This window comes from Salmonella sp. 741265050_HSA, assembly GCF_046569445.1.
GTDB lineage: Bacteria > Pseudomonadota > Gammaproteobacteria > Enterobacterales > Enterobacteriaceae > Salmonella > Salmonella enterica.
The window spans coordinates 345,296-460,638 of record NZ_JBKFSV010000002.1 but is presented as its reverse complement, the minus strand read 5'-3'; the positions used below and the strand labels follow the sequence as shown (position 1 = coordinate 460,638).

Genomic DNA, 115,343 nt, shown 5'->3' with positions numbered 1-115,343 from the left:
GGCATTTTAATGACAAGCCAGGGAAAAAGCGGTTGGTATGACGATACTAACGCGTTAACCGTCAATAATGCGAACGTCGCCTCCCAAACCGCCGCGCTGCACGTTGACAGCAAAACGAATATTAACGACCCTATCGAGCTCACCAACAGCACATTGACCGGTCCGACCGCCATCAAACTGGAAAGCGCGGTGACCGTACAGGCTAACAGTACAACGCTTGATGGCAACGTTGACGCGGGAATCACCGCATCGTCCTTGTCACTGACCAATTCTTCACTGCAAGGAAGCGTCAACGGCGTTTATAGCTCATTAACACTTGACGCCGACAGCCAGTGGACCATGAGCGGCAGTTCGGCGCTTGGAAGCCTGACCAGCAATGGCGAAATTACCCTCGGAGACGGTAGCGCTTCGGCAAAAACATTACAAATCACTAACGCGCTCACGCTACAAAACGATAGCCAACTGAACATCACGCTATCTGCCACTGACTCCCCGGCGATCACCACCGCTAGCGCCACACTTGATGGTTCACTGACCTTAAATCTCGATTCAACAGCGGCTTTTGGAGACCCGACATCGGATCAACAGTTCAAGTCAATTACCCTGATTGATTCTGATAACGCAATAAGCACCAATGTTGACAGTCTGACAACGAATATCGACACCGACTCACTGCCAGATTACCTGACCTTCGGCGTCGACGTTGACGCTAACGATAACACCAACTTCGTTCTGGAGCAGCAGCTCAGTTGGAATGCTAACGCGACTTCCATTAGCGAAGCGAGCGGCACCTTTACCCTCGGTGATAATGAAACGTTTGAAGTTACCAGCGAGCTGAGTAAGGTTTCCCCCGTACCTGGCGGCTGGGACGGCGAAACGTTGACCAAAGAAGGCGATGGCACGCTCATTCTCAGCAACACGGCGAATGACTATGGCAATACCAACATTAACGGCGGTACGCTGTCTGCGAATGATGCCGCCGCGCTCGGCAGTGGCGACGTGGCCATTGCAGAAAGCGCAACGCTTGCGCTGAGCCAGGGCACGCTGGATAACAACGTGACCGGCGAGGGCCAAATTGTCAAAAGCGGTAGCGATGAGCTGATCGTGACCGGCGATAACAATTACTCCGGCGGCACCACTATTTCTGGCGGTACGCTGACGGTTGACCATGCGGATTCGTTGGGGACCGGGACTATTGCCAACAGCGGTGTGCTTCAGGTCGGCGAGGGCGAACTGGAAAATACGCTCTCCGGCAGCGGCTCGCTGGTGAAAACCGGTACGGGCGAGCTGACGTTAAGCGGCGATAACACTTACTCCGGCGGCACCACCATTGCCGGTGGTACGCTGACGGCTGACCATGCGGATTCGCTGGGGACCGGGACTATTGCCAACAGCGGCGTGCTTAAGGTGGGCGAGGGCGAGCTGGAAAATACGCTTTCCGGCACCGGTTCGCTGGTGAAAATCGGCACGGGCGAGCTGACGTTAAGCGGCGACAACACTTACTCCAGCGGCACCACCATTGACGACGGTGTGCTGATTGCCGCCAACGTTAACGCGCTGAGCGGCGGTGATGTCGACAACAGCGGTACGCTGATGCTGGATGCCAACGGCGCATTCGAGCTTGCGAACATCACCACCCATACCGGCGCCACTACCGCGCTGGCGGCGGGCAGCACCCTTGGCGCGAGCCAGCTCACCCAGGAAGACGGCAGTACGCTAAGTATTGACCTCGGCGCGGCCACCGACGACGCAGTAATTACCGCCGACAGCGTCACGCTGGGCGGCACTCTGAATGTTACCGGCATCGGCAGCGTTACAGACAGCTGGACGCCCGAGGCATACACCTACACGCTGATTGACAGCGACAGCGCCATTACGAGCGATTTCGACGATCTGACCATTGCAGGGATGAACCGCGAAGATGTTGACTTCCTGACTATCGACGGAAAAGTCGATGAAACGGACAACACCCACTATGATCTGACAGCCTCCCTCTCCTGGTATGCGGACAGAGACAACGCCACTACCGACGCCCACGGCACCTTTACCCTGAGCGACCCTGACGGCAGCTTTAACGTTGCGGCTACACTGACAGACGTTGATGACACGCTGGATCCGGGTAGCAGATGGGACGGTAAATCGCTGACCAAAGAAGGCGCAGGCACGCTGTTCCTCTCCGGCGACAACGACTACAGCGGCGGCACCACCATCAATGAAGGTACGCTGGTCGCCGCCAGTACGACGGCGCTGGGCACCGGTCTGATAGACAATAACGCCACGCTGGTGCTGGACGCAGACGGTGAAGTCAGCGCGGTGGGCGGCATCACCACTCATAGCGGCGCGACGACCCAACTGGCGCTCGGCACCTCGTTGGATCTCGGCGACAGCGCGTTAATTCAGCAAGATGGCAGTACGCTGAACGTTGAGCTGAATAGTGACTCAGTGCAACCGCTGATTACCGGCAGCAGCGCCACGCTTGGCGGCGATTTGGTCGTCAGCGACGCCAGCCTGCAAGCGCGCGCCTCTGACGCGGAGTTCCAGTCCTTTAAACTGATGGATATGACCAGCGATATCAGCGGCGACTTTACCAGCCTGACGATGAACCTCACTGACAAGCCGGACTATCTGACCGTAACCGGGACAATCAATCCTGAAGATGCGTCAGAATATCTGCTTACCGAAGGGCTGAGCTGGAATGCGACCGCCACGTCAGCGACGCCAGCACACGGCACCTTCACTCTGGGCGCAGGCGATAGCTTTGAAGTCACCAGCGTACTGGGCGATAAAACCGGCAACGGCGACTGGGATGGTAAAACGTTGACCAAACTGGGCGCGGGTAAACTGACGCTGAGCGGCGCGAACACTTACACCGGCGATACTAACGTACAGGAAGGCACGCTGTGGCTGTCCGGAGACGGTACGATTGGCGAAATGGGCAGCCAGCAGGCGGTGAACGTCGCTTCCGGGGCGACCTTCGGCGGCAGCAACGGTACGACCGTTAACGGTAAGGTGACCAACGAAGGGACGCTGGTCTTTGGCGACAGCGAGGAAACAGGCGCCATCTTCACCCTCAATGGCGATCTGATCAACATGGGGACAATAACCAGCGGTAGCAGTGCCAGCACGCCTGGCAATACGCTTTATGTCGATGGCAATTACACCGGCAACGGCGGCTCGCTTTACCTGAATACCGTCCTGGGCGACGATGATTCGGCGACCGATAAGTTGGTGATTACCGGCGATGCCTCCGGCACCACCGATCTGTACATCAACGGCATCGGCGATGGAGCACAGACCACTAACGGTATCGAAGTGGTGGATGTTGGCGGCGTATCGACCAGCGATGCGTTTGAGCTAAAAAATGAGGTTAACGCCAGTCTGTATACCTACCGTCTGTACTGGAATGAAAGTGACAACGACTGGTATCTGGCGTCAAAAGCACAGTCTGATGATGACGACAGCGGCGGTGATGACACGCCTTCGGATGGCGGTGACGATGGCGGTAATGTCACGCCTCCGGACGACGGCGGCGACGGCGGCGATGTCACGCCTCCGGACGATGGCGGCGATGTCGCACCGCAGTACCGTGCGGATATCGGCGCGTACATGGGCAACCAGTGGATGGCGCGCAACCTGCAAATGCAGACCCTCTATGACCGCGAGGGCAGCCAGTATCGTAATGCCGATGGCAGCGTATGGGCGCGCTTCAAAGCGGGTAAAGCGGAATCCGAGGCTGTCAGCGGCAATATCGATATGGACAGCAACTACTCCCAGTTCCAGCTAGGCGGCGACATTCTGGCCTGGGGTAACGGCCAGCAGAGCTTTACCGTTGGCGTCATGGCGAGCTACATCAACGCCGATACCGACAGCACCGGTAACCGTGGCGCAGACGGTAGCCAGTTCACCAGTAGCGCCAACGTAGACGGCTACAACCTCGGTGTCTATGCCACCTGGTTTGCCGATGCCCAAACGCATAGCGGCGCGTATGTCGATAGCTGGTATCAATACGGTTTCTACAACAACAGCGTAGAGAGCGGTGATGCGGGATCTGAATCTTATGATTCAACCGCTAACGCTGTCTCGCTGGAAACCGGTTATCGCTACGATATTGCGCTTAGCAACGGCAATACTGTCAGTCTGACGCCGCAGGCGCAGGTTGTCTGGCAGAATTACTCAGCGGATAGCGTGAAGGATAACTACGGCACCCGGATCGATGGTCAGGATGGCGACAGTTGGACAACGCGCCTGGGTCTGCGTGTTGACGGCAAGCTGTACAAAGGCAGCCGTACGGTTATCCAGCCGTTTGCTGAAGCTAACTGGCTGCACACCAGCGATGATGTGTCGGTATCGTTTGATGATGCCACGGTGAAACAGGATCTTCCGGCTAACCGTGCGGAGCTGAAAGTGGGTCTGCAGGCAGATATCGATAAGCAGTGGAGCGTTCGCGCTCAGGTTGCCGGGCAGACTGGCAGCAATGACTTTGGCGATCTGAACGGTAGCCTCAATCTGCGCTATAACTGGTAAGTTAGACAAAACCGGGCGGGTGTTCCCTGCCCGGTTTTGAGGCGAATGACAAACCGGTTGATCGTCAGATTATGGCTACACCTTATCCGACGTGGCGCGTAGGTTGGCTGAGGCGAAGTCGAAACCCAACATCGCGCTGCAAAGGGTGGGGGAATATTGGATTACGTGCCCGGCGTGACGGATTTGACTTCACTTTCAAGCCAGCCGTCCTCCAGTCGCGTGGTCATAATATCGCCTGCTTTGACCTGTTTGATCTTTTTCAGCACCTTGCCGTTCGTTGTCGTCGAAACCGTATAGCCGCGCGCCAGCGTGGCTAACGGGCTGACCGCTTCCAGATGCGTGACCGCGTTGCCAAAGCGTTCGCGCTGTTCGCTTAACCGTGAGCGGATATTCTCCGTCAGACGATATTCCAGCTGTTGGATGCGCGACTGCGCGCGGTGAATGCGCGGCTGCGGATTTTGCTGGCTCAGGCGTTGACTTACGCGCTGTTGGCGCTGAGTGGCCTGCTTAATCCTGGCCTCAAGCGCAAATCCCATCCGTTGGCGTAAACGTTCCAGCGCGGTTTGCTGATGGGCCAGACGCAGTTGCGGATGTTGCTGTTGCAGACGGTGAAAAATCTGCGTGAAACGGCGGCTGCGGTTGGCGAGGTAGTAGTCCATCGCCATGCCCAGACGCTGTTGGGCGGATTGAATCTGGCGCAACAACTCCTGCTGGTTGCGGCTGACAATTTCTGCAGCTGCTGATGGCGTCGGCGCGCGCAGGTCGGCGACAAAATCAGCTATCGTGACGTCCGTTTCGTGACCGACGGCGCTGACCACCGGAATACGGCTGGCAAAAATCGCCCGCGCCACGCGTTCGTCGTTAAAACTCCACAAATCTTCCAGCGAACCGCCGCCGCGCCCGACGATCAGTACATCACATTCGCCGCGCGCGTTCGCCAGTTCGATAGCACGAACGATCTGCCCCGGCGCGTCGTCGCCCTGGACCGCCGTCGGGTAGATAATTACGGGCAGGGATGGGTCACGACGCTTTAGCACGTGGAGAATATCGTGCAGCGCCGCGCCGGTTTTCGAGGTGATCACCCCCACGCAGTGGGCCGGGGAGGGCAACGGTTGTTTATGCTGCTGATCGAACAACCCTTCGGCCTGCAGTTTGGCTTTTAGCAGCTCATATTTCTGCTGCAACAAGCCTTCGCCCGCGGGCTGCATACTTTCGGCGATGATTTGATAATCGCCGCGCGGCTCGTACAGCGTGATATTGGCGCGGACTAACACCTGCTGCCCGTGCTGCGGGCGGAACGTCACCCGGCGATTGCTGTTACGGAACATCGCACAGCGCACCTGAGCGGTATCGTCTTTGAGCGTAAAGTACCAGTGGCCCGACGCAGGCTGCGTGAAATTAGAAATCTCGCCGCTGATCCATACCTGTCCCATCTCCTGTTCTAACAGCAGACGAACCGTCTGGTTAAGGCGGCTTACGGTAAAAATTGAGGAAGTTTGAGAGGATAACATGTGAGCGGGATCAAATTCTAAATCAGCAGGTTATTTAATCGATAGTAACCTGCTCACGGGGGATCGCAAGCACTATTTGCAAAAAAATGTAGATGCAACCGATTACGTTCTGTATAATGCCGCGGCAATATTTATTAACCTCCCAGGTGAGATATTGCCCATGCTACGTATCGCTAAAGAAGCCCTGACGTTTGACGACGTCCTCCTTGTTCCCGCTCACTCCACCGTTTTGCCGAATACTGCCGATCTCAGCACGCAGTTGACGAAAACTATTCGTCTGAATATTCCTATGCTTTCTGCGGCGATGGACACCGTGACGGAAGCGCGCCTGGCAATTGCCCTGGCCCAGGAAGGCGGCATTGGTTTTATCCACAAAAACATGTCCATTGAGCGCCAGGCGGAAGAAGTTCGCCGCGTGAAGAAACACGAGTCCGGCGTAGTGACCGACCCGCAGACCGTCCTGCCAACCACCACGTTGCATGAAGTGAAAGCCCTGACCGAGCGTAACGGTTTTGCGGGCTATCCGGTGGTGACTGAAGATAACGAGCTGGTGGGTATCATCACCGGTCGTGACGTGCGTTTTGTGACTGACCTGAACCAGCCGGTTAGCGTTTACATGACGCCGAAAGAGCGTCTGGTGACCGTTCGTGAAGGCGAAGCCCGTGAAGTCGTGCTGGCAAAAATGCACGAAAAACGCGTAGAAAAAGCGCTGGTCGTTGATGATAACTTCCATCTGCTTGGCATGATTACCGTAAAAGATTTCCAGAAAGCGGAACGTAAACCAAACTCCTGTAAAGATGAGCAGGGCCGTTTACGTGTCGGCGCGGCGGTCGGCGCAGGCGCGGGCAACGAAGAGCGCGTTGACGCGCTGGTGGCGGCAGGCGTTGACGTCCTGCTGATCGACTCTTCTCACGGTCATTCGGAAGGTGTTCTGCAACGTATCCGTGAAACCCGTGCTAAATATCCTGACCTGCAAATCATCGGCGGCAACGTCGCCACTGGCGCAGGCGCTCGCGCACTGGCGGAAGCCGGTTGCAGCGCGGTGAAAGTGGGTATCGGCCCTGGCTCTATCTGTACGACTCGTATCGTGACTGGCGTGGGCGTTCCGCAGATCACCGCTGTTTCTGACGCGGTAGAAGCGCTGGAAGGCACCGGGATTCCGGTTATCGCTGACGGCGGTATCCGTTTCTCAGGCGATATCGCCAAAGCCATCGCCGCAGGCGCGAGCGCGGTAATGGTGGGCTCTATGCTGGCCGGTACCGAAGAATCCCCGGGCGAAATCGAACTCTACCAGGGCCGTTCGTACAAATCTTACCGCGGCATGGGCTCGCTGGGCGCGATGTCCAAAGGTTCCTCCGACCGTTACTTCCAGAGCGACAACGCCGCCGACAAACTGGTGCCGGAAGGTATCGAAGGCCGCGTAGCCTATAAAGGTCGCCTGAAAGAGATCATTCACCAGCAGATGGGCGGCCTGCGCTCCTGTATGGGGCTGACCGGTTGTGCTACCATCGACGAACTGCGTACTAAAGCGGAGTTTGTGCGTATCAGCGGTGCGGGTATCCAGGAAAGCCACGTTCACGACGTGACCATCACCAAAGAGTCCCCGAACTACCGTCTGGGCTCCTGATTTTCTTCGCCCGACCTTCGCGTCGGGCGATTTATTTAATCTGTTTCACTTGCCTCGGAATAAGCGTCAATGACGGAAAACATTCATAAGCATCGCATCCTCATTCTGGACTTCGGTTCTCAGTACACTCAACTGGTTGCACGCCGCGTGCGTGAGCTGGGTGTTTACTGCGAACTGTGGGCGTGGGATGTGACAGAAGCACAAATTCGTGACTTCAACCCAAGCGGCATTATTCTTTCCGGCGGCCCGGAAAGCACCACCGAAGAAAACAGCCCGCGCGCGCCGCAGTATGTCTTTGAAGCAGGCGTGCCGGTATTTGGCGTCTGCTACGGGATGCAGACCATGGCGATGCAGCTTGGCGGTCATGTAGAAGGTTCTAATGAGCGTGAATTTGGTTACGCGCAGGTCGAAGTGTTGACCGACAGCGCGCTGGTTCGCGGTATTGAAGATTCCCTGACCGCCGACGGCAAACCGCTGCTTGATGTCTGGATGAGCCATGGTGATAAAGTGACGGCGATTCCGTCCGACTTCGTGACCGTCGCCAGCACCGAGAGCTGCCCGTTCGCCATTATGGCCAACGAAGAAAAACGCTTCTACGGCGTACAGTTCCACCCGGAAGTGACTCACACCCGCCAGGGGATGCGGATGCTGGAGCGTTTTGTACGTGATATCTGCCAGTGTGAAGCCCTGTGGACACCGGCGAAGATCATCGACGACGCCGTGGCGCGCATTCGCGAGCAGGTTGGCGACGATAAAGTGATCCTCGGTCTCTCCGGCGGCGTGGATTCTTCCGTCACCGCGATGCTGCTGCACCGCGCGATCGGTAAAAATCTGACCTGTGTTTTCGTCGACAACGGCCTGTTGCGCCTCAACGAAGCCGAGCAGGTGATGGACATGTTTGGCGACCATTTTGGTCTGAACATTGTTCACGTACCGGCAGAAGATCGCTTCCTGTCCGCGCTGGCTGGTGAGAACGATCCGGAAGCCAAGCGTAAGATCATCGGTCGCGTTTTTGTGGAAGTGTTCGACGAAGAAGCGCTGAAACTGGAAGATGTGAAATGGCTGGCGCAGGGCACCATCTACCCTGACGTTATCGAATCTGCGGCGTCTGCAACTGGTAAAGCGCACGTCATCAAATCTCACCACAATGTCGGCGGCCTGCCGAAAGAGATGAAGATGGGGCTGGTTGAACCGCTGAAAGAGCTGTTCAAAGACGAAGTACGTAAGATTGGTCTGGAGCTGGGCCTGCCGTACGACATGCTGTATCGCCATCCGTTCCCGGGGCCGGGCCTCGGCGTACGCGTACTGGGCGAAGTGAAGAAAGAGTACTGCGACCTGCTGCGCCGTGCTGACGCTATCTTCATTGAAGAGCTGCGCAAAGCGGATCTGTACGACAAAGTCAGTCAGGCGTTTACCGTCTTCCTGCCGGTCCGTTCCGTTGGCGTCATGGGCGATGGTCGTAAGTATGACTGGGTTGTCTCTCTGCGTGCCGTCGAAACCATCGACTTTATGACCGCACACTGGGCGCACCTGCCGTATGACTTCCTCGGTCGTGTTTCCAACCGCATCATCAATGAAGTCAACGGGATTTCCCGTGTGGTGTATGACATCAGCGGTAAACCACCGGCTACCATTGAGTGGGAATAAGCCGATAATCCTTCCTGTGTTTTCATGAACAGGTAAAAGTGAATTTAACCCTCTGTTTTTGCAGAGGGTTTTTGTTTATGTGCATAGATGAGTTTTCTGTGTAGCGCACAGCTCCTGACGGCAAATTTGACGTAATCATCGGAAAAGTAAACAGTACGAGAGCGATGGAGTAAGCAGCAGGAGTTCGAGCGAATGCGGCAACGTTTTGTGCTGTCTCAGCTCACTCATAGTTTTCCTCGAATTGCATGCATGAAAGCCAGACTACAATGTCCGCCGTGAGCGAGGAGCGGTCGTCCCATCCAGCGTAAGAACGTAAAAAAACCGCCGTGAGGCGGTTTAGTTGTTCAGTTAGGAAGTGGCGCTTGCGAGTCGTGCTGCAAATCCAATGAAGAACATACCTACCAGCGTGTTTCCAATGGTTGATAATCTACGGTTGCCTTTCAGACGGCTTAGCAGATAAGAGCCGCAGAAAACGAGGAAACCGAAATAAGCGAGAGTAATCGCGAACATTACCGCAGCAAGAATGATAAACGCCATCCAGGAGTGTTCAACCTGAACATTGATGAACTGGGCGAAAAAAGAGATATAGAACAGTAGCGTCTTTGGATTCAGTAGAGTAACCAGCATTCCGCGCCCGATGATCCCCTTAGCATTAGCTGAAGATTTCTTTTCCTCACTCGTTTCGATAGCGGGCTTAAAGATAGTGCGTATCGTCTGGACACCGAGATAGAAAAGATAGGCAGCACCTGCGTATTTGATGGCGTTAAACAAGGCAGGGGTTGAGCTTATGACCGCAGCCAGCCCACACCATGCCAGCAGAACCAGAAGTACGTCACTCATGAGAATGGAAAATATGGCAGCAAAGCCTCGTTTGATGCCGCTCGTAATGCTTGTTTTAATCACGAACATGGTCTCAGGGCCAGGAGCAAGGACTATCAGTGTCGCACCAAGCAGATACGTCCAGAAATTCACGATACCAAAATCAGCAAACATTTTTACTCCAGCTCTATTGTTTTCAACGAGGTTATTCTAACGTAACAGGCCATAATGAAAACACATCATGGCTACTTTCAATTCAGCCAATGTTCGCTTCTGGCACCAGGCCGACTACGCCTAAAAAGTTTCAGAGCTTACTGGGCTCTTTACAAAACAAATCCTGACGTATGGGACTGGTCACCTTATTCTCCTCCCACGATGGTTATCTTCCTGATTTCGCATTGACGATGGCGGATAGGGCGGAACCGCAGGTGACCTTTGAGTATACATTTATGGTAAAGCACTGCATCGACACAATAGCGGGTTCCTGAAGCGCGTTGAGGTTGAGCCACGTCCGGCTATCGCAGATGGGCTTTACCTTCGCTTTGCAGCAGATCGCGACGCCTTGAGCTTGTCCAGGTTATCCGTGGCGATTCAGATCGCCTAAATCACGTACTCGCCAATCGCAGGTTTCCATCTGCAAGCCATTCTATGTATTTAGAGCCTATCCCACCAGGCGTTATTGGCGCAGCCAGTTTGGACACGGACAGCGCGCTAAAACCGGAGCGTACACGTAGTACGTGAGGATTTTGAGCACTGCCAGGACCAAAATGGCAAGTAAAATAGCCCTAATGGGATAGGCTCTTACTAATAATCATGAAAATATATACCCTTCATACTTCAAGTTGCTTATGTGTTGGCTACGCTCGTTCACCCCAGTCACATAGTTATCTATGCTCCTGGGGACTCACTCCCTTGCCGCCTTTAAGCAACTCGAATTATTTTGGGTATACACCTAATCATATTACCGTTATGATAATAAAAAATGTCCAAATAATGGGTATTTAAAATATAATAACTTTATTTTTTAACTATATAACCAACGTCCAGCTTTAGCACTTTCAACGAGCATACCAACTGTTAGTGTCTTACGCGGATCAGGCTCTTTATTTCCAAAGTACTCTGGATTCAGATAGTTGAGTATGTCAAATCCTTCTGAATCTACATTCCAACGCTTGAAGTACTCTTGTAGAAGTTCTTCACTATCTTCAAAAACGAGTTTAAGATCATCCCTAATACTGGTATCAAGCGTGATGGTTCGCTTTGGCCCACAGAGAAAGTACTTTTTAGTGTTATATTCCTGATCGATAAAATCGATAATTTCTTTCTCAATATCTCTCATTAGAAGTACATCCACTGAATGCGATCTTTAGGAACCGCCACACAATTAAATGTATCTTTAATATCACGCTGGATATCATAAATCGTAGTGAATGTCATAACCCAACCGAGCCAGGGTACATTACGACCAACGAAACGACCTAAATTATTCGTTGAGCTTAGCTGTAATGAGTTGATGGTTTTGCCTGTCAACGTTGGTAATCTGATCCCAGGAGGCAGTTTATAGTTCAACCAATTACTGATGTACTTAGAAGCAATTGATGTTCCTGGCGTTGTCCCACGAGGTTTACCCCTCGTAGGTAGAACTGGTTGCCCTGAGATAACCAGTGCAGCATCGACCGCTGAGATCCCCAGATGATCGCTCACAACGGCGATGGTGATAGCCCACCATAGTTGTTGTGGTGTCAGGTTGGATAACCCGCCGTAGAAGTACGTACCATTCAATGTTTCAGTAGTGTCCATTTACTCACCCCTTCTAACCATGACCAAAAATTATACAACACCTAATCTCTTTGTTCTAACTAATAATTACGGGGTAGTAAGCGATTCACCTCTTTGAAAAAAAAGATCATCGGGGTTGTTTTGCAGTACATGATAGGGGCACGCTGAAGGCTATCGGGTTTTGTATTCGGTCGAGGGAATCTTAGTAACCGCGCATGTGATCTTATCACCCAGGCAGGATATCCCGCGGTTGCTCTTTAAGCGTCTGATCATGGCCTGAACCCATTGAGTGGGTTGTCTTTTTGCGTTAACGCTAAAGCTTCTTTTTCTTGCGCGGGCTTTTTAACGGATAACAGCTTAACGTTGTCCCGGCGTGGTGACAGAAAGCGATGACTGTTGCGCTTCTTTTTTATCCTGATGGTGCTGCCAGGCGCCGATAGAAGAGTAGACGAAACGTCCAAAGAAGAAGAGAAAACTGATAAGCAGTACGATACGGGTCATGCGAGTGTTAAATCGATGTCGTTTTCGCATACTGTTGGCCTGACTCACAAAGGGTTCCTTAACGTTGGCCCAGCGGTATGGGCGGGATCAGGCTGGGTTCTTCAAGGGTATTATCAAGGCGAAGAACGTAACAAGCCTGCGTTCACTCTACATTAAGGCATACTGCGAACCGATGGTCAATTCCTCTTAATGTAAAATTGCGTCAGTTGATTTATCTTATATTGTTATGGAAGATAATTTTAGTATTTACATTAATAATAAATTAATGATAACAAAGAATAAAAAGGCGAATAAAGGCTGCAGGAGAAAGGTAATAATTGACTTAAATCAAATGTTACTTTTGTTTAATAATTACAATCGATGACTATCGTGTGATGTATATCGCATCATCAATTTAAAGTCAGGTGGGATGCCTGTCTGTTAACGCCCCTTTGGGATTGGGGGGTTCTGCTGAGCATCTATGAAACTAAATAAAACTTATATAAATATCAGAGATAAATGGTGGGGACTACCGCTCATTCTTCCTTCGATTTTACTACCTGTTTTAAGTAGCGCAAATACTTATGCGCATACCAGCACTGGAAATGTGGTTCTTTTTTACCTGCCGTTAGCATTTATGCTTAGCCTGATGCTCTTTTTCGGCTGGGCAGCACTGCCGGGTATTGTGCTTGCTATCTTCTGGCGCAGATACCCGCAGACAGGTCTGTATGAAACCCTTTCTGTGACGATGCACTTTATCATTACTATCGTGCTAAGCTGGGGTGGTTATCGTGTCTTTTCCCCCCGGCGAAACAATGTTTCCCACGGCGACGCCCACCTGTTGTTTCAACGAATGTTCTGGCAGGTATTTTGTTCAGCAACATTATTTCTGGTCATCTACCAGTTTGCCGCTTTTGTTGGCATGTACGAAAGTAAAGCCAGCCTGATGGGGGTAATGCCCTTTAATATCAACACGCTGATTAATTACCAGGCGTTACTGGTCGGTAATCTTATCGGCGTGCCATTGTGCTATTTTATTATTCGTACTCTCCGCAATCCGCTGCACCTGCGGGGATATTATCAGCAATTAAAGCTACAGATTGATAGCAAGGCCACTAAAAAAGAGATCGTTATTTGGCTGGCCGTATTGACTACACTAATGTTTATACTGTGTATGCCATTGACTGATAATAGTTCAATATTTAGTACCAACTATACGCTTTCGTTATTATTGCCGGTCATGCTGTGGGGCGCGATGCGCTATGGCTATAAGTTTATTTCAATTATCTGGGCCGTCGTGCTAATTACGTCGATTCATTATTATCAGCGTTATATGCCCTGGTATTCAGGTTATGATACGCAATTAGCGATTACCTCTTCGAGCTATCTGGTTTTTTCTTTTATTGTTAATTATATGTCTGTACTGGCCACGCGTCAGCGCGTAGTGAGTGGTCGCGCACGGCGGCTGGCCTATCTTGACCCGGTTGTACATCTTCCCAATTTACGTGCATTAAACCGCGCGCTCAAAAATGCGCCCTGGTCTACGATCTGTTTTTTACACGTGCCGGGTCTGGAGCTATTGGGTAAAAATTATGGCGTCATGCTACGCATCCAGTATAAGCAAAAGCTCTCTCACTGGATTACGCCGATGCTGGCCTCAAATGAGTGTGTCTACCAGATGTCAGGGCACGACCTGGTGCTGCGTCTTAATACAGAGGCGCATCAGCAGCGTATTGAAGCGCTGGATAAACATATTAAGCAGTTTCGGTTTATCTGGGATGGACTGCCGCTACAGCCGCCTGTCGGCGTGAGTTACTGCTGCGTGCGTTCTCCGGTTAGCCACCTTTATCTGCTGTTGGGCGAATTAAGCACCAGTTCCGATCTTTCGTTGACGACTAACGCGCCGGAGGATTTACAGCGGCGCGGCGCAATGCACCTGCAGCGCGATTTGAAGGGCAGAATTGCGATGATGAATCGCCTGCAACAGGCGTTGGAGCACGATCATTTTTTCCTGATGGCGCAGCCTATTTTCGGTATTCGTGGGGACGTTTACCATGAAATTTTACTGCGACTCAGGGATGACAACGGCGATGTTATCAACCCGGACAATTTTTTACCCGTGGCGCATGAGTTTGGTTTGTCTTCCGCTATCGATCTTTGGGTGATTGAAAACACGCTGCGGTTTATGGCGGCCAGCCGGGAATATATGCCCGCGCATCGTTTTGCCATTAATCTGTCGCCAACATCGGTATGTCGCGCCCGTTTCCCTTCAGAAGTTAAGCAGTTGCTTAAACAATATCAGGTTGAACCCTGGCAACTGGTTTTTGAGGTAACGGAAAGCAACTCTCTCACCAATGCTGAGCAGGCGCAATTGACGCTGGGACAGCTACAGCAGTTTGGCTGTCAGATAGCGATTGATGATTTCGGTACTGGCTACGCCAGCTATGCGCGGCTGAAAAACGTTAACGCTGATATTCTTAAAATTGACGGCAGTTTTATTCGCAATATAGTGTCAAACAGTCTCGATTATCAGATTGTGGCTTCTATTTGTCATTTAGCGCGAATGAAAAATATGCAGGTCGTCGCGGAGTATGTCGAGAGCGAAGAAATACGCAGCGCAGTGCTCTCGTTGGGGATCGACTATCTTCAGGGATATTTAATTGGCGAGCCGCAGCTATTATCTGAGATTCAGTAAAGGCAGACGCCGCGGCGCGGCGTCTGGCTCACAATTTACGCGGCGATCTCCGGCGAGCTTTCTTCCTCAATATTGAGACGCCAGCCAGTTACCGCTTCCCAGTACTGCTGTTCTTTTTCCAGATCAAGCAGTACCAGCGCATTCTGGCTGAACCAGTCATGCGGAAAACATAACGTCCAGTGGCTGTCATCGGTCGTTAGCCGCAGCGTCGGCGGCGTGGTGGTCGCCTGCCGCTGGTTGTTCAGTAATACGCCCAGCCGAAGTAGCTGAATTAACGGCAGATACTGTTTTTTCTTAAACAGCGTAAAGCGGGGCATATCATCCAGTTTTATGGCTTTACGATGGTAACGCACCAGCGTCGCCATCATCATTTGCTGCTCCTGATTAAAGCCGGGCAAATCGCTGTGTTGCAGAATATAAGCCGAATGGCGATGTAAACCGCTGTGATTAATATTCAGTCCAACCTCATGCAGCATTGCCGCCCAGCGGAGCAACGCTTCAAGCTGCGGATGCGCCAGTTTTGGCTGCTGGGCCTGCCACTGCTCGTACATCTGCATGGTGGTTTCCAGCACGCGTCTGGCCTGTTCTCTGTCAATGTTGTATTGATTGGCCAGACTTTTTGCGGTACGGCTGCGAACATCCTGATGGCGGAAGCGGCCTTCCATTTCATACAGCACGCCTTCGCGCAACGCGCCGTCGGAAAGGCGAAGCTCGCGGATAGCCAGAGCATCAAAAACGCCGCACAGAATCGCCAGGCCCGGCACAAAGACCGCTTTTCGTTCTTCAGACAGACCCGGCAGGCTGAGCGCATTAAAGGAGCGGTGCTTCAACACTTCTGACTTCAGTTTATCGAGGCGCTCCGGCGTAATGAAGCCATCTTTCTCACCCAGCGCCAGGAGAACTTCATGAGCGGCCTTAATCGTACCGGAAGCGCCCATCGCTACGTTCCAACCCTGAATACGATACTGCCAGGTTAAGGTTTCCAGTTTTTGCGCCGCCGCCATTCGGGCGCGCTGGAAGTTTTCTTTATTGATAACGCCGCCGGGAAAGTAGAGCTGCGCGAAGCTCACGCAGCCCATACGACGGCTTTCAACCAGCCTGGGTTCGAAGTTTTCGCCAATGACCAGCTCTGTTGACCCGCCGCCGATATCGATCACCAGCTTGCGGCCTTTTTCCGGCTGCGTATGTTCTACGCCCATAAAAATCAGGCGCGCTTCTTCGTTACCGGAAATAATCTCTATCGGGTAGGGAATAACCTTTTCCGCGCGTTTGAGAAAATCAGCGGCATTTTGCGCCTGACGTAACGTATGGGTGCCTACGATACAGACGCTGGAAGGGGAGAAACCTTGTAAGCGTTCAGCAAACAACGACAGACAGCTAAGCCCACGTTCCATGGCTTCTTCGCTGAGGTTGTTATCTGCGCCCAGCCCGTCCGCCAGATGGACGCGCTGTTTTAAGCGCCCGATAATCTGCATTGCGCCGTCAACCACGCGGGCAATGACCATATGAAAGCTGTTTGAGCCGAGATCGACCGCAGCGAACTCCTGCGGGCGGGGGGATTTATCGTAAATTGGCATAGCGTTAGTCTGGTTGCTCGAGTGATTTGATGTAGTCATAAATTGCCAGCTGCGCCTGGACTTTACGGCGATTGCCGCGCGGTACGTAGCGGTTGCTGAGTTCTTTATCGATAAAACGCGCTTTTACCGTGTCGCTAAACAGAATGTCAATGATATCCAGGACGCGTTGTTTAAGCCGCGGGTCGAGGATAGGCGTAGCGACTTCGATACGGTAGTCAATATTACGCGTCATCCAGTCAGCTGAAGAGAGCCAAACTTGCTTATCACCGCCGTTTTCGAAAATATAAACCCGATCGTGTTCCAGATAGCGATCCACAATGCTAATCGCGCGAATATTATCGCTAATGCCTTCCAGTTGCGGAATAAGAGAACACATACCGCGCACCAGCAGATTGACCTGGACGCCCGAACCCGACGCGGCGTATAGCCTGTCGACCAGCCCTTTATCGACCAGGTTGTTAAGCTTTAAGGTAATCCCTGACGGTAAGCCTTGCTGGGCATTGGCGATTTCACGATCGATCATCTCATACAGCAGACGCCGTGAGTTTTGTGGAGAAACCATCAAATAATCGAAAGTGACCGGGCGATAGGGGTTTTCAATAAAATTAAAGACCCGGCGCACTTCATTGGTAATGCGCGCATCGGCGGTCAGCAGCGAATAATCGGTATACAGCCGCGCCGTTTTTTCGTTGAAGTTACCGGTGCCGATATGCGCATAACGCACCACGTCATCGCCCTCTTTTCGTGAGATGAGGAAGAGTTTGGCGTGAATTTTCAGCCCGGGCGCAGAGAAAATAACATGGACGCCCGCTTCGGTTAACCGCTTGGCCCAGTGAATATTTGCCTCTTCATCGAAGCGCGCCTGCAACTCCACCACCACGGTGACTTTTTTGCCGTTATGGGCGGCATGGATCATCGAGTCAATAATGCGCGAGTCTTTCGCTACGCGATAAATATTGATTTTGATCGCCAGCACGCTTGGGTCAAACGACGCCTGACGCAGCAGTTCCAGCACATGTTCAAAGGTGTGATAAGGATAATAGAGCAGCACATCACGTTCACGAATCGCGTCGAAACCGTTACGAAATTTCTCTTTATCAAACCAAAGATGGCGTAACCGCGGTAACGGTTTATTGACCAGGTTGGCTTTACCGACATTCGGAAAATTAATAAAGTCTTTAAAATTGTGGTAGCGCCCGCCGGGTACGATTGAGTCATACCGGGAGATCGTCAGTTTTTCCCGCAGTACGTCGACCAGCGCGGCGGGCATATCGCGTTGGTAGACAAAGCGCACAGGCTCAGCGGTCAGGCGCTGCTTCAGGCTGGAAGACATCAGCTCCATCAGACTGGATTCCATCTCATGCACCAGGTCATATTCGGCATCGCGGGTCATTTTCATCGAATAGGCATTAAGCGCGTCATAGTCGAAGAACCCTTTAAAAATGTCATCCAGGCAGTAGCGCAGAATATTATCCAGAAGAATCATTGGCTTGCGTCTGCGCGGTGTCTCCGGCGGCAGATTAACGAAGCGTGGGACTTTGTCGGACGGTATCTCCAGCAGCGCATAGTTGATGGTGTCGCCGCGGATAATCTCCACCGCCAGATAGGTGTAATCATCTTTTAAAAACTGAACAAGATCCGTCTCCCGGTTAATGAGAATCGGGGTAATATGCTGGCGCAAATAGTGCTTAAAATAGTGGCGCAACCAGCTTTGTTGGTTCACCGAGAGCTGACGCTCGTTGATCAGAAAGATTTGATTACGCGCCATTTCCAGCAGTAATTCGTTGTACAGGCCGTCGAACTCCTGGTCTGCTTTCAACACGCGGGACTGAATTTTGCCTAACAAATGGCGTGAATGAGAATTTGAACCCTGTTCTTCGCTGATAATAATACGTCGTTTCAGTTCAGCGAAACGCACTTTGTAGAACTCGTCGAGGTTATTAGAATAGATTCCCAGGAACCGCATCCGCTCAATCAACGGGTTGGATTTGTCCGCCGCTTCCTGTAACACGCGTTCGTTAAATGCTAACCAGCTCAGTTCTTTCTCGATATATAGCTTTTCCTGACCCATTACTACCTATACTCCGTTTTATTCACGGGACACTGCCTGATGATTATGGCGAGCATTACGCGTTAATGTCCAACTGCGCCAGAAAAATATGACAATAAACTGATAGCATAAAGGAAGGGAAAAGAGTAGGCCGGATAGGCATTTATGCCGCCATCCGGCAAGCAGACGCAGTCCTGTCCGATGACGTATTATTCGTCAGACGCATAACCTTGCGGCGGCAGACGACGCCCGTCCAGCCAGGCGGCGTTATCGCGCATCTTTAGGCGCCCCTGCGCAAACCAGCTAATCACCAGCGGATAAATCGCATGTTCCTGAGTCTGTACGCGTGCGGTGATATCATCTTCGCTGTCGTCGGCAAAAACCGGCACCTTCGCCTGGAGAATGACCGGGCCGCCGTCGAGTTCGTCTGTCACGAAATGTACCGAGGTACCGTGCTCCTCATCGCCGTTTTCCAGCGCCTGGCGATGGGTATGCAACCCCGGATATTTTGGCAGCAGGGAAGGGTGAATGTTCAGCAGACGCCCGTAGTAATGCGCGACAAACATCGGACTCAGAATACGCATAAAACCGGCCAGCACGACCACATCGGGCGCATACGCGTCTATCTTGCGAATCAACTCGCGATCGAAGGCGTCGCGGCTGTCAAACCGATCGGCAGTCAGCGCTTGCGCCGGAATGCCGGCTTCTCTGGCGCGTTCAAGGCCGAACGCGTCGGCCTTATTGCTGAATACTGCCCTGAGGGTGCCTTTAATTTTCTTCGCTTCGCAGGCATCGATAATCGCCTGTAAATTGCTTCCATTGCCGGAAATCAGCACCACAATATTCATTATTCAATAACCACACGCTGTTCGGAATCAGAGGCTTTGATGATACCGATTTTCCATGCGTTTTCACCTTTCTCGTTTAGCAGAGCAAGCGCTTTGTCCGCTTCCGGAGCGGAGAGCGCAATCACCATGCCGACGCCGCAGTTAAAGGTACGGTACATTTCATGTCGGCTGACATTACCGGCGGTTTGCAGCCAGGTAAAGATGGCGGGCCACTGCCAGGACGACTCATTAATTACCGCCTGGGTATTCTCCGGCAGAACGCGCGGAATATTTTCCCAAAAGCCGCCGCCGGTGAGGTGGGCGATAGCGTGCACATCGACGTTTTCAATCAGTTCCAGAACCGATTTTACGTAGATACGGGTCGGTTCAAGCAGATGATCGGCCAGCGGCTTCCCTTCCAGCAGAGTGGTTTGTGGGTCGCAGCCGCTAACGTCAATAATTTTCCGCACCAGCGAATATCCATTCGAGTGCGGGCCGCTGGAGCCGAGCGCAATCAGCACGTCGCCTTCGGCAACCCGGGAGCCGTCGATGATTTCTGATTTTTCGACTACGCCGACGCAGAAACCCGCCACATCGTAATCTTCGCCGTGATACATGCCCGGCATTTCCGCCGTCTCGCCGCCGACCAGCGCGCAGCCGGATTGCAGGCAGCCTTCGGCAATACCGTTGATCACGCTGGCAGCGGTATCGACATCCAGTTTACCCGTGGCATAGTAATCGAGGAAAAACAGCGGTTCCGCGCCCTGAACGACCAGATCGTTTACGCACATCGCCACCAGATCAATACCGATAGCGTCGTGACGCTTTAAGTCCATCGCCAGGCGAAGTTTGGTGCCTACGCCGTCAGTGCCGGAAACCAGTACCGGTTCACGATATTTTTGCGGCAACGCGCACAGCGCACCGAAACCGCCCAGACCGCCCATAACCTCCGGGCGGCGAGTTTTCTTCACTACGCCTTTGATTCGATCAACCAGAGCGTTACCCGCATCAATATCGACGCCGGCATCTTTATAGCTAAGAGAGGTCTTATCGGTCACTGCCTGGTTCCCCACGTTTTTTCTTGCGGTAAAAGTTAAATTCGGCGCAATTCTAACAGGGAAAGCAAACGTTTGCGAGCGTGGTCTGCGCCCTGGATATCCGGGCGATTTTTTTGGCATGGTTTCGGTCGCTGCTTGAAAATTTCTCTGTTGGTAAAAAAGAAAAGGATATCCAGCACTTGGTTTACGACAGGTGGTCTGGACAGGCCATTCACCCTTAAAATTGCTAAGATTCAAACGGTTGTTAGCCTTTATCGCCTGTTTCAACGTGAGTGATTTATACTCACTTTTCCGCTATCTGCGCTTTTGGTTGATCCAGGTCAAGCATACATTGTGTTGCGTCAGAGAGGAAAAGCGGTATAATCCGGCGATTTTTTTTGTGGTTGCCAGTCATCTGAGGATAGGAGAAGAGTATGAAGATCGTGGAAGTCAAACACCCACTCGTCAAACACAAGCTGGGTCTGATGCGTGAAAACGACATTAGCACTAAACGCTTTCGTGAACTCGCCTCAGAAGTAGGCAGCCTGCTGACATATGAAGCGACAGCCGACCTGGAAACGGAAAAAGTCACCATCGAAGGCTGGAATGGCCCGGTGGAAATCGACCAGATCAAAGGTAAAAAAATTACCGTTGTGCCGATTCTGCGCGCGGGTCTGGGTATGATGGAAGGCGTTCTGGAAAATGTACCGAGCGCGCGTATCAGCGTAGTCGGGATGTACCGTAACGAAGAGACGCTTGAGCCAGTACCTTATTTCCAGAAACTGGTATCGAACATTGATGAGCGCATGGCGCTGATCGTCGACCCGATGCTGGCGACCGGCGGTTCTGTCATCGCGACCATCGACCTGCTGAAAAAAGCAGGCTGTAGCAGCATTAAGGTGCTGGTGCTGGTCGCCGCGCCGGAAGGCATTGCAGCGCTGGAAAAAGCGCACCCGGACGTTGAACTGTACACCGCCTCTATCGATCAGGGGCTTAACGAGCACGGATACATTATTCCGGGGCTTGGCGATGCCGGCGATAAGATTTTTGGTACCAAATAAGTGAATAAATAATTAAAAGCCGACTTTAAGAGTCGGCTTTTTTTTGAATAAAACAACTCATAACAAACACACTTAGAGGAAAACACTATGACGCGCCGTGCTATCGGGGTGAGTGAAAGACCGCCGCTTTTACAGACAATCCCGCTTAGTTTACAGCACCTTTTCGCCATGTTTGGCGCGACCGTGCTGGTGCCAGTTCTGTTTCATATCAACCCCGCGACGGTTCTGCTGTTTAACGGTATCGGAACGTTGCTGTATCTCTTTATCTGCAAAGGTAAAATTCCGGCCTACCTCGGATCGAGCTTTGCCTTTATTTCCCCGGTACTACTGCTGTTGCCGCTGGGTTATGAAGTGGCGCTGGGCGGTTTTATTATGTGCGGCGTGCTGTTCTGTCTGGTCTCTTTCATCGTTAAAAAAGCGGGCACCGGCTGGCTGGATGTGATGTTCCCGCCTGCGGCAATGGGCGCAATCGTTGCCGTCATCGGTCTGGAGCTGGCTGGCGTCGCGGCGGGGATGGCCGGATTGCTGCCTGCGCAAGGGCAGTCGCCGGACACGAAAACAATTATCATCTCCATGGTCACGCTGGCGGTGACGGTGTTCGGCTCCGTACTGTTTCGCGGTTTCCTGGCGATCATTCCGATTTTGATCGGCGTGCTGGCGGGCTATGCGCTGTCATTCGCGCTGGGAGTGGTCGATACCACGCCGATTGCCCAGGCACACTGGTTTGCGCTGCCGACTTTCTATACGCCGCGTTTTGAATGGTTCGCGATCCTGACGATTCTGCCCGCGGCGTTGGTCGTGATTGCCGAGCATGTCGGTCATCTGGTGGTGACGGCGAATATCGTCAAAAAAGATTTAGTGCGCGATCCCGGTTTGCACCGCTCGATGTTCGCTAACGGACTGTCGACGATCATTTCCGGTTTCTTCGGCTCCACGCCGAATACCACCTATGGGGAAAATATTGGCGTCATGGCGATCACCCGCGTTTACAGTACCTGGGTTATCGGCGGCGCGGCGATTTTCGCCATTCTGCTTTCCTGCGTTGGCAAACTGGCGGCGGCGATTCAGATTATCCCGTTACCCGTGATGGGCGGCGTCTCGCTTCTGTTGTACGGCGTCATCGGCGCGTCGGGGATTCGCGTATTGATCGAATCAAAAGTCGACTACAACAAAGCGCAAAACTTGATCCTCACCTCGGTGATTTTGATCATCGGCGTGAGCGGCGCGAAAGTGCATATCGGCGCGGCAGAATTGAAAGGGATGGCGCTGGCGACCATCGTCGGGATTGGCCTGAGCCTGATTTTTAAACTGATTAGCCTGTTGCGTCCGGAAGAAGTGGTACTGGAGGCAAATGATGCGGAGCCTCCGCATCAGTAACGGGTTGCCGGGCAGCGATGCTGCCCGGTTCTATCTCACGGGAATTATGTGGTAAACTCAGCGCGATTTTATGTCATCCTGGGTTGAGGTATCTCTGAACACACCGGCACAGCTCTCTTTGCCACTTTATCTTCCTGACGACGAAACTTTCGCAAGTTTCTGGCCGGGGGATAACGCCTCTCTACTGGCCGCGTTACAAAACGTGTTGCGCCAGGAACATAGTGGATATATCTACCTTTGGGCGCGTGAAGGCGCGGGCCGCAGCCATTTGCTGCACGCCGCCTGCGCTGAATTGTCGCAGCGTGGAGATGCGGTAGGCTACGTCCCGCTCGATAAACGCACCTGGTTCGTGCCGGAAGTGCTCGACGGTATGGAACACCTCTCGCTGGTGTGTATTGATAACATTGAGTGTGTCGCTGGCGATGAACTGTGGGAGATGGCGATCTTTGATCTCTATAACCGCATTCTGGAGTCCGGTAAGACGCGGTTATTGATCACCGGCGATCGTCCGCCAAGACAGTTAAATCTGGGCTTGCCCGATCTCGCTTCCCGTCTGGACTGGGGGCAAATCTATAAACTCCAGCCTCTTTCCGATGAAGACAAACTTCAGGCGCTACAGTTGCGTGCCCGGTTACGGGGGTTTGAACTGCCGGAAGATGTCGGGCGGTTTTTACTCAAACGTCTTGATCGCGAAATGCGCACGCTGTTTATGACGCTGGATCAGCTCGATCATGCGTCGATCACTGCCCAGCGAAAACTGACGATCCCGTTTGTCAAAGAGATCCTGAAACTGTAATACGCCGCGACGGCGGCGTTCAACGGTTAACCGAGGATGTCCAGCACCTGCTCAGGCGGTCGGCCAATGCGCGCCTGACCATTTGCCACCACAATGGGGCGCTCCATCAGTTTAGGGTGTTCAACCAGCGCCTGGATTAACGCCTCTTCACTTAGCTGGCTATCCGCCAGGTGAAGCGTCTTATAGAGATCTTCTTTCTGGCGCATCAGTTCGCGCGTGCTGGACATGCCCAACATACGCAGCAGTTCCCGCACGGTGGCGGCGTCGGCGGGCGTATCCAGATAAAGCACCACTTCCGGTTCCACGCCGTTAGATTTCAGCAGGTTCAGCGTGTCGCGGCTCTTCGAGCAGCGCGGGTTATGGTAGATTTTAATCGTGTCGGTCATGAGTTCTCCTTGTGACGCCATCCGGCTAATAAACGGCGATTACATTTTCGTGTATGGCTTGAAGCGTTCCTGTAACTGGCGCAACTGGTCGATACGCGCATCGTAACGCGCCTGTTGCTGACTACCCAGTTTTGCCTGGGCGCTGGCGCTGCTGAGCAGTGAAATTGCCTGATCCAGTCGTCCCGCCAGCGCATAACTTTCAGCGCGCGCCGCCAGCTCCTGATCGCGGTTGTTCAGCGCGGCTTCGGCCTGAGCAAGCAGATCCCAGCCGTTACCGTCATCTTTATGGCTAAAGGTGTAGCGATTCAGAATGGTTTCCGCCGCTTTCGGCTGGCCTCCCTGGAGGTACGCATTGGCGAGGTTTAATTGCAGCACAGGATTAACGCGCAGATCGCGGGCATTTTTCAGGCGATTAATCGCGTCGTTGGCTCTTTTCTGCCCCAGGTCAATATCGGTGGCGAGGTCAAGATACCAGGCATTGTTCGGTTCCGCGCTTAACAGCGGCTGCAACGTTTTGCGCGCTTCATCGTACTTGCTCGCTTCCATCGCCTGCAACGCTCGGCCATATTGCGCCGCATGTTGCTGACGCACGTTGCCTTTAGACCACTGATCCAGCAGGTCGCTGGTAAGCTGGTTACGTCCGGAATTGTACATTCCCAGGGCGCGCGCTTTGGCGAGATAGAAGTCAGCGGAAGATTGCACCACGACCGGGCGCATCTGGTTGGCACGGTTGCGGGCATCCGCAAGGCGGCTTTCCGGTAAGGGGTGAGTGAGCAAAATTTCAGGCGGTCGCGTGGAGTAACGCGCCTGGTCGAGCAGTTTTTCGAGGAAAGAGGGCATCGCCTGTGGGTCAAATCCGGCGCGTTGCAGTACCTGAATACCAATACGGTCGGCCTCTTGCTCATTTTGCTGGGTGAAACTTATCATTCCCTGGCGCGTTCCCGCCAGAGTACCGGTTAGCGCCGCCATACCGGCCTGTGGGCTGGCCATGGCCAGCAAAATGGAACCCAGCGCGCCCACCCAGGTAAGCGGCGCGCTGCGCTTTTGATCTTCCATCGCGCGCGCCAGGTGGCGCTGCGTCACGTGGGAGATTTCATGCGCCATGACTGAAGCTAGCTGGCTTTCGTTATCCGCGTAGCGAAAAAGCGCCGAGTGCAGCACCACATTGCCGCCAAAGAACGCGAACGCGTTGATTTCGTCATTATTGATCAAGAAAAAATGGAAGGGCGTTTTGACGGAGTCGGCGTGCGAGACCAGACGCATACCCAGCGCGTTAATGTATTGCACCAGCAGCGGATCGTTGATTAACGGCGCGCTGCCGCGTAGCTGGCGCACATAAAAGTCGCCCATTTGCATCTCTTGTCCGATAGAAAGCGTGCTTCCTGCCGAGGTTCCCATATCGGGCAGCGTGTCGGCAGGGTCGGCAAATGCGGGCGCGACCTGACCGAGAGCCAATGCTGCAATGAGGGTTGCCACCAGGTTTTTTTTCAACTGCCTGAACATAACCTCTATCCTGTTGTTTTGAGATAGCCCTTTGACCAACGTCGTGAAATATCGTTCCACGCTCCGACACTTCATAAGTGTAACTGTGATGAGCACAGACTCACTATTTTAGTTTCCTGAATCAACGATAAAAAGCGAAGTCTTTTTTGTGACATTTCGATACAATTCGGCATCACAATCCCGCAGTTGAGTTCTGGGAAGGGTTTTATGCTCGAAATGTTAATGCAATGGTATCGCCGTCGCTTCAGCGACCCGGAGGCGATTGCCTTGCTGGTCATTCTGGTGGCTGGTTTTAGCATCCTCTTTTTCTTTAGCGGCCTGTTAGCGCCGCTGCTGGTCGCTATCGTACTGGCCTACCTGCTGGAGTGGCCGACGGCGCGCCTGCAGGCGATTGGCTGTTCCCGGCGCTGGGCAGCCTCCATTGTCCTTATCCTCTTTGTCGGCATTCTGTTATTAATGGCGTTTGTGGTGATGCCGATTGCCTGGCAGCAGGGTATTTACCTGATTCGTGATATGCCCGGTATGCTGAATAAACTGTCCGATTTTGCCGCGACCTTGCCGCGACGCTATCCGGCGCTGATGGATGCGGGCATTATTGATGCGATGGCGGAAAACATGCGTACCCGGATGCTTAACATGGGCGATTCGGTGGTGAAGTATTCGCTGGCTTCGTTAGTCGGGCTACTGACGCTGGCGGTATATCTGGTGCTGGTGCCGCTGATGGTCTTTTTCCTGGTAAAAGATAAAGAGCAGATGCTGAATGCCGTGCGCCGCGTGCTGCCGCGTAATCGCGGGCTGGCGGGGCAGGTGTGGAATGAGATGAATCAGCAGATCACCAACTATATCCGCGGAAAAGTGCTGGAGATGGTGGTGGTGGGCGTAGCGACCTGGCTGGGCTTTTTGCTGTTTGGCCTCAATTATTCGCTACTGCTGGCGGTACTGGTGGGCTTTTCGGTCCTGATCCCCTATATCGGCGCCTTTGTGGTGACAATTCCGGTGGTGGGCGTCGCGCTGTTTCAGTTTGGTCTGGGGACGGAATTCTGGAGCTGTTTTGCCGTTTATCTGATTATTCAGGCGCTGGATGGCAATCTGCTGGTACCGGTACTTTTCTCCGAAGCGGTGAATTTGCATCCGCTGGTGATTATTCTGTCAGTGGTGATTTTCGGCGGTCTGTGGGGATTCTGGGGGGTGTTTTTCGCCATTCCATTGGCGACGCTGATTAAAGCCGTTGTCCATGCCTGGCCGGATGGTCAGGTGACAGATGCCTCATCCTGAGCGGCCTGTACAAAAGTTGTAAAGCGTGAACGACATCATAGTGCTCTGCCGCCATTTTGCGCACGCCTGATGAGGGACAAGCGCTTAGAAAGCCGCTCTTTTTTTAATGCCGCACCGTGTTGCGGCATTTTTATTGTCGGAACCTACAAAATTCTCGCTGTAAAGCCGCCAAAATTTGGTGACTTAGCCTAAGCATTCTTCTGAGAAATTCGTTAATAAGTGACATCATTGATGCGAGATTGTTTTTTTAATGTGAAGCGATAACGAAACAGGGAATGAGTGTGTTGAGAAAACATTACTTGAAAGGGTATACCGCGCGGCAAATTGTACAGCGAGCCATGAAAATTATTCCTTACTCGGTAAACGTCATGGATGAACATGGCGTCATTATCGCGTCTGGCGAACCTTCGCGGCTTCGCCAGCGTCATGAAGGGGCCATTCTGGCGCTGAAGGAAAACCGTATTGTAGAAATTGATTCCGCTACCGCCAATCAGCTTAAAGGTGTGCGATCCGGCATTAATCTTCCCATCTCTTTTCATGAACAGCTTATCGGCGTGGTCGGCATTACCGGCGAGCCGGAGGAGGTTCGCGCGTATGCCGAGCTGGTTAAAATGGCGGCGGAGCTGGTGATCGAGCATATGGTGCTGATCGAACAGCGACAGTGGGATAAACGCTATCGCGAAGAGCTGATCAACCAATTGATTTTGCGAGAAAATTCAACAGAGTCGTTGCGCTCTATGGCGGCCTATCTGGGCATTGATCTGGCGGTTCCCAGAGTGGTGCTGATTATTGAACTTTCCCAGCCGGATCGCGAAGCGCTGCGCAATGTAATGGATTATTTCGAGAATCACGCGCGCAACCATTTGGTGACGTTTACCGAATTTAATGAATTAATCATTATTAAGCCTATCACGTTAAAAGAGGGAAAGTGGAATACCCGCCAGGAAATGGGTGAATTGCAGATTTTTAAATCATGGGCTGCATCATCGGGCTTTAGCCGTATTTTGGTTGGGGGCTATTTTGCCGGCGAGACGGGATTGCACCGATCTTTGCTCACTGCGAGAGCCACGCAGGCGATGGCGAAAAGACAAAAGCTGCGCAGCCAGTATATTTTTTATCATGACCACGCGCTTCCCGCGCTGCTAAGCGGGCTGTCTGAAAGTTGGCAAGTGCAGGAGTTATCGCGTCTGTGGCTGCAACTGGCGCAACATGACGCGAAAGGCGTATTGCAACAGACGCTGCGGACCTGGTTTGAACATAATTGTGACCTGACGCAAACGGCCAAAGCATTGCATATTCATGTGAATACATTGCGCTATCGCTTACAGCGCTGTGAGGATATTACGCACATAAAAATCAACGAGTTAAAAAGTACGCTTTGGCTTTATATCGGTATGGAGCTCCAGGCCGAATCTGTACCGTCCGACAAGTTACCGCTGCCTGGTCGAATCGAAATTTGTTGAAAGCTCCAGCGGATTTTTAGGCGGGTTTTTCCATACTGCGCGCTCCATGTTAAAGGAGGCGCAGTATATGACGTCGATATCCACCCTGGGAGCCATTGCCGCATTGGTTGTGGCCATCGTATTAATTTTAAGAAAAGTGTCGCCAGCCTACGGCATGATGGCGGGCGCGCTGGTCGGCGGTTTGATTGGCGGCGCCGATCTTCTGCAAACCGTGTCGCTGATGGTGTCAGGCGCGCAGGGCATCGTTAATGCCGTATTGCGTATTCTGGCCGCAGGCGTACTGGCGGGCGTATTAATTGAGTCCGGGGCGGCGAATACGATTGCTGAGACGATTGTCCGCAAAGTGGGGGAAACCCGGGCATTATTGGCATTAGCCATTGCCACACTATGTTTGACCGCTGTCGGCGTATTTATTGATGTGGCGGTGATTACCGTCGCGCCGATTGCGCTGTCGATTGCGCGTAATGCAGGCCTGTCAAAAAGCGCTATTCTGCTGGCGATGGTCGGCGGCGGCAAAGCGGGTAACGTGATGTCACCCAACCCGAACGCTATTGCCGCCTCCGATGCGTTTCATGTTCCTCTTACCTCTATTATGCTGGCGGGCGTGGTTCCGGGCATCGTTGGGCTTATTATCGCCTATCTGTTAGCGAAACGGCTGAATAATAAAGGCGCGGGCGTCGCCGATCATGAAGTGACTCACCATGATGACTCCGTCGCCAGACCCGGCTTTCTGGTGGCGATTAGCGCGCCGCTGGTCGCTATTTTCCTGCTTTCTCTCCGTCCGTTTGCCGGCATTTCCATTGACCCGTTAATTGCCCTGCCCGTAGGGGGATTGGTCGGTCTGCTGTTGATGGGACGCGCGCGCCACTGTAACCAGTACATGGTCGCCGGTCTGATGCGTATGGCGCCTGTCGCTATTATGTTGCTGGGAACCGGTACGCTGGCCGGCATTATCGCTAATTCCGAACTTAAAGATGTCCTGATTCATGGCCTCACCGCTTCGGGATTGCCGTCCTGGCTGCTGGCGCCCGTGTCTGGCGCCATGATGTCAATGGCGACGGCCTCAACCACGGCGGGAACGGCGGTGGCGTCCGGCGTTTTCTCTCCCACGTTACTTGAACTTGGCGTTTCCGCCCTGGCGGGAGCCGCTATGATCCATGCGGGCGCCACGGTGCTGGACCATCTGCCGCACGGCAGCTTTTTCCACGCGACGGGCGGCAGCGTCAATATGCAAATTCATGAACGTTTAAAGCTAATGCCGTATGAAACGCTGGTGGGGTTAGCCATTACCTTTATTTCTACTCTGATGTTCGGTTTCTTTGGTTTTGCAGGATAATCCCTATGAAAATTGTTATTGCTCCTGATTCATTTAAAGAAAGTTTGTCCGCAATGGCGGTCGCTGAGGCGATAGAAAAGGGGTTCCGCGAAATTTATCCTGACGCCGACTACGTTAAAGTGCCCATGGCGGATGGCGGGGAAGGAACCGTACAATCAATGGTGGAGGCCAGCGGCGGGCGTTATGTCGACCAGTGGGTACAAGGCCCGCTTGGGCAACCGGTGGCCGCGCGCTGGGGAATGCTGGGCGATAGCGATACCGCCGTGATTGAAATGGCGGCGGCATCCGGGCTGCATCACGTTTCGCCTGAATTGCGCAACCCGCTTAATACCACCAGCTACGGCACCGGCGAGTTAATCGTCGCGGCGCTGGAGCGTGGCGTAAAGCGTATTATTCTGGGAATTGGCGGCAGCGCGACGAATGACGGCGGCGCGGGGATGATGCAGGCGCTTGGCGTTATATTGCGCGATAAACAGGGGCGCTCGCTTTCTCCGGGCGGCGAGGCGCTGGCGGCGCTGGCCTCTATCGATCTGTCCGGTTGTCACCCATTGCTGCGTAAGGTATCGATAACCGTGGCGTGTGATGTCAACAATCCGCTGTGTGGTCCCCAGGGCGCATCGGCCATTTTTGGCCCACAAAAAGGGGCGACAGCGGAAATGGTGAACACCCTGGACGCGGCGCTGGAAAACTGGGGCCGGCATATTTATCAGGCTACGGGACGTGAGGTGATTAATGCTCCCGGCGCGGGCGCGGCAGGTGGAATGGGCGCCGCGCTTTTAGGGTTGCTCAATGCGGAATTACGCGCCGGCGTAGAGATTGTCGTGGAAACGCTACAGCTTGAGCAGGCGGTTAAAGATGCCGATCTGGTGATTACCGGAGAAGGTCGGCTGGACAGCCAAAGTATTTGCGGCAAGACGCCGATTGGCGTCGCCAGAGTGGCGAAGCGGTATCATAAACCGGTTATCGCGCTCGCCGGTGGGCTGCAACACGATCATCACGTTGTGTATCAGCAGGGTATCGATGCGGCGCTATCGATTTTGTCGCATATCGTTACGCTGCCGGAAGCCTTACACGAGGCGGAATATAACCTGAGCCTGTCGGCGCGCAATGTGGCGGCGATATGGCGTCTGGCGCGGCAAGCCTGACGGCGCATTCCCTTTCCAGGCCGCACATCAGCGCGGCCTGAGGCTTTTACGCGTTTTCTTTCAGCCAGTTCAGCACCACATCATGGTGATTGCTGGTTTTAAAATCATTAAAGACGTGTTCAATCTTACCATCAGCGTCAATCAAAAAGCTGATGCGGTGAATGCCGTCATACGTTTTGCCCATAAACGACTTTTCGCCCCAGACGCCGAACTGTTCACACACCTGATGGTTTTCATCGGACAAAAGGGTAAAGTTCAGCAGCTCTTTTTCAGCGAAACGGGAGAGTTTTTCAGGTTTATCGGTGCTGATGCCCAGCACGTCCACGCCTGCTTTTTTGAGCTCGTCCATGTTATCGCGTAAGCCGCAGGCCTGCACGGTACAGCCGGGTGTCATGGCTTTTGGGTAGAAATAAACCAGAACGCGCTGTCCCTGGAAGTCGGTCAAATTTACTTGTTCCCCGTCTTGATCCGGCAAGCTAAATTTCGGTGCGATATCACCGGCTTTCAGTGGATTCATTACTTAACTCCATCCTGTTCATCATGTTGTGAGTAATTGACGACGTTTATACTGCCTTGCGCATTGAGTTCTGTACATAGTGCTTTAAAGGCTTGCTCAATATTTGCGGAATTTTGCGACGCCGGGCTATGTGCGGTGATTTGAATAAATAATTGCGCAGCTTTATCACCTTCAGCCGGCTGCGTGCGGGAGACCAGCTCCGCAATATTCATTTCATGACTATTAAACAGCGCGGTGAATCGCTCAATTAAATGCGGGGAGTCGGCGACCTCAACCTGAACCCATACCGTCGCGGGCATTGCCGGGCGGGGTCGGTCGGACGTTCGTTTCATCACAATCAGCAGATCCAGCTCCGCGCCTTTTAACGGCAATGTCGATTCAATCAAGGTAATCGCGTTCCACGTGCCGGACAACAGCATAATAAACGTGAATTCATCGCCCAGCATCGCCAGTCGGCTGTCTTCGATATTACAGCCGCAACTGCTGACATGGCGAGTAATGGTATTCACAATACCGGGCCTGTCGGCGCCCAGCGCAGTGATAACCAAATAGTGTTGTGATGACGGTGTCAAACCAGTTATTCCTTTGAGCGGTGAGGTAATCTTAAGGAAACCATAAAAAAAACCTGCATACAACAATCAGAACGGCTTTGGTCGCTTGCTTTTATTGCCATACCAAACGTACCATTGAGAGACTTGTTTGCACAGAGGATGGCCCATGTTCACGGGAAGTATTGTCGCGCTTGTTACGCCGATGGATGAGAAAGGTAACGTCAGTAGGCCTTGCCTGAAAAAACTCATTGATTATCATGTCGCCAACGGTACCTCGGCGATTGTTTCGGTTGGCACCACCGGCGAGTCTGCCACGCTAAGCCATGATGAACATGGCGATGTCGTGATGATGACGCTGGAACTGGCTGACGGACGTATTCCGGTTATCGCCGGCACGGGCGCAAACGCGACCGCGGAAGCGATTAGCCTGACGCAGCGTTTTAACGATAGCGGCATTGTTGGCTGCCTGACGGTAACGCCGTACTACAATCGCCCCACGCAGGAAGGTTTGTTCCAGCATTTCAAAGCCATCGCGGAACACACTGACTTGCCGCAAATTCTGTATAATGTGCCGTCCCGTACCGGTTGCGATATGCTGCCGGAAACCGTGGGTCGTCTGGCGGAAATAAAAAATATTATCGCTATCAAAGAGGCGACAGGGAACTTAACCCGCGTTCACCAGATCAAAGAGCTGGTTTCAGACGATTTTATTCTGCTTAGCGGCGATGACGCGTCTGCGCTGGACTTTATGCAACTGGGTGGTCATGGCGTGATTTCCGTTACGGCTAACGTAGCGGCGCGCGAGATGGCTGACATGTGCAGACTGGCGGCGGAAGGGCAATTTGCCGAGGCGCGCGCTATCAACCAGCGTCTGATGCCGTTACACAACAAACTATTTGTCGAACCCAATCCTATCCCGGTGAAATGGGCATGTAAGGCATTGGGTCTTGTGGCGACCGACACGCTGCGCCTGCCAATGACGCCTATCACGGACCATGGTCGTGACATCGTCAACGCAGCGCTTCAGCATGCTGGCCTGCTGTAAAGTTTAGGGAGATTTGATGGCTTACTCAGTACAAAAGTCGCGCCTGGCGAAGGTTGCGGGTGTTTCGCTTGTTTTGCTGCTCGCTGCCTGTAGTTCCGATTCGCGCTACAAGCGCCAGGTAAGCGGCGATGAATCCTATCTGGATGCCGCACCGCTTGCTGAACTTCACGCCCCGGCAGGAATGATCCTGCCGATAACGACCGGCGACTACGTTATTCCGGTCACGAAGGGGAGCGGCGCGGTTGGTAAGGCGTTGGATATCCGTCCGCCAGCGCAGCCGTTAGCGTTAGTGAGCGGCGCGCGTACCCAGTTCTCTGGCGATACCGCTACGCTATTGGTGGAGAATGGTCGTAGCAGCACGCTGTGGCCGCAAGTCGTCAGCGTGATTCAGGCGAAAAATTATCCGATTGAAAAACGTGACGATGCCAGCCAGATCCTGACGACCGATTGGGTGAGCTGGAACCGCCTGGATGAAGACGAACAGTATCGCGGACGTTATCAAATCTCGGTGAAGCCGCAGGGCTATCAGCAGGCGGTAACGGTAAAACTGGTTAATCTGGAACAGGCTGGCAAGCCGGTTGCTGACGCGGCGTCGCTGCAGCGCTATAGCACTGAAATGATGAACGTCATTTCCGCCGGTCTGGATAAGACCGCTACGGATGCGGCAAATGCCGCGCAGAACCGTTCCGCCGCAACGATGGATGTGCAGAGCGCCGCTGATGATACCGGTTTACCTATGCTGGTCGTTCGCGGTCCGTTCAACCTCGTGTGGCAACGCCTCCCGGCCGCGCTGGAAAAAGTGGGCATGAAAGTCACCGACAGCACTCGTTCTCAGGGCAGCATGGCGGTAACGTACAAACCGTTGTCTGACAGCGACTGGCGGGATCTGGGCGCTAGCGACCCGGGCCTGGCGTCCGGAGACTATAAATTGCAGGTCGGCGATTTAGATAACCGCAGCAGCTTGCAGTTTATCGATCCTAAGGGGCATACTCTGACGCAAAGCCAGAACGACGCGCTGGTTGCCGTCTTCCAGGCAGCGTTCAACAAGTAATTTAACAGGGCTGGAGTAATCCGGCTCTTTTTTCTGATAAGATACGCAAACGTGTGCGTCGGTACAAAAACGCGATTTAACCGCTATTTCGCACCACAATTACAGGCCGACGTCTCCGGCAGGCGTAGCAGGAAATGAATACTTATCGTTAATTCACACCCAGGAGTGTTAAAGATGCAAAAGCAAGCTGAGTTGTATCGTGGTAAAGCGAAAACCGTATACAGCACGGAAAACCCGGACCTGTTGGTGCTCGAATTCCGCAATGATACGTCAGCAGGGGATGGCGCGCGCATTGAACAGTTTGATCGCAAGGGCATGGTAAATAACAAATTCAACCATTTCATTATGACCAAACTGGCCGAGGCGGGCATCCCGACCCAGATGGAACGTTTGCTGTCTGATACCGAGTGTCTGGTGAAGAAGCTGGAGATGGTGCCGGTTGAATGTGTGGTGCGCAACCGTGCGGCAGGGTCGCTGGTCAAGCGTCTGGGCGTGGAAGAAGGCATGGAGCTTAACCCGCCGATATTCGATCTGTTCCTGAAAAACGACGCGCTGCACGACCCGATGGTGAATAGTTCCTACTGTGAAACGTTCGGTTGGGTAAGTCAGGAAAATCTGGCGCGTATGAAAGAGCTAACCTACAAAGCCAACGACGTACTGAAAAAACTGTTTGATGACGCGGGTCTTATCCTGGTGGATTTCAAACTGGAGTTTGGCCTGTATAAAGGCGAAGTGGTGCTGGGCGATGAGTTTTCACCGGACGGCAGCCGCCTGTGGGATAAAGAGACGCTGGACAAAATGGACAAAGACCGCTTCCGCCAGAGCCTGGGTGGTCTGATTGAAGCCTATGAAGCCGTTGCGCATCGCCTGGGCGTGAAATTAGATTAATTCCGCTTCTGACCGGGGGGCAACTGCTCTCCGGTATCATCCTTTCCTCATTCTGATAGCGTTTACCTGTGGTAATCCTGTGCCTGACCGCCTACGATCATCTGTATAACAAAGAGAGAATGAGGTGATTATGCGCTGGCAAGGGCGTCGTGAAAGCAACAATGTAGAGGACAGACGTAATCGGCCAGGCGGCCCCTCGCTGGGTGGCCCAGGCTTTCGTCTTCCGCGCGGAAAAGGCGGCATCATTCTGTTGGTGGTGGTGTTGGTCGCAGGGTACTATGGGGTGGATTTAACCGGTCTGTTGACCGGCCAGCCGGTTTCGCAGCAGCAATCGACGCGTTCGATAAGCCCCAATGATGATGAAGCGGCAAAATTTACCTCGGTGATTCTGGCGACGACCGAAGATACCTGGGGTCAACTCTTTCAAAAAATGGGGCGCGGCTATCAGCAGCCAAAACTGGTGATGTACCGTGGTATGACGCGCACCGGCTGTGGTGCGGGTCAGTCCGTGATGGGGCCGTTTTACTGCCCGGCGGACGGCACCGTTTATATCGATCTCTCATTTTACGATGATATGAAAAATAAGCTGGGCGCGGACGGTGATTTTGCCCAGGGTTATGTCATCGCCCACGAAGTCGGCCACCACGTACAAAAACTGTTAGGTATTGAGCCGAAAGTACGCCAGTTGCAGCAAAACGCGTCGCAAACGGAGGTGAATCGTCTTTCGGTGCGCATGGAGCTACAGGCGGATTGCTTTGCCGGCGTGTGGGGACACAGTATGCAGCAGCAAGGCGTACTGGAGGCGGGCGATCTGGAAGAGGCGCTCAATGCCGCACAGGCTATCGGCGACGATCGCTTACAGCAACAGGGGCAGGGGCGCGTCGTGCCGGATAGTTTTACCCACGGCACCTCAGAACAGCGCTACAGCTGGTTTAAGCGTGGCTTTGACAGCGGTGACCCGGCGCAATGTAATACGTTTGGCAAAAACTTTTGATAAACCGGGGCAGGGATGTCTGATATCGATGCGCTACAGGCGTTAACGTCGCAAATGACACAGGAAGGCATTCGCCGTTTACTGGTCATCAGCGGCGATGCGGCGTGGTGCCGGGAGCGGGCCGAGGCGATACGCGCTGCATTGCCCGGTGACTGGCTGTGGGTCGCGCCTGACGCGCCCGCCCAGCCGTGCTGTACGCCACAGGCGTTACAAACGCTGCTGGGCCGTGAATTCCGTCATGCGATATTTGATGCCTGGCAGGGCTTTGACGCCGCAGCGTTTGCCGCCCTGAGCGGGACCTTGCAGGCCGGAAGCTGGCTGCTTCTGCTGATGCCGCCGTACGAGACGTGGGAAAGCAGGCCTGATACCGATTCACTGCGCTGGAGCGACTGCGCGCAGCCTATCCCTACACCGCAGTTTGCACAGCATCTTAAACGGACTCTTTCCCGCGATCCGCAAACGCTGCTGTGGCGACAGCGCCAGCCGTTTTGCTGGCCATCTTATCCTTCCCGTGAACGCTGGCGACCCGCCACCGGCGAGCCGCAGCCGGAGCAGGCGGCTATCTTATCGCGTTTACGTGAAATGCCGCCCGGCGTGGCGACGGTGATTGCCCCCCGTGGGCGCGGCAAATCGGCGCTGGCCGGGCAATTCATCTCCCGGATGGCGGGCACGGCTATCGTGACCGCACCGGCGAAAACGGCAACGGATATCCTGGCAGCGTTTGCCGGTGAGCGGTTCTGCTTTATGGCGCCGGATGCGTTGCTGGCGAGCGGGGCAAGAGCCGACTGGCTGGTGGTTGACGAGGCGGCGGCAATCCCCGCGCCGCTGCTGCTGCAACTGGTTTCGCGCTTTTCCCGCATACTACTCACCACCACCGTTCAGGGCTACGAAGGCACCGGACGCGGTTTTTTACTTAAGTTTTGCGCCCGTTTTCCGCAGCTTCACCGCTTCACGCTTCGTCAGCCTGTCCGCTGGGCGCCAGAATGCCCGCTGGAAAATATCGTCAGCGAGGCGCTGATATTCGACGATGAAGCGTTTGCGCAGGCGCCGCATGGCGCGATAGCAATCTCGGCGTTTTACCAGCAGACCTGGAGGGAGACGCCCGTGTTGCCGAGGGCTGTGTATCAGTTACTGTCGGGGGCGCACTATCGTACTTCGCCGTTGGATCTGCGCCGAATGATGGATGCGCCAGGGCAGCATTTCTTGCAGGCTACGGCGAATAACCGTGTGGCGGGCGCCCTCTGGCTGGTCGAAGAGGGCGGGTTATCCGCAGAACTCAGTCAGGCTGTATGGGGCGGTTTCCGGCGGCCGCGTGGAAATCTGGTGGCGCAGTCGCTGGCGGCGCACGGTAGCGACCCTTTAGCCGCGACGCTGGTCGGGCGTCGCGTAAGCCGTATCGCGGTGCACCCCGCCCGCCAGCGCGAAGGCATCGGTCAGCAGTTGATTGCCTGCGCGTGCGAGCAGGCGGCGCAGTGTGATTATCTTTCCGTCAGCTTTGGCTATACGCCGGAGTTGTGGCGCTTCTGGCAGCGCTGCGGCTTTGTGCTGGTACGGATGGGCAACCATCGGGAGGCGAGCAGCGGTTGCTATACGGCGATGGCGTTATTGCCGCTGAGCGACGCGGGAAAACGGCTGGCGCAGCAGGAACACCGACGTTTGCGCCGCGATGCGGATATCCTGACGCAGTGGAACGGCGAGGCGATACCGCTGGCGGCGTTAGATGAACAGGCGCTTAATGATGAAGACTGGCGTGAGCTGGTCGGTTTTGCGTTCGCGCACCGCCCGCTACTGACATCGTTAGGTTGCCTGCATCGTTTACTGCAATACAGCGCATTGCCATTACCGGCGCTGAGAGGGCGGCTGGAGGAAAAAGCCAGCGATGCCGAACTGTGCGCCCGGCTACGCATTTCAGGCCGTAAAGCTCTGCTGGCGTTGCAGCGTGCGCAGGCGGCGCAGGCGCTGATTGCGTTGGATGCCGGACGAACGCAGCGTTTGCGCGACGTAATGCCCGGCGGTGGGGACCATGCCGGATAGCGATAGCTGTCCGGCATGTTATCCGGTTACTTTTTCGGCTGATCTTTCTTCGGCCAGTCGTCTTCATCGTCCCACTTATCGTTAAAATCGCGATGCGGGGGCAGCTCAGGTTTATTGGCAAGGAATTTCTTATGGTCGATGCGTTTGAGATCTTTGATCACATTCAGCAGTACGCCTACCAGAAACACCAATACCAGAATCCACCAATATTTTGCCAGCCAGTCCATGCTTATTTCCTCTTACCGGAACGCTCATCAGGCGACGAGCTGTTCCATAATGCGTTGATACATACGGGCCAGTAGCTGGAGATCGGCGGCATTCACACATTCATTAATTTTATGAATGGTGGCGTTCACCGGCCCCAGTTCTACCACCTGCGCTCCCATACGGGCGATAAAACGTCCGTCGGACGTACCGCCCGTCGTCAGTAATTGCGGTTTAATTTCATTATAGTGCTCAATGGCGTTTACCACCGCGTCCACCAGCTTGCCGCGTGCGGTCAGGAACGGCTGGCCGGAAAGCCACCAGTCTACGGTATAACGCAGCTGATGCTTCTCAAGCAGCGCATGTACCCGCTCTTTGATCATCTCATCGGTCAGTTCCGTGCTGAAACGGAAGTTAAACTGCACGAACAGTTCGCCGGGAATGACATTATTGCTGCCGGTGCCTGCCTGGATATTGGCTACCTGCATACTGGTGGCCGGGAAAAAGTCATTGCCCCGATCCCACTCGATAGCGACCAGTTCATTAAGAAAAGGCGCAGCGCGATGAACAGGGTTATCCGCCAGATGCGGATAGGCGACGTGCCCCTGAACGCCATGAATAGTGAGGTTACAGGTGAGGGAACCGCGACGCCCGTTTTTGACGACATCGCCCACAATTTCAGTACTGGAAGGTTCGCCGACCAGACAGTAATCCAGCCGCTCGTTACGGGCCATCAGCGCTTCAACCACCTTTACGGTGCCATTTTTTGCGCTGGCTTCTTCATCAGAGGTAATCAAAAATGCGAGACGGCCCCGGTGATGAGGATGCTGCGCAACAAAACGTTCGGCAGCCACCACCATGGCCGCCAGTGAACCTTTCATATCCGCCGCGCCGCGACCGAACAACATTCCGTCGCGAATCGTAGGCTCAAACGGCGGATTGATCCAGCGATCGACATCGCCAGCCGGTACGACGTCAGTATGCCCGGCGAACGCCAGCGTTTCGCCACGCCCACGCCATGCCCAAAAATTTTGCGTGTCGCCAAAATCCATATGCTCAATGGTAAAACCGATTTTACGCAGGCGTTCAATCATTAATGCCTGACAGCCTGCGTCATCCGGACTCAGGGAGGGGCGACGAATAAGTTGCTGTGTCAGCTCAATAACCGGGCACGACATAGACTACACCTCATCAAAAAACTGCTGATAACGGGATTCACTGAAACCAAGCAGCATAGGCCTCCCGGGCGCGCAGAGCAATGGGCGTTTGATGATTGCCGGCTGTTCAACCATGAGAGCAGCGGCGGAGTCGGCATCGGTAATCCCGCTGCGGTCGCCTTCATCCAGTTTGCGCCATGTTGTGCCGCGCGTATTCAGTAAAGGCTGCCAGCCGAGTTCGGCAATAAAGGTATTAAGAAGAGGGAGGTCTATGCCATCCACACGGTAATCGTGAAAACGATAATCAATGCCATGCTCCTCCAGCCAACGGCGCGCTTTTTTGATCGTGTCGCAATTCTTAATGCCATAGAGGGTAATCATATTGAATCCTTTAACGCGAAATTCGAATAAATAATCAATAGTATCGTCTGCGGGATAATAAGTGTGGCTGTTAATGGTTATTTATCCAGCGCTGATCGGCAATCAATATAACATTGTTGAGTGAATGTGAATAATGATTCCAAAACGTTCCAGATGTGGCTTGTTTATAATTCGCGGGACAAATCCTATTTTGCGCACATGCAATTGATTGTTTTTTAACCCGATTTGATAAAGTAGTAGAAAAGGTATTAATGTTGCTAAATATTGCAGTAAGTCACATAAAATTTACGGCTACAGCGCCATAGTAATATCATAGACAGCGTAACCAGAGGATATCGCAACAATCGGTTAAATGAACTTCTCTCTATACCGCTAACTTCGTAGAATACCCATAATAATAAGAGAGGCTATTATGATTGAACGTGAACTGGGGAACTGGAAAGATTTTATCGAAGTCATGCTTCGTAAATAAATGCCTGGAAGGCACCGCGCTCCCATAGGGGATAAGAAAAGGCGACTCAACGAAAGTCGCCTTTTTTGTGCCCGACACCTCGTATCAGGCTGGCCGGGAGCTTATTCCGGGCGCGGCTTCAGCGGGAAGCGGCGACGTATCAGCACGAAAAACAGGGGTACAAAGAAGATAGCCAGAATGGTTGCTGAGATCATTCCCCCCATCACGCCGGTTCCGACAGCATGTTGGCTACCCGAGCCTGCCCCGGTGCTGGTGGCCATCGGCAATACGCCAAAGATAAACGCCAGCGAAGTCATCAGTATCGGTCGCAGGCGCTGGCGGCTGGCGTACAGCGTGGCGTCTAACAGCGCGTGTCCCTTCTGATTCATTTCGTTGGCGAATTCCACAATCAGAATCGCGTTTTTCGCCGAGAGGCCGATAACGGTCAACAGCCCCACCTGGAAGTAAACATCGTTTTCCAGCCCGCGCATCCAGGTAGCGAGTAGCGCGCCAATGACGCCGAGCGGCACAACCAGCATCACCGAGAAGGGCACCGACCAGCTTTCATACAATGCCGCCAGACACAGGAAGACGACTAATAGCGAAATAGCGTACAGCGCGGGCGCCTGCGCGCCGGAGAGCCGTTCCTGGTAAGACATGGCTGTCCATTCCAGGCCAAAACCGCCCGGTAGCTGATGCACCAACGACTCCATGACATCCATCGCCGTCCCGGTACTGACTCCCGGCGCGGCCTCTCCGACAATTTCTACCGCCGAATAGCCGTTATAACGTTCCAGACGCGGCGAGCCGGTTTCCCAGCGCGAGGTGGCGAAGGCGGAGAAGGGGACCATGCCGCCATCTTTGTTACGGACATACCAAAGATTAATATCGTCCGGCAACATACGATATTTCGCTGCGGCCTGAACATAGACCTTCTTCACGCGACCACGGTCCATAAAGTCGTTGACGTAGCTCGATCCCCAGGCTGTTTGCAGGGTGTCGTTGATATCGTCAATCGATACGCCCAGCGCCTGCGCTTTCCGTTGGTCAATATCAATTTGCAGTTGCGGGCTGTCGTCCAGGCCGTTGTGGCGCACGCGGGTCAAGGAACTGTTTTTCCCGGCCAGCTCAATGAGTTGATCTCGTGCGGCCATCAGCGCGTCATGGCCTGCTCCGGCGTGATCCTGTAATTCCATATCAAAACCGGCGGAGCTGCCCAGACCGCTAATTGCCGGCGGGCTGCTGGCGAAGACGCGAGCTTCTTTAATTTGGTTAAACGCTTTTGTCGCCCGCTCAATAATGGCGAACGAGGAGCCGGTGGTGGGATCGCGCGCGTCCCAGTCTTTCAAGCGAACAAACATGCGCGCGACGTTTTGCCCATTCCCGCCAGGGCCGGAACCTACCGTCGAGAAGACCGACATAATGTTGTCTTTCTCATGGGTGAAGTAATAGTTTTCAACCTTTTCAACGACTTTCAGGGTCTGCTGTTGCGTAGAACCGCTCGGTAGCTGGATAGACGTAGTGAACATGCCCCGATCTTCTTGCGGTAGAAAGGAGGTGGGGAGACGCAAAAACAGGAACACCATGCCGCCAAGCAACAGAACATAAATCAGAATCCAGCGCAGGCTGCGATGCAAAATTTTCGCTACGCCTTTCTCATAACGTTCGGCATTACGATTGAAGGTACGGTTAAACCAGCCGAAAAATCCGCGTTGCCCGTGCTGTTCGCCTTTGTGCAGCGGTTTTAATAACGTTGCGCACAGCGCCGGTGTCAGGATCATGGCGACCAGCACCGACAGCACCATTGCCGAGACAATGGTGATAGAAAACTGACGATAAATCGCCCCGGTGGTACCGCCAAAGAACGCCATCGGCACGAATACCGCAGACAGCACCATCGCGATACCGACCAGCGCCCCCTGGATTTGTCCCATGGATTTGCGCGTCGCTTCACGCGGCGTGAGCCCTTCTTCGCTCATGATACGTTCGACGTTTTCCACCACCACGATGGCATCGTCGACCAGGAGCCCGATCGCCAGCACCATCGCGAACATGGTTAATGTGTTAATACTGTAGCCGAACGCGTAAAGCACGGAGAAGGTGCCCATTAATACTACCGGCACGGCGATCGTCGGAATTAGCGTGGCGCGAAAGTTTTGCAGGAACAGGTACATCACCAGGAAAACCAGAGCGATAGCCTCCAGCAACGTTTTGACCACATCGATAATCGAGGCTTTGACAAAGGAGGTGGTTTCATACGCGATCTTGTATTCCAGCCCTTGAGGGAAGTACTGCGCCAGCTCGTTGAGGCGATCCAGCACCAGCTTCGCGGTCGCCATTTCGTTCGCGCCGGAAGCCAGCTTAACGCCAAGACCGGAAGCCGGCTTGCCGTTAAAACGGCTGAGGTAGTCATACTTTTCCGCCCCCAGCTCCACGGTGGCGACATCGCCCAGTTTGACCTCGGAACCGTCCTGATTAACGCGCAGGGTGATATCGCGAAATTGTTGCGGCGTTTGCAGCAGTGACTGCGCATTAATGGTGGCGTTCAGCGCCTGTTTGTCGACCGAAGGCGTACCGCCAAGCTGCCCGACGGCGATTTGCGCATTCTGCGACTCAATTGCATCGGTCACGTCTTTCGTGGTCATCTGAAAACTATTCAATTTGGCCGGATCGAGCCAGATACGCATAGAGTACTGTGAACCATAAGCGTCAATATCGCCGACGCCGTTGACGCGGCTGAGCGGGTCCTGAATATTACTGGCGACGTAGTCGGCGATATCCTGCTTGTCCATAGAGCCGTCGGTAGAGACGAAAGCGATGGTCAAAATATTGGTATCGCCCGTTTTGCGTACCGTGACGCCTTGATCCTGTACCGCCTGCGGCAGTTTACGCATCGCGGACTGTAACTGGTTTTGCACCTGCTGAACCGCCTCATCAGGATCGGTTCCCGCAATAAAGCTCAGGGTGATGGTCGCCTGTCCGGTGCCGCTACTTTGTGATGACATGTACATCAGATTATCGAGGCCCGTCATATTCTGCTCAATAACCTGGGTTACGGTATTTTCCAGCGTTTGCGCCGACGCTCCCGGATAATTCGCGGTAATACGTACGTTGGGCGGCGCCAGATCGGGATATTGTTCAACAGGTAAAGAGAAAATGGCTAACGCCCCTGTCAGACACAACAGGATAGCCAGCACCCAGGCAAAAATGGGGCGATCGATAAAAAAATTCGCCATTAAAGGGAAACCTCGTGTTTCTACATATCGTTATAGATTTGAACTGCTTCACTGTAGCGGCAAGCTACGAGCCAAACGTGGAGAAATAAAGGAGATAATGTAAATTATCATGCGCTTTTACAGCATACTTTTTGTGCCAACGCCGGAAAGCCTGACATCTGGCCTTCCGGCGATTTGCCGTTCTTTACGTTAACTGACTCTCTTCCTTGTTGGAGGAGCGAAAACTGATACTGACCAGTGTGCCGCCGCCGGAGGGTTGCGAAAAATTCAGCGTGCCGCCAAGGCGCTCCGCGCGCTCACGCATTATATTCAGACCATAGTGTCCGGCAGGCTCATGCGGTTCGCCGATACCAATGCCATTATCGCGAATATAAACGGTATGATCGCCGTCAGGCGCGGTGACGCAGCTCACGGCGATTTCGCTCGCGTTGGCGTGTTTAATGGCGTTCAGGACCGCTTCGCGCACAATTTGCAACAAATGCACCTGCATTTGCGCATCCAGCGCCAGCGTGGGTAAACGGCAATCCAACGTGAGTTTGGCCGGGGTCTGACTCTGTAAATCTTCCAGCATCTCATGCAATGCGGAGGGTAAATCGGCCTGCTGTAACGTCAGACGGAACGTGGTGAGTAGCTCGCGAAGCTGACGGTAGGCGTCGTTCAGCGCTCTGGAAAAATCCGCCATGATGCTTTGCGCGCCGGCGTTATCCTCAGGAATAGCGCGCTTCAAAAGCGTTAACTGAATACGTAAATAAGAAAGTACCTGCGCCAGCGAATCGTGTAGCTCACGGGCAATCGTCGCGCGCTCTTCCATTAACAAAAGTTGCTGGAAGTGTTTTTGCGCCTGATTAAAGTACAAACCACGCCCCAGCATCGTGGAGACGCTGTTCAGCAGCGGCGTAGAGGCATTAACGTTGGGGCTTTGCCAGTGGAGTTCGCCATAGACCGTGTCCTGCATCGTCACTGGCAGCATTTGCATCGGCAGGTCGGGGCTTTGCGTGCCTTCGCTAATCCGCCAGTTATCGCCCACGGTTAACTCCAGATACCAGGCGGCGTCATGTTCACGGACAATTTGCAAAATATGGCGAAAACAGTGGACATCGATTTGGCTGGTATTCAGCGCCTGGGAGCACTGGTATAACACCTCCAGGCGGCGATGCGCTTCGTGCAGATCGTGCGTTTTTTCTTCCACCGAGGCTTCCAGCGAACGGTAAAGTTTATGCAGCTCGCTCGACATCTGACTAAACGTTTTCGCCAACAATCCCAGCTCATTGGGTAAGCTGGTATCCAGCGGCAGCGGGGCGAACTGACCATGTTCAATACGCTGACTGGCGGTGACCAGTTGATTCAGCGGGCGAACGACCTGCTGGCGAATACGCCGTAGGGTAAAAAAGACCAGCGTAAATATGCCGATACCGCCCGCCAGCGATATGGCGACGACCAGCATGACTTTACGCTCGGCGTAATGCTGTAACGCCAGAACGAAGAGATCAATTTGATCGACATAATTGTTGATATTGGTCTGATACCAGGCAATGTCGCCGTCCTGTAGGCGGCTATTCATCTCCAGCCAGTTGGCGTGCAGGCGCGCGTAGCGAGTTTTCACCGCCTGCGGCACATACCAGGCGTTGAGATTTTGCAGTACCGGCGAGTTGAGCGCGTGCTGGAAAAGTTGACGATGCGCATTAATCTGCGGGCTACGGCTTTGCAGATCGTAACCCAGCCGATAGCTCTGCATTCGTAGCGAACCAGCGATATTGATCGCTTCGGCATCCCGTAAACTGCTGGTCAGCGTCAGTAATGCGCTGCCGGTGGACAGAATAGACAACAGCACAATATAGAAAAAAGCCTTAGCCAGACTGGCTGAGACCGGGCGTTTAACCGTCACGCTGGCACTCCCCGCATTTAGCTGAATCGCAATCGCATTTGCTTTGAAATAAATTGATCTGCCACAGGTTCTGGACAGATAGTTGTGCTTCCTGGGCAGATGAACATTGCCGACCCCGCCTTCGTCAGTTAATAACAATGCTCATATAAAGAATAAGGTTTTTACAACCAAAACAGAAGGATGCCATGAATCGTTTTATTATGGCCAATAGCCAGCAGTGTCTGGGCTGCCATGCCTGCGAGGTCGCCTGCGTAATGGCTCACAATGATGAGCGACATGTCCTGACGTCACAGCGCTATCAGCCCCGAATTACTGTCATCAAACATCAGCACCAGCGCAGCGCGGTCACATGTCACCATTGCGAAGATGCGCCCTGCGCCCGTAGCTGTCCGAACGGCGCGATCGCGCATATTAACGACAGCGTGCAGGTCAATGCGCAGAAGTGCATCGGCTGTAAATCCTGCGTCGTCGCCTGTCCATTCGGCACCATGCAGATGGTATTGACGCCCGTCGCGCCAAACCAGTTCAAAGCCAGCGCGCATAAATGCGATCTGTGTCAGGGACGTGAACAGGGTCCGGCCTGTGTGGAAAATTGCCCGGCGGATGCGCTGCAACTGGTCACCGAAGACTCGTTGACCCGTCTGGCTAAAACGCGACGGCTGCGTACCGCCCGGCAGGAGATTCGCCCCTGGCATACCGTGGATACACAACACAGTGGGACAGCAAGCAGCAAAGTCGAGCGTATGCAGGCGACGCCGACGCGCGGCGAACCGGATAAACTGGCGATTGAAGCGCGTAAAACCACCTTTGAGGAAATTTATCTGCCGTTTCGCGCCGCGCAGGCGGAGCGTGAAGCGGCCCGCTGCCTCACATGCGGGGAACACAGTATCTGCGAATGGACCTGTCCGCTGCATAACCATATTCCCCAGTGGATCGAACTGGTGAAAGCCGGCGATATTGATGCGGCGGTAGAGCTTTCCCACCAGACCAATTGTCTGCCGGAAATTACCGGGCGCGTCTGTCCGCAGGATCGGCTATGCGAAGGCGCGTGTACACTCCGCGATGAGTATGGCGCGGTTACCATCGGCAACATTGAGCGCTATATCTCCGATCGCGCTCTGAGCAAAGGCTGGCGTCCCGACCTGTCGGACGTACAGAAGAGCGATAAGCGCGTGGCGATTATCGGCGCGGGGCCGGCAGGTCTTGCCTGCGCTGACGTGCTGGCGCGCCATGGCGTAAGCGCCACCGTCTACGATCGCCATCCGGAAATCGGCGGTTTGCTCACCTTTGGTATTCCGGCTTTCAAACTGGATAAATCTCTGCTGGCGCGCCGTCGGGAGATCTTCAGCGCGATGGGGATTCGTTTCGAGCTTAACTGCGAAGTAGGGAAAGATATTCCTCTGGAGACGCTGCTGGAGAGTTATGACGCCGTCTTTGTCGGGGTAGGAACCTACCGTTCCATGAAGGCTGATTTACCGAATGAAGACGCGCCGGGGGTATATGATGCGTTGCCATTCCTCATCGCCAATACCAAACAGGTGATGGGGCTTCCGGCGTTGCCTGACGAGCCGTTTATTGATACTGCGGGTCTTAACGTGGTTGTGCTGGGCGGCGGTGACACCGCAATGGACTGCGTACGTACGGCGCTGCGTCATGGCGCTGCCAACGTCACCTGCGCTTATCGCCGCGATGAGGCCAATATGCCGGGGTCGAAAAAAGAGGTGAAAAACGCGCGGGAAGAGGGCGCGAACTTTGAATTTAACGTTCAGCCGGTTGAGTTGGTGCTGGATACGCACGGGCGCGCCAGCGGTATTCGCTTTTTGCGTACGCGGCTTGGCGAACCGGATGGTCAGGGGCGACGCCGCCCGGTACCTGTACCGGACAGCGAGTTCGTGATGCCGGCGGATGCGGTCATTATGGCGTTTGGTTTTCATCCGCATGGTATGTCGTGGCTGGAATCGCATGGCGTGAAGGTGGATAACTGGGGACGTATTGCCGCCAGCGTCGAGAGCGAGTTTCGTTACCAGACGTCCAACCCGAAAATTTTCGCTGGCGGCGATGCGGTGCGCGGCGCCGATTTGGTGGTGACGGCGATGGCAGAAGGCCGACATGCCGCGCAGGGGATACTCGACTGGTTAGCTAAATAAGCGTATTTGTAGGCCGGTTAAGGCCTGGAACGGTTAAATGATTGAGTGATAAAAAATCTTAAACTTATTGGCTAACCTTACTCCGTTTGCAGAAATGTTGACGCTCGCAGGGCTGGACGCCCTGCGATAAACATTTTTCCGTCGGGTCGACGTTTAACAGGCCTGATGAGGCCAATCTTAGTATTGAAAATAGAGTGTAAATTGAAGGAAGGGACGCTATCAGAATCCCTTCTTAGAGCCTATCCCATTAGGGCTATTTTACTTGCCATTTTGGTCCTTGGCAGTGCTCGCCAAAACGCGTTAGCGTTTTGAACGCCGCTAGCGGCGGTCCGAAGGGCGAGCGTAGCGAGTCAAACCTCACGTACTACGTGTACGCTCCGGTTTTTGCGCGCTGTCCGTGTCCAAACTGGCTGCGCCAATAACGCCTGGTAGGACAGGCTCTTAATTTTTATTTTAAGGAACCATATATCTGGTCAACAATCCAGCCATACGTCGCCGCAGGTAATAATCCACTGACAAAAACATTCGGATTTACTTTAGGATTTGCTACCGGAGAGTGCGGCCTGTTACCTAAAATCACAATCGCCATATGATTAACCGGATCGATAGACGTCAGCGTTCCGGTCCATCCGGTATGTCCATACGTTTGCGGACTGGCTAATACCCCGAACGTGGGGGTCATTGAGGCGTTGCCGTTAACGCGCCACCCCAGACCAAAGGTAGCGTCTTCTGGCGAGCGGCGAGTAAACTGCGCAACCGTTTTGTCGTCGAATAGCTTCACGTTACCGTAGCCGCCCCCATTGAGCATGACTTGCATTAACACAGCCATATCATGGGTGTCAGAAAACAGTCCGGCGTGTCCTGAAACGCCGCCCATTGAGTACCAGGCTTTTTCATCATGCACCTGGCCCCATAGTGTATTGGTGCGAATATTGGGGAAATGAATCACGCCGTCACGCGTATTGCCGTGTAGTTCCGTTGCGGCGATTTGCGGCGGCGTGAAGCCTTTCATCAGCGGGTTAAAGACGGTATGTTTTAATCCGAGCGGTTTATAAATGGTGGTTTCGACGTAGCGATCTAATGGCATTGCCGTTATCGATTCAACGATAAAACCAAGAATCATATAATCCACGTCGCTATAGATATGCTTTGACCCAGGTTGATATTCCAGCGGCGTCTTTTTAATCATCTCCAGAGTAGTGCTTTTACTCTGTGAGAATAATTTACCGGCGACGTTTTTATTAGGATATTGTGGGTCGGCAGGAAAGCCCGCGACGTGATGAAGAATATCAATAATGCGGAGTTTATCTTTGCCTTTTATTTTATCCCCAGGCATATCCTTAAAGCCGGGGATGTATTTTGATACCAAATCATTGACATCTATTTTTCCTTCATACACCAGTTTTTGCAATGCAAAGTTAGTGGCATACATTTTTGTGTTTGAAGCCAGGTCATACATCGTGTTAGTGGTCGCCCGAATGGGATGGGCTAACAGCGTGGAACCGTCATATTTTTTAGCATAGCCCCAGGCTTTTTGTAGAACAATATGATTATCTTTTATCACCAGAAGATTGATGCTGGGATATCCGGCATCAATTTGATTTTGAATCCAGCCATCAAGTCGGTGAAGTTTTTGGCTATCAAACCCCACCTGATCAGGGCTCGCGGTGGTCAATACCGGATACCCAACGGCAAAAGCTGAAAGGGAAAACGTCAGTAGAACCGTCGCAACGAGAGTAAATTTCATGATGATTCCCTCAGTCTCACTCCGGCCGTCAAATCATATCGCGAGCATGGACTCTGCGGCCCGGAGAAGCAGAATATAGTCATGGCAGTGACAGAAAAATATGGCTGTACGTCCGTTCAGTCGGCATTAAGGATTAACCCTTCAGCAGACAAAACCGACCTCACGGCGTAATATTAATGCTCTTTTTACACCCTGGAGCCAGCATGTCGCAAACCATTACGCTTATTAAGGATAAAATTCTTTCTGATAATTATTTTACTCTGCGCAACATTACCTATGACCTGACCCGTCGTAATGGCGAGGTTATCCGTCACAAGCGTGAGGTTTACGATCGCGGGAATGGCGCAACCATTCTGCTTTACAACTCAACTAAAAAAACCGTAGTTCTGGTTCGTCAGTTTCGCGTGGCGACATGGGTCAACGGTAATCAAGACGGTATGTTAATTGAAACCTGCGCTGGCCTGCTTGATAACGACGAGCCGGAGGTCTGTATCCGTAAAGAGGCCATTGAAGAGACAGGGTATGACGTTGGCGAGGTACGCAAGATATTTGAGCTGTATATGTCGCCAGGCGGCGTCACGGAGCTGATTCATTTCTTCATTGCCGAATATCATGATAGCGAGCGCGCCAGCATCGGCGGCGGCGTGGAGGATGAAGAGATTGAGGTGCTTGAACTGCCGTTTTCCCGGGCGCTGGAAATGGTGCGCTCAGGCGAGATTCGGGACGGTAAGACCGTGTTATTGCTTAACTATTTACAGACGTCTCATCTAATGGACTGAAAAAAAAGAAATATATTTCTTTACACAAAAAAGACCAATCCGATAAATCTGATTGAGAACCCTGAGGCGCGCAAGGAAGATACCGCCTTAGCTGTGTTGTTCTGAATCTGGGGTTGTTCCGTTCATGCGCTACCGCGTTATTCTTTTTTGTCTGTTTGGCCTGTTGCCGGTCCAGCTACTGTGGGCTGCGCCAGCGCAACGGACTTTTTCCGACTGGCAGGTCACCTGCAATAACCAAAATTTTTGCGTAGCGCGCAATACTGGCGAACATCATGGGCTGGTGATGACATTAAGCCGTAGCGCCGGGGCGCGTACCGATGCGGTACTGCGTATCGACCGCGGCGGTTTGGCGCCGCCCGACGCTAAAGAAGCCGCAATTGCGCCTCGCTTATTGCTGGATGGCAAACCGCTTTCGTTCAACAGTCCACACTGGCGCGTGTCGCCCTGGCATCTCATGACCGGCGATCCTGCCACCATCACCGCATTTTTACAGACGATTCAGGATGCGCAGGCCATCACCTTAAAAAACGGCGTTCAGACGCTTTCGCTGGCGGGATTAAAAGCGGCATTACTGTTTATCGACGCGCAACAAAAACGTGTGGGCAGCGAAACCGCCTGGATTGAAAAAGGAAACGAACCGCCGCTCAGCGTGCCCCCGGCACCGGCATTAAAGGGGATCGCCGTTATTAATCCAACGCCCGTACCGCTGAGTGAGGAAGAACGCGACGATCTGCTGGACTACGCAGCATGGCGGGTAAACGGCATTCGCTGTTCGCTTGACCCGCTGCGTCGCGAGACGCAGGTCAGCGCGTTGACGGATGATAAAGCGTTATTGATTGTTAACTGCGAAGCCGGCGCCTATAACACTATTGATCTCGCCTGGGTAGTTTCACGCAAAAAAACGCTCGCCTCGCGCGCCGTACGTTTGCGGCTGCCGTTTAATCGCGGCGTCGAAAGTAATGACATGGAGTTGATGAACGCCTTCTTTGACGAGAAAACGCGCGAGCTGGTGACGTTGGCGAAAGGGCGGGGGTTAACCGACTGTGGTATCCAGACGCGCTGGCGTTATGATGGCGATCGTTTTCGTCTGGTACGTTATGCCGAAGAACCGAGCTGCGATAACTGGCACGGGCCGGATGCCTGGCCTACGCTGTGGATCACGCGTTGAATCCTGGTTGTTATCCCCTTTTCAGAATAGGGATACACCTATTGAGGTTTCATTTATGGTATAGAGATTGCTACGTTACGGTAGGATTGTTACTTTACCCGATAGCCTCACCACAGCAGGAAATAGTATGAAAATAAATAATGGCCCCGTATTATGCCCCCATTGTGGCTGCCTGAGCGCTTATTATGAAATAGATCGGCTGGCGGCGATAAGAGAGAAAGTGAATAAAGAAGGCGGATCAGCGGCATGGGATTCAACATTACAGGCGCATAAAAAAAAGGCCTTTTGCCTGATGTGCCATAAATCCATTGATGAGGTCGTCATCGGGCAGTCAGATGCGCCTGAGTCTACGAAGTAATTTTGCACAGCCTACAAACAGGTCTGCAGACTGTGCAAAGTCTGTGTTGCTAACGCTCGCCTTAGCCTTTGATGTTTAGCACCCGGCGGGCTTTTTCTACAATATTTTCCACGGTAAAGCCAAAATACGGGAACAGTTTGTCAGCCGGAGCGGATTCACCGTATCCCGTCATGCCGATAATTGCGCCTTTTAGGCCAACATATTTATACCAGTAGTCGGCTATACCGGCTTCCACCGCGACGCGGGCGGTCACGTGCGCCGGTAGCACTGATTCGCGATATGCCTCGTCCTGCGCATCGAAAATATCCGTTGAAGGCAACGACACCACGCGAACGTTATGCCCCTCGCCAGTCAATTTTTCCGCCGCCTGGAGGGTAATTTCCATTTCCGATCCGGTAGCGATCAGAATGATATCCGGCTTGCCGCCGCTATCTTTGAGAATATAACCGCCGCGGGCAATCGCTTTCACCTGTTCCGGCGTGCGTTCCACCTGCGCCAGATTCTGCCGCGAGAGAATCAGCGCCGTCGGCCCGTGGTGACGTTCAATGGCCAGCTTCCAGCCGACCGCCGCCTCAACCTGATCGCAGGGACGCCAGGTGCTGAAGTTTGGCGTTAAGCGCAGGCTCGCCAGTTGTTCCACGGCCTGGTGCGTCGGGCCATCTTCGCCCAAACCGATGGAGTCGTGGGTATAGACCATAATCTGCCGGGCTTTCATTAAGGCCGCCATACGCGCCGCGTTACGCGCATATTCGACAAACATCAGAAACGTGGCGGTATACGGTACAAAGCCGCCGTGGTGGGCGATGCCGTTGGCAATGGCGGTCATGCCGAATTCGCGCACGCCATAGTGGATGTAATTACCTGCCGGATCCTCTTTCAACGAGGTCGAACCTTTCCAGATAGTCAGGTTGCTCGGCGCCAGATCCGCCGATCCGCCCAACAGTTCCGGCAACAGGGGACCATAGGCATTGAGCGTATTTTGCGATGCTTTACGGGTGGCGATTTTGGCCGGATTAGCCTGCAAGTCGTTAATAAATTTTTGCGTGGCGGACTCCCATGTCTCCGGCAGTCCGCCGCTCATCCGGCGGGTAAACTCCGCGGCCAGCTCAGGATAAGCCTTCTCATAAGCAGCAAACTTTTCCTGCCACTGCTGCTGCGCTTTCTCGCCTTTTTCACGGCCATCCCACGCGCGGTAAATCTCTTTTGGGATCTCGAACGCCGGATGATGCCATCCCAGTTTCTGGCGGGTCAGCGCCACCTCTTCTTCGCCCAGCGCCGCGCCGTGCGACTCCTCCTTCCCGGCTTTATTCGGCGAGCCAAAACCTATCACTGTCCGACAGATAATTAGCGAAGGTTTATCTTTTACGCTCTGGGCTTCGAGAATGGCTTTTTTCACCGCTTCCGGATCGTGCCCGTCAATGTCATGCACGACATGCCAGTGGTAGGCTTCAAAACGTTTGGCGGTATCGTCGGTAAACCAGCCTTCGGTTTCGCCATCAATGGAGATGCCGTTGTGATCATAAAAGCCGATCAGTTTGCCCAGCCCCAGCGTACCAGCCAGCGAACACACCTCATGCGAGATCCCCTCCATCAGACAGCCGTCGCCCATAAAGACATAGGTATAGTGGTCGACAATCTCATGGTCCGGCCGGTTGAACTGTGCGCCTAACGTACGCTCGGCAATCGCCAGCCCGACGGCATTCGCCAGCCCCTGGCCCAGCGGTCCGGTGGTGGTTTCAACGCCGGGCGTATAGCCAATCTCCGGGTGACCTGGCGTTTTAGAGTGCAGTTGACGGAAGTTTTTTAACTCCTCCAGCGGCAGGCCATAACCGGTTAAATGCAGCAGACTATAGAGCAGCATGGAGGCGTGACCGTTGGAAAGGATAAAACGATCACGGTCATACCAGGTCGGATCGGTGGGGTTATGTTTAAGAAAATCGTTCCATAGCACTTCAGCGATATCCGCCATCCCCATCGGCGCGCCGGGGTGCCCGGAATTGGCTTTTTGAACGGCATCCATGCTCAGCGCACGAATCGCATTGGCAAGGTCTTTACGGGACATAAATCACTCCATGCAAGGTTTATAGTTTGGCGGCAAGCAGGTCTTCCAGTTTGCGCTGGTCAACGGCAAAAAGACGGATACCTTCCGACAGCTTCTCTACGGCCATCGCGTCCTGATTATGTTCCCAGCGGAACTCCGCTTCCGTCATTGGCGTAGGACGGTGGAACATCTGCGAGGAAGGCACCAGTTTACGGATCACCGGTTCTTCTTTTTCTTTCAGCTCTTTAAGCAGGTTAGGGGAAATAGTCAGTCGATCGCAGCCGGTTAGCGCGAGGATTTGCTCAGTACGGCGGAAACTTGCCCCCATCACGATGGTTTCATAGCGATGCTGTTTAAAGTAATCGTAGATATTGCGTACCGATTTCACGCCGGGATCTTCCTCCACGACATACGGTTCCAGTGGACTACGCGCCTGATACCAGTCGTAAATTCGGCCCACGAACGGAGAGATCAAATAGACGCCCGCTTCGGCGCAGGCGCGCGCCTGGGCAAAAGAGAACAACAACGTCAGGTTGCAATTAATACCCTCTTTTTCGAGCTGCCCGGCGGCGCGGATACCTTCCCAGGTTGCGGCGAGCTTGATCAGAATGCGTGATTTATCAATACCCTGCTGCTGGTAGAGATCCACCAGATGGCGCGCTTTCTCGATACTTTTTTCTTTATCGAATGATAACCGCGCGTCGACTTCAGTGGAGACGCGACCGGGAATACTTTTCAGTATTTCCGCGCCAAAATTGACCGCCAGTTTATCGCTGGCTACTGCAACCTGCTGTTCCTGCGTACCGCCGTGTTTTTTCCCCCAGCCAATCGCATCCTCAATCAAATGACCATACTGCTCAAGCCCGGCGGCTTTCAGCAGTAAAGAGGGATTTGTCGTGGCATCCTGCGGCTGGTAGTGGCGGATGGACTCGATGTCGCCGCTGTCGGCGACGACGGTAGTGAATTGTTTGATGCCGTCTAGCTGGTTCATAGGAAATACTCCTTGAAAAGTAAAGTGTTAGATGAGTGTGTTGATTCACACTTCTGAAAGATTGATACACTACATAACCAAAAAGCATAGCAGACAGGCATGGTATTGCTGGTATAAGCAGGTAACATGGCTGTTATAAGTTGATAACAAACTCTTGCGCCGCGTCGTGATAGTTTGCAGACCTTCAAAGTTTGTGTTGCGCAGTACGGTGATAATGTGCGGCGCACCAGGCCGCGTCACTTTTTGAACGATACGTGAAAGGAACAACAAAATGGATGAGCAGTTAAAACAAAGCGCCCTTGATTTCCACGAATTTCCGGTACCCGGTAAAATTCAGGTTTCTCCGACTAAGCCCCTTGCCACCCAACGCGATCTGGCGTTGGCTTACTCGCCAGGCGTGGCGGCGCCCTGCCTGGAAATCGAAAAAGATCCGCTGGCAGCCTACAAATACACCGCGCGCGGCAACCTTGTCGCGGTCATTTCCAACGGTACAGCGGTGCTGGGGTTAGGCAACATTGGCGCGCTGGCCGGCAAGCCGGTCATGGAAGGTAAAGGCGTTCTGTTTAAAAAATTCGCCGGCATTGATGTGTTTGACATTGAAGTCGATGAGCTTGACCCGGACAAATTTATCAATGTGGTCGCAGCGCTGGAGCCGACCTTTGGCGGCATTAACCTCGAAGACATTAAAGCGCCGGAATGTTTCTATATTGAGCAGAAACTGCGCGAGCGCATGAACATCCCGGTTTTCCATGACGATCAGCACGGAACGGCGATCATTAGTACGGCCGCCATTCTTAATGGCCTGCGAGTCGTAGAGAAAAATATTTCCGACGTGCGAATGGTCGTCTCCGGCGCAGGGGCGGCGGCAATCGCTTGTATGAACCTGCTGGTCGCGTTGGGGATGCAAAAGCACAACATCGTGGTGTGCGACTCTAAGGGCGTTATTTACAAAGGCCGTGAGCCGAATATGGCGGAGACCAAAGCGGCCTATGCGGTAGACGACAGCGGCAAGCGCACGCTGGATGAGGTCATTGACGGCGCGGATATTTTCCTCGGCTGTTCAGGCCCGAAAGTGCTGACTCAGGAGATGGTGAAGAAAATGGCCCGCGCGCCAATGATTCTGGCGCTGGCTAACCCGGAACCGGAAATTCTGCCGCCGCTGGCGAAAGAAGTGCGTCCGGACGCCATTATCTGTACCGGTCGTTCCGACTATCCGAACCAGGTGAACAACGTATTGTGCTTCCCGTTTATCTTCCGCGGCGCTCTGGACGTCGGCGCGACGGCGATCAACGAAGAGATGAAACTGGCGGCGGTCCGTGCGATTGCCGAGCTGGCGCATGCCGAACAGAGCGAAGTGGTGGCCTCGGCCTATGGCGATCAGGACCTGAGCTTTGGGCCGGAATACATTATTCCGAAACCGTTTGACCCGCGTCTGATTGTCAAAATCGCTCCGGCGGTCGCGAAAGCGGCAATGGATTCCGGCGTGGCGACGCGCCCGATTGCTGACTTTGATGCCTATATCGATAAACTGACCGAGTTTGTCTACAAAACCAACCTGTTCATGAAGCCGATCTTCTCGCAGGCACGCAAAGATCCGAAGCGCGTAGTGCTGCCGGAAGGGGAAGAGGCGCGCGTGCTGCACGCAACCCAGGAGTTGATAACCCTGGGGCTGGCGAAGCCCATCCTGATCGGGCGTCCGAGCGTGATCGAAATGCGTATCCAGAAACTGGGGCTACAGATCAAAGCGGGCGTTGATTTCGAGATCGTGAATAATGAATCCGATCCGCGCTTCAAAGAGTACTGGAGCGAGTATTACCAGATCATGAAGCGTCGCGGGGTAACTCAGGAACAGGCGCAGCGTGCGATGATCGGCAACCATACGGCCATTGGCGCGATCATGGTGCAGCGTGGGGAAGCGGATGCGATGATCTGCGGCACCATCGGCGACTACCATGAGCATTTCAGCGTCGTGAAAGCCGTCTTTGGCTACCGTGACGGCGTGCATACGGCAGGGGCGATGAACGCCTTACTGCTGCCAAGCGGCAACACTTTTATCGCCGATACTTATGTTAACGAAGATCCCACGCCGGAACAGTTGGCGGAGATCGCCGTAATGGCGGCGGAAACCGTTCGCCGCTTTGGTATTGAGCCGAAAGTCGCGCTGTTGTCGCACTCTAACTTTGGTTCCTCAAATTCGCTGTCCGCCAGCAAAATGCGCGAAACCCTTGAGCGGGTACGCGAACGAGCGCCCGATCTGATGATTGACGGTGAGATGCACGGTGATGCGGCGTTGGTGGAAAGTATTCGTAATGACCGGATGCCGGATAGCCCGCTGAAGGGAGCCGCCAATATTCTGGTGATGCCGAATATGGAAGCCGCCCGCATTAGTTACAACTTACTACGCGTCTCCAGTTCCGAAGGCGTCACGGTCGGCCCGGTCCTGATGGGCGTGTCTAAACCGGTACATGTATTAACGCCGATCGCCTCTGTACGCCGTATCGTGAATATGGTGGCGTTAGCGGTAGTTGAAGCGCAAACCACGCCGCTTTAATAACGCATTACTCTCTCTTCTGGCGCAGGTTCTCCTGCGCTTTTTTTATGCGCCGCTGGGCTTCGCCATGGCATGAAAGGCTCGGGTGGGGATATTCTGGAACCTATTGCGTTACCCCTACTTATTTCACTGAATCTGTACTATGCACAAATCGAGTGATACGCATTATTTTTATCAATGGTAGTAATACAAAGAATAGTCGGTGAGTATTTATTGCGGAACAGGCTTAAATTCAGAATGACGCCTGAAAATGTGATGCACCACGATATTTATCGTTAACACCTTCGACAGAAGTCCCTTTTATTTTCTTTCTCTTAGTGATCTACCTCACCTTTTACATCACCTTGCCGAATTTTGTTATTTACTCCGACAAAAAATTGCCACGATGACGGCAGTTTCAGTGGAGACGGTGAGCAATGAATAAAGAACGCATTATTCAGGAATTTGTGCCGGGCAAACAGGTCACGCTGGCGCATCTCATTGCGCACCCTGGTGAAGAACTGGCGAAAAAGATCGGCGTTCCCGATGCCGGCGCGATTGGCATTATGACCTTAACGCCGGGGGAAACGGCCATGATCGCTGGCGATTTAGCGATGAAGGCTGCGGATGTACACATCGGTTTTCTCGACAGATTTAGCGGCGCGCTGGTGATTTATGGCACCGTCGGCGCAGTAGAAGAAGCGCTATTACAGACGGTCAGCGGGCTGGGGCGATTATTAAACTTTACCCTGTGTGAGTTAACAAAAAGTTAATTGGTGGCGGTAATGAAACGTATTGCTTTTGTCGGCGCGGTCGGCGCCGGAAAGACAACGCTTTTTAACGCGTTACGGGGAAATTATTCCCTCGCCAGAAAAACGCAGGCCGTGGAATTTAATGATCATGGCGATATCGATACGCCGGGTGAATATTTTAGCCATCCCCGTTGGTATCACGCCTTAATTACCACGTTGCAGGATGTGGACACGCTGATTTATGTCCACGCGGCAAACGATAAAGAAAGTCGCTTACCTGCCGGGTTATTGGATGTTGGAACCCGTAAACGATATATCGCCGTTATCAGCAAAACGGACATGCCGGATGCCGACGTCGCCGCTACGCGGCAGTTGCTTTGCGAGATTGGGTTCCGGGAGCCGATTTTCGAGCTCAACGGCCACGACCCGCAAAGCGTGCGGCAGTTGGTGGATTATCTGGCGGCTTTCAGTGAACAGGAGGAAGAGGCAGGTGAAAAAACTTATCACAGCTAACGATATTCGTGCGGCCCACGCCCGCGGCGAACAGGCGATGTCGGTAGTGCTGCGCGCCAGCATTATTACCCCGGAGGCTCGCGAAGTGGCGGAACTACTGGGCTTCACGATTACCGAATGCGACGAGTCCGTCCCGGCATCCACATCGGCGCAGGCGTGTAAAAGCGAAAGCCAGCGCATTCGGGAAGCCATCATCGCGCAGCTCCCGGAAGGGCAGTTTACTGAAAGCCTGGTGGCGCAGTTGATGGAAAAAGTGCTGAAGGAAAAGCAGTCGCTGGAACTGGGGACGATGCAGCCGAGCTTTACCTCCGTCACGGGTAAAGGCGGCGTGAAAGTCATTGACGGCAGCAGCGTGAAATTTGGCCGCTTCGACGGCGCCGAACCGCACTGCGTCGGCTTAACCGATCTGGTTACAGAGCAGGATGGCAGCAGCATGGCCGCCGGGTTTATGCAGTGGGACAACGCCTTTTTCCCGTGGACGCTGAACTACGACGAAATCGACATGGTGCTGGAGGGCGAATTGCACGTACGCCATGAAGGCGAAACCATGATTGCCAAAGCCGGAGATGTGATGTTCATCCCTAAAGGCTCCAGCATTGAATTTGGCACGCCAACGTCCGTGCGCTTTCTGTACGTCGCCTGGCCTGCAAACTGGCAATCCGTATGAACGATTTCATCACCGAAACGTGGCTCAGAGCGAATCATACGCTCAGCGAAGGATCGGAGATCCATCTGCCCGCTGATGCACGACTGACGCCCTCGGCCCGGGAACTGCTGGAAAGCCGCCGCCTGCGCATTAAGTTTCTGGATCCGCAAGGCCGGCTGTTTGTCGATGATGACGAACAGCAGCCGCAGCCGGTACATGGCTTAACCAGTAGCGATACGCACCCACAGGCCTGCTGTGAACTGTGCCGCCAGCCGGTGGTGAAAAAGCCCGATACGCTGACCCATCTGACGGCGGACAAAATGGTCGCCAAAAGCGACCCGCGCCTCGGCTTTCGCGCCGCGCTCGACAGCGCCATCGCGCTAACCGTGTGGCTACAAATCGAACTGGCGGAACCCTGGCAGCCGTGGCTTTTCGATATCCGCTCGCGGCTGGGCAACATTATGCGCGCCGACGCTATAGATGAACCACTGGCGGCGCAGTCTATCGTCGGGCTGAACGAGGATGAGCTGCATCGGCTTTCCCACCAGCCGCTGCGCTATCTCGACCACGATCACCTGGTGCCGGAGGCCAGCCACGGTCGCGATGCGGCGCTGCTTAATCTCCTGCGAACCAAAGTCCGCGAAACGGAAACCCTCGCCGCACAAGTGTTTATTACCCGTAGTTTTGAGGTCTTGCGCCCGGACATTTTACAGGCGCTGAACCGTCTCTCCAGCACGGTTTACGTGATGATGATTTTGAGCGTGGCGAAACATCCGCTGACGGTCGCCCAAATTCAACAACGGTTGGGAGAGAAGCCATGATCATTGAACGCGCCCGCGAACTGGCGGTACGCGCCCCCGCCAGAGTCGTCTTTCCCGATGCGCTGGACGAACGCGTGCTGAAAGCGGCGCATTACCTGCAACAGTACGGTCTGGCTCGCCCCGTTCTGGTCGCCAGTCCGTTTGCGCTGCGTCAGTTTGCCCTGAGTCATCGTATGGCGATGGATGGCATTCAGGTCATCGACCCACACAGCAACCTGAGTATGCGCCAGCGTTTTGCGCAACGCTGGCTTGCCCGTGCCGGAGAAAAAACGCCGCCGGACGCAGTGGAAAAGCTTAGCGACCCGCTGATGTTCGCTGCCGCCATGGTGAGCGCCGGTGAGGCTGATGTGTGTATCGCAGGCAACCTGTCGTCAACGGCGAATGTGCTGCGCGCAGGGCTGCGGGTGATTGGCCTGCAACCCGGGTGCAAAACATTGTCGTCTATTTTCCTGATGCTGCCGCAGTATGCCGGTCCGGCATTAGGGTTCGCCGATTGCAGCGTAGTGCCGCAGCCGACGGCGGCGCAGCTGGCGGATATCGCTATCGCCAGCGCCGACACCTGGCGGGCCATTACCGGCGAAGAGCCGCGCGTGGCGATGCTGTCATTTTCAAGCAACGGCAGCGCCCGTCACCCCAATGTTGCCAACGTGCAGCAGGCGACAGATCTCGTTCGCGAACGTGCGCCGCAACTGCTTGTGGACGGTGAATTGCAGTTTGACGCCGCTTTCGTACCGGAGGTCGCCGCGCAAAAAGCGCCTGACAGCCCGCTGCAAGGCCGCGCCAACGTGATGATTTTCCCGTCGCTGGAGGCGGGCAATATTGGCTACAAAATCGCTCAGCGTCTGGGAGGCTATCGCGCTGTTGGGCCGCTAATTCAGGGGCTTGCCGCGCCGCTTCACGACCTCTCCCGAGGCTGTAGCGTGCAGGAAATTATCGAACTGGCGTTGGTGGCAGCCGCGCCGCGCCAGGCTGACGTGAGCCGCGAACGCAGCTTACACACACTGGTTGAATGAACGGTCCCGTTCTGGACCCCTTTAATGAGAGGAAAACACGATGGAAGCATTAGGAATGATTGAAACCCGGGGCCTGGTTGCGCTGATTGAGGCCTCCGATGCGATGGTAAAAGCCGCACGCGTGAAGCTGGTCGGCGTGAAGCAGATTGGCGGTGGCCTGTGTACGGCCATGGTGCGTGGCGACGTGGCGGCGTGCAAAGCCGCAACCGATGCTGGCGCCGCTGCGGCGCAGCGCATTGGCGAGCTGGTCTCCGTACACGTGATTCCACGCCCGCACGGCGATCTGGAAGAAGTGTTCCCGATCAGCTTCAAAGGCGACAGCAACATTTGATGGTAGGCCGGATAAGACGCGCAGCGTCGCCATCCGGCATGAATGCGCGCCATTGCCTGATGGTACGCAGATTCAAGGCCTACGACCCAACGGGCAATCCATGGAGGCGGATATGAAACTGGCAGTCGTCACAGGACAAATCGTATGTACCGTCCGCCATCAGGGACTGGCGCATGACAAATTGCTGATGGTGGAAATGATCGATGCCCAGGGCAACCCCGACGGGCAGTGTGCCGTCGCTATCGACAGTATCGGGGCGGGAACCGGAGAGTGGGTACTGCTGGTCAGCGGCAGTTCCGCGCGTCAGGCGCATCGCAGCGAATTATCACCGGTCGATCTGTGCGTCATTGGCATCGTCGATGAAGTGGTGGCTGGCGGGAAAGTGGTTTTCCATAAATAGGACTGAACATCATGAATCAACAGGATATTGAACAGGTGGTGAAAGCGGTACTGCTGAAAATGAAAGACAGCAGCCAGCCGGCCAGCACTGTTCATGAGATGGGCGTTTTTGCCTCCCTGGATGACGCAGTGGCGGCAGCAAAACGGGCCCAGCAGGGGCTGAAGAGCGTGGCGATGCGCCAGCTTGCCATTCATGCCATTCGCGAAGCGGGCGAAAAACACGCCCGAGAATTAGCGGAACTTGCCGTCAGCGAAACCGGCATGGGACGCGTTGACGATAAATTTGCTAAAAACGTGGCGCAGGCGCGCGGCACGCCGGGCGTCGAGTGTTTATCTCCGCAGGTGCTGACCGGCGATAACGGCCTGACGCTGATTGAAAATGCGCCGTGGGGCGTGGTGGCCTCGGTCACGCCGTCCACCAATCCGGCGGCGACGGTGATTAATAACGCCATCAGCCTGATTGCCGCAGGCAACAGCGTCGTGTTTGCCCCGCATCCGGCGGCGAAAAAGGTCTCTCAGCGGGCAATCACCCTCCTCAATCAGGCGGTGGTCGCCGCCGGCGGCCCGGAAAATCTGCTGGTCACCGTGGCGAACCCGGATATCGAAACCGCCCAGCGGTTGTTCAAATATCCCGGTATTGGCCTGCTGGTGGTGACTGGCGGCGAAGCGGTGGTGGACGCGGCGCGTAAACATACTAATAAACGCCTGATCGCCGCCGGTGCCGGTAATCCCCCGGTGGTGGTGGATGAGACCGCCGACCTGCCGCGCGCTGCACAATCCATCGTCAAAGGCGCGTCGTTTGATAACAACATCATCTGTGCCGACGAAAAAGTGCTGATTGTGGTGGATAGCGTCGCCGACGAGCTGATGCGTCTGATGGAAGGTCAGCACGCGGTGAAACTGACCGCCGCTCAGGCCGAACAGCTCCAGCCGGTGCTGCTGAAGAATATTGATGAGCGCGGCAAAGGCACCGTCAGCCGTGACTGGGTCGGTCGTGACGCGGGCAAGATCGCCGCAGCCATCGGCCTGAACGTCCCGGATCAAACGCGCCTGCTGTTTGTGGAAACGCCCGCTAACCATCCCTTTGCCGTCACTGAAATGATGATGCCGGTACTGCCGGTGGTACGGGTCGCCAACGTCGAAGAAGCCATCGCCCTGGCGGTTCAGCTTGAAGGCGGTTGCCACCATACGGCGGCGATGCACTCGCGCAATATCGACAACATGAACCAGATGGCGAACGCCATCGACACCAGCATTTTCGTCAAAAACGGGCCGTGCATTGCCGGGCTTGGATTGGGCGGAGAAGGCTGGACCACCATGACTATCACCACGCCAACCGGCGAAGGCGTGACCAGCGCGCGTACCTTTGTGCGGCTGCGTCGATGCGTGCTGGTGGATGCGTTTCGCATTGTATAAGGGATGACTCATGGCGCACGACGAACAACTCTGGCTCACCCCAAGACTGCAAAAAGCGGCGGCCCTGTGTAACCAGACGCCCGCCGCCAGCGACACACCGCTGTGGCTGGGCGTCGATTTGGGCACCTGCGACGTGGTGTCGATGGTGGTTGACGGCAACGCCCAGCCGGTGGCGGTGTGCCTTGACTGGGCCGACGTTGTGCGTGACGGCATCGTCTGGGATTTCTTCGGCGCCGTCACCCTCGTGCGCCGCCATCTCGACACCCTTGAACAGCAGCTCGGCTGCCGCTTTACCCACGCGGCGACCTCGTTCCCGCCGGGCACCGACCCGCGTATTTCGATCAACGTGCTGGAGTCTGCCGGGTTAGAAGTCAGCCACGTACTGGATGAGCCGACGGCGGTGGCGGATCTGCTGGCGCTTGATAATGCAGGCGTGGTGGATATTGGCGGCGGCACTACCGGCATTGCCATCGTCAAACAGGGCAAGGTGACTTACTCCGCCGATGAAGCCACTGGCGGGCACCATATCTCCCTGACGCTGGCGGGCAACCGCCGTATTCCCCTGGAAGAGGCGGAACAGTACAAGCGCAGCAATGCGCAGGAGATTTGGCCGGTAGTGAAGCCGGTGTACGAAAAGATGGCGGAGATCGTTGCTCGCCACATTGAAGGGCAAGGAATTGCTGATTTATGGCTGGCGGGCGGTTCCTGTATGCAGCCGGGCGTGGAGGCGTTATTTCGCCAGCGTTTCCCGGAGTTACAGGTGCATTTACCGCAGCACAGCCTGTTTATGACCCCGCTGGCGATAGCCAACAGCGGGAGAGCGAAAGCGGAGGGACTCTATGCAAGCTGAACTACAGACGGCGCTGTTTCAGGCATTCGACACCCTGAATCTGCAACGGGTGAAAACGTTCAGCGTACCGCCGGTCACGCTGTGCGGACTTGGGGCGCTCGGCGCCTGCGGCCAGGAAGCGCAAGCGCGAGGCGTAAGCCATCTGTTTGTGATGGTCGACAGCTTCCTGCATCAGGCGGGAATGACCGCGCCGCTGGCACGCAGCCTGGCGATGAAGGGCGTGGCGATGACGGTCTGGCCGTGTCCGCCAGGCGAGCCGTGCATCACCGATGTCTGTGCGGCGGTGGCGCAACTGCGTGAGGCGGCGTGCGACGGCGTAGTGGCCTTTGGCGGCGGTTCGGTGCTGGACGCGGCGAAAGCGGTCGCCCTGCTGGTGACTAACCCTGACCAGACGCTGAGCGCCATGGCCGAGCACAGTACATTACGCCCGCGTCTGCCGCTGATTGCGGTGCCGACCACCGCCGGAACCGGTTCTGAAACCACCAACGTGACGGTGATTATCGACGCGGTCAGCGGGCGCAAGCAGGTGCTGGCACACGCGTCACTAATGCCGGACGTAGCGATTCTTGATGCTGCCGTGACCGAAGGCGTTCCGCCAAACGTGACGGCGATGACCGGTATCGATGCGTTGACGCATGCGATTGAGGCCTACAGCGCGCTCAACGCCACGCCGTTTACCGACAGCCTGGCGATTGGCGCGATAGCGATGATTGGCAAATCGCTGCCGAAAGCCGTGGGTTACGGCCACGATCTGGCGGCGCGTGAAAATATGTTACTGGCCTCCTGTATGGCGGGAATGGCCTTTTCCAGCGCCGGTCTGGGGCTGTGTCATGCGATGGCGCACCAGCCAGGGGCGGCGCTGCATATTCCGCACGGCCAGGCCAACGCTATGCTGCTGCCAACGGTCATGGGCTTTAACCGGATGGTATGCCGCGAACGCTTCAGTCAAATCGGCCGGGCGCTAACCAATAAGAAATCGGACGATCGCGATGCGATTGCGGCGGTGAGCGAGCTGATTGCCGAAGTGGGGCAGAGCAAACGGCTGGCTGACGCTGGCGCCAAACCCGAACACTACAGCGCATGGGCGCAAGCCGCGCTGGAGGATATTTGTCTGCGCAGTAACCCACGCACCGCCACACAGGCACAGATTATCGACCTGTACGCGGCTGCCGGGTAATGCCTGTAGGCCGGATAAGGTGCTCGCACCGCCATCCGGCAATAACACGGCGTTAATGCCGGAGGCGACGTAAACGTCTTATCCGGCCTACAAATCATAAATGGCAGGGAGTAAGGGCTATGGGAATTAACGAAATCATCATGTACATCATGATGTTCTTTATGCTGATTGCCGCCGTGGACAGAATCCTGTCGCAGTTCGGCGGGTCGGCGCGCTTCCTCGGTAAATTCGGCAAGAGTATCGAGGGGTCTGGCGGCCAGTTTGAAGAGGGCTTTATGGCGATGGGCGCGCTGGGACTGGCGATGGTCGGTATGACCGCGCTGGCGCCGGTGCTGGCGCATGTACTGGGGCCGGTTATTATCCCGGTATACGAAATGCTGGGCGCGAACCCATCCATGTTTGCGGGTACGCTACTGGCCTGTGATATGGGCGGATTCTTCCTCGCCAAAGAGCTGGCCGGCGGTGATGTCGCGGCGTGGCTATACTCAGGATTAATACTTGGGTCGATGATGGGGCCGACCATTGTGTTCTCCATTCCGGTGGCGCTCGGCATTATCGAACCGTCTGACCGCCGCTACCTGGCGCTTGGCGTACTGGCGGGTATCGTCACCATTCCGATTGGCTGCATTGCGGGGGGACTGATCGCCATGTACTCAGGCGTGCAGATCAATGGTCAGCCAGTGGAGTTTACCTTCGCGCTGATCCTGATGAACATGATCCCGGTATTGATCGTCGCGGTGCTGGTAGCGCTGGGGCTGAAGTTCATCCCGGAAAAAATGATCAACGGTTTCCAGATTTTCGCCAAATTTCTGGTGGCGCTGATCACCATCGGTCTGGCGGCTGCGGTGGTTAAATTCCTGTTGGGCTGGGAGTTGATTCCGGGACTCGACCCGATCTTTATGGCGCCAGGCGACAAACCCGGCGAAGTGATGCGCGCCATTGAAGTGATCGGCTCTATCTCCTGCGTGCTGCTCGGCGCGTATCCGATGGTGCTGTTACTGACCCGCTGGTTTGAAAAACCGTTGATGAATGTCGGTAAGCTGCTGAACGTAAATAATATTGCGGCGGCAGGCATGGTAGCGACCCTGGCGAACAATATCCCCATGTTCGGCATGATGAAGCAGATGGATACCCGCGGCAAAGTGATTAACTGTGCATTTGCCGTCTCTGCGGCGTTCGCGCTGGGCGACCATTTAGGCTTCGCCGCCGCCAACATGAACGCCATGATCTTCCCGATGATTGTCGGCAAGCTGATCGGCGGCGTGACGGCGATTGGCGTGGCGATGATGCTGGTGCCGAAAGATGACGCCGCCCAGGTGAAAACCGAAGCGGAGGCGCAATCGTGAACACTCGCCAGCTACTGAGCGTCGGTATCGATATCGGCACCACCACCACGCAGGTGATCTTCTCGCGCCTGGAGTTGGTTAACCGTGCGGCGGTGTCGCAGGTGCCGCGCTACGAATTCATCAAACGCGACATTAGCTGGCAAAGCCCGGTCTTCTTTACGCCCGTGGATAAGCAGGGCGGTCTGAAAGAGGCCGAACTTAAAGCGCTGATTCTGGCCCAGTATCAGGCCGCAGGCATCGCGCCTGAATCGGTGGACTCAGGGGCTATCATTATCACCGGCGAAAGCGCCAAAACCCGCAACGCCCGTCCGGCGGTCATGGCGCTCTCGCAGTCGCTGGGCGACTTTGTGGTCGCCAGCGCCGGGCCGCATCTGGAATCAGTCATTGCCGGTCACGGCGCCGGGGCGCAAAGCTTGTCTGAGCAGCGGATGTGCCGGGTGCTGAATATTGATATCGGCGGCGGCACGTCTAACTACGCGCTGTTTGACGCGGGAAAAGTCAGCGGCACCGCCTGCCTTAACGTCGGTGGTCGCCTGCTGGAAACCGACGCTCAGGGGCGCGTGGTTTATGCCCATCAGCCGGGGCAGATGATTATCGATGAGGTGTTCGGTTCGGGTACTGATGCTCGCGCCTTAGCTGCCGCACAGTTGGGACAGGTGGCGCGGCGGATGGCGGATCTCATCGTCGAGGTTATCACCGGCGCGCTCTCGCCGCTGGCGCAATCGCTGATGCAAACCGGGCTGCTGCCCGCCGATATTACGCCGGAGGTGATCACCCTTTCCGGCGGGGTGGGCGAGTGCTATCGCCATCAGCCCGCCGACCCGTTCTGCTTTTCTGATATCGGGCCGCTGCTGGCGACCGCGCTGCATGAGCACCCGCGTCTGCGCGAGATGAACGTGCAGTTTCCGGCGCAAACCGTACGCGCCACGGTCATTGGCGCTGGGGCCCATACGCTCTCGCTTTCCGGCAGTACTATCTGGCTTGAAGACGTCCAACTGCCGCTGCGCAACCTGCCGGTGGCGATCCCGCAGGATGACGCCGATCTGGTGAACGCCTGGCGGCAGGCGCTTCTCCAGCTTGATCTCGACCCGCAAACCGACGCTTACGTGCTGGCGCTTCCCGCCACGCTTCCGGTGCGTTACGCCGCATTACTCACGGTCATCAACGCGCTGACGGCTTTTGTCGCGCGTTATCCCAATCCACATCCCCTGCTGGTGGTGGCCGAGCAGGATTTTGGTAAAGCGCTGGGCATGTTATTGCGCCCACAGTTACCGCAACTTCCGCTGGCGGTCATCGATGAGGTGGTCGTGCGGGCGGGAGACTATATCGACATTGGTACGCCTCTTTTTGGCGGATCGGTTGTGCCGGTGACGGTGAAATCACTCGCATTTCCTTCCTGAGGGAACGACTTATGAAACTAAAGACCACATTGTTCGGCAATGTTTATCAGTTTAAGGATGTAAAAGAGGTACTGGCTAAAGCCAACGAACTGCGTTCGGGGGATGTGCTGGCCGGGGTTGCCGCGGCAAGTTCGCAGGAGCGCGTAGCGGCAAAACAGGTACTGTCGGAAATGACGGTGGCGGATATCCGCAACAATCCGGTGATTGCCTATGAAGAGGACTGCGTGACGCGCCTGATTCAGGACGACGTCAACGAAACGGCCTATAACCGGATTAAAAACTGGAGCATCAGCGAACTGCGCGAATACGTGCTGAGCGATGAAACCTCCGTGGACGACATCGCGTTTACCCGCAAAGGCCTGACCTCCGAAGTGGTGGCGGCAGTAGCGAAAATCTGCTCCAACGCCGACCTGATCTACGGCGGCAAGAAAATGCCGGTGATCAAAAAAGCCAATACCACCATCGGTATTCCGGGCACCTTTAGCTGCCGTTTGCAGCCGAACGATACCCGTGACGATGTACAGAGTATCGCCGCGCAAATCTACGAAGGGCTTTCTTTCGGCGCAGGCGATGCGGTGATCGGTGTTAACCCGGTGACCGATGACGTGGAGAACCTGACCCGCGTGCTCGACACCGTTTACGGCGTTATCGATAAATTCAATATTCCGACCCAGGGCTGCGTGCTGGCGCACGTCACCACCCAGATCGAAGCGATTCGTCGCGGCGCGCCGGGCGGACTGATTTTCCAGAGCATTTGCGGCAGCGAGAAGGGCTTAAAAGAGTTCGGCGTGGAACTGGCGATGCTCGACGAAGCGCGGGCTGTGGGGGCGGAGTTCAACCGCATCGCCGGGGAAAACTGCCTGTACTTTGAAACCGGGCAAGGGTCTGCGCTGTCGGCTGGTGCGAACTTTGGTGCCGACCAGGTGACGATGGAAGCGCGTAACTACGGGCTGGCGCGCCACTACGATCCGTTCCTGGTGAACACCGTGGTGGGCTTTATCGGGCCGGAGTATCTCTACAACGACAGGCAGATTATCCGCGCCGGTCTCGAAGATCACTTTATGGGCAAGCTGAGCGGCATCTCGATGGGCTGCGACTGCTGCTATACCAACCATGCCGACGCCGACCAGAACCTTAACGAAAACCTGATGATTCTGCTCGCCACTGCCGGCTGTAACTACATCATGGGGATGCCGCTCGGCGACGACATCATGCTCAACTACCAGACCACCGCTTTCCACGATACCGCCACCGTCCGTCAGTTGCTGAATTTACGGCCATCGCCGGAGTTTGAACGCTGGCTGGAAACGATGGGCATTATGGCAAACGGTCGTCTGACCAAACGGGCGGGCGATCCGTCACTGTTCTTCTGATGACGCGGGGATAACACCATGGATCAAAAACAGATTGAAGAAATTGTACGTAGCGTGATGGCGTCAATGGGACAGGACGTACCGCAGCCCGTCGCGCCGTCAACGCAGGCAGGCGCAAAGCCGCAGTGCGCCGCGCCGACGGTGACCGAAAGCTGCGCGCTGGATTTAGGTTCCGCAGAGGCAAAAGCCTGGATTGGCGTCGAGAACCCGCATCGTGCGGACGTGCTGACCGAACTGCGTCGCAGTACTGCGGCACGCGTCTGTACGGGGCGTGCCGGGCCGCGTCCACGTACCCAGGCGCTGTTGCGCTTCCTGGCGGATCACTCCCGTTCGAAAGATACCGTGCTCAAAGAAGTGCCGGAAGAGTGGGTCAAAGCGCAAGGGCTGCTGGAAGTGCGTTCGGAGATCAGCGACAAAAACCTGTACCTGACGCGCCCGGATATGGGGCGTCGCCTGAGCCCGGAAGCTATTGACGCGCTGAAGTCGCAGTGCGTGATGAACCCGGATGTGCAGGTAGTGGTCTCCGATGGCCTCTCTACGGATGCGATCACCGCCAACTATGAAGAGATCCTGCCGCCGCTGCTTGCCGGTCTGAAGCAGGCCGGGCTGAACGTCGGCACGCCGTTCTTTGTGCGCTATGGCCGCGTGAAGATTGAAGATCAGATTGGCGAAATTCTCGGCGCGAAGGTCGTCATCCTGCTGGTGGGCGAACGTCCGGGGCTGGGGCAGTCGGAAAGCCTCTCCTGCTACGCCGTCTATTCCCCGCGCGTGGCGACCACCGTCGAGGCCGACAGAACCTGTATTTCAAACATTCATCAGGGGGGGACGCCGCCAGTAGAAGCTGCCGCCGTGATTGTGGATTTGGCCAAACGGATGCTGGAGCAGAAAGCGTCCGGCATCAACATGACCCGTTAAGGAGACATCATGCCTGCATTAGATTTGATTCGACCTTCAGTGACTGCCATGCGCGTGATTGCCTCCGTGAATGACGGCTTTGCGCGGGAACTTAAATTACCGCCACATATACGTAGCCTCGGACTCATCACGGCAGATTCTGATGATGTGACCTATATTGCCGCTGACGAAGCGACAAAACAGGCGATGGTGGAAGTGGTCTATGGCCGCTCCCTCTATGCCGGGGCGGCTCACGGGCCGTCGCCTACCGCTGGTGAGGTGTTGATTATGCTGGGCGGACCGAACCCGGCGGAAGTGCGCGCCGGTCTGGATGCAATGGTCGCCAGCATTGAAAACGGCGCGGCGTTCCAGTGGGCGAACGATGCGGAAAATACCGCATTCCTGGCGCATGTGGTTTCGCGTACCGGCTCGTACCTCTCGTCTACCGCAGGTATTGCGCTGGGCGATCCAATGGCCTACCTGGTGGCGCCGCCGCTGGAAGCGACATTCGGCATTGACGCGGCGATGAAATCCGCTGACGTTCAGCTGGTGACTTACGTCCCGCCGCCGTCGGAAACCAACTATTCGGCCGCGTTCTTAACGGGAAGCCAGGCCGCGTGTAAAGCCGCCTGCAACGCCTTTACCGACGCCGTGCTGGATATCGCCCGTAACCCTGTCCAGCGTGCGTAACGGAGGCTGCCAATGATCAATGCCCTGGGATTACTGGAAGTGGACGGAATGGTCGCCGCCGTCGATGCGGCGGATGCCATGCTGAAAGCGGCCAACGTGCGTTTGCTCAGTCATCAAGTGCTCGACCCTGGCAGGCTCACGCTGGTGGTGGAGGGCGATCTGGCGGCGTGTCGTGCGGCGCTGGATGCCGGAAGCGCCGCCGCGCAGCGCACAGGCCGTGTGATTAGCCGCAAAGAAATTGGTCGTCCGGAAGAGGACACCCAGTGGCTGGTTGGCGGGTTTGCGCGTGCGACAACGCCGACTGAGAAAGCGCCCCAGGTACCCGCAACGCCTGAGTTCGCTGAAGCGTTACTGGCGCTGCTGGCATCAGTACGCCAGGGAATGACGGCGGGAGAGGTGGCCGCGCATTTTGGCTGGCCGCTGGAGCAGGCCAGAAACGTGCTGGAACAACTCTTTTCTGACGGAGCGTTGCGTAAACGCAGTAGTCGCTATCGCATCAAAAATTAATCTGTCGGAGGGCCGGGCGTCCTGGCGGGCGTCCGGCATAGAAGATCATGAAAAAGACCCGTACAGCGAATTTGCACCATCTTTATCATGAAGCGTTACCCGAAGACGTTAAACTTACGCCCAGAGTCGAGGTGGACAATGTTCATCAGCGACGGACGACGGATGTCTATGAACATGCTCTGACTATCACCGCCTGGCAGCAGATCTACGATCAGTTACACCCGGGTAAATTTCATGGCGAGTTCACGGAAATCCTGCTTGATGAGATTCAGGTGTTCCGTGAATACACCGGCCTGGCGCTGCGTCAGTCGTGTCTGGTTTGGCCAAACTCTTTCTGGTTTGGTATTCCGGCGACGCGCGGCGAACAGGGATTTATCGGCGCGCAGGGGCTCGGCAGCGCCGAGATTGCCACCCGACCGGGAGGCACCGAGTTTGAACTGAGCACGCCGGATGATTACACCATTCTGGGTGTCGTTATCTCGGAAGATGTTATTTCCCGTCAGGCCACGTTTTTGCATAACCCGGAAAGGGTGCTGCATATGCTACGTAACCAGTTAGCGCTGGAGGTAAAAGAGCAGCATAAAGCGGCGCTGTGGGGCTTTGTGCAGCAGGCGCTGGCCACCTTCAGCGAGAGTCCTGAAACCCTGCATCAACCTGCGGTGCGTAAGGTCTTGAGTGATAATTTGTTGCTGGCGATGGGCACGATGCTGGAAGAGGCGAAGCCGATTCATAGCGCCGAAAGCATCAGCCATCAGGGATATCGTAGGCTACTGTCGCGGGCGCGGGAATATGTGCTGGAAAATATGTCGGAGCCGCTGACGGTGCTCGACTTATGTAATCAGCTACACGTAAGCCGTCGCACGCTGCAAAATGCGTTTCACGCCATTTTGGGCATTGGCCCCAATGCGTGGCTGAAACGTATTCGCTTAAACGCAGTACGCCGGGAACTGATTAGCCCGTGGTCGCAGAGCGCCACGGTCAAAGATGCCGCGATGCAGTGGGGATTCTGGCATCTGGGGCAATTTGCCACCGATTATCAGCAATTATTTGCCGAAAAACCGTCGTTGACGCTGCATCAACGGATGCGGCAATGGGCTTGATATTGATGGGGAGGCTCTCCGGTTGCTGATAACGTGCGCGTGTCGGGAATTGCCCGGTGGCGGCTGGCGCCTTACCGGGCCTACGGATTCGCTGCTGTCTGTGGTTGGTAGCCCGGACAAGGCGCGCCAGCGCCGCCTCCGGGGAACCGCGCGCAACGTGCAAAACAGTTTTGTCATCAGGTCATGAGGATGAGCGTTTATGTTTGCTGATAAGACGTTGCCGTTGTTTGGCAGGAGGGGCAGATAAACCCGTAAAGCATCATAAATTCCCTTCAATCATGATGCTATCATATTGATGCAGAAGCGGTTGTATCCATTCTATAACATATTGAATAAAGGAAGCGTACTCTCCGTTGCTGCGCGCAATTATCAGCCAGTGCGAGATTATTTTCTCGCATTCAGCAAGTGTAAATTCATTCCAGCTTGTGTAATCAAAGGACTTATCCTCATGATTTCGTGGGTATAGCTTATTAATTCCAGCGGCCAGTATCTCAAAATCGGACTCGTAAATCATCAGACAGTCAACACTATAATCCCATCCCCCATCCGGATCTTCTTTATAAGGATAGATAAAACATCCAATTTTACTCTCTGTGCGACGATGTCTTTTTCGTAGAGTTGTTCGGCGCCCTTTAAGATTAAAATCAAGGTAATAAGGTGGTATTGGGGTATGCAGTGCGGTGGTTATTGCGATCAGGAACTTAGACCACTCTTTATGGTGTATTTCGCGGCTACACCAATAATCGACATCAATATATTTTTCTGACCATCGTAGATCGCAATACTGTTTTTTATGGTTCACGTGGAACGTTGTATCTGTATGGTAATCGTTTATTTGTTGCGTTCCCCAGTATTCGCGAAAAAATTCAGCTAACCTGTTTTTTTGCTCTTCAGGGGATAATGAGGGCGCAGAGATGAGGCGGGCGTTCATTGCTACTTCCTTAATGTCATATGTGTTTAAATCCAGTCGCGTACCTGAATAAACTCGCTCAGCGCCGCTTCCGGGCTACCCGCTTCTGGCTGCCAGTCGTACTCCCAGCGCACCAGCGGCGGCATCGACATCAGGATAGATTCAGTGCGCCCGCCGGTTTGCAGACCAAACAGGGTGCCTCTGTCCCATACCAGATTGAACTCCACGTAGCGACCGCGGCGGTAGAGCTGAAAATTACGCTCCCGCTCTCCCCAGACCATCGCTTTGCGTCGTTCGACAATCGGTAAATACGCCTCGGTGTAGCCGTTACCGACCGCCTGCATAAAAGCAAAACAGTGGTCGAAATCCGGCGTATTCAAATCGTCAAAAAACAGGCCGCCGATACCGCGTTGTTCGTTGCGGTGTTTGAGGAAAAAGTAGTCGTCGCACCACTTTTTATAGCGCGGATACACATCGTCGCCAAACGGCTGGCACAGGTCGCGGGCGGTGCGATGCCAGTGAACGGCATCCTCTTCAAAGCCGTAGTAGGGGGTTAAATCGAACCCGCCGCCAAACCACCACACCGGATCGGCGCCCGGTTTTTCGGCAATAAAAAAGCGCACGTTAGCATGGCTGGTGGGAATATACGGATTGTGCGGATGCACCACCAGCGATACGCCCATCGCTTCAAAGCTACGCCCGGCCAGTTCTGGCCGATGCGCGGTGGCGGACGCGGGCATCGCATCGCCGTGAACGTGAGAGAAATTAACGCCCGCCTGTTCGAAAATCCCGCCGTTGCGTAATACCCGGCTGCGTCCGCCGCCGCCCGCTTCGCGTCGCCAGCTATCTTCGACAAAGTTTGCGCCATCCACAGCGGATAACGTTTGGCAAATATCATCCTGCAGGCGTAGCAGAAACTGTTTTACGTGATGTGCATCGGGTTTCATGATTACCGTTTCTTCGTGTGTGCTTTCTGATTATCAAACCAGTGAAAATAACTGATGATGCCGTTGGCGATCGCCGTAGCGATTTTCTGGCGAAACGCCGTCGTGCCCAGCAGGCGTTCTTCTTCCGGATTGGTAATAAACGAGGTTTCGACCAGTACCGACGGAATTGACGGTGATTTTAGCACCACGAAAGCCGCTTGTTCGGTAGTGCGGCTGTGTAATTTATGTATGGGTTTGATTTTCTTGAGAATATGCGAACCCAGCGTCAGACTGTTTTTAATCGTATCGGTTTGCACCAGATCAAACAAAACTTGTTGTAATAGATGATCCCGGTCAGTGGCTTTTTTACCCGCCACTTCGTCTGCGCGGTTTTCACGTTCGGAGAGATACTTCGCCATGGCGCTACTGGCCCCGCGGTTGGAAAGCGCAAAAACGGAAGCGCCCGCCGCTTTCGGATTGGTAAAACCATCGGCATGAATGGACATAAACAGATCCGCGCCGTGCTTATGGGCGATTTCCACCCGATCGTACAGCGGAATAAAGGTATCCCCTGTCCGGGTTAAACGCGCATCGATTCCGTGATTTCGCAAAATAGCGCGTACGTTTTTGGCAATTGCCAGTACGACGTGTTTTTCCTGAGAACCGTTGCGGCCAATCGCGCCGGTATCGATGCCGCCGTGTCCGGGGTCGAGCATCACCAACCGTTTACTGCCGGTTTTTTTGGTTTTGGGTTTGCTGTGACCATTACTGGTTTTTAGCGTTTCTTCTTTGGCTATTGCGTGCGACATACCTGACAGCGTCAGGGCCGCCAGACCTGTTTTGAGTACCTGGCGGCGCGAAGTGAGAGTTTTTAGGAGTTTAAAAGTGCTCATACGGCCTGAGTTGTGAAAATTAAGTTCAAGATGTTATATCGTATCGCGTAATCCGTTACGACGGTTGGTGATGAGAATTGTTTTACTTTTCATTTCAATACGTGACACATCGCCATTATGCCATTTTTTCCGCTACATCGCGTCAGATATTGGCTGAATCAGATGTTTGCGCCATAATCTTGGTTTTTCCACCCGAAAAGGCAACGAATACCATGGAAATACGCGTTTTTCGCCAGGAAGATTTCGAAGAGGTGATTACCCTCTGGGAGCGTTGCGACCTGCTGCGTCCATGGAACGATCCTGAAATGGATATTGAACGCAAGGTGAATCACGATGTCAGCTTGTTCCTCGTTGCGGAAGTTAGCGGCGAAGTCGTCGGTACGGTAATGGGCGGTTATGACGGGCATCGCGGCTCGGCGTATTACCTGGGCGTTCACCCGGAGTTCCGCGGGCGCGGCATTGCGAATGCGCTGCTTAACCGGCTGGAAAAAAAACTCATCGCCCGCGGGTGTCCGAAAATCCAAATTATGGTGCGCGATGATAACGATGTTGTGCTGGGCATGTATGAACGTCTGGGGTATGAGCATTCTGACGCCCTAAGTTTGGGTAAACGCCTGATTGAAGATGAAGAGTACTGAGTTTCATCCAGCCGATTATGATGTACACGGACGTTTACGCCTGCCGTTTCTGTTCTGGTGCGTACTGCTACTTCAGGCGCGCGCCTGGGTACTCTTTGTCATTGCCGGTTCATCCCGTGGACAGGGTAATACTTTGTTAAACTTTTTTTATCCCGACCATGATAATTTTTGGCTGGGGCTGTTGCCCGGCGTTCCGGCGGTAGTGGCGTTTTTACTCAGCGGGCGGCGTGAAGCGTTTCCTGGTGTGTGGCGCTGGCTGCGCGGATTCCTGATCCTCGCTCAACTGGTGTCGTTGTGCTGGCTGCCGGCGATGTGGCTGGGTGGCGACCCGGTCAACGGCGTCGGGCTGGCGCTGCTGCTGGCGGACATCGTCGCGCTGATCTGGCTGTTAACCAATCAACGTTTGCGTGCCTGTTTTTCCCTTGAGAAAGAATAACGGCACTTTTTGGCGAACCCGTACTCCAACCAACGTTAATTAATAAAAGAAAGGAAGTGAGATGAAATCGCTGCGTTTGACTTTACTCGCACTGCCGCTGGCGCTGACCGGCTGCTCGACGCTCTCCTCGGTCAACTGGTCTGCCGCAAATCCATGGAACTGGTTTGGTTCCTCGACAGAAGTCACTGAGCAAGGCGTGGGAGCGCTGACCGCCGCCACGCCGCTGGAAGAGCCGGCTATTGCAGAGGCATTAGATGGCGATTATCGCCTGCGTAGTGGTATGAAAACCGATAACGGCAACGTGGTGCGCTTTTTCGAAGCGATGAAGGGCGACAGCGTCGCGATGGTGATCAACGGCGAGCAGGGAACCGTGAGCCGTATTGATGTGCTGGACAGCGATATCCCAACTGCCGCGGGGGGCAAAATCGGTACGCCGTTTAGCGACCTTTACAGCAAAGCTTTTGGTCACTGCGAGCCGGTTTCCAGCGATAGCCATACCAGCGTCGAATGTAAAGCTGAGGGAAGTCAGCATATTAGCTATGTTTTCTCCGGCGAGTGGAGCGGACCGGAAGGCTTAATGCCTCCTGATGACGTCTTAAAAAACTGGGACGTGCGCAAAATTATCTGGCGTCGTTAATTTGCGCCTGAACAAACCGCTTCGCTTAAAAACAAGGTAAAATAGCCTCCATTAATGCCACGACTGCGTGGCATTCTCATTTTCAGGAGGAATCATGTCTCAGGTTCAAAGTGGCATTTTGCCGGAACATTGCCGTGCGGCAATTTGGATTGAAGCCAATGTAAAAGGCGACCTGGACGCCCTGCGCGCGGCCAGCAGAACATTTGCCGATAAACTGGCGACCTTCGAAGTCAAATTTCCGGACGCCCATCTTGGGGCCGTTGTGGCGTTTGGCAACAATACCTGGCGTGCCCTGAGTGGCGGCGTCGGGGCGGAAGAACTGAAAGATTTTATTCCTTATGGTAAAGGACTGGCGCCAGCCACGCAGTATGACGTGCTGATCCATATCCTTTCCCTGCGCCACGATGTGAATTTTTCTGTTGCTCAGGCGGCGATGGAAGCCTTCGGCGACTGTATCGACGTGAAAGAAGAAGTTCACGGCTTCCGTTGGGTGGAAGAACGCGATCTGAGCGGCTTTGTCGACGGGACAGAGAACCCGGCGGGCGAAGAGACGCGTCGTGAAGTGGCGGTGATCAAAGATGGCGTGGATGCCGGCGGCAGTTATGTGTTCGTGCAGCGTTGGGAACACAATCTCAAGCAACTTAACCGGATGAGTATTCACGATCAGGAGATGATGATCGGGCGTACCAAAGAAGCCAATGAAGAGATTGACGGCGATGCGCGTCCGGCAACATCTCACCTGAGCCGCGTCGATCTCAAAGAAGATGGCAAAGGGCTGAAGATTGTGCGCCAGAGCCTGCCATACGGCACCGCCAGCGGTACTCATGGTCTCTATTTCTGCGCTTACTGCGCACGCCTGCACAATATCGAACAGCAGCTTCTGAGTATGTTCGGCGATACCGACGGTAAACGCGACGCGATGCTGCGCTTCACCAAACCGGTGACTGGCGGCTACTATTTTGCGCCGTCGCTGGATCGCCTGTTAGCGCTATAAGGTAAAACCCTGTCGGATGGCAGCGCAAACGCTTTATTCGACCTACGATTGGTAGGCCTGATAAGCGCAGCGCCATCAGGCAGAACAGCATGAAACAGCATAAAAATGCCCATCCCCGCCTCCGCGGGGATTTTTTTACCTAATATTTACCTGAATTAGTGAGCTATTCCTCAGCACTTATTTGTTATTACTGTATTTTCAGTGTTAATGGAGTGTAAGACTCCATATTCAAAAGGAGACATTGAAAATGGGTAAACTCACGGGCAAGACAGCATTGATTACGGGCGCATCGCAGGGCATTGGCGAAGGGATCGCTCGCGTATTCGCACGCCACGGCGCGAACTTAATCTTGCTGGATATCTCCGATGAGATTGAAAAGCTGGCGGATGAGCTGGGCGGGCGCGGACATCGCTGTACTGCCGTTAAGGCTGACGTCAGAGATTTTGCTTCGGTGCAGGCGGCGGTTGCGCGCGCCAAAGAGACTGAAGGTAGAATTGATATTTTGGTGAATAACGCTGGCGTGTGCCGTCTGGGCAACTTCCTCGATATGAGTGAAGAAGATCGCGATTTCCACATTGATATTAATATTAAAGGTGTCTGGAACGTCACCAAAGCCGTCCTGCCGGAGATGATTAAACGTAAAGATGGCCGCATTGTGATGATGTCTTCCGTCACGGGAGATATGGTGGCGGACCCGGGTGAAACGGCCTATGCGCTGTCAAAAGCCGCCATTGTCGGTTTAACCAAATCGCTGGCGGTAGAGTATGCGCAGTCCGGTATTCGTGTGAATGCCATTTGCCCCGGTTATGTAAGAACGCCGATGGCGGAAAGCATTGCCCGTCAGTCTAACCCTGACGATCCGGAATCGGTATTAACGGAAATGGCAAAAGCTATTCCGCTACGCCGTCTTGCCGATCCGCTGGAAGTAGGGGAACTGGCGGCATTTCTGGCTTCCGATGAGTCCAGCTATCTTACCGGAACGCAAAACGTCATTGATGGCGGCAGTACCCTGCCTGAAAGCGTAAGCGTAGGCGTCTGATTGATGCCGGTCTCCTCCCCGCGCCGCGTGGGGAGGGATTCTCTTATTCCCTTTTCAACTTTCAAATCATCAAACGGTATATAAAACCGTTACTCCTTTAGCGCTGGTTATAAATATGATGACCATAAGAAAGTCATTAAATTTATAAGGGTGCGCAATGGCCGTTAACTTACTGAAAAAGAGACCCCTGACGCTGGCAGCAATGCTGTTACTGGCAGGGCAGGCGCAGGCAACGGAGCTGCTGAACAGCTCATACGATGTCTCCCGCGAGCTGTTTGCCGCCCTTAACCCGCCGTTTGAGCAACAATGGGCGAAGGATAACGGCGGCGATAAGCTGACGATTAAGCAGTCTCATGCCGGGTCATCAAAACAGGCGCTGGCGATTTTGCAGGGTCTGAAGGCAGACGTCGTGACCTACAATCAGGTGACCGACGTACAGATTCTTCATGATAAAGGCAAACTGATCCCTGCCGACTGGCAAAGCCGTCTGCCGAACAACAGTTCGCCATTCTATTCCACGATGGGCTTCCTGGTGCGCAAGGGGAACCCGAAAAATATTCACGACTGGAGCGATCTTGTACGTTCCGACGTGAAGCTGATTTTCCCTAACCCGAAAACCTCCGGCAACGCCCGTTACACGTATCTGGCGGCATGGGGCGCGGCGGATAACGCGGACGGCGGCGATAAAGCCAAAACCGAACAGTTTATGATCCAGTTCCTGAAAAACGTCGAAGTGTTTGATACCGGCGGCCGCGGCGCTACGACTACCTTTGCCGAGCGTGGTCTGGGCGATGTGCTGATTAGTTTTGAATCGGAAGTGAACAACATCCGCAAACAATATGAAGCCCAGGGATTTGAAGTGGTGATCCCGAAAACGAACATTCTTGCTGAATTCCCGGTTGCCTGGGTGGATAAAAACGTGCAGGCCAACGGCACAGAAAAAGCCGCCAAAGCTTACCTGAACTGGCTGTATAGCCCGCAGGCGCAGACCATCATCACCCATTACTACTACCGCGTGAATAACCCGGAAATCATGGGCAAGCAAGCAGATAAATTCCCGCAGACCGAACTGTTCCGCGTGGAAGACAAGTTTGGTTCCTGGCCGGAAGTGATGAAAACGCACTTTGCCAGCGGCGGCGAGCTGGACAAACTGTTGGCGGCGGGGCGTAAGTAATGCTTGCCGTTTCTTCCCGACGCGTGCTGCCCGGCTTTACGTTAAGCCTCGGCACCAGTTTGCTGTTTGTCTGCCTGATCCTGCTGTTGCCGTTGAGCGCGCTGGTGATGCAGCTCTCACAGATGAGCTGGTCGCAATACTGGGATGTCGTGACCAACCCTCAGGTGGTGGCTGCCTATAAAGTGACGCTACTGGCGGCATTTGTGGCATCGATTTTTAACGGCGTGTTTGGTCTGCTGATGGCGTGGATTTTAACCCGCTACCGTTTTCCGGGGCGCACGTTGCTGGATGCGCTGATGGATCTGCCATTTGCGCTGCCGACAGCGGTAGCGGGGTTAACGCTGGCCTCGCTGTTCTCAGTGAACGGTTTCTACGGTCAGTTTCTTGCGCAGTTTGATATCAAAGTGACCTATACCTGGCTCGGTATTGCGGTGGCGATGGCCTTTACCAGCATTCCATTTGTGGTGCGCACCGTCCAGCCGGTACTGGAAGAGCTGGGGCCGGAATATGAAGAAGCGGCACAAACGCTGGGGGCCACCCGCCTGCAAAGTTTTCGCAAAGTCGTGCTGCCTGAGCTGTCGCCTGCGCTGATTGCCGGCGTGGCGCTCTCTTTTACCCGTAGCCTTGGCGAGTTTGGCGCGGTGATTTTTATCGCTGGAAATATTGCCTGGAAAACAGAAGTGACCTCGCTGATGATTTTTGTGCGTTTGCAGGAGTTTGATTACCCCGCCGCCAGCGCCATTGCCTCGGTGATCCTTGCGGCATCACTGCTGCTGCTGTTCTCAATTAACACTCTGCAAAGTCGCTTTGGTCGACGTGTGGTAGGTCATTAATGGCGGAAGTGACTCAATTGAAGCGATACGACGTCCCCCGTATTAACTGGGGAAAATGGTTTCTGATTGGCGTCGGGATGCTGGTTTCGGCGTTTATCCTGCTGGTGCCGATGATTTACATCTTCGTGCAGGCGTTCAGCAAAGGGTTAATGCCGGTACTGCAAAATCTGGCCGATCCGGACATGCTGCACGCCATCTGGCTGACGGTGTTGATTGCCTTGATCGCAGTGCCGGTGAATCTGGTGTTCGGTATTCTGCTGGCGTGGCTGGTGACGCGCTTTAACTTCCCCGGACGTCAGCTACTGCTGACCCTGCTGGATATTCCCTTTGCCGTCTCACCGGTGGTGGCCGGTCTGGTCTATCTGCTGTTTTACGGCTCCAACGGCCCGTTGGGCGGCTGGCTGGATGAGCATAATTTGCAAATGATGTTCTCCTGGCCGGGGATGGTACTGGTCACTATTTTTGTCACCTGCCCGTTTGTGGTGCGCGAACTGGTGCCAGTGATGCTCAGTCAGGGCAGTCAGGAAGATGAGGCGGCGATTTTACTGGGCGCATCCGGCTGGCAAATGTTTCGCCGCGTGACGTTGCCGAATATTCGCTGGGCGCTACTTTACGGCGTGGTGTTAACCAACGCCCGCGCGATTGGCGAGTTTGGCGCGGTGTCGGTGGTGTCCGGCTCGATTCGCGGCGAAACGTTATCGCTACCGTTACAGATTGAATTACTGGAGCAGGACTACAACACCGTCGGCTCCTTTACCGCCGCCGCATTGTTGACGCTAATGGCGATTATTACCCTGTTTTTGAAGAGCATGTTGCAATGGCGTCTGGAGAATCAGGAAAAACGCGTGCAACAGGAGGAAAATCATGAGCATTGAGATCGCCAGAATTAAGAAATCGTTTGGTCGTACTCAGGTACTGAATGATATCTCGCTGGATATTCCTTCCGGCCAGATGGTTGCCTTGTTGGGGCCGTCAGGTTCCGGCAAAACGACGCTGCTGCGCATTATTGCCGGGCTGGAACATCAGTCCAGCGGCCATATTCGTTTCCACGGTACGGACGTTAGCCGCCTGCACGCGCGTGAGCGTAAAGTCGGTTTTGTGTTTCAGCACTATGCGCTGTTTCGCCATATGACGGTGTTTGACAACATCGCTTTTGGCCTGACGGTGCTGCCGCGACGCGACCGCCCAACTGCGGCGGCGATTAAAACGAAAGTGACGCAATTGCTGGAGATGGTGCAACTGGCGCACCTCGCGGATCGCTTCCCCGCCCAGCTTTCCGGCGGACAAAAACAGCGCGTGGCGCTGGCGCGCGCGCTTGCCGTAGAACCGCAAATTCTACTGCTGGATGAACCCTTTGGCGCGCTGGATGCCCAGGTACGTAAAGAGTTACGTCGCTGGTTGCGCCAGCTACATGAAGAACTGAAATTCACCAGCGTCTTTGTCACCCACGATCAGGAAGAAGCGACGGAAGTGGCGGATCGGGTGGTGGTGATGAGTCAGGGCAATATCGAACAGGCTGATGCGCCGGATCGGGTGTGGCGTGAACCGGCAACCCGCTTCGTACTGGAGTTTATGGGCGAGGTGAACCGCCTGACAGGCACCGTCCGCGGCGGGCAGTTTCACGTTGGCGCGCATCGCTGGCCGCTGGGTTATACGCCCGCGTACCAGGGGCCGGTCGATCTGTTCCTGCGTCCGTGGGAGGTGGATATTAGCCGCCGCACCAGCCTGGATTCTCCGCTACCAGTACAGGTCATTGAGGCCAGCCCGAAAGGTCATTATACACAGCTAGTGGTGCAGCCGCTGGGGTGGTATCACGATCCGCTGACGGTGGTGATGGCGGGTGAGGATGTTCCGGTTCGCGGCGAGCGTTTGTTTGTTGGACTGCAAAAAGCGCGTCTGTATAACGGCGACCAGCGTATTGAAACGCGTGAAGAGGAACTTGCTCTGGCGCAATCGGCCTGATAGGTTAATTTGTATAGTTATCGCCCGGTGGCGCTACGCTTACCGGGCCTACAGCGTATATCGTGATTTTGTAGGCCGGGTAAGCACAGCGCCACCCGGCATTTTTATTGAGCTGAAAACGTGAATACATTAGAACAAACCATCGGCAATACGCCGCTGGTCAAATTACAACGTCTGGCGCCGGATAACGGCAGTGAAATCTGGGTCAAGCTGGAAGGCAATAATCCGGCAGGATCGGTGAAAGATCGCGCGGCGCTATCGATGATTGTCGAGGCGGAAAAGCGCGGGGAAATTAAACCGGGCGATGTCCTGATTGAAGCGACCAGCGGCAACACTGGCATTGCGCTGGCGATGATCGCCGCGCTGAAAGGTTATCGCATGAAGCTATTGATGCCAGACAACATGAGCCAGGAGCGTCGGGCGGCAATGCGGGCCTATGGCGCGGAACTGATTCTGGTCACTAAAGAGCAGGGAATGGAAGGGGCGCGCGATTTAGCGCTCGCTATGTCTGAACGAGGCGAGGGCAAACTGCTCGATCAGTTTAATAATCCCGATAACCCGTATGCCCACTACACGACCACCGGCCCGGAAATCTGGCGGCAAACGTCAGGTCGCATCACCCATTTTGTCTCCAGCATGGGCACGACCGGCACCATTACCGGCGTGTCGCGTTTTCTGCGCGAGCAGGAAAAACCGGTCACTATCGTTGGCCTGCAGCCGGAAGAGGGCAGCAGTATTCCGGGCATTCGACGCTGGCCTGCGGAATATATGCCGGGCATTTTTAACGCCTCGCTGGTAGATGAGGTGCTGGATATTCATCAGAATGATGCCGAAAACACCATGCGTGAACTGGCCGTTCGTGAAGGGATTTTCTGCGGCGTCAGCTCTGGCGGCGCGGTAGCGGGCGCGTTACGCGTCGCACGAGCCACGCCCGGCGCGGTAGTGGTGGCGATCATCTGCGATCGCGGCGACCGTTACTTGTCTACCGGCGTGTTTGGTGAAGAGCATTTCAGCCAGGGGGCAGGGATTTAAACGAGGTGCCATCGTCGTATGGCACCCGTGTGTTATAGCGTTTTATCCGTTTCCGCAATAAGCGCATGTAAATAAGGCTGCGCGTTTTCATCGCTTTTACCGGGAATTTTAACGATATAGGGTTTTCCGGTGATGGACGACGACGACGCGACTTTATCGATAAACTGTTCGGCGGTGTCGATACGATTGCGCGTGTTGCCCAGTTTTAAGCGCAGGTGCGATACGGCTTCCTCGCAGTTATGCGCATCACCGTTACGAACGAATGTCAGATCCTTTTTCTGCGCTAGCGCATTCAGCATGACGTTAATGCGCGCTTCTTCGTGGGCGTTTAGCTTCGCCCAGGCGGGGAGGGTCAGCAGGAGCGCAACGACGGCGCAGACAATTTTCTTCATGGTAAAATCCTTTTTCATGCGATAATCACTGCACCTCAGACCGTTAGCCGGGTAATAAGTTGCACTCCTGGTGTGGTTATTTCTGTGAGTGCGCCAGCGTGAGTTCATCCAGAAAACGCCACAGCTTTTCATTCATTTGCTGGTAATCCCATGCGCGCATCTCGGCAACCGAGCGGATAAAACGCTTCCCTTGCGCGTCGGCCAGCTCCTGCTGCGAATGTTGGATTAATCCTTCAACCGCCTCGACGGTAAATTCCATATGACACTGGAAGCCGTAGACAAAATTACCGTACTGCACTATCTGACGTGGACAGCCGGCACTTTCGGCCAGCACGGTCGCCTGATCGGTGAGTCCTGGCATATCGTTGTGCCAGTGGCCGACGATTAACGGAGAGCCAAAGTGGGCGATAAGCGGATGCCGCAGACCGGCTTCAGTGAGCGTAATAGGGTAGTGACCAATCTCTTTTTCCGGACTCTGGCACACAGCGGTGCCCAGCGCCTCGCCAATGAGCTGCGAACCAAGACAAATGCCGATAACCATTCGCCGGGCCGTAATCGCCTGATTAATTAAGTGCTGTTCGGCGCGAGAGTCAAAGTACGGGCACTCTTCGCGGGTGGTGCGCGGCGACTGCGGACCGCCAAATACCACGAGCATATCGAACTCATCGGCATTGGGCGGTAGCGCTTCTCCGGCATAGACGCGCGACCATGAAATGGTATAACCGCGATCTTCAGCCCATTTCAGATAAGCGCCAGCGGATTCAAACGACTCATGGACAACAAAATGAACTCGCACGTTATTTTCTCCTGTTAGCGATTTAGCGCCTGATGGATATCAGCCGCCAGCGTGTTGATCTCGCTGTCATTTAATGTCGACAGCGTGATACGTAGACCGTGAGACGGCGCGCTTACGCCAAAGGCTTCTCCCTCACGTACCAGCCAGCCGGATTTTGCCAGCGTAAACGCGGTAGCCTGGCTATGGGTGTCCAGCGGGAGCCAGACATTCACGCCGTCGCCGGGAGAAATGGCGATGCCATATTGCTGTAGGGCGCGGGCCAGTTTTTGTTGCCGGGTGGCGTAAAACAGCCGCGTTTGCGCCAGCCTGTGCTGATACTCAGGGTCGGTCAGGCAGGCGTAGACCAGATCCTGTAACAGATGGCTGACCCACTGACTACCGGCATTTAGCCGCAGCCGAAGTTTTGCCGAGGTCGCGCTGTCGCTGGCGACAATAGCAAGACGTAAATCAGGGCCGAGGGCTTTGGAAACGGAGCGTATCACCGCCCAGTGTTGCGTTGTCTGCGCAATAACCGACTGCCAGGGCGACGAAGAAAGTAGAGCGAAGTGATCGTCGATAATGATCACTACCTGAGGGTAACGCGCCAGTATATTTTGCAGCGCAGCGGCACGGCGAGCGCTCAGGCTACAGCCGGTAGGGTTGTGTGCGCGCGGCGTTAAGATCACTGCCCGCGCGCCCTGGTTTAGCGCCTGCTCCAGCTTTTCAGGCTGCATTCCTTCGCTATCTACGCTGACCGGGCTGGCGCTAAAACCGGCATAGCGCAGCATATTGATACTGCTTAAAAAACAGGGATCTTCCACCGCGACGCTGTCGCCCGGCAGCAGATGCGCGCAAAGCAGTCTTTCGATAGCGTCGATAGCTCCGCTGGTGATATCAATTTCGCCTGCGACGGGAGTGGCATCCCGTAGCCAGCGCGCCGCCCAGGCGTGTAGTTCAGGGGAAACGGGCGTATCGCCGTAGAGATGCGGCGTGCGGCTGAGACGGGCAAAATAACGGCTAAGGTCAGGCAGACGCTGCGGATCGGGATTGCCGCCGGAAAGGTCGTGCAGAGGCGTATGCGGATCGCCGCCTTCCAGCGCTACGGGAGACGGACTGCCTTTAATCACCGTCCCATTGCGGCCTAAACTTTGCGCCAGTCCCGCCGTTATCAGCCGTTTATACGCCGCTGCGACGGTATTGCGGTTCACCTTTAATTCGCTTGCCAGCTCCCGTACCGGCGGGAGCGAATCCTCCGCCCGTAACGTGCCGGCGATAATGTGTTGACGGATACTGTCAAAAATTTCGTTAGCGGTTTTTCCGTCGATCATTATTGACCTATGACAAAATGAATTTTAGCATATGACAATGATAATGAGGCGGTAGCCTGCTGTCCAGCGAGAGGAAAATTTTATGGGACAAGAGAGTGATATTCAGTCAGTGCTCTTCGACGACAACCATCGGGCGTTACAGACCGATATCGTCGCCGTCCAGTCACAGGTCGTGTACGGCAGCGTAGGCAACAGTATCGCTGTTCCGGCCATTAAAGCGCAGGGACTACGCGTGACGGCGGTTCCGACGGTGCTGTTCAGCAATACGCCGCACTATAAAACGTTTTATGGCGGCATTATTCCCGCCGAGTGGTTTGCAGGCTACCTTACGGCGTTGAATGAGCGCGATGCGCTACGTGAATTAAAAGCGATTACCACCGGTTACATGGGCAGCGCAGACCAAATTGTCTTGCTTTCGAAGTGGCTAATGGCGATCCGGGCTTCGCATCCGGAGGTGTGTATTCTTGTTGATCCGGTCATTGGCGATACCGACAGTGGAATGTATGTGCAGGCGGAAATTCCGCAGGCTTATCGCACGCATTTGTTGCCGCAGGCGCAGGGGCTAACGCCGAACGTATTTGAGCTGGAGATGCTGAGTGGTAAACCGTGTCGCACGCTGGAAGAGGCGGTGGCGGCGGCGCAATCGCTGCTTTCCGATACGCTGAAATGGGTGGTTATCACCAGCGCGCCGGGCGAATCTCTGGAGACCATAACGGTTGCCGTCGTTACCGCGCAGGTCGTGGAGGTCTTTGCCCATCCGCGGGTGGCGACGGAGTTAAAAGGGACGGGAGATCTCTTTTGCGCCGAGCTGGTCAGCGGTATTGTGCAGGGAAAAAAACTGACGACCGCGGCAAAAGATGCGGCGCAGCGCGTGCTGGAGGTGATGACCTGGACACAGCAGTGTGGCTGTGATGAGTTAATTCTGCCGCCGGCAGGGGAGGCGCGATGAAGAGTTATCGGCTGGTAGTTCGCCAGCAGGGACGTATCGTGGGGCATTTTGAAACGAGCGGGCTGGACGCGCTGGAAGATATTTGCGTAGCGCGGGCGATGTTTGGCATCACTGGCGGCTATCAGTGCGAGTTGCAAGTGTCCGATTCCGAACGCAGGATGCTGGAGAGTGGCCCGGATGGGATGAAGATCCTGATGCGCGAGAAGTGCTTTCGCCCGGTGACCTCGCAGTTGTAACTCGTGGATTGGCGCTGAAATGTTCGCAACCTTGTAGGCCTGATAAGCGTAGCGCCATCAGGCTGTGCGCCGCACCATCGCCGGATGGCGGCGCAAGCGCCTTATCCGGCCTACAGGCAAAAAAAATGGCGCCCAAAGGCGCCATTCTTCACTGCGGCAAGAATTACTTCTTAATGCGGATAACCGGAGTTTCACCCACGGTCACGCTACCAGACAGTTTGATCAGTTCTTTGATTTCATCCATGTTGGAGATAACAACCGGAGTCAGGGTAGACTTGGCTTTTTCTTCCAGCAACGGCAGATCGAACTCGATGACCGGATCGCCAACTTTCACGCGCTGACCTTCTTCAGCAATACGCTTGAAGCCTTCGCCTTTCAGCTCAACGGTGTCGATACCGAAGTGAACGAACAGCTCAATGCCGCTATCGGATTCGATAGAGAACGCATGGTTGGTTTCAAAGATTTTGCCGATGGTACCGTCAACAGGGGCGACCATTTTGTTACCGGTTGGTTTGATAGCGATGCCATCACCAACGATTTTTTCAGCAAAAACTACATCCGGCACGTCTTCGATGTTGACGATCTCGCCAGAGAGCGGGGCAACAATCTCAATAGTTCCGGTGTCTTTCTTATCATCAGAAACCAGAGATTTTAGTTTATCGAACAAACCCATGATCTTCTCCTAAGCAGTAAATTGGGCCGCATCTCGTGGATTAGCAGATTGTTTTTTCTTCAATGAACTTGTTAACCAGCGTCATTAACTCGTCCGTTGTCGGTTGAGCAAGAGCCTGCTCTGCTAACACCTTCGCATCTTCGAAGTTCGTGTTACGGATAATCTTCTTAATGCGCGGGATAGAAATGGCGCTCATAGAGAATTCGTCCAGACCCATCCCCAGCAACAGAAGTGTAGCACGTTCGTCGCCTGCAAGCTCACCACACATGCCAGTCCATTTACCTTCTGCATGAGAAGCATCAATAACTTGCTTGATCAAGTTCAGTACGGACGGTGACATTGGCTGGTAAAGGTGTGAAATCATATCATTACCACGGTCAACTGCCAGGGTGTACTGCGTTAAATCATTGGTGCCGATACTAAAGAAATCAACTTCTTTGGCTAAATGACGCGCAATTGTCGCCGCAGCCGGTGTTTCCACCATCACGCCAATCTCAATGCTTTCGTCAAATGCTTTACCTTCGTCACGCAGTTCCTGTTTGTAGATTTCAATCTCTTTGCGCAGCGCGCGAACTTCTTCAACAGAGATGATCATCGGGAACATAATGCGCAATTTACCGAAAGCGGAGGCACGCAGAATCGCGCGAACCTGGTCACGCAGGATCTCTTTGCGATCCATGGCGATACGCACGGCGCGCCAGCCCAGGAACGGGTTCTCTTCTTTCGGGAAGTTCATGTACGGCAGCTCTTTGTCGCCGCCAATGTCCATGGTACGGACGATAACCGCCTGCGAGCCGCACGCTTCAGCGACCGCTTTATAGGCGGCAAACTGCTCTTCTTCCGTCGGCAGCGCGTCGCGATCCATGAACAGGAATTCAGTACGATACAGACCAACGCCTTCCGCGCCGTTACGCTCAGCGCCTTCAACGTCGCGAACGGTACCGATGTTGGCGCAAACTTCAACCTGATGTCCATCCAGCGTGATTGCCGGCAGATCTTTCAGTTTTGCGAGTTCCGCTTTCTCGGTCGCAACCTGCTCCTGGACGGCGCGCAGTTGCTCAATAACATCGTTGGTCGGGTTGACGTAAACCTGGTTGTTTACGGCATCCAGAATCAGATAGTCGCCGTTTTTCACCTGAGCGGTGACGCTACCGGTACCTACGATCGCTGGCAGTTCCAGAGAACGCGCCATGATGGAGGTATGAGACGTGCGTCCGCCCGCGTCGGTGATGAAGCCCAGCACTTTCTGCAGGTTCAACTGTGCGGTTTCTGACGGCGTCAGGTCAGCGGCAACCAGGATAACTTCTTCCTGAATCGCGCTCAGATCGATAATGGCCAGACCCAGGATGTTGCGCAGCAGGCGCTTACCGATATCACGTACGTCAGCCGCACGCTCTTTCAGGTATTCGTCATCCAGTTCTTCCAGGGCAGTGGCCTGACCTTCGATAACTTCATGCGCGGCTGCGTCAGCCGTCATGTGCTTATCTTTAATCAGGGCTATGATTTCCTGCTCCAGCTCCTCATCTTCGAGCAGCATAATATGCCCTTCAAAGATGGCTTCTTTTTCTTCACCGAACGTTTCACCAGCTTTTGTCTTGATCGCTTCCAGTTGCGCAGATGCCTTGGCACGACCGCTCAGAAAACGTTCAACTTCCTGATCAACCTTGTCGGCAGAAATTTTTTTCCGGTCAATGACGATTTCGTCTTCTTTCAGCAGCAGTGCTTTGCCGAAAGCGATACCCGGGGATGCTAAAATGCCTGAAATCATAACCCTACCTTACTTGTGACTGATTTTTAAAAGAACCCGGAAAAAAACTTACTCGAGTTCCGCCATCAGTTTGACCAGATGTTCAACCGCTTTCTGCTCATCTTCACCTTCTGCGGAGATGGTGACGACGGTGCCTTGAGTCAGGCCCAGAGTCTGCAGTTTAAACAGGCTTTTCGCGCTGGCGCTTTTGCCGTTGGAAGTCACAGTAATCTCAGAAGTGAAGCCTTTTGCTTCTTTAACAAACTGAGCAGCAGGGCGGGTGTGCAGACCGTTCGGAGCGGTAATGGTAACTTCTTGCTGGAACATTGTATTTCCCCAACTTATAGGTTTAGTGTTGTGGAACTAAAGTCTAGCCTGGCGGCTCAACTTTAGCCTGTATTGTTAGCGCCGGCGTAAACGGGACGCGACACAAAAGGTGTTCTACGCAATCCGTTGCTGGCAACTTATGGCCGCTGACGTTTCGCTCGTCATTAAACATTATGCCGCGAAAGGAAGATTTGAACCAAATCATAAAATCGATTCAGCTAACGCTTTTCCTGTAACGATTAATTTCGCGCATCAAAATAATTAGTCTGGTTAAATACCAGTTCCGGCAGGGTGAATCAATGCCAGGTGAGGTGAAAGTTTGAAGCAGGCCACAAAAAAGCACCCAAAAAGGTGCTTTTTTACGCGTTTTTAACATGTTGGCATCACTGTTGCAGTTCTTTCTCAGTAAAGAGATCGGCGAACAACGCGGTGCTCAGATAACGCTCACCTGATGAAGGTAGGATAACCACAATATTCTTATTGGTAAAGCTTTCATCTTCCTGCAGCTTAAGCGCTGCAGCAACCGCGGCGCCGGAAGAAATTCCCGCCAGAATACCTTCCTCTTCCATCAGACGGCGCGCGGTAGAAATGGCTTCTTCATTGGTGATGCCAACCACTTTATCAATCAGTTTCAGATCCAGGTTGCCCGGGATGAAGCCTGCGCCGATGCCCTGAATTTTATGTGGGCCCGGTTTGATCTCTTCACCAGCCAGCGCCTGGGCGATAACCGGGGAGTCAGTGGGTTCTACCGCAACGGTGATAAGATCGGTTTTACCCTTCGTCCCTTTGATATAACGCGTGACGCCGGTTAACGTACCGCCAGTGCCGACGCCGGAGATAAACACATCCACCTGACCATCGGTGTCTTCCCAGATTTCCGGGCCGGTGGTTTTTTCATGGATTTCCGGGTTGGCAGGGTTGCTGAACTGCTGGAGCAGGAGATATTTTTGCGGATCGCTGGCGACAATTTCTTCGGCTTTCTGAATAGCGCCTTTCATCCCTTTCGCCCCTTCGGTCAGCACCAGATTCGCGCCTAATGCTTTGAGTAGCTTGCGGCGTTCAATGCTCATGGTCTCCGGCATGGTCAGGGTGAGTTTGTAACCGCGCGCGGCGGCGACATACGCCAGCGCAATACCGGTGTTGCCACTGGTCGGCTCCACCAGTTCCACGCCAGGTTTCAGTACGCCACGCTTTTCGGCATCCCAAATCATATTGGCGCCGATACGGCACTTGACGCTGAAGCTCGGGTTGCGCGACTCCACCTTCGCCAGAATGCGTCCATTACCGATACGGTTCAGTCGAACCAGCGGCGTATGACCGATAGTCAGCGAGTTATCTTCATAAATCTTACTCATGGCCTGTCCTTAACTGTATGAAATTGGGATACCTTCCCAGCATACCTTCCAGCCAGATATGGGGAAGTAAGGATTTCGCATATCTATATGCTGATGGTGAATAATGGTTATCAGTATGGAATAAGAGACAGCATAAGAGCCTATCCCATTAGGGCTATTTTACTTGCCATTTTGGACCTGGGCAGTGCTCAAAATCCTCACGTACTACGTGTACGCTCCGGTTTTTGCGCGCTGTCCGTGTCCAAACTGGCTGCGCCAATAACGCCTGGTGGGATAGGCTCTAAGCCATCTCTTATTTATACATTTTTACGTTATTTCCATAACGCGTGCTTAGCACGCCAGCAATCAACCCACATTGCCGTCGCGCCACAGACGGCGACAGGCATAATGAAAAGGTTAAGCACCGGAATCATCGTAAAGAGGCTGGTGAGCGCGCCAAATTGCATATTCGCCACCTTCTGCGTGCGCAACGCGGCGCGCATCGTTTTAAACGGCACTTTGTGGTTATCAAACGGGTAGTCGCAATACTGGATCGCCAGCATCCAGGCGCTGAACAAAAACCACAGCACCGGCGCGATGGTTTGGCCAATGCCAGGAATAAAATAGAGAACCAGCAGCACGATAGCGCGCGGCAGATACCACGCCAGCTTTTGCCATTCACGTTTCATAATGCGCGGTACATCTTTCATGATGCCGAGTATGCCGGTATCTGGCGGCGTTGCGCCGGTTAACCGCGCCTCAAGCTGTTCGGCTAAAAGGCCGTTAAACGGCGCGGCGATCCAGTTGGCGAGGGTAGAGAAAAAATAGCCAAAGACCAGCAGAACAGAGATAACCGCAATCGGCCACAGCAGATAGCTCAGCCATTGCAGCCAGTCCGGCACATGACTCATCAACGAAGGTATCCAGGCGTCAAGCTGGGTAAACAGCCACCAAAATGCGCCGCCCATCAGCACAATGTTGACCAGCAAAGGTAAAATAACAAAGCGGCGGATTCCCGGTAGGGTGACTAACTTCCATCCTTGCGAGAAATAATAGACGCCGCTACGTGGTACGGTTGTGGATGATGAAACCATATTCAGGACATACTCCTTTTTCTTAAAGCCCTGGGTAAACGTGGGATATCTTACCCGGTTATCAGACGGTGGATAGTTCGGAAATGTTCGAAAAAACAGCAAAAAGCACATTTTCCTTCATCTTTATGCTGCGAAAGCCAACAGTACACTTGCACTTGACGTAATCGGCAAATACTCTTAGTGAGTAAATGTTTGCCGTGGTGGCAAGGTGTTAGAACAACAGAGAATATAATGATGCAGGATTTGCGTCTGATATTAATCATTGTTGGCGCGATCGCCATAATCGCTTTACTGGTACATGGTTTCTGGACCAGCCGTAAAGAACGATCTTCTATGTTCCGCGATCGTCCACTAAAACGCATGAAATCGAAACGCGACGACGACTCGTATGACGACGATGTCGAAGAAGACGAAGGCGTGGGTGAAGTTCGTGTTCACCGCGTAAATCATGCCCCCGGCCAGTCGCAGGAGCATGATGCCCCTCGTCAGTCGCCGCAACACCAGTACCAGCCGCCTTATGCGTCTGCGCAACCGCGTCCAGCGGCGCCGCCGCAGCCGCAAGCGCCGATGCAACAGCCGGTTCAGCAACCGGTCCAACCTGCGCCGCAGCCTCAGCAGGTTCAGCCATCTGCGCCGCCGGTACAGCCGCCGCAACAGCAGTCTGCACCGCCGTCGCAAGCGCCGCAGCCTGTTGCGCAGCCCGCGCCGCCGCCATCAGCGCAAACCTTCCAGCCTGCGGAACCTGTGGTTGAGGCTGAACCGGTAGTGGAAGAAGCGCCGGTTGTGGAAAAACCGCAGCGTAAAGAGGCGGTCATCATTATGAACGTCGCGGCCCATCATGGCAGCGAGCTTAATGGTGAAGTGTTACTGAACAGTATTCAGCAGTCAGGCTTTAAATTTGGCGATATGAATATTTTCCATCGTCATTTGAGCCCGGACGGCAGCGGCCCGGCCTTGTTCAGTCTCGCGAATATGGTCAATCCGGGAACGTTCGATCCTGAAATGACGGACTTCACTACGCCTGGCGTCACTATCTTTATGCAGGTACCGTCTTACGGCGATGCGCTGCAGAATTTCAAGCTGATGCTGCAATCCGCGCAGCATATCGCTGATGAGGTCGGTGGCGTCGTGCTGGATGACCAGCGTCGGATGATGACGCCGCAGAAACTGCGCGAATATCAGGACCGCATCCGCGAGGTGATGGACGCTAACGCCTGAGGTTAACGCAGGTGTGACATTTTTAACGTAACCCCCGCCTGTCGGGGGTTTTTTATCATTGATGGTGTGATATGGAACCAATCGAACAACAACTGACAGAACTGCGAACCACGCTTCGCCATCATGAATATCTGTATCATGTGATGGATGCGCCAGAGATTCCCGACGCCGAATATGACCGCCTGATGCGGGAACTGCGAGAGCTGGAGGCGCAACGTCCGGACCTTATCACGCCGGATTCGCCCACGCAGCGCGTTGGCGCGGCGCCGCTGACGGCATTCAACCAGATTCGCCATGAAGTACCGATGCTGTCGCTCGATAACGTATTTGATGAAGAAAGCTTCCTGGCGTTTAACAAGCGAGTGCAGGATCGTCTAAAAAGCACGGAAAATGTCATCTGGTGCTGCGAGCTAAAACTGGATGGCCTGGCGGTCAGCATTCTGTATGAAAACGGCGTGCTGGTGAGCGCTGCGACGCGTGGCGACGGCACCACCGGTGAAGATATCACTTCAAACGTGCGCACGATTCGCGCCATTCCGTTAAAGCTGCACGGCGATAACATTCCGGCGCGTCTTGAAGTTCGCGGAGAGGTATTTTTACCGCAGGCCGGGTTCGAAAAGATCAATGAAGACGCGCGCCGTACTGGCGGCAAAGTGTTTGCTAACCCGCGTAACGCGGCGGCGGGCTCGCTGCGTCAGCTCGATCCGCGTATTACGGCGAAGCGACCGCTAACATTTTTCTGCTACGGCGTCGGTATTCTGGAAGGCGGCGAGTTGCCGGATACGCATCTGGGGCGTTTGCTGCAATTTAAAGCGTGGGGGTTACCGGTCAGCGATCGCGTGACGCTGTGCGATTCTCCCCAGGCGGTACTGGATTTTTATCACAACGTCGAAAAAGATCGCCCCACGCTCGGTTTTGATATCGACGGCGTGGTGATTAAGGTCAACTCGCTGGCTTTGCAGGAACAGCTGGGCTTTGTGGCCCGCGCGCCGCGCTGGGCGGTGGCGTTTAAATTTCCTGCTCAGGAGCAGATGACTTTTGTGCGCGACGTTGAGTTTCAGGTAGGGCGCACCGGGGCGATTACGCCGGTAGCGCGTCTGGAACCGGTTCAGGTGGCTGGTGTGCTGGTCAGCAATGCCACGTTGCATAATGCCGATGAAATTGAACGGCTTGGCTTGCGTATTGGCGATAAGGTGGTTATCCGTCGGGCAGGCGATGTGATCCCTCAGGTGGTCAACGTGGTTCTGTCCGAACGCCCTGAAGAGACGCGTCCGATTGTGTTTCCAACGCACTGTCCGGTGTGCGGATCGGACGTAGAGCGCGTTGAAGGCGAAGCCGTTACCCGTTGTACCGGCGGGCTGATTTGCGGCGCGCAGCGTAAAGAGTCGTTGAAACATTTTGTGTCGCGCCGGGCGATGGATGTAGACGGGATGGGCGATAAGATCATCGACCAACTGGTGGAAAGGGAGTATGTCCATACGCCAGCGGATCTGTTCCGTCTGACGGCGGGTAAACTGACCGGCCTGGACCGAATGGGGCCAAAGTCCGCGCAAAATGTTATTAACGCGCTGGAAAAAGCCAAAGCGACGACCTTTGCGCGTTTTCTCTATGCGCTGGGCATCCGTGAAGTGGGTGAGGCGACGGCAGCGGGGCTGGCGGCTTATTTCGGCACGCTGGAGGCGCTGCAGGCCGCCACCATTGACGAGTTGCAGAAAGTACCTGACGTGGGGATTGTGGTCGCTACGCACGTCTTTAACTTTTTTGCCGAAGAGAGTAATCGTGATGTGATTGGGCAGCTACTGGCGGAAGGGGTGCACTGGCCCGCGCCGGTAATCATTAATGTGCAAGAGATCGATAGCCCGTTTGCCGGTAAAACCGTGGTACTAACCGGTAGCCTGAGCCAGATGTCCCGCGATGACGCTAAAGCGCGTTTAGCGGCGCTGGGCGCGAAAGTGGCAGGCAGCGTATCGAAGAAAACCGATCTGGTGATTGCCGGTGAAGCGGCGGGTTCGAAACTGGCCAAAGCGCAGGAACTGGGTATTACCGTGATTGATGAAGCGGAAATGATCCGCTTACTGGGTGCCTGAGATGGAAAAAGAGCAGTTGGTTGAAATCGCCAACACCGTGATGCCGTTCGGCAAATATCAGGGACGTCGATTGATCGACCTTCCGGAAGAGTATTTGCTGTGGTTTGCCCGTAAAGATCAATTTCCGGCGGGTAAACTGGGGGAGTTGATGCAAATCACGCTGCTGATTAAAACCGAGGGGCTGACGCAACTGGTGCAGCCCCTTAAACGCCCGCTTTAAGCTTTCGCGGCGCGGCTTTCCTGCTGCGCCTGTAACTTCTCGGTCTGGCGTTTGTAGCGCCGTGCCAGCCCTGCGCAGACCATCAGTTGGATCTGGTGGAAGATCATCAGCGGTAATACCATCATACCCAGCACTGACGTCGGAAACAGAATATTGGCCATCGGAATCCCGTTGGCCAGGCTTTTTTTCGAACCGCAGAAAACAATAGTGATTTCGTCGGCTTTATTGAAGCCGCATTTACGGGCGACAAAGACGTTAATGGCGATGACGATCGCCAACAGTATGAGGCTGACCACGACGATAAACAGCAGCGATCCCCAGCCGACTTTGTGCCAGATGCCGTTGACCACCGCTTCGCTGAACGCCGAGTAGACCACCAGCAAAATAGAGGTCTGATCTGTTTTCGCGATCCACTTTTTGTTGCGCGCGACCCAGTTGCCGATCCACGGGCGAGACAGGTGTCCCAGCACAAAAGGCAGCAGCAGTTGCAGCATAATTTTGCCCACCTCTTCCAGACTGCCCTGCGCGCCATGAATATTCATTACCAGACCGACCAGCAGCGGCGACAGGAAAATGCCCAGCAGACTGGACGCAGACGCTGAGCACACCGCGGCCGCGACGTTACCGCCCGCGAGTGAAGTAAATGCAATTGCCGACTGCACGGTGGCGGGCAAAATGCACAGATACAGAAAGCCACTGTAGAGCATAGGGTCGACATTGACAGGCGCCCACCAGGCAAACAGTACGCCGAGGACAGGAAAGAGCACAAAAGTGCTGCACATGACCCACAGATGCAACCGCCAGTGGCTGCCGCCAGCGATGATCGCTTCACGTGAAAGCTTCGCGCCATGCATAAAAAATAGCAGAGCGATGGCCGCTGTCGTAATGCCTTCAACGACAGGCACAAAGCCGCCTTCCGCCGGGAAAAAAGAGGCCAGTAGTACCACGGTGATAAGTGTCAGCGTGAAAGGGTCAAGGATACGAAAAAGTTTCATAAAAACTCCTGAAAGTCGGTGCAGCTATTTTGCGTTTTTCGCTTTGAGAAATAAAATTGATTTATTGCATCTATATATGAATCTAGTCGATGAACTATTCACTGCGTCAACTGCGTATTTTTATTACCGTCGCCCAGGCCAAAAGTTTCAGTCGGGCAGGGGACAGGATTGGACTGAGCCAGTCTGCGGTCAGTCATAGCGTAAAAGAGCTGGAGCGGCAAACCGGCGTCAGACTGCTGGATCGCACTACGCGTGAGGTGGTGCTGACCGAGGCGGGGCAACAACTGGCGACGCGTCTGGAGCGGGTGCTTGATGAACTGAACAGCATACTGCGCGATGCAGGCAGAGTTGGGACACAGTTAACCGGCACCGTGCGCGTTGCCGCGAGCCAAACCATTTCTGCACATCTTATTCCGCAATGCATTGCCCAAAGTAATTCACTTTATCCCGCTATTGATTTTGTATTGCACGATCGTCCGCAGCAGTGGGTGCTGGAGAGCATCCGCCAGGGAGAAGTGGATTTTGGCATCGTTATCGATCCCGGCGCAGCGGTGGATTTACAGTGTGAAGCCATCTTATCAGAGCCTTTTTTACTGTTGTGTCGCCAGGATCATCCGCTGGCGCATCAGGAATGGGTGAGCTGGCAGGATCTTAAACAGGCGTCGCTGGTCTTACAGGATTACGCTTCCGGCAGTCGACCGCTGATTGATGCGGCGCTGGCCCATTTTGCTATTGAGGCGGATATCGTGCAGGAGATTGGTCATCCCGCCACGCTTTTTCCAATGGTGGAAGCGGGAATCGGCATCAGCGTGCTGCCCGCGCTGGCGTTACCGCTCCCGCAGGGCAGCCACTTACAGGTTAAACGGCTGACGCCCGTAGTTGAAAGGCAGCTCATGCTGGCGCGGCGAAAAAACCGATCGCTCTCCACGGCGGCGCAGGCGTTGTGGGACGTGGTGCGTACCCAGGCCAGCGAATTAACCGCCGCGAGGGCGAAAGATCCGCTGTATCAGCTATAAATATCTATCTGTCCGTGTGTGAGGTGCGGTCTTGCCCTGCCATTTTTGACAGGGCTGTGTGTTAAAACAGGTATTTGATGGAATAAATAATGCCATCCTGCAGGAAGGATTCTCCTAACTTATTATCAGCGTAACGATATTGTACTCCTGCGGTCAGGTGAGGAGTCGCATTCCACCACAGCGCTACTGCGCCATTAATGCCATCTTTCCCGCCATTGCCCGCAGCGTAGGACGCATCGCGGTCAAACTCATACTCATTCCAGTTCGTTACGCTGAATTTCTCACTACCCAACGAGAAGCTATAGCCGGCCACCCAACCTAATACATAACCATTATCGCCTGTGTAGTAGGTCTGATCGGTATAACGTTTGGCAAAGAAGGGTTTAAACCAGTAACCGTTACCTGTGAAGTTATAGCCTAAACCATAGAGAAACATGTCATCATGGAAATTAGCGCGATGAGGTGAACCGTACGTCCCGTAGGCATGGAGATAGAGGTTTAATCCTGTATCGCTCAGATAAATACGGTTGGTATTTTTAAAGGTGTAACGCTGTTCGCTGCCTGGTTTAACGTGGCGGCCATTGTAAAAATTTTCCCAGTCGAAGAACCCGTACATTTCTCCCCAGCTAAAATTCGCTCCGCCTTCCATTTCCAGGTACCCAAAATCATCTTTATGGGATTTTTTACTGGTTTTTTCCGTGGTGTCTGATGTCCAGTCGAGGTAATGGAGGCCGATATCGGCGAACCCGCCTTTAAATTCCGCATGGGTGAGTGCGGGAATAATGAGTAAAGAAGAAAGCGTCAGAGTAAGAATTTTTTTCATAGCATATTTCCCTATGCCGATAATTATTAATGGGTTAATTAAAAAGAGGCAATTTATAAATATGAAAGCGGCATATTGTTAATATGAAGTGCAAGCAAAAACCAATACTGTTTTCCCTCTGTATTAATACAGAAGCGATCTAAATCTATCGATATTAAATGGCTATTGATGACACGTGAAAAGTGTATTGGTCAGCAAGGGGCGATGGTCGTTATAAAAAGGAGTCAAATTAAATCCGATAGAACAAGGAAACTTATGCCTCACGCTCTTTTTTCTCATAATCCTGAGTATTGTGTTGATATTATTCATGCACATAAACCGGCATTTACCCCGCGCGTCGCGTTTATTTTAGGCTCCGGGTTGGGTGCTCTGGCGGACCAAATCGAAGATGCGGTAGCCATTTCTTACGAGAAATTGCCGGGATTTCCCGTCAGCACCGTACACGGCCATGCTGGTGAACTGGTGCTCGGCCATCTGGCGGGTGTTCCGGTGGCCTGTATGAAAGGCCGCGGGCATTTTTATGAAGGGCGTGGAATGGCGGTGATGACCGATGCCATTCGCACGTTGAAATTACTGGGCTGTGAAGTGTTGTTCTGCACCAATGCGGCAGGATCTCTGCGTCCGGAAGTGGGGCCGGGTAGCCTGGTTGCGCTTAGCGATCACATTAATACGATGCCTGGTACGCCGATGGTGGGGCCAAACGATGATCGTTATGGCGATCGCTTCTTCTCGCTGGCTAATGCTTATGACGCAGATTATCGCGCCATGCTTCAGTCCGTTGCGGCAGAGGAGGGATTCCCCCTCACTGAAGGCGTATTTGTTTCTTATCCGGGTCCGAACTTCGAAACGGCGGCAGAAATCCGCATGATGCAGATTATTGGCGGCGATGTGGTCGGAATGTCCGTTGTCCCTGAGGTGATTAGCGCACGTCATTGTGGTCTCAAAGTTGTTGCTGTCTCAGCGATCACCAATCTGGCGGAAGGGCTGGGCGATGTAAAACTCTCCCATGCGCAAACGCTGGCGGCGGCTGAACTTTCTCGGCAGAACTTTATAAATCTGATTTGCGGCTTTTTACGTAAGCTGGCCTAAACACAATGACTACGGCCCCGTATTGGGGCTTTATCTCACGGCAAGGAATAAAAAATGGGTATTACGTCCCGCTTAAAAGTCATGTCGTTCTTGCAATATTTTATCTGGGGGAGCTGGCTGGTTACCCTGGGCTCTTACATGATCAACACTCTGGATTTTACCGGCGCGAATGTCGGTATGGTCTACAGCTCAAAAGGGTTGGCAGCGATTATCATGCCGGGCATTATGGGGATCATTGCTGATAAATGGCTGCGCGCTGAGCGAGCCTACATGCTTTGCCATCTGGTTTGCGCGGGGGCGTTATTGTACGCCACCACCGTTACCGATCCCCAGACGATGTTCTGGGTGATGTTGGTTAATGCGATGGCGTATATGCCAACGATTGCATTATCCAATAGCGTTTCGTACTCCTGTCTGGCGAAAGCAGGTCAGGATCCGGTAACGTCATTTCCGCCCGTGCGCGTTTTCGGCACAATAGGTTTTATTGTTGCGATGTGGACGGTGAGCCTGATGGGGCTGGAACTGAGCAGTGCGCAATTATACATCGCTTCTGGCGCATCGTTATTGCTGGCCCTGTATGCGCTGACGTTACCGAAAATTCCGGTAGCCGAGAAGAAGGCGAACACCACGCTTGTCAGTAAGCTCGGACTGGATGCTTTTGTTCTGTTTAAAAATCCACGCATGGCAATCTTCTTTTTGTTTGCGATGATGTTGGGGGCGGTGCTGCAAATTACCAATGTCTTCGGTAATCCGTTCCTGCATGATTTTGCCCGTAATCCTGAGTTTGCCGATAGTTTTGTGGTGAAGTATCCCTCTATCTTGCTTTCAGTTTCGCAGATGGCGGAAGTGGGCTTTATCCTCACCATTCCGTTCTTCCTTAAACGCTTTGGTATTAAAACGGTAATGCTGATGAGCATGTTGGCGTGGACGCTGCGTTTCGGCTTCTTTTCCTTTGGCGATCCATCCCCGTTTGGCTTTGTGCTATTGCTGCTGTCGATGATTGTTTATGGCTGCGCATTTGATTTCTTCAACATCTCAGGGTCAGTATTTGTAGAGCAGGAGGTGGACTCAAGTATTCGCGCCAGCGCGCAGGGGCTGTTTATGACCATGGTTAACGGCGTGGGGGCGTGGATTGGGTCTCTTTTAAGCGGTATGGCCGTGGATTATTTTTCTATTGATGGCGTAAAAGATTGGCAAACCATCTGGCTGGTCTTTGCCGCCTACGCTCTGGCATTGGCCGTTATTTTTGCATTGTTCTTTAAATATCAGCACCATCCAGAAAAACTGTCGACCAAATCATTAGCACATTAATTTTATTTGACTGGCGAGAGGATGTTCGCCAGTCCATTTTTATGAACAAGGACACAGCATGAAAGAAATTATTCTCTCCTCCGGTATTGGATTTGGTATTGGCGCATTTTTTACTTTATGCCGTATACCTATTCCCGCACCAAATGTTTTACCCGGGGTATTATCTATTGTATTTATGTATATTGGGTATCTTGTCGTTAAATCTATTTTTTACTAGGTAATATGGTAAATTCCAGACGTTATCCCTTATTCCTGGAGTGCGATAGTGATGGAACGAGCCCATCGTATTGATCTAAAGCTATTACGTTATTTCCTCGCTGTTGCAGAAGAATTGCATTTTGGCCGGGCTGCTGCCCGGTTAAATATGTCACAACCTCCCTTGAGTATCCATATCAAAGAACTTGAACAGCAACTGGGTACATTGCTGTTTATTCGTCATTCCCGCAGCGTTGCATTAACCCATGCCGGGAAAGTTTTAATGGAGGAGTCACGTCGCTTGTTAGCCAATGCAAATCAGGCGCTGGCGCGAGTGGAGCAGATTGGTCGCGGTGAAGCGGGGCGCATTGAATTGGGTGTGGTTGGTACGGCGCTGTGGGGAAGAATGCGTCCTGCGATGCGTCACTTTTTGAAAGCAAATCCCAATGTTGAAGTACTTTTTCGCGAAAAGTCTCCCGGTATGCAAATGGCGTTGTTAGAGCGTCGGGAACTTGATGCAGGGATCTGGCGTATGGCTATCGAACCGGCAGTCGGTTTTACCAGCATACGTTTGCATGAATCTGCATTCATGGTTGCAGTTCCGGAAGATCACGATCTGGCATCCAGAGATTCTGTGCCGCTGGCGGCGTTGCGCAATGAATATTTTGTTACGTTGCCTTCCGTACATTCTGATTGGGAATTTTTACAACGTGTATGCCAACAGGCAGGCTTTTCGCCAATGATTATTCGGGAAGTGGTTGAGCCGCAAACGGTGTTGGCGATGATCAGTATGGGGATTGGGATTACGTTGATGGCTGATGGCTATGCGCAAATGAGCTGGCCGGGTGTGGTGTTCCGTCCGTTAGAGGAACGTATTCCGGCGGATTTGTATATTGTGTATGACCAGCAGCAGGCAACGCCAGCACTGGAGAAACTGGTGGCGGCGTTGACGGTATGATGTCTGTGCCGGATGGCGACTAACGTCTTATCCGGCCTACGTGTGCGGTGTCGTCTGTGCCGGATGGCGATTAACGTCTTATCCGGCCTACGCGTGCGGTGTCGTCTGTAGGCCTGATAAGCGCAGTGCATCAGGCAAGACCCGAACATATCGCAGATAGCAAAAAAGCGCCTTTAGGGCGCTTTTTTACATTGGTGGGTCGTGCAGGATTCGAACCTGCGACCAATTGATTAAAAGTCAACTGCTCTACCAACTGAGCTAACGACCCGAAGTGGTGGGTGATGACGGGATCGAACCGCCGACCCCCTCCTTGTAAGGGAGGTGCTCTCCCAGCTGAGCTAATCACCCGATACTACGCTGGATATTACTGACTAACCGAAGTTAGTGGTGGGTCGTGCAGGATGACTCGGCTTCGCCTCGCCCTACGGGCCGTTGCTGACGCAACGTTATCCTTCACGTTTTATTCTCGTTTCCACCGAACGATTGGTGGGTCGTGCAGGATTCGAACCTGCGACCAATTGATTAAAAGTCAACTGCTCTACCAACTGAGCTAACGACCCGAAGTGGTGGGTGATGACGGGATCGAACCGCCGACCCCCTCCTTGTAAGGGAGGTGCTCTCCCAGCTGAGCTAATCACCCCCGCTGTGTGGAGTCGCATTATAGGGAGAGTTGAAAATGAGTCAACGCATTTTCTAAAGTTTTTGTTTGTTCGTCGTAAAATTAAACAAAACGATCGTGAATTACCCCGCACTGCATGATTTCTATACGGAAATAGCAAAGCGCAGCGTTCTGACCGGATCAACATTGAGGAATCAAGCCACAGTGATAGAATACAAGGCTATTCATCTTTCCAGGATTTGCCGGTTGTCGGCATCTTTATAAACGTAAGGCCATTTCATGAAAATCAAAACTCGCTTCGCGCCTAGCCCGACAGGTTATCTGCACGTCGGCGGCGCGCGTACTGCTCTTTATTCCTGGCTTTTCGCACGTCACCACGGCGGTGAATTCGTGCTGCGTATTGAAGACACCGATCTTGAGCGTTCCACGCCGGAAGCCATTGAAGCCATCATGGATGGTATGAACTGGCTGAACCTGGAATGGGACGAAGGCCCATATTTCCAGACCAAACGTTTTGATCGCTATAACGCGGTGATTGACGAGATGCTGGAGGCGGGAACAGCCTATAAATGCTACTGCTCTAAAGAGCGTCTGGAGCAACTGCGTGAAGATCAGATGGCGAAAGGCGAGAAGCCGCGTTATGACGGGCGTTGCCGTCACAGCCACGAACATCATGCCGACGATGAGCCATGCGTGGTGCGCTTTGCCAACCCGCAGGACGGTTCCGTTATTTTTGATGATCAGATCCGTGGCCCGATCGAATTCAGCAATCAGGAACTGGACGATCTGATCATTCGTCGTACCGACGGTTCCCCAACCTACAACTTCTGTGTGGTGGTGGACGACTGGGATATGGAAATTACCCATGTGATTCGTGGCGAAGACCATATCAACAATACTCCGCGCCAGATTAACATTCTGAAAGCGTTAAACGCGCCGGTGCCGATGTACGCGCATGTGTCGATGATTAACGGCGACGACGGTAAAAAGCTGTCTAAACGTCACGGTGCGGTGAGCGTGATGCAGTATCGCGATGACGGTTATCTGCCGGAAGCGTTGCTGAACTATCTGGTGCGTCTGGGCTGGTCCAGCGGCGATCAGGAAATCTTCACCCGCGAAGAGATGATTAAACTGTTCTCCCTCGGTGCGGTGAGCAAGTCTGCGAGCGCGTTCAACACCGATAAACTGCTGTGGCTGAACCACCACTATATCAATACGCTGGCGCCGGAATATGTGGCGACGCATTTGCAGTGGCATATCGAGCAGGAAAATATCGACACCCGTAACGGCCCGCAGCTTGCTGAACTGGTGAAGTTGCTGGGCGAACGCTGCAAAACTCTGAAAGAGATGGCGCAGAGCTGCCGCTACTTCTATGAAGACTTCAGCGAGTTTGACGCCGATGCGGCGAAAAAACACCTCCGCCCGGTGGCGCGTCAGCCGCTGGAAGTGGTGCGCGACAAGCTGTCGGCGATTACGGACTGGTCAGCAGAAAACGTCCACCACGCGATTCAGGCCACGGCGGATGAGCTGGAAGTGGGGATGGGTAAAGTGGGGATGCCGCTGCGTGTGGCTGTGACCGGTGCCGGGCAGTCGCCTGCGCTGGATGTCACCGTACATGCGATTGGTAAAACCCGCAGCATTGAGCGCATCAACAAAGCGCTGGGCTTTATCGCCGAGCGTGAAAGCCAGCAGTAACGCCCGCTGAAACAGAATAAACGGCAGGGCAGACGCCTGCCGTTTATTCTTTGTTAGTCCGCCTCATTGATACCTAAACGCGTCAGAAATCCGCGAATACCTTCCCGCGATAAAAACAGCGCCAGTTTTTCCTGTTCCTGAGCAGACATATTTTCAACGGCATCAATAATTTGTCGATAAGCGTGACTGTGCGCCGCGTTCGCATATTCTGCGAAAGCCTCTTCCGCCTGATAAAACGCAGGCAGTTTGCGAAAAGCCGGAATATTGAGAATAAACTCCCGCACGCTGGCATCAATATGGATGAGTCTTGCGCGTCCGCCTTTGACGCCGGGAAATTTTTCGGTTTTCCAGTGTTGTTCTCTGATCCAGCGATTGACGGTTTGTCTGGCCACGCCGAGGCATTCAGCCAGCTCTTCAGTGGTCATTTTACTGCGTAATCTTTTCATATTATTTGCTATCGCGTATCCCTAAGCGTTGTAACAAACCGGTAATCCCTTCACGCACGAGGAGAGAGGTAAACTGTTTCTGCTCGGATGAGGTCATCTCTTTGGCGAGCGTCATGAGCAGCGCTTCAAGCGATGCGTTGCTGGCAGGCGTGAATGTGTCTGCGTGATGGTCAACTGAACGTTCAGCGCTGCGGATATATTCACGAACCTGTTCGTTTACATGAACCAGACGGGCTTTACCGCCCTGGACGCCAGGTTTGGGCGATGTTGCCCAGCCTTCTTTCCGTACCCATTTATTGATGGTTTGTCGGCTGTAACCGGTGAGATTAGCGAGTTCTTCTGGCGTCATCCGTTCCTTGAACATAACGATTCCCTGAATAGTCGTGGGGTTAATTAGTGGTTCATTTTATAGCACCATTTTAGTCGAAACCGTGACGTGTTTAACTACTGAATGCGAGTTGTGCCGCAATGTCCTTTATTTGAATGCTTTTTCAGCGATTGAATTCGGCAAGTTCATTTTGCCGTTGACACATGCCGAGGGAATTCATATGATGCCGCCCGTCAACTCGACAAGCTTTACGTAGTGGGGCTATAGCTCAGCTGGGAGAGCGCTTGCATGGCATGCAAGAGGTCAGCGGTTCGATCCCGCTTAGCTCCACCAAATTTACTCCCGATAAATTTGGCGTATACGTAAAAGCACTATGGGGCTATAGCTCAGCTGGGAGAGCGCTTGCATGGCATGCAAGAGGTCAGCGGTTCGATCCCGCTTAGCTCCACCAACATTCAAACCCTCGCTGAAAAGCGGGGGTTTTTGCTTTTTGTCACAAAATTCATGGCGTCTGATCTGCTCTTCAGGTGCGTTTGTTTGCCGCTGCTTTTGCGGTCAATATGAGCTTTTGTTAGATTGCTTCATAATGCGAATATACTTATTATTCATGCGCCTTATATAATGATGTGAGCATTAAAGCAATGCCGGATAAGTGTAACGTATTAAAAAATATAAAAATATTCTTACTGGCCTTCTGCCTGACCGTTCCGGCTATTCTGCTATCTCGTCTCATTTCTCCCCGCGCCACAATTGATTCCAGCTATATCTTTCTGGCCTGGCTACCGCTCTGCGTCATGTTTTCCGTGCTGTTCTTATTTGGCCGCCGTGGCGTCGCGCCGATGGTAAGCGGAATGATGTTGACTAATGAATGGAATTTTCATTTACCTCTGCCACAGGCGATGGTGCTGCTATTTTGCCAGACGTTTCCCGTGTTGCTGGTTTGCGCTATCGTACGCTGGCAGCTGGGCGCGCGCTGGCGCTACGGAATACCCAACCAAGGCATCTGGCTACGCGTTTTCTGGTTAGGGTTAATGACGCCGTTTGGCATAAAAATCAGTATGCATCTGGCGGGGCACTACCTGGCTTTCCCGGTGACCATCTCTACCTTCTTTGGCACCGGCACCGCTATTTTCTCGATTGTTGATTTATTGAGTCTGATTTCTGCCGCGCTTATTTTTACCCTCTTTTTCTATTATCCGCTGCGGATGATAGTCAGCCCGCACTATATTCGTATTTTCTGGCGGAGGGATATCGCTCCTTATCTCGCCAAAGAAAAACGCCTGTTTACGCTTCTCTGGTTTGCCACTCTGGCGACGCTATTAGCGGTGCTGTGTACGCCTTTCGAGACAAAGTATATTGCTGGCTATCTGGTGCCAGTCCTGTTCATTGGATTTACCATCGGCGTGGGGAAAATCAGCTATCCGCTGTTGAATTTTAGTTGGGCTCTCACTGCGCTATTCCTGCTTAGCTATAACCGCAATTTTCTGCAGGGCGTGGGCTCAGAATATTCGCTGGCATTTATCCTTTCAGTTCTCATTTCTTTTAGTATTTGTTTGTTGTACATGGCGCGGATTAATCAACGCAGCGAATGGTTGAATCGACAATGGCACTCGCAGGCATTGACCGATCCGTTGACGCAACTGCCTAACCTGCGCGCGCTGGAGCAGTTTCTTTTACAGGATGCCGGGCAAAGCGTGTGTTATCTACGCATGGAAAACCTGGAATTTCTGAGCCGTCATTACGGTATGCAGATGCGCGTGCATTGCGAACGCGAGGTGTTTCGCGTATTGCAGCCGCTGCTGCTGGAAAAGGAGAAAATTTTCCATCTGCCGGGCAGTGAATTATTGCTGGTATTGACGGGACCGGAGACGGAAGCCCGCCTGCAATATATGCTTAATGTGCTTAATAACCGCAAAATTTACTGGAACAATACCGGTCTGGACATGGAATACGGCGCATCGTGGGGAACATTCGATGGTCGCCAGGAAACCTTGCAACCGCTGTTGGGGCAGTTAAGCTGGCTGGCGGAGCAATCCTGTTCGCATCGTCGGGTGCTTGCACTGACCCAGAGTATTGAAGCCGCTTCCGGGCAGACGACGGAACGGGTGCTACGGTTGCAGAAAATCCGTCAGGCGCTGGAGCGTGGCGCGCTGGTTTTGTATGCGCAACCCATTCGCGACGCGCAGGGAAAAGGGTATGACGAGATTCTGACGCGGCTTCGGTGCGACGACGGTATCATGATGCCGAATCAGTTCATTCCGCTTATCGCCCAGTTTAACCTGAGCGTACGGTTTGATATGCAGGTGATGGAAGCGCTCCTGCAATGGTTGTCCGCGCATCCTTCGGCGGAGCAGGGGGCGCGTTTTTCGGTTAATTTGATGCCGCTGACGCTGCTGCAAAAAGAGACGGCGTCGCGCATTATGCAGCTTTTTAAACGCTATGGCGTCCCGCCTGCTTCGGTCATCATCGAAATTACTGAAGAACAGGCCTTCTCTCATTCCGAAATCAGTATGCACAATATCAACCAGCTGCGTAAGTTTGGTCTAAAAATCGCCATTGATGATTTCGGCACCGGTTATGCAAACTATGAACGGCTAAAACGCCTCAAGGCGGACATCATTAAAATCGACGGTTGTTTCGTAAAAGATATTCTGACGGACTCCCTGGATGCGATGATTGTGAAATCCATCACTGATTTAGCGAAAGCGAAATCGTTGAGCGTCGTGGCTGAGTTTGTTGAAACGCCTGCGCAGCGCGATCTGCTATTGCAGCTTGGCGTACACAGTTTGCAGGGATATCTGATTGGCCGCCCGCGCCCGTTAGGCAAATAAGCGGCATAAAAAAACCGGGGATAGCTCCCCGGTTTCTACATTAAACCCAGACTTACAGTACCAGCGCCGCGATAGAGGCGGACAGTACGCTCACCAGCGTAGAACCGTAAACCAGTTTCAGACCAAAACGGGAAACCACGTTGCCTTGCTCTTCGTTCAGGCCTTTAATCGCGCCCGCAATAATACCGATGGAAGAGAAGTTCGCGAAGGACACCAGGAAGACGGAGATAATGCCTTCAGCGCGTGGAGAGAGGGTAGAGGCGATTTTCTGCAGATCCATCATCGCCACGAATTCGTTGGAAACCAGTTTGGTCGCCATGATACTTCCTACCTGCAGCGCTTCACTGGACGGTACGCCCATTACCCATGCGACCGGGTAGAAGATGTAACCCAGAATGCCCTGGAAGGAGATGCTGTAGCCGAACCAACCGGTAACCGTTGCGAACAGCGCGTTCAGCGCCGCGATCAGCGCGATGAAACCGATCAGCATCGCCGCGACGATAATCGCCACTTTAAAACCTGCCAGAATGTACTCGCCCAGCATTTCGAAGAAACTTTGGCCTTCATGCAGGTTCGACATCTGAATATTTTCTTCGCTGGCATCAACGACATAGGGGTTGATCAGCGACAGAACGATAAAGGTGCTGAACATGTTCAGAACCAGCGCTGCGACCACATATTTAGGGTCCAGCATGGTCATATACGCGCCCACGATAGACATGGAAACGGTAGACATTGCGGTCGCCGCCATGGTGTACATGCGGTTACGGGACATTTTGCCGAGGATATCTTTATAAGCGATAAAGTTCTCAGACTGGCCGAGGATCAGCGAGCTGACAGCGTTAAAAGACTCCAGTTTGCCCATACCGTTTACTTTGGACAACAGAAAACCAATAGCGCGGATGACCACTGGCAGAACGCGGATATGCTGAAGAATACCGATCAACGCGGAAATAAAGACGATCGGGCACAATACTTTCAGGAAGAAGAACGCCAAACCTTGATCGTTCATACTGCCAAAGACGAAGTTTGTCCCTTCGTTGGCAAATCCGAGCAGTTTTTCAAACATCTCGGAGAAACCTTTTACGAAGCCAAGGCCAACATCCGAGTTCAGGAAGAACCAGGCCAGTAATACTTCGATAACAAGTAACTGAATGACGTAACGAATGCGAATTTTTTTACGGTCGCTGCTAACCAGCAGTGCGAGTACCGCAACAACGGCAAGCGCCAGGACAAAATGAAGGACGCGGTCCATATTTGCTCCAAATATGAGGCAGGTTTAATTTTCGTGCACATTCTATGCAACAGCCGTAAAGAAAACGAGATCCAACACACACTATAATAAGGACCTGTGACGAGATTCAAAATTAGTGATCTGTAATACACTTTTACTGTACTGAATATGAAAATGAAAAGTTATATCAGTGTGCTAATCTTGTAATGTTAAGCCAAACTGTTCTGATACAGGTCGTCAACGTATCGGTCTATCGTTTCACACTATCAAAGTAATCACCCGTACCCATTGAAATGCACTTGATAATCATTATCAATAAACATAGCATGAAACATAGCAAAGGCTATGTTTTTGAGGCAAAAGATGACTGACAATCGCGTAGAGAATAGCAGCGGACGGGCGGCGCGCAAGCTAAGGCTCGCATTAATGGGACCTGCGTTCATTGCCGCGATTGGTTATATCGATCCCGGTAACTTCGCGACCAATATTCAGGCCGGCGCCAGCTTTGGCTACCAGCTACTCTGGGTGGTGGTCTGGGCGAACCTGATGGCGATGCTGATTCAAATCCTCTCGGCAAAACTCGGAATCGCCACGGGCAAGAACCTGGCGGAGCAAATTCGCGACCATTATCCGCGCCCGGTAGTCTGGTTTTACTGGGTACAGGCGGAAATCATCGCGATGGCCACCGATTTAGCTGAATTTATCGGCGCGGCAATAGGTTTTAAGCTGATCCTGGGCGTCTCTTTATTACAGGGCGCGGTATTGACCGGTATCGCGACGTTTCTGATTTTAATGTTACAACGCCGCGGTCAAAAACCGCTTGAAAAAGTCATCGGCGGTTTACTGCTTTTTGTCGCCGCTGCTTACATTGTGGAGCTGTTTTTCTCTCAGCCTGATATGGCGCAGCTCGGCAAAGGAATGGTTATCCCGGCGCTACCGAACCCGGAAGCCGTATTCTTAGCCGCCGGCGTGCTTGGCGCGACGATTATGCCGCACGTGATTTATCTGCACTCGTCATTAACGCAGCATCTGCACGGCGGAACGCGGCAACAACGGTACTCAGCAACGAAATGGGATGTCGCTATTGCTATGACGATTGCCGGTTTTGTCAATCTGGCAATGATGGCGACCGCCGCGGCGGCGTTTCATTTTAGCGGCCACACCGGCATCGCCGACCTCGATCAGGCATACCTGACGCTGGAACCGTTACTAAGCCATGCGGCGGCAACGGTGTTTGGTCTTAGTCTGGTAGCGGCAGGGCTTTCCTCCACTGTGGTAGGGACTCTGGCGGGGCAGGTGGTGATGCAAGGGTTTGTCCGTTTTCACATTCCGCTGTGGGTACGGCGCACCATTACCATGCTGCCCTCATTTATTGTAATTTTGATGGGGCTGGACCCTACCCGAATTCTGGTGATGAGCCAGGTGCTGCTGAGTTTTGGTATTGCGCTGGCGCTGGTGCCGCTCCTGATTTTCACCAGTAACGCTACGCTAATGGGCGAGCTGGTGAACACGCGGCGGGTAAAACAGATTGGCTGGATAATTGTCGTGCTGGTCGTCGCCCTGAATATCTGGTTGCTGGTTGGAACGGTGATGGGGTTGTCATAAAGACAGAAAGATAGCAGGCCCGATGCGTGAACGTCATCGGGCTATTATTCAGCAGGAGGCTTAGTGATGATGTTTGTGACCCCGGCCTCGCCCGCGATGATCGTCGCGATCGCGCCAGCCTTCCCGATAACCGCGTTCATACGCTTTACGCTTATCCCAGCCGCGATGATAGCCGTTGTCATGGCGCCACCAGCGATTTTTACGCCATTCATAATGGTTGTGCCAGTAATCACGGTCGCGCCAGCGACCACCGTCCCAGTAGTTACCGTAATCATCGCGATCGCCAATCTGTAATTTTATTGAGGGCAACAGGGTGATTTCGCCCGCATTCGCGGCAAGCGGTGTAAAAGCCAGCAAGGCTGCCGCCAGAATCAGTGACCTGAACATACTTTCTCTCCTTCACGATCGAGCCGTCGCCGGCCTGTTAATGCAATATTACAAAGCAGTAAAGATTTGTTTCATCGCCTTAACTCTTAAATCATGAAGGAGAGCATTTTTTGCTAAAACCGGCCCTCCAGAATAGCGTCAATTTCTGCACATTCCGCCGCCGAAAAACGGCGATTGGCCAGCATTCCTACGGCGTCTTCGATTTGCGACGGTTTGCTGGCGCCAATCAGTACCGAGGTAACGTTATCGTTACGCAGCACCCAGGCGAGCGCCATCTGAGACAATTTTTGGCCCCGTCGTGCAGCCAGTTCATTCAACCGGCGAACTTTTTCCAGTTTGTCGGCGGTAATCTGTTCTGGTTTAAGGAAACGGCTTCCGCTCGCCGCGCGGGAATCTTCCGGAATGCCATTCAGATAACGGTCAGTGAGCTGCCCGCCCGCCAGCGGCGAGAAGGCAATACTGCCGACGCCTTTTTCCTGCAACAGCGCCAGCAGCCCGTCCTCTACCCAACGCTCAAAAAGCGAATATTTAGGCTGATGAATCAGGCAAGGCGTGCCGAGATCCTCCAGAATATCGATAGCTTGTCTGGCCAGATCGGCAGGATAGTTAGAGATCCCCACGTACAACGCTTTGCCCTGGCGCACAAGGTGATCTAACGCTTTCATCGTCTCTTTAAGCGGCGTTTCGGGATCGGGACGATGGTGATAAAAGATATCGACATACTCCAGCCCCATACGTTTCAGGCTTTGATCGAGGCTGGCGATAAGGTATTTCCGTGATCCCCAGTCGCCATAAGGGCCATCCCACATGGTGTAGCCCGCTTTGGTGGAGATGATTAACTCATCGCGCCACGGTAAAAAATCTTCCTGCAGAATGCGGCCAAAATTGCATTCTGCGGAGCCCGGCGGCGGCCCATAATTATTGGCGAGATCAAAGTGGGTAATGCCCAGATCGAACGCGCGTTGCAGCAGCGCCCGGCTATTTTCTACCCGTGTCGCATCGCCGAAGTTGTGCCATAACCCCAGCGAAATAGCGGGAAGTTTGACGCCGCTGCGCCCGCAGCGACGATACTCCATTGTGTGATAACGATTCTCATCGGGCTGATAAATCATGACCTTTCCCCCTGTGGCGTGAATAAATAGTGTATACGGTTACACTCGCCAGGCGGTATCCGGCTTTTACTGTTTGCCGCTGTAAACATTGTTTTCCAGGCTTTCATCCCCGTCGTGCTGGACAGCCATCGGCATTCCTTAATACTCAACATAATGTCAACGTCAGAAGGAAAGCTGTCATGCAAAACCCCTATACCGTGGCCGACTATTTGCTGGACAGACTGGCAGGATGCGGCATTGGCCATCTTTTTGGCGTACCGGGCGATTATAACTTGCAGTTTCTTGACCATGTGATTGACCACCCGACCCTGCGTTGGGTGGGATGCGCCAATGAGCTGAACGCCGCTTATGCCGCGGACGGCTATGCACGCATGTCGGGCGCTGGAGCGCTACTCACCACCTTTGGCGTGGGAGAACTTAGCGCTATTAACGGTATCGCGGGCAGTTACGCGGAATATGTCCCGGTCTTGCATATCGTCGGCGCGCCCTGTAGCGCTGCGCAGCAGCGTGGCGAATTGATGCACCATACCCTCGGTGACGGCGATTTTCGTCATTTTTATCGCATGAGTCAGGCGATATCCGCTGCCAGCGCAATATTGGATGAACAGAACGCCTGCTTCGAGATTGACCGCGTATTGGGTGAAATGCTTGCCGCACGCAGGCCAGGATACATCATGTTGCCCGCCGACGTGGCGAAAAAAACGGCCATCCCGCCTACGCAGGCGCTGGCGTTGCCCGTGCATGAAGCGCAAAGCGGCGTGGAGACGGCTTTTCGTTACCACGCCCGTCAGTGCCTGATGAACAGTCGGCGCATTGCGCTCTTGGCCGACTTTCTTGCCGGGCGTTTTGGTTTACGACCACTGTTGCAGCGCTGGATGGTGGAAACGCCCATCGCTCATGCGACACTACTGATGGGGAAGGGGCTTTTTGATGAGCAGCACCCGAACTTCGTTGGCACCTATAGCGCTGGCGCCAGCAGCAAAGAAGTGCGTCAGGCCATAGAGGACGCCGATAGGGTTATCTGCGTCGGCACCCGTTTTGTCGATACCCTTACGGCCGGATTCACCCAACAATTACCGACGGAACGCACGCTGGAGATTCAGCCTTACGCGTCGCGCATCGGCGAAACCTGGTTCAACCTCCCGATGGCGCAGGCGGTGTCTACGCTGCGCGAACTGTGCCTGGAATGCGCTTTTGCGCCGCCGCCGACGCGTTCCGCCGGACAGCCAGTGCGGATTGATAAGGGAGAACTGACCCAGGAAAGCTTCTGGCAAACCTTACAGCAGTATCTCAAACCCGGCGATATTGTCCTTGTCGACCAGGGGACCGCCGCCTTTGGCGCTGCCGCGCTGTCGCTTCCTGACGGCGCGGAAGTTGTGGTTCAGCCGCTGTGGGGGTCTATCGGCTATTCCTTGCCCGCCGCGTTTGGCGCGCAAACCGCCTGCCCCGATCGGCGGGTAATTCTGATTATTGGCGATGGCGCGGCGCAGCTCACGATTCAGGAGATGGGCTCGATGTTACGCGACGGGCAGGCGCCGGTCATCCTGCTGCTCAACAATGACGGCTATACCGTAGAGCGCGCCATTCACGGCGCGGCCCAGCGGTATAACGACATCGCGAGCTGGAACTGGACGCAGATACCACCGGCGCTAAACGCGGCGCAACAGGCGGAGTGCTGGCGGGTGACGCAGGCTATCCAACTGGCAGAGGTCCTCGAACGTCTGGCGCGCCCACAACGTCTGTCATTTATTGAAGTGATGTTGCCAAAAGCCGATCTGCCGGAATTACTGCGTACCGTGACCCGGGCGCTGGAAGCCCGCAACGGGGGATAATGGCCCCCGCTGCGCCGGATTAGGGTTCGTGACGGTTGGCGGCCAGCAACGGTTTTCCCGCCAGCAATAGCCAGGCGGGGAGCATCACAATGCAGAGCAGCGGCAGCAGATTGGTATCCGGTACGACGACTGCCGCCATAAACAGACTGAGCCAGCCGTCGCGCGTCACTACCAGCACTAAGCCAAGAATCGCGCAGGAGACGGTAATCGCCGCGGGTACGGCCTCAACATGGGCATGGAGCATGAGCCCCAGCGCCGCGCCGATAAACACAGCCGGAAAAATGCGCCCGCCGCGAAAGCCGCTCGCCGCCGCGATGACCAGCGCGGCGAGTTTGACGACGGCTAAGGTAAAATAATCTCCCGCGCCCAACGTCTGGCTAAACGCCATTTGTTGCATTTCGTCCAGGCCTTTAAACAGGGTAAGCGGCCCGCCAATGACGCCCAGAATACCCAGTATAAAACCGCCAATGCCGAGAATCAGGACCGGATTTTTCAGGCGGTGCAGCAACTCATGCAGACGCGGAAGGCACCAGACGGCGACCATCCCGGCGGCAATGGCGATCGCCGCGACGATCGCTCCGCTGGCAATGTCCACCAGCCGCATCTGCGTGTAATGGGCGATGGGTAACGAAAAATGCGGATGAAAGAACAGGCTGGTGGTGAGTGACCCCGCCGCTGCCGCCATTAACGGCGCAAACAGGCGATCCCACATGGG

Annotated in this window: 103 protein-coding genes, 6 tRNA genes and 3 pseudogenes (2 of these 112 running past the window's edge); 67 read left to right on the top strand and 45 right to left on the bottom strand. The window is 54.0% G+C overall.

Going from position 1 to position 115,343, the window contains the following annotated elements; translation table 11 throughout:
• Positions 1–4,524: pseudogene (shdA, locus tag ACLD4F_RS07845) on the top strand (fibronectin-binding autotransporter adhesin ShdA) (it extends 1,060 nt beyond the left edge of the window).
• Between the two features lie 161 nt (positions 4,525–4,685).
• Here the strand turns inward: shdA and xseA are convergent.
• The gene (xseA, locus tag ACLD4F_RS07840) at positions 4,686–6,035 is read right to left on the bottom strand and encodes an exodeoxyribonuclease VII large subunit (protein ID WP_411010768.1); all 1,350 of its coding nucleotides are present in this window, start codon (positions 6,033–6,035) and stop codon (positions 4,686–4,688) included.
• Positions 6,036–6,195: 160 nt separating this feature from the next.
• Between xseA and guaB the strand changes: the two genes are divergently transcribed.
• Together guaB and guaA are read left to right on the top strand one after the other, a co-directional pair.
• Complete coding sequence (gene guaB, locus ACLD4F_RS07835) at positions 6,196–7,662, top strand: IMP dehydrogenase (protein ID WP_000944174.1); 1,467 nt, start codon at positions 6,196–6,198, stop codon at positions 7,660–7,662.
• A gap of 69 nt (positions 7,663–7,731) precedes the next feature.
• On the top strand, positions 7,732–9,309 hold the full coding sequence (gene guaA, locus ACLD4F_RS07830) for a glutamine-hydrolyzing GMP synthase (RefSeq protein ID WP_000138293.1): 1,578 nt from the start codon (positions 7,732–7,734) through the stop codon (positions 9,307–9,309).
• A gap of 348 nt (positions 9,310–9,657) precedes the next feature.
• On the opposite strand, the gene leuE is transcribed toward guaA, so the two are convergent.
• From leuE to ACLD4F_RS07815, 3 genes are all read right to left on the bottom strand, one after another.
• Entirely contained in the window at positions 9,658–10,302 is a 645-nt protein-coding gene (gene leuE / locus ACLD4F_RS07825) for a leucine efflux protein LeuE (protein ID WP_411010767.1), read from the bottom strand.
• An 850-nt stretch (positions 10,303–11,152) separates the two neighbouring features.
• On the bottom strand, positions 11,153–11,482 hold the full coding sequence (locus tag ACLD4F_RS07820; protein WP_411010766.1) for a DUF1493 family protein: 330 nt from the start codon (positions 11,480–11,482) through the stop codon (positions 11,153–11,155).
• Entirely contained in the window at positions 11,467–11,928 is a 462-nt protein-coding gene (locus tag ACLD4F_RS07815) for an STM2901 family protein (RefSeq protein ID WP_411010765.1), read from the bottom strand. The genes ACLD4F_RS07820 and ACLD4F_RS07815 overlap by 16 nt, the downstream gene beginning before the upstream one ends.
• Positions 11,929–12,067: 139 nt before the next feature.
• Here ACLD4F_RS07815 and ACLD4F_RS07810 point away from each other — a divergent pair.
• A pseudogene (locus ACLD4F_RS07810) lies at positions 12,068–12,187 on the top strand (hypothetical protein); the annotation flags it as partial.
• Between the two features lie 77 nt (positions 12,188–12,264).
• Here ACLD4F_RS07810 and ACLD4F_RS07805 read toward each other — a convergent pair.
• Entirely contained in the window at positions 12,265–12,456 is a 192-nt protein-coding gene (locus ACLD4F_RS07805) for a YfgG family protein (protein WP_000075924.1), read from the bottom strand.
• A 178-nt stretch (positions 12,457–12,634) separates the two neighbouring features.
• Here ACLD4F_RS07805 and ACLD4F_RS07800 point away from each other — a divergent pair, with 178 nt between their 5' ends.
• Complete coding sequence (locus ACLD4F_RS07800; RefSeq protein ID WP_001540598.1) at positions 12,635–12,772, top strand: hypothetical protein; 138 nt, start codon at positions 12,635–12,637, stop codon at positions 12,770–12,772.
• 96 nt (positions 12,773–12,868) lie between these two features.
• A complete protein-coding gene (locus tag ACLD4F_RS07795; RefSeq protein WP_411010764.1) occupies positions 12,869–15,082 on the top strand; it encodes an MASE1 domain-containing protein in 2,214 nt (737 codons plus the stop codon).
• Between the two features lie 35 nt (positions 15,083–15,117).
• Here the strand turns inward: ACLD4F_RS07795 and ppx are convergent, their stop codons facing one another.
• From ppx to purM, 4 genes are all read right to left on the bottom strand, one after another.
• Positions 15,118–16,659, bottom strand: coding sequence for an exopolyphosphatase (gene ppx / locus ACLD4F_RS07790; RefSeq protein WP_023254649.1), 1,542 nt, complete (start codon positions 16,657–16,659; stop codon positions 15,118–15,120).
• 4 nt (positions 16,660–16,663) lie between these two features.
• Positions 16,664–18,730, bottom strand: a complete 2,067-nt coding sequence (gene ppk1, locus ACLD4F_RS07785; protein ID WP_000529555.1) for a polyphosphate kinase 1 — start codon at positions 18,728–18,730, stop codon at positions 16,664–16,666.
• Between the two features lie 188 nt (positions 18,731–18,918).
• A complete protein-coding gene (purN, locus tag ACLD4F_RS07780) occupies positions 18,919–19,557 on the bottom strand; it encodes a phosphoribosylglycinamide formyltransferase (protein ID WP_001028589.1) in 639 nt (212 codons plus the stop codon).
• The gene (gene purM, locus ACLD4F_RS07775) at positions 19,557–20,594 is read right to left on the bottom strand and encodes a phosphoribosylformylglycinamidine cyclo-ligase (protein WP_000130477.1); all 1,038 of its coding nucleotides are present in this window, start codon (positions 20,592–20,594) and stop codon (positions 19,557–19,559) included. The genes purN and purM overlap by 1 nt, the downstream gene beginning before the upstream one ends.
• 413 nt (positions 20,595–21,007) lie before the next feature.
• On the opposite strand from purM, the gene upp reads away from it, so the two are divergent.
• From upp to ACLD4F_RS07760, 3 genes are all read left to right on the top strand, one after another.
• Positions 21,008–21,634, top strand: a complete 627-nt coding sequence (gene upp / locus ACLD4F_RS07770; RefSeq protein WP_000706208.1) for a uracil phosphoribosyltransferase — start codon at positions 21,008–21,010, stop codon at positions 21,632–21,634.
• Between the two features lie 87 nt (positions 21,635–21,721).
• Positions 21,722–23,011, top strand: coding sequence for a uracil permease (gene uraA, locus ACLD4F_RS07765; RefSeq protein WP_000198339.1), 1,290 nt, complete (start codon positions 21,722–21,724; stop codon positions 23,009–23,011).
• 94 nt (positions 23,012–23,105) lie between these two features.
• The gene (locus ACLD4F_RS07760; protein WP_061835882.1) at positions 23,106–23,807 is read left to right on the top strand and encodes a DnaA inactivator Hda; all 702 of its coding nucleotides are present in this window, start codon (positions 23,106–23,108) and stop codon (positions 23,805–23,807) included.
• 26 nt (positions 23,808–23,833) lie between these two features.
• On the opposite strand, the gene arsC is transcribed toward ACLD4F_RS07760, so the two are convergent.
• Both arsC and bepA read right to left on the bottom strand, forming a co-directional pair.
• Positions 23,834–24,193: an arsenate reductase (glutaredoxin) gene (arsC, locus tag ACLD4F_RS07755; RefSeq protein WP_079944040.1), complete on the bottom strand. Its 360-nt coding sequence runs from the start codon at positions 24,191–24,193 to the stop codon at positions 23,834–23,836.
• Positions 24,194–24,232: 39 nt separating this feature from the next.
• Complete coding sequence (gene bepA / locus ACLD4F_RS07750; RefSeq protein WP_000489631.1) at positions 24,233–25,696, bottom strand: beta-barrel assembly-enhancing protease; 1,464 nt, start codon at positions 25,694–25,696, stop codon at positions 24,233–24,235.
• 207 nt (positions 25,697–25,903) lie between these two features.
• On the opposite strand from bepA, the gene ACLD4F_RS07745 reads away from it, so the two are divergent.
• From ACLD4F_RS07745 to ACLD4F_RS07730, 4 genes are all read left to right on the top strand, one after another.
• Positions 25,904–26,971, top strand: coding sequence for an AI-2E family transporter (locus tag ACLD4F_RS07745; RefSeq protein ID WP_000892056.1), 1,068 nt, complete (start codon positions 25,904–25,906; stop codon positions 26,969–26,971).
• Between the two features lie 275 nt (positions 26,972–27,246).
• Positions 27,247–28,434, top strand: a complete 1,188-nt coding sequence (locus tag ACLD4F_RS07740; protein ID WP_001533732.1) for a sugar diacid recognition domain-containing protein — start codon at positions 27,247–27,249, stop codon at positions 28,432–28,434.
• A gap of 67 nt (positions 28,435–28,501) precedes the next feature.
• Positions 28,502–29,770, top strand: a complete 1,269-nt coding sequence (locus ACLD4F_RS07735; RefSeq protein ID WP_000200859.1) for a GntP family permease — start codon at positions 28,502–28,504, stop codon at positions 29,768–29,770.
• Positions 29,771–29,775: 5 nt separating this feature from the next.
• Positions 29,776–30,915: a glycerate kinase gene (locus ACLD4F_RS07730; protein ID WP_000706377.1), complete on the top strand. Its 1,140-nt coding sequence runs from the start codon at positions 29,776–29,778 to the stop codon at positions 30,913–30,915.
• 46 nt (positions 30,916–30,961) lie between these two features.
• On the opposite strand, the gene bcp is transcribed toward ACLD4F_RS07730, so the two are convergent.
• Together bcp and ACLD4F_RS07720 are read right to left on the bottom strand one after the other, a co-directional pair.
• On the bottom strand, positions 30,962–31,432 hold the full coding sequence (gene bcp, locus ACLD4F_RS07725; RefSeq protein WP_001068686.1) for a thioredoxin-dependent thiol peroxidase: 471 nt from the start codon (positions 31,430–31,432) through the stop codon (positions 30,962–30,964).
• Complete coding sequence (locus ACLD4F_RS07720; RefSeq protein ID WP_000189061.1) at positions 31,432–32,004, bottom strand: glycine cleavage system transcriptional repressor; 573 nt, start codon at positions 32,002–32,004, stop codon at positions 31,432–31,434. The genes bcp and ACLD4F_RS07720 overlap by 1 nt, the downstream gene beginning before the upstream one ends.
• Before the next feature lie 145 nt (positions 32,005–32,149).
• Here ACLD4F_RS07720 and dapA point away from each other — a divergent pair, with 145 nt between their 5' ends.
• From dapA to tmcA, 5 genes are all read left to right on the top strand, one after another.
• Positions 32,150–33,028 carry a 4-hydroxy-tetrahydrodipicolinate synthase gene (gene dapA / locus ACLD4F_RS07715; RefSeq protein WP_411010763.1) on the top strand — a complete coding sequence of 293 codons (879 nt, stop codon included), beginning with the start codon at positions 32,150–32,152 and terminating at the stop codon, positions 33,026–33,028.
• A gap of 16 nt (positions 33,029–33,044) precedes the next feature.
• A complete protein-coding gene (gene bamC, locus ACLD4F_RS07710) occupies positions 33,045–34,079 on the top strand; it encodes an outer membrane protein assembly factor BamC (protein WP_000331873.1) in 1,035 nt (344 codons plus the stop codon).
• Positions 34,080–34,253: 174 nt separating this feature from the next.
• Positions 34,254–34,967, top strand: a complete 714-nt coding sequence (gene purC, locus ACLD4F_RS07705) for a phosphoribosylaminoimidazolesuccinocarboxamide synthase (protein WP_001171630.1) — start codon at positions 34,254–34,256, stop codon at positions 34,965–34,967.
• Positions 34,968–35,097: 130 nt separating this feature from the next.
• Positions 35,098–35,961, top strand: coding sequence for a neutral zinc metallopeptidase (locus ACLD4F_RS07700; RefSeq protein ID WP_001267523.1), 864 nt, complete (start codon positions 35,098–35,100; stop codon positions 35,959–35,961).
• 15 nt (positions 35,962–35,976) lie between these two features.
• Positions 35,977–37,995 (top strand): tRNA cytosine(34) acetyltransferase TmcA, encoded by a 2,019-nt coding sequence (gene tmcA / locus ACLD4F_RS07695; RefSeq protein ID WP_079944042.1) that lies wholly within the window; start codon positions 35,977–35,979, stop codon positions 37,993–37,995.
• 26 nt (positions 37,996–38,021) lie between these two features.
• On the opposite strand, the gene ACLD4F_RS07690 is transcribed toward tmcA, so the two are convergent.
• Genes ACLD4F_RS07690 through ACLD4F_RS07680 form a run of 3 tightly spaced genes read right to left on the bottom strand, consistent with a single transcriptional unit; the run spans position 38,022 to position 39,737 of the window.
• Positions 38,022–38,222 carry a YpfN family protein gene (locus tag ACLD4F_RS07690; RefSeq protein ID WP_000383839.1) on the bottom strand — a complete coding sequence of 67 codons (201 nt, stop codon included), beginning with the start codon at positions 38,220–38,222 and terminating at the stop codon, positions 38,022–38,024.
• A 27-nt stretch (positions 38,223–38,249) separates the two neighbouring features.
• On the bottom strand, positions 38,250–39,377 hold the full coding sequence (dapE, locus tag ACLD4F_RS07685) for a succinyl-diaminopimelate desuccinylase (RefSeq protein WP_001277825.1): 1,128 nt from the start codon (positions 39,375–39,377) through the stop codon (positions 38,250–38,252).
• A 3-nt stretch (positions 39,378–39,380) separates the two neighbouring features.
• Positions 39,381–39,737, bottom strand: coding sequence for an ArsC family reductase (locus tag ACLD4F_RS07680; protein ID WP_023138798.1), 357 nt, complete (start codon positions 39,735–39,737; stop codon positions 39,381–39,383).
• Positions 39,738–40,149: 412 nt separating this feature from the next.
• Between ACLD4F_RS07680 and ypfM the strand changes: the two genes are divergently transcribed.
• A complete protein-coding gene (ypfM, locus tag ACLD4F_RS07675) occupies positions 40,150–40,209 on the top strand; it encodes a protein YpfM (RefSeq protein WP_001386977.1) in 60 nt (19 codons plus the stop codon).
• Positions 40,210–40,310: 101 nt separating this feature from the next.
• Here the strand turns inward: ypfM and acrD are convergent, their stop codons facing one another.
• Both acrD and narQ read right to left on the bottom strand, forming a co-directional pair.
• Entirely contained in the window at positions 40,311–43,424 is a 3,114-nt protein-coding gene (acrD, locus tag ACLD4F_RS07670) for a multidrug efflux RND transporter permease AcrD (protein WP_001533680.1), read from the bottom strand.
• A 184-nt stretch (positions 43,425–43,608) separates the two neighbouring features.
• On the bottom strand, positions 43,609–45,309 hold the full coding sequence (gene narQ, locus ACLD4F_RS07665) for a nitrate/nitrite two-component system sensor histidine kinase NarQ (RefSeq protein WP_000216814.1): 1,701 nt from the start codon (positions 45,307–45,309) through the stop codon (positions 43,609–43,611).
• 185 nt (positions 45,310–45,494) lie between these two features.
• On the opposite strand from narQ, the gene aegA reads away from it, so the two are divergent.
• Positions 45,495–47,456, top strand: a complete 1,962-nt coding sequence (gene aegA / locus ACLD4F_RS07660) for a formate-dependent uric acid utilization protein AegA (RefSeq protein ID WP_183046567.1) — start codon at positions 45,495–45,497, stop codon at positions 47,454–47,456.
• A gap of 448 nt (positions 47,457–47,904) precedes the next feature.
• Here the strand turns inward: aegA and pbp4b are convergent, their stop codons facing one another.
• Complete coding sequence (gene pbp4b, locus ACLD4F_RS07655; RefSeq protein WP_079944043.1) at positions 47,905–49,203, bottom strand: penicillin binding protein PBP4B; 1,299 nt, start codon at positions 49,201–49,203, stop codon at positions 47,905–47,907.
• A gap of 203 nt (positions 49,204–49,406) precedes the next feature.
• Between pbp4b and nudK the strand changes: the two genes are divergently transcribed.
• The 3 genes from nudK to ACLD4F_RS07640 all read left to right on the top strand — a co-directional run bounded on the left by nudK (position 49,407) and on the right by ACLD4F_RS07640 (position 51,508).
• Positions 49,407–49,982, top strand: a complete 576-nt coding sequence (gene nudK, locus ACLD4F_RS07650; RefSeq protein WP_000084037.1) for a GDP-mannose pyrophosphatase NudK — start codon at positions 49,407–49,409, stop codon at positions 49,980–49,982.
• 124 nt (positions 49,983–50,106) lie between these two features.
• A complete protein-coding gene (locus ACLD4F_RS07645) occupies positions 50,107–51,150 on the top strand; it encodes a DUF1176 domain-containing protein (RefSeq protein ID WP_001270668.1) in 1,044 nt (347 codons plus the stop codon).
• Between the two features lie 127 nt (positions 51,151–51,277).
• On the top strand, positions 51,278–51,508 hold the full coding sequence (locus tag ACLD4F_RS07640; RefSeq protein WP_000700635.1) for a hypothetical protein: 231 nt from the start codon (positions 51,278–51,280) through the stop codon (positions 51,506–51,508).
• Positions 51,509–51,569: 61 nt separating this feature from the next.
• Here the strand turns inward: ACLD4F_RS07640 and tkt are convergent, their stop codons facing one another.
• Together tkt and tal are read right to left on the bottom strand one after the other, a co-directional pair.
• On the bottom strand, positions 51,570–53,570 hold the full coding sequence (gene tkt / locus ACLD4F_RS07635) for a transketolase (RefSeq protein WP_411010762.1): 2,001 nt from the start codon (positions 53,568–53,570) through the stop codon (positions 51,570–51,572).
• Between the two features lie 19 nt (positions 53,571–53,589).
• Entirely contained in the window at positions 53,590–54,540 is a 951-nt protein-coding gene (gene tal, locus ACLD4F_RS07630) for a transaldolase (protein ID WP_076934968.1), read from the bottom strand.
• A 271-nt stretch (positions 54,541–54,811) separates the two neighbouring features.
• Here tal and maeB point away from each other — a divergent pair, with 271 nt between their 5' ends.
• The 18 genes from maeB to eutR all read left to right on the top strand — a co-directional run bounded on the left by maeB (position 54,812) and on the right by eutR (position 72,298).
• Positions 54,812–57,091, top strand: coding sequence for an NADP-dependent oxaloacetate-decarboxylating malate dehydrogenase (maeB, locus tag ACLD4F_RS07625; RefSeq protein WP_000344299.1), 2,280 nt, complete (start codon positions 54,812–54,814; stop codon positions 57,089–57,091).
• Between the two features lie 416 nt (positions 57,092–57,507).
• The gene (eutS, locus tag ACLD4F_RS07620; protein WP_001031445.1) at positions 57,508–57,843 is read left to right on the top strand and encodes an ethanolamine utilization microcompartment protein EutS; all 336 of its coding nucleotides are present in this window, start codon (positions 57,508–57,510) and stop codon (positions 57,841–57,843) included.
• Between the two features lie 12 nt (positions 57,844–57,855).
• Positions 57,856–58,335 (top strand): ethanolamine utilization acetate kinase EutP, encoded by a 480-nt coding sequence (gene eutP / locus ACLD4F_RS07615; protein ID WP_411010761.1) that lies wholly within the window; start codon positions 57,856–57,858, stop codon positions 58,333–58,335.
• Positions 58,313–59,002 carry an ethanolamine utilization acetate kinase EutQ gene (eutQ, locus tag ACLD4F_RS07610; RefSeq protein WP_000733867.1) on the top strand — a complete coding sequence of 230 codons (690 nt, stop codon included), beginning with the start codon at positions 58,313–58,315 and terminating at the stop codon, positions 59,000–59,002. Before eutP ends, eutQ begins: the two co-directional genes overlap by 23 nt.
• A complete protein-coding gene (gene eutT, locus ACLD4F_RS07605; protein WP_000997656.1) occupies positions 58,999–59,802 on the top strand; it encodes an ethanolamine utilization cob(I)yrinic acid a,c-diamide adenosyltransferase EutT in 804 nt (267 codons plus the stop codon). The genes eutQ and eutT overlap by 4 nt, the downstream gene beginning before the upstream one ends.
• Positions 59,799–60,815 carry a phosphate acetyltransferase gene (gene pta, locus ACLD4F_RS07600; protein ID WP_411010760.1) on the top strand — a complete coding sequence of 339 codons (1,017 nt, stop codon included), beginning with the start codon at positions 59,799–59,801 and terminating at the stop codon, positions 60,813–60,815. Before eutT ends, pta begins: the two co-directional genes overlap by 4 nt.
• A gap of 40 nt (positions 60,816–60,855) precedes the next feature.
• Positions 60,856–61,146, top strand: coding sequence for an ethanolamine utilization microcompartment protein EutM (gene eutM, locus ACLD4F_RS07595; RefSeq protein ID WP_000387716.1), 291 nt, complete (start codon positions 60,856–60,858; stop codon positions 61,144–61,146).
• Between the two features lie 112 nt (positions 61,147–61,258).
• Positions 61,259–61,546, top strand: coding sequence for an ethanolamine utilization microcompartment protein EutN (eutN, locus tag ACLD4F_RS07590; protein WP_001522340.1), 288 nt, complete (start codon positions 61,259–61,261; stop codon positions 61,544–61,546).
• An 11-nt stretch (positions 61,547–61,557) separates the two neighbouring features.
• On the top strand, positions 61,558–62,961 hold the full coding sequence (locus tag ACLD4F_RS07585; protein ID WP_001075640.1) for an aldehyde dehydrogenase family protein: 1,404 nt from the start codon (positions 61,558–61,560) through the stop codon (positions 62,959–62,961).
• A gap of 10 nt (positions 62,962–62,971) precedes the next feature.
• Positions 62,972–63,811 (top strand): ethanolamine utilization protein EutJ, encoded by an 840-nt coding sequence (gene eutJ, locus ACLD4F_RS07580; RefSeq protein WP_000929675.1) that lies wholly within the window; start codon positions 62,972–62,974, stop codon positions 63,809–63,811.
• Complete coding sequence (gene eutG, locus ACLD4F_RS07575) at positions 63,801–64,988, top strand: ethanolamine utilization ethanol dehydrogenase EutG (protein ID WP_127175293.1); 1,188 nt, start codon at positions 63,801–63,803, stop codon at positions 64,986–64,988. The genes eutJ and eutG overlap by 11 nt, the downstream gene beginning before the upstream one ends.
• A gap of 119 nt (positions 64,989–65,107) precedes the next feature.
• Entirely contained in the window at positions 65,108–66,334 is a 1,227-nt protein-coding gene (gene eutH, locus ACLD4F_RS07570; protein WP_000512359.1) for an ethanolamine utilization protein EutH, read from the top strand.
• A complete protein-coding gene (gene eutA / locus ACLD4F_RS07565) occupies positions 66,331–67,734 on the top strand; it encodes an ethanolamine ammonia-lyase reactivating factor EutA (RefSeq protein ID WP_064013006.1) in 1,404 nt (467 codons plus the stop codon). The genes eutH and eutA overlap by 4 nt, the downstream gene beginning before the upstream one ends.
• 11 nt (positions 67,735–67,745) lie before the next feature.
• Complete coding sequence (gene eutB, locus ACLD4F_RS07560; RefSeq protein WP_000769990.1) at positions 67,746–69,107, top strand: ethanolamine ammonia-lyase subunit alpha; 1,362 nt, start codon at positions 67,746–67,748, stop codon at positions 69,105–69,107.
• 18 nt (positions 69,108–69,125) lie between these two features.
• Positions 69,126–70,022 (top strand): ethanolamine ammonia-lyase subunit EutC, encoded by an 897-nt coding sequence (eutC, locus tag ACLD4F_RS07555; protein ID WP_000372344.1) that lies wholly within the window; start codon positions 69,126–69,128, stop codon positions 70,020–70,022.
• Positions 70,023–70,031: 9 nt separating this feature from the next.
• Positions 70,032–70,691: an ethanolamine utilization microcompartment protein EutL gene (gene eutL, locus ACLD4F_RS07550; RefSeq protein WP_001111056.1), complete on the top strand. Its 660-nt coding sequence runs from the start codon at positions 70,032–70,034 to the stop codon at positions 70,689–70,691.
• 12 nt (positions 70,692–70,703) lie between these two features.
• Complete coding sequence (eutK, locus tag ACLD4F_RS07545) at positions 70,704–71,198, top strand: ethanolamine utilization microcompartment protein EutK (protein WP_000606271.1); 495 nt, start codon at positions 70,704–70,706, stop codon at positions 71,196–71,198.
• A gap of 47 nt (positions 71,199–71,245) precedes the next feature.
• Positions 71,246–72,298 carry an HTH-type transcriptional regulator EutR gene (eutR, locus tag ACLD4F_RS07540; protein WP_000753665.1) on the top strand — a complete coding sequence of 351 codons (1,053 nt, stop codon included), beginning with the start codon at positions 71,246–71,248 and terminating at the stop codon, positions 72,296–72,298.
• Positions 72,299–72,495: 197 nt separating this feature from the next.
• Here eutR and ACLD4F_RS07535 read toward each other — a convergent pair.
• The 4 genes and pseudogenes from ACLD4F_RS07535 to amiA all read right to left on the bottom strand — a co-directional run.
• Positions 72,496–72,558: pseudogene (locus tag ACLD4F_RS07535) on the bottom strand (hypothetical protein); the annotation flags it as partial.
• Entirely contained in the window at positions 72,558–73,229 is a 672-nt protein-coding gene (locus ACLD4F_RS07530; protein WP_000994058.1) for a hypothetical protein, read from the bottom strand. The pseudogene ACLD4F_RS07535 and the gene ACLD4F_RS07530, both read right to left, overlap by 1 nt.
• A 26-nt stretch (positions 73,230–73,255) precedes the next feature.
• Complete coding sequence (gene hemF / locus ACLD4F_RS07525) at positions 73,256–74,155, bottom strand: oxygen-dependent coproporphyrinogen oxidase (RefSeq protein ID WP_000801339.1); 900 nt, start codon at positions 74,153–74,155, stop codon at positions 73,256–73,258.
• A 2-nt stretch (positions 74,156–74,157) separates the two neighbouring features.
• Positions 74,158–75,027: an N-acetylmuramoyl-L-alanine amidase AmiA gene (gene amiA / locus ACLD4F_RS07520; RefSeq protein ID WP_000102880.1), complete on the bottom strand. Its 870-nt coding sequence runs from the start codon at positions 75,025–75,027 to the stop codon at positions 74,158–74,160.
• A 212-nt stretch (positions 75,028–75,239) separates the two neighbouring features.
• Here amiA and ACLD4F_RS07515 point away from each other — a divergent pair, with 212 nt between their 5' ends.
• The 10 genes from ACLD4F_RS07515 to cysM all read left to right on the top strand — a co-directional run bounded on the left by ACLD4F_RS07515 (position 75,240) and on the right by cysM (position 83,772).
• Complete coding sequence (locus ACLD4F_RS07515) at positions 75,240–75,665, top strand: GNAT family acetyltransferase (RefSeq protein WP_000406008.1); 426 nt, start codon at positions 75,240–75,242, stop codon at positions 75,663–75,665.
• A complete protein-coding gene (locus ACLD4F_RS07510; RefSeq protein ID WP_047607523.1) occupies positions 75,652–76,101 on the top strand; it encodes a DUF2919 domain-containing protein in 450 nt (149 codons plus the stop codon). Before ACLD4F_RS07515 ends, ACLD4F_RS07510 begins: the two co-directional genes overlap by 14 nt.
• Positions 76,102–76,162: 61 nt before the next feature.
• Positions 76,163–76,738 carry an RpoE-regulated lipoprotein gene (locus ACLD4F_RS07505; protein WP_000838971.1) on the top strand — a complete coding sequence of 192 codons (576 nt, stop codon included), beginning with the start codon at positions 76,163–76,165 and terminating at the stop codon, positions 76,736–76,738.
• A 94-nt stretch (positions 76,739–76,832) separates the two neighbouring features.
• Positions 76,833–77,732: a porphyrinogen peroxidase gene (yfeX, locus tag ACLD4F_RS07500; RefSeq protein WP_000084583.1), complete on the top strand. Its 900-nt coding sequence runs from the start codon at positions 76,833–76,835 to the stop codon at positions 77,730–77,732.
• 247 nt (positions 77,733–77,979) lie between these two features.
• Complete coding sequence (gene ucpA, locus ACLD4F_RS07495) at positions 77,980–78,771, top strand: SDR family oxidoreductase UcpA (protein WP_000517460.1); 792 nt, start codon at positions 77,980–77,982, stop codon at positions 78,769–78,771.
• 157 nt (positions 78,772–78,928) lie between these two features.
• On the top strand, positions 78,929–79,945 hold the full coding sequence (gene cysP, locus ACLD4F_RS07490; protein WP_411010759.1) for a thiosulfate/sulfate ABC transporter substrate-binding protein CysP: 1,017 nt from the start codon (positions 78,929–78,931) through the stop codon (positions 79,943–79,945).
• A complete protein-coding gene (gene cysT / locus ACLD4F_RS07485; protein WP_000881746.1) occupies positions 79,945–80,778 on the top strand; it encodes a sulfate/thiosulfate ABC transporter permease CysT in 834 nt (277 codons plus the stop codon). The genes cysP and cysT overlap by 1 nt, the downstream gene beginning before the upstream one ends.
• Positions 80,778–81,653, top strand: coding sequence for a sulfate/thiosulfate ABC transporter permease CysW (cysW, locus tag ACLD4F_RS07480; RefSeq protein ID WP_023218204.1), 876 nt, complete (start codon positions 80,778–80,780; stop codon positions 81,651–81,653). Before cysT ends, cysW begins: the two co-directional genes overlap by 1 nt.
• A complete protein-coding gene (cysA, locus tag ACLD4F_RS07475; RefSeq protein WP_000021076.1) occupies positions 81,643–82,740 on the top strand; it encodes a sulfate/thiosulfate ABC transporter ATP-binding protein CysA in 1,098 nt (365 codons plus the stop codon). Before cysW ends, cysA begins: the two co-directional genes overlap by 11 nt.
• A gap of 120 nt (positions 82,741–82,860) precedes the next feature.
• Complete coding sequence (gene cysM / locus ACLD4F_RS07470; protein ID WP_001093875.1) at positions 82,861–83,772, top strand: cysteine synthase CysM; 912 nt, start codon at positions 82,861–82,863, stop codon at positions 83,770–83,772.
• 32 nt (positions 83,773–83,804) lie between these two features.
• On the opposite strand, the gene ACLD4F_RS07465 is transcribed toward cysM, so the two are convergent.
• The 3 genes from ACLD4F_RS07465 to ptsJ are packed head-to-tail and all read right to left on the bottom strand — an operon-like array spanning position 83,805 to position 86,267.
• Positions 83,805–84,182 (bottom strand): YfeK family protein, encoded by a 378-nt coding sequence (locus tag ACLD4F_RS07465; RefSeq protein WP_411010758.1) that lies wholly within the window; start codon positions 84,180–84,182, stop codon positions 83,805–83,807.
• A gap of 58 nt (positions 84,183–84,240) precedes the next feature.
• On the bottom strand, positions 84,241–84,960 hold the full coding sequence (locus ACLD4F_RS07460; RefSeq protein WP_411010757.1) for a type 1 glutamine amidotransferase: 720 nt from the start codon (positions 84,958–84,960) through the stop codon (positions 84,241–84,243).
• Positions 84,961–84,974: 14 nt separating this feature from the next.
• Positions 84,975–86,267 carry a transcriptional regulator PtsJ gene (ptsJ, locus tag ACLD4F_RS07455; RefSeq protein WP_411010756.1) on the bottom strand — a complete coding sequence of 431 codons (1,293 nt, stop codon included), beginning with the start codon at positions 86,265–86,267 and terminating at the stop codon, positions 84,975–84,977.
• Positions 86,268–86,349: 82 nt separating this feature from the next.
• On the opposite strand from ptsJ, the gene pdxK reads away from it, so the two are divergent.
• Together pdxK and ACLD4F_RS07445 are read left to right on the top strand one after the other, a co-directional pair.
• Complete coding sequence (gene pdxK / locus ACLD4F_RS07450; RefSeq protein WP_000529613.1) at positions 86,350–87,216, top strand: pyridoxine/pyridoxal/pyridoxamine kinase; 867 nt, start codon at positions 86,350–86,352, stop codon at positions 87,214–87,216.
• Positions 87,213–87,452, top strand: coding sequence for a hypothetical protein (locus ACLD4F_RS07445; protein ID WP_000844541.1), 240 nt, complete (start codon positions 87,213–87,215; stop codon positions 87,450–87,452). The genes pdxK and ACLD4F_RS07445 overlap by 4 nt, the downstream gene beginning before the upstream one ends.
• 163 nt (positions 87,453–87,615) lie before the next feature.
• Here the strand turns inward: ACLD4F_RS07445 and crr are convergent, their stop codons facing one another.
• The 5 genes from crr to cysZ form a co-directional block, all read right to left on the bottom strand.
• Positions 87,616–88,125 carry a PTS glucose transporter subunit IIA gene (crr, locus tag ACLD4F_RS07440; protein WP_000522253.1) on the bottom strand — a complete coding sequence of 170 codons (510 nt, stop codon included), beginning with the start codon at positions 88,123–88,125 and terminating at the stop codon, positions 87,616–87,618.
• A 40-nt stretch (positions 88,126–88,165) separates the two neighbouring features.
• Positions 88,166–89,893, bottom strand: coding sequence for a phosphoenolpyruvate-protein phosphotransferase PtsI (gene ptsI, locus ACLD4F_RS07435; RefSeq protein ID WP_000623114.1), 1,728 nt, complete (start codon positions 89,891–89,893; stop codon positions 88,166–88,168).
• A gap of 48 nt (positions 89,894–89,941) precedes the next feature.
• On the bottom strand, positions 89,942–90,199 hold the full coding sequence (gene ptsH, locus ACLD4F_RS07430; RefSeq protein WP_000487600.1) for a phosphocarrier protein Hpr: 258 nt from the start codon (positions 90,197–90,199) through the stop codon (positions 89,942–89,944).
• 383 nt (positions 90,200–90,582) lie between these two features.
• Positions 90,583–91,554 carry a cysteine synthase A gene (gene cysK, locus ACLD4F_RS07425; protein WP_000036904.1) on the bottom strand — a complete coding sequence of 324 codons (972 nt, stop codon included), beginning with the start codon at positions 91,552–91,554 and terminating at the stop codon, positions 90,583–90,585.
• 311 nt (positions 91,555–91,865) lie between these two features.
• Positions 91,866–92,627: a sulfate transporter CysZ gene (gene cysZ, locus ACLD4F_RS07420; protein WP_000255008.1), complete on the bottom strand. Its 762-nt coding sequence runs from the start codon at positions 92,625–92,627 to the stop codon at positions 91,866–91,868.
• A gap of 231 nt (positions 92,628–92,858) precedes the next feature.
• Here cysZ and zipA point away from each other — a divergent pair, with 231 nt between their 5' ends.
• The 3 genes from zipA (at position 92,859) to ACLD4F_RS07405 (ending at position 96,152) form a co-directional block, all read left to right on the top strand.
• Entirely contained in the window at positions 92,859–93,845 is a 987-nt protein-coding gene (gene zipA, locus ACLD4F_RS07415; protein WP_000983131.1) for a cell division protein ZipA, read from the top strand.
• 71 nt (positions 93,846–93,916) lie between these two features.
• Entirely contained in the window at positions 93,917–95,932 is a 2,016-nt protein-coding gene (ligA, locus tag ACLD4F_RS07410) for an NAD-dependent DNA ligase LigA (RefSeq protein ID WP_411010755.1), read from the top strand.
• Between the two features lies 1 nt (position 95,933).
• Entirely contained in the window at positions 95,934–96,152 is a 219-nt protein-coding gene (locus ACLD4F_RS07405) for a DUF3820 family protein (protein WP_001519708.1), read from the top strand.
• On the opposite strand, the gene ACLD4F_RS07400 is transcribed toward ACLD4F_RS07405, so the two are convergent.
• Positions 96,149–97,147 (bottom strand): bile acid:sodium symporter family protein, encoded by a 999-nt coding sequence (locus tag ACLD4F_RS07400; protein ID WP_000765569.1) that lies wholly within the window; start codon positions 97,145–97,147, stop codon positions 96,149–96,151. The two genes, ACLD4F_RS07405 and ACLD4F_RS07400, sit on opposite strands and share 4 nt — an antisense overlap.
• Before the next feature lie 89 nt (positions 97,148–97,236).
• On the opposite strand from ACLD4F_RS07400, the gene ACLD4F_RS07395 reads away from it, so the two are divergent.
• Positions 97,237–98,163 carry a LysR family transcriptional regulator gene (locus ACLD4F_RS07395; RefSeq protein WP_001109831.1) on the top strand — a complete coding sequence of 309 codons (927 nt, stop codon included), beginning with the start codon at positions 97,237–97,239 and terminating at the stop codon, positions 98,161–98,163.
• Between the two features lie 61 nt (positions 98,164–98,224).
• Here the strand turns inward: ACLD4F_RS07395 and ACLD4F_RS07390 are convergent, their stop codons facing one another.
• Complete coding sequence (locus tag ACLD4F_RS07390; protein ID WP_411010754.1) at positions 98,225–98,986, bottom strand: outer membrane protein OmpK; 762 nt, start codon at positions 98,984–98,986, stop codon at positions 98,225–98,227.
• 255 nt (positions 98,987–99,241) lie between these two features.
• Between ACLD4F_RS07390 and xapA the strand changes: the two genes are divergently transcribed.
• From xapA to ACLD4F_RS07370, 4 genes are read left to right on the top strand one after another with little or no spacing between them, the layout of a single operon-like run.
• Positions 99,242–100,075: a xanthosine phosphorylase gene (xapA, locus tag ACLD4F_RS07385; protein ID WP_001119755.1), complete on the top strand. Its 834-nt coding sequence runs from the start codon at positions 99,242–99,244 to the stop codon at positions 100,073–100,075.
• Between the two features lie 54 nt (positions 100,076–100,129).
• The gene (locus tag ACLD4F_RS07380) at positions 100,130–101,386 is read left to right on the top strand and encodes a nucleoside permease (protein ID WP_411010753.1); all 1,257 of its coding nucleotides are present in this window, start codon (positions 100,130–100,132) and stop codon (positions 101,384–101,386) included.
• A gap of 58 nt (positions 101,387–101,444) precedes the next feature.
• On the top strand, positions 101,445–101,603 hold the full coding sequence (locus ACLD4F_RS07375) for a XapX domain-containing protein (RefSeq protein ID WP_000658727.1): 159 nt from the start codon (positions 101,445–101,447) through the stop codon (positions 101,601–101,603).
• 51 nt (positions 101,604–101,654) lie between these two features.
• On the top strand, positions 101,655–102,539 hold the full coding sequence (locus ACLD4F_RS07370; protein WP_000438882.1) for a LysR family transcriptional regulator: 885 nt from the start codon (positions 101,655–101,657) through the stop codon (positions 102,537–102,539).
• Between the two features lie 192 nt (positions 102,540–102,731).
• On the opposite strand, the gene ACLD4F_RS07365 is transcribed toward ACLD4F_RS07370, so the two are convergent.
• From ACLD4F_RS07365 to ACLD4F_RS07350, 4 genes are all read right to left on the bottom strand, one after another.
• Positions 102,732–102,807: transfer RNA gene (locus ACLD4F_RS07365), tRNA-Lys, on the bottom strand.
• A 4-nt stretch (positions 102,808–102,811) separates the two neighbouring features.
• A tRNA-Val gene (locus ACLD4F_RS07360) sits at positions 102,812–102,887 on the bottom strand.
• Positions 102,888–103,023: 136 nt separating this feature from the next.
• Positions 103,024–103,099, bottom strand: a tRNA-Lys gene (locus tag ACLD4F_RS07355).
• A gap of 4 nt (positions 103,100–103,103) precedes the next feature.
• Positions 103,104–103,179 (bottom strand) — tRNA-Val (locus ACLD4F_RS07350).
• 258 nt (positions 103,180–103,437) lie between these two features.
• Here ACLD4F_RS07350 and gltX point away from each other — a divergent pair.
• Positions 103,438–104,853, top strand: coding sequence for a glutamate--tRNA ligase (gene gltX / locus ACLD4F_RS07345; protein WP_000695623.1), 1,416 nt, complete (start codon positions 103,438–103,440; stop codon positions 104,851–104,853).
• 53 nt (positions 104,854–104,906) lie between these two features.
• Here the strand turns inward: gltX and ACLD4F_RS07340 are convergent, their stop codons facing one another.
• Positions 104,907–105,299: a MerR family transcriptional regulator gene (locus ACLD4F_RS07340; protein WP_000826514.1), complete on the bottom strand. Its 393-nt coding sequence runs from the start codon at positions 105,297–105,299 to the stop codon at positions 104,907–104,909.
• 1 nt (position 105,300) lies between these two features.
• Positions 105,301–105,663: a MerR family transcriptional regulator gene (locus ACLD4F_RS07335; protein ID WP_000472034.1), complete on the bottom strand. Its 363-nt coding sequence runs from the start codon at positions 105,661–105,663 to the stop codon at positions 105,301–105,303.
• A 221-nt stretch (positions 105,664–105,884) separates the two neighbouring features.
• Between ACLD4F_RS07335 and ACLD4F_RS07330 the strand changes: the two genes are divergently transcribed.
• The 3 genes from ACLD4F_RS07330 (at position 105,885) to ACLD4F_RS07320 (ending at position 108,458) form a co-directional block, all read left to right on the top strand.
• A tRNA-Ala gene (locus ACLD4F_RS07330) sits at positions 105,885–105,960 on the top strand.
• Positions 105,961–106,002: 42 nt separating this feature from the next.
• Positions 106,003–106,078: transfer RNA gene (locus tag ACLD4F_RS07325), tRNA-Ala, on the top strand.
• 190 nt (positions 106,079–106,268) lie between these two features.
• The gene (locus ACLD4F_RS07320; protein WP_001112951.1) at positions 106,269–108,458 is read left to right on the top strand and encodes a sensor domain-containing phosphodiesterase; all 2,190 of its coding nucleotides are present in this window, start codon (positions 106,269–106,271) and stop codon (positions 108,456–108,458) included.
• A gap of 52 nt (positions 108,459–108,510) precedes the next feature.
• Here ACLD4F_RS07320 and nupC read toward each other — a convergent pair whose 3' ends face one another.
• A complete protein-coding gene (gene nupC, locus ACLD4F_RS07315) occupies positions 108,511–109,713 on the bottom strand; it encodes a nucleoside permease NupC (protein ID WP_000376347.1) in 1,203 nt (400 codons plus the stop codon).
• 342 nt (positions 109,714–110,055) lie between these two features.
• On the opposite strand from nupC, the gene ACLD4F_RS07310 reads away from it, so the two are divergent.
• Positions 110,056–111,297: an Nramp family divalent metal transporter gene (locus tag ACLD4F_RS07310; RefSeq protein ID WP_000131734.1), complete on the top strand. Its 1,242-nt coding sequence runs from the start codon at positions 110,056–110,058 to the stop codon at positions 111,295–111,297.
• Positions 111,298–111,357: 60 nt separating this feature from the next.
• Here the strand turns inward: ACLD4F_RS07310 and ypeC are convergent, their stop codons facing one another.
• Together ypeC and mgrA are read right to left on the bottom strand one after the other, a co-directional pair.
• Positions 111,358–111,684 (bottom strand): DUF2502 domain-containing protein YpeC, encoded by a 327-nt coding sequence (gene ypeC, locus ACLD4F_RS07305; protein WP_000490091.1) that lies wholly within the window; start codon positions 111,682–111,684, stop codon positions 111,358–111,360.
• Positions 111,685–111,797: 113 nt separating this feature from the next.
• Positions 111,798–112,796: an L-glyceraldehyde 3-phosphate reductase gene (mgrA, locus tag ACLD4F_RS07300; protein WP_000640285.1), complete on the bottom strand. Its 999-nt coding sequence runs from the start codon at positions 112,794–112,796 to the stop codon at positions 111,798–111,800.
• Positions 112,797–112,975: 179 nt separating this feature from the next.
• On the opposite strand from mgrA, the gene ACLD4F_RS07295 reads away from it, so the two are divergent.
• Positions 112,976–114,628 carry an alpha-keto acid decarboxylase family protein gene (locus tag ACLD4F_RS07295; RefSeq protein ID WP_079944969.1) on the top strand — a complete coding sequence of 551 codons (1,653 nt, stop codon included), beginning with the start codon at positions 112,976–112,978 and terminating at the stop codon, positions 114,626–114,628.
• 19 nt (positions 114,629–114,647) lie between these two features.
• On the opposite strand, the gene ACLD4F_RS07290 is transcribed toward ACLD4F_RS07295, so the two are convergent.
• Positions 114,648–115,343 carry the 3' portion of an ion channel protein gene (locus ACLD4F_RS07290; protein WP_000468920.1) on the bottom strand. Its footprint extends 540 nt past the window's final position, so 696 of the gene's 1,236 nt are visible here — the last part of the coding sequence; the start codon falls outside the window, past its right edge — the gene reads right to left on this strand; its stop codon occupies positions 114,648–114,650.

Coding starts and splice junctions, on each gene's coding strand:
- eutB (WP_000769990.1), top strand. CDS start 67,746: ATGAAACTAAAGACCACATTGTTCGGCAATGTTTATCAGTTTAAGGAT.
- upp (WP_000706208.1), top strand. CDS start 21,008: ATGAAGATCGTGGAAGTCAAACACCCACTCGTCAAACACAAGCTGGGT.
- ACLD4F_RS07680 (WP_023138798.1), bottom strand. CDS start 39,737: ATGATTACCCTCTATGGCATTAAGAATTGCGACACGATCAAAAAAGCG.
- ACLD4F_RS07515 (WP_000406008.1), top strand. CDS start 75,240: ATGGAAATACGCGTTTTTCGCCAGGAAGATTTCGAAGAGGTGATTACC.
- tkt (WP_411010762.1), bottom strand. CDS start 53,570: ATGTCCCGTAAAGACCTTGCCAATGCGATTCGTGCGCTGAGCATGGAT.
- ACLD4F_RS07340 (WP_000826514.1), bottom strand. CDS start 105,299: ATGAAAAGATTACGCAGTAAAATGACCACTGAAGAGCTGGCTGAATGC.
- guaB (WP_000944174.1), top strand. CDS start 6,196: ATGCTACGTATCGCTAAAGAAGCCCTGACGTTTGACGACGTCCTCCTT.
- ACLD4F_RS07740 (WP_001533732.1), top strand. CDS start 27,247: ATGAGTGTGTTGAGAAAACATTACTTGAAAGGGTATACCGCGCGGCAA.
- ucpA (WP_000517460.1), top strand. CDS start 77,980: ATGGGTAAACTCACGGGCAAGACAGCATTGATTACGGGCGCATCGCAG.
- ppk1 (WP_000529555.1), bottom strand. CDS start 18,730: ATGGGTCAGGAAAAGCTATATATCGAGAAAGAACTGAGCTGGTTAGCA.
- uraA (WP_000198339.1), top strand. CDS start 21,722: ATGACGCGCCGTGCTATCGGGGTGAGTGAAAGACCGCCGCTTTTACAG.
- ACLD4F_RS07815 (WP_411010765.1), bottom strand. CDS start 11,928: ATGGACACTACTGAAACATTGAATGGTACGTACTTCTACGGCGGGTTA.
- bamC (WP_000331873.1), top strand. CDS start 33,045: ATGGCTTACTCAGTACAAAAGTCGCGCCTGGCGAAGGTTGCGGGTGTT.
- ACLD4F_RS07800 (WP_001540598.1), top strand. CDS start 12,635: ATGGAAGATAATTTTAGTATTTACATTAATAATAAATTAATGATAACA.
- bepA (WP_000489631.1), bottom strand. CDS start 25,696: ATGTTCAGGCAGTTGAAAAAAAACCTGGTGGCAACCCTCATTGCAGCA.
- cysW (WP_023218204.1), top strand. CDS start 80,778: ATGGCGGAAGTGACTCAATTGAAGCGATACGACGTCCCCCGTATTAAC.
- ACLD4F_RS07390 (WP_411010754.1), bottom strand. CDS start 98,986: ATGAAAAAAATTCTTACTCTGACGCTTTCTTCTTTACTCATTATTCCC.
- crr (WP_000522253.1), bottom strand. CDS start 88,125: ATGGGTTTGTTCGATAAACTAAAATCTCTGGTTTCTGATGATAAGAAA.
- eutS (WP_001031445.1), top strand. CDS start 57,508: ATGAATAAAGAACGCATTATTCAGGAATTTGTGCCGGGCAAACAGGTC.
- ACLD4F_RS07465 (WP_411010758.1), bottom strand. CDS start 84,182: ATGAAAAAGGATTTTACCATGAAGAAAATTGTCTGCGCCGTCGTTGCG.
- ACLD4F_RS07405 (WP_001519708.1), top strand. CDS start 95,934: ATGGAAAAAGAGCAGTTGGTTGAAATCGCCAACACCGTGATGCCGTTC.
- ligA (WP_411010755.1), top strand. CDS start 93,917: ATGGAACCAATCGAACAACAACTGACAGAACTGCGAACCACGCTTCGC.
- ACLD4F_RS07295 (WP_079944969.1), top strand. CDS start 112,976: ATGCAAAACCCCTATACCGTGGCCGACTATTTGCTGGACAGACTGGCA.
- eutJ (WP_000929675.1), top strand. CDS start 62,972: ATGGCGCACGACGAACAACTCTGGCTCACCCCAAGACTGCAAAAAGCG.
- aegA (WP_183046567.1), top strand. CDS start 45,495: ATGAATCGTTTTATTATGGCCAATAGCCAGCAGTGTCTGGGCTGCCAT.
- pta (WP_411010760.1), top strand. CDS start 59,799: ATGATCATTGAACGCGCCCGCGAACTGGCGGTACGCGCCCCCGCCAGA.
- purC (WP_001171630.1), top strand. CDS start 34,254: ATGCAAAAGCAAGCTGAGTTGTATCGTGGTAAAGCGAAAACCGTATAC.
- tal (WP_076934968.1), bottom strand. CDS start 54,540: ATGAACCAGCTAGACGGCATCAAACAATTCACTACCGTCGTCGCCGAC.
- maeB (WP_000344299.1), top strand. CDS start 54,812: ATGGATGAGCAGTTAAAACAAAGCGCCCTTGATTTCCACGAATTTCCG.
- cysZ (WP_000255008.1), bottom strand. CDS start 92,627: ATGGTTTCATCATCCACAACCGTACCACGTAGCGGCGTCTATTATTTC.
- xseA (WP_411010768.1), bottom strand. CDS start 6,035: ATGTTATCCTCTCAAACTTCCTCAATTTTTACCGTAAGCCGCCTTAAC.
- cysT (WP_000881746.1), top strand. CDS start 79,945: ATGCTTGCCGTTTCTTCCCGACGCGTGCTGCCCGGCTTTACGTTAAGC.
- mgrA (WP_000640285.1), bottom strand. CDS start 112,796: ATGATTTATCAGCCCGATGAGAATCGTTATCACACAATGGAGTATCGT.
- gltX (WP_000695623.1), top strand. CDS start 103,438: ATGAAAATCAAAACTCGCTTCGCGCCTAGCCCGACAGGTTATCTGCAC.
- ptsH (WP_000487600.1), bottom strand. CDS start 90,199: ATGTTCCAGCAAGAAGTTACCATTACCGCTCCGAACGGTCTGCACACC.
- hemF (WP_000801339.1), bottom strand. CDS start 74,155: ATGAAACCCGATGCACATCACGTAAAACAGTTTCTGCTACGCCTGCAG.
- eutN (WP_001522340.1), top strand. CDS start 61,259: ATGAAACTGGCAGTCGTCACAGGACAAATCGTATGTACCGTCCGCCAT.
- eutC (WP_000372344.1), top strand. CDS start 69,126: ATGGATCAAAAACAGATTGAAGAAATTGTACGTAGCGTGATGGCGTCA.
- ACLD4F_RS07700 (WP_001267523.1), top strand. CDS start 35,098: ATGCGCTGGCAAGGGCGTCGTGAAAGCAACAATGTAGAGGACAGACGT.
- arsC (WP_079944040.1), bottom strand. CDS start 24,193: ATGACCGACACGATTAAAATCTACCATAACCCGCGCTGCTCGAAGAGC.
- eutK (WP_000606271.1), top strand. CDS start 70,704: ATGATCAATGCCCTGGGATTACTGGAAGTGGACGGAATGGTCGCCGCC.
- pbp4b (WP_079944043.1), bottom strand. CDS start 49,203: ATGAAATTTACTCTCGTTGCGACGGTTCTACTGACGTTTTCCCTTTCA.
- ypeC (WP_000490091.1), bottom strand. CDS start 111,684: ATGTTCAGGTCACTGATTCTGGCGGCAGCCTTGCTGGCTTTTACACCG.
- ACLD4F_RS07380 (WP_411010753.1), top strand. CDS start 100,130: ATGGGTATTACGTCCCGCTTAAAAGTCATGTCGTTCTTGCAATATTTT.
- ACLD4F_RS07445 (WP_000844541.1), top strand. CDS start 87,213: ATGAAGAGTTATCGGCTGGTAGTTCGCCAGCAGGGACGTATCGTGGGG.
- ptsI (WP_000623114.1), bottom strand. CDS start 89,893: ATGATTTCAGGCATTTTAGCATCCCCGGGTATCGCTTTCGGCAAAGCA.
- eutM (WP_000387716.1), top strand. CDS start 60,856: ATGGAAGCATTAGGAATGATTGAAACCCGGGGCCTGGTTGCGCTGATT.
- eutP (WP_411010761.1), top strand. CDS start 57,856: ATGAAACGTATTGCTTTTGTCGGCGCGGTCGGCGCCGGAAAGACAACG.
- yfeX (WP_000084583.1), top strand. CDS start 76,833: ATGTCTCAGGTTCAAAGTGGCATTTTGCCGGAACATTGCCGTGCGGCA.
- eutL (WP_001111056.1), top strand. CDS start 70,032: ATGCCTGCATTAGATTTGATTCGACCTTCAGTGACTGCCATGCGCGTG.
- dapE (WP_001277825.1), bottom strand. CDS start 39,377: ATGTCGTGCCCGGTTATTGAGCTGACACAGCAACTTATTCGTCGCCCC.
- ACLD4F_RS07370 (WP_000438882.1), top strand. CDS start 101,655: ATGGAACGAGCCCATCGTATTGATCTAAAGCTATTACGTTATTTCCTC.
- guaA (WP_000138293.1), top strand. CDS start 7,732: ATGACGGAAAACATTCATAAGCATCGCATCCTCATTCTGGACTTCGGT.
- ACLD4F_RS07690 (WP_000383839.1), bottom strand. CDS start 38,222: ATGGACTGGCTGGCAAAATATTGGTGGATTCTGGTATTGGTGTTTCTG.
- nudK (WP_000084037.1), top strand. CDS start 49,407: ATGTCGCAAACCATTACGCTTATTAAGGATAAAATTCTTTCTGATAAT.
- ACLD4F_RS07735 (WP_000200859.1), top strand. CDS start 28,502: ATGACGTCGATATCCACCCTGGGAGCCATTGCCGCATTGGTTGTGGCC.
- ACLD4F_RS07395 (WP_001109831.1), top strand. CDS start 97,237: ATGAACTATTCACTGCGTCAACTGCGTATTTTTATTACCGTCGCCCAG.
- ACLD4F_RS07645 (WP_001270668.1), top strand. CDS start 50,107: ATGCGCTACCGCGTTATTCTTTTTTGTCTGTTTGGCCTGTTGCCGGTC.
- xapA (WP_001119755.1), top strand. CDS start 99,242: ATGCCTCACGCTCTTTTTTCTCATAATCCTGAGTATTGTGTTGATATT.
- ppx (WP_023254649.1), bottom strand. CDS start 16,659: ATGCCAATTTACGATAAATCCCCCCGCCCGCAGGAGTTCGCTGCGGTC.
- ptsJ (WP_411010756.1), bottom strand. CDS start 86,267: ATGATCGACGGAAAAACCGCTAACGAAATTTTTGACAGTATCCGTCAA.
- tmcA (WP_079944042.1), top strand. CDS start 35,977: ATGTCTGATATCGATGCGCTACAGGCGTTAACGTCGCAAATGACACAG.
- eutH (WP_000512359.1), top strand. CDS start 65,108: ATGGGAATTAACGAAATCATCATGTACATCATGATGTTCTTTATGCTG.
- ACLD4F_RS07320 (WP_001112951.1), top strand. CDS start 106,269: ATGCCGGATAAGTGTAACGTATTAAAAAATATAAAAATATTCTTACTG.
- leuE (WP_411010767.1), bottom strand. CDS start 10,302: ATGTTTGCTGATTTTGGTATCGTGAATTTCTGGACGTATCTGCTTGGT.
- pdxK (WP_000529613.1), top strand. CDS start 86,350: ATGGGACAAGAGAGTGATATTCAGTCAGTGCTCTTCGACGACAACCAT.
- purN (WP_001028589.1), bottom strand. CDS start 19,557: ATGAATATTGTGGTGCTGATTTCCGGCAATGGAAGCAATTTACAGGCG.
- zipA (WP_000983131.1), top strand. CDS start 92,859: ATGATGCAGGATTTGCGTCTGATATTAATCATTGTTGGCGCGATCGCC.
- cysP (WP_411010759.1), top strand. CDS start 78,929: ATGGCCGTTAACTTACTGAAAAAGAGACCCCTGACGCTGGCAGCAATG.
- bcp (WP_001068686.1), bottom strand. CDS start 31,432: ATGAATCCACTGAAAGCCGGTGATATCGCACCGAAATTTAGCTTGCCG.
- eutT (WP_000997656.1), top strand. CDS start 58,999: ATGAACGATTTCATCACCGAAACGTGGCTCAGAGCGAATCATACGCTC.
- ACLD4F_RS07510 (WP_047607523.1), top strand. CDS start 75,652: ATGAAGAGTACTGAGTTTCATCCAGCCGATTATGATGTACACGGACGT.
- cysK (WP_000036904.1), bottom strand. CDS start 91,554: ATGAGTAAGATTTATGAAGATAACTCGCTGACTATCGGTCATACGCCG.
- eutG (WP_127175293.1), top strand. CDS start 63,801: ATGCAAGCTGAACTACAGACGGCGCTGTTTCAGGCATTCGACACCCTG.
- nupC (WP_000376347.1), bottom strand. CDS start 109,713: ATGGACCGCGTCCTTCATTTTGTCCTGGCGCTTGCCGTTGTTGCGGTA.
- eutR (WP_000753665.1), top strand. CDS start 71,246: ATGAAAAAGACCCGTACAGCGAATTTGCACCATCTTTATCATGAAGCG.
- ACLD4F_RS07640 (WP_000700635.1), top strand. CDS start 51,278: ATGAAAATAAATAATGGCCCCGTATTATGCCCCCATTGTGGCTGCCTG.
- ACLD4F_RS07335 (WP_000472034.1), bottom strand. CDS start 105,663: ATGTTCAAGGAACGGATGACGCCAGAAGAACTCGCTAATCTCACCGGT.
- amiA (WP_000102880.1), bottom strand. CDS start 75,027: ATGAGCACTTTTAAACTCCTAAAAACTCTCACTTCGCGCCGCCAGGTA.
- ACLD4F_RS07310 (WP_000131734.1), top strand. CDS start 110,056: ATGACTGACAATCGCGTAGAGAATAGCAGCGGACGGGCGGCGCGCAAG.
- ACLD4F_RS07400 (WP_000765569.1), bottom strand. CDS start 97,147: ATGAAACTTTTTCGTATCCTTGACCCTTTCACGCTGACACTTATCACC.
- dapA (WP_411010763.1), top strand. CDS start 32,150: ATGTTCACGGGAAGTATTGTCGCGCTTGTTACGCCGATGGATGAGAAA.
- ACLD4F_RS07730 (WP_000706377.1), top strand. CDS start 29,776: ATGAAAATTGTTATTGCTCCTGATTCATTTAAAGAAAGTTTGTCCGCA.
- ACLD4F_RS07795 (WP_411010764.1), top strand. CDS start 12,869: ATGAAACTAAATAAAACTTATATAAATATCAGAGATAAATGGTGGGGA.
- ACLD4F_RS07745 (WP_000892056.1), top strand. CDS start 25,904: ATGCTCGAAATGTTAATGCAATGGTATCGCCGTCGCTTCAGCGACCCG.
- ACLD4F_RS07530 (WP_000994058.1), bottom strand. CDS start 73,229: ATGAACGCCCGCCTCATCTCTGCGCCCTCATTATCCCCTGAAGAGCAA.
- acrD (WP_001533680.1), bottom strand. CDS start 43,424: ATGGCGAATTTTTTTATCGATCGCCCCATTTTTGCCTGGGTGCTGGCT.
- cysA (WP_000021076.1), top strand. CDS start 81,643: ATGAGCATTGAGATCGCCAGAATTAAGAAATCGTTTGGTCGTACTCAG.
- ACLD4F_RS07505 (WP_000838971.1), top strand. CDS start 76,163: ATGAAATCGCTGCGTTTGACTTTACTCGCACTGCCGCTGGCGCTGACC.
- ACLD4F_RS07375 (WP_000658727.1), top strand. CDS start 101,445: ATGAAAGAAATTATTCTCTCCTCCGGTATTGGATTTGGTATTGGCGCA.
- ACLD4F_RS07585 (WP_001075640.1), top strand. CDS start 61,558: ATGAATCAACAGGATATTGAACAGGTGGTGAAAGCGGTACTGCTGAAA.